Source organism: Pseudochelatococcus contaminans, from assembly GCF_014195635.1.
Taxonomy (GTDB): Bacteria; Pseudomonadota; Alphaproteobacteria; order Rhizobiales; family Beijerinckiaceae; genus Pseudochelatococcus; species Pseudochelatococcus contaminans.
Map to the genome: position 1 here is coordinate 229,849 of NZ_JACICC010000001.1, position 115,343 is coordinate 345,191.

Here is a 115,343-nt window from a genome sequence, read left to right on the forward strand (position 1 = left end):
TAGAGCCGCGACCCGGAGAGGGGTTTGCTGCGGTAGCGGACCTTTGTTGCGGGCGTGGCGGAATTGGTAGACGCGCAGGATTTAGGTTCCTGTGACGCAAGTCGTGGGGGTTCGAGGCCCTCCGCCCGCACCATGAACCGCTGTGCTACCCGGCTCTTCCCGGAATGATCTGAACGCGAAATGGATTGAGAAACTGTACCATGCAGGCGACCGAGACTCTGACAGAGGGTTTGAAACGCGAGTTCAAGGTGGTGGTTCCGGCCGCCGAACTGGAGACGAAGCTGTCGAGTGAGCTCGCGGACCTCAGGGGTCGCGTGCGGATCAACGGCTTCCGTCCGGGCAAGGTTCCGGTCGCGCACCTGCGTCGCCTTTACGGCCAGTCCGTCATGGCGGACGTGGTGCAGAACACCATCAATGAGGCAAACCGCAAGATCGTGGAGGAAAACTCCCTGCGTCTGGCTGGTGAGCCCAAGGTGACCTTGCCGGAAGACAAGGAAGAGATCGACGCCATCGTCGCAGCCAAGCGGGACCTCGCTTTCAGCGTGGCTTTGGAGCTGCTGCCTTCATTCGAGATCAAGCCGCTTGACGGCGTGACGCTGGAGCGCGAAGTCGCTGAAGTGCCCGAGTCCGCCGTGGACGAGGCCATTGAGCGCCTCGCGAAGGAAGCCCGTCCCTTCAATGAGAAGGATGGCGAGGCAGCCGCCGGAGACCGCGTGCAGATCGATTTCGTCGGCAGCATCGATGGTACGCCTTTCGAGGGCGGCTCCAGCCAGGACATCCGGGTCGAGATCGGCTCCGGCAGCTTCATTCCCGGCTTTGAAGAGCAGCTCATCGGCGCGAAGAAGGGTGAGGAACGCACTGTCGTCACCACCTTCCCCGAGGATTATCAGGCAGCCCATCTTGCCGGTAAGGAAGCAAGCTTCGCCGTGACAGTGAAGGGCATCGAAACCCCCGGCGAGGCGACGATCGACGATGATTTCGCCAAGACGGTCGGTTTTGATTCGCTCGATGCGCTCAAGAAAGTGATTCGCGATTCGCTGGAGCGTGATTTCAACGCCCAGAGCCGCCGCAAGGTGAAGAAGCTGCTGCTTGATGCACTTGATGCTCAGTACGACTTCGATTTGCCGCCGAGCCTCGTCGAGCAGGAGTTTGCTGGCGTGTGGCAGCAGGTCATTGCCGATCTGAGGCAGTCCGGCAGCTCCTTCGAGGACGAAGGCACGACGGAAGAGGCTTCGAAGGAAGACTATCGCAAGATCGCCGAGCGGCGCGTGCGTCTTGGCCTTGTGCTGGCGGAAGTTGGCGATCGCGCCGGCGTGACCGTGTCCGAGGACGAGGTCACCCGTGGTGTGGTCGAGCGGGCCCGTCAGTTCCCGGGTCAGGAACAGGCGGTCTGGGAGTTCTACAGCAAGAATCCGCAGGCACTCGCCGAGATTCGCGCGCCGATCTTCGAGGAGAAGGTCGTCGACCATCTGCTCGGTCAGGCAACTGTCAACGACAAGACGGTGACGCGCGAAGAGCTGTTCGCTGATGAGGACGCTGAGGCCGAGGCAGCAGCAGCCGAGACGCCGGCTGAAGAGCCGAAGGCGGCAAAAAGCCGCGCGCGTAAGCCGAAGGCCGCTGCAGCTGACAAGGAAACGGCTGAAAGCGCCGAGGATGCCGGAGCAGCTGAGGCGTGAAAACGCTTCGTCCCGCGGGAAGAGATCTGCTGTCGCCACGCTGGCAGTGCTGGCGACAGTTTTAGATGCTAAGAGAGGCGTGGTTCGCCAGTTTGACGGGCGAATCACGCTTTTTCCGTTTATCGATCGGTGTCCGCGTGTCGGCGCTTTGGGAACGGTCTGTGTTGAGTATATTTCCGGCTTCCGGGCTCTTGAAGATTCTGGACCGCGGTTATAGGTCCGGGACATGTCCGCAAGGCACGATGGCGCCAGCCGGACACGCACTCCAGTCGAGGCTTGATCAGTGATGAGAGATCCTTTCGAGGTATATAGCAGCACGCTGGTGCCGATGGTGGTGGAGCAATCCAACCGCGGCGAGCGCGCTTTCGACATTTTTTCGCGCTTGCTGCGCGAGCGGATCATCTTTCTCACCGGGCCGGTGGAAGATCATTCGGCATCGCTGGTCGTTGCCCAGCTCCTGTTTCTGGAGGCCGAAAACCCGAAGAAGGAAATCAACTTCTACATCAACTCGCCTGGCGGCGTGGTGACTTCGGGCCTTTCGATCTACGACACGATGCAGTTTATCCGCAGCCCGGTGACGACCCTGTGCATCGGCCAGGCAGCGTCGATGGGGTCGCTCTTGCTCGCTGCTGGCGAGGCTGGCCAGCGTTTCGCGCTGCCCAACGCGCGCATCATGGTGCATCAGCCTTCAGGCGGGTTCCAGGGGCAGGCGACGGATATTCTGATTCATGCTCGCGAGATCGAGGCGCTGAAACGGCGTCTTAACGAAATCTACGTCAAGCATACGGGACGCGAGATCGCCGACATCGAAGCGGCGCTGGAGCGTGACAACTTTATGACTGCCGACGCGGCAAGGGAATTTGGTCTTATTGATCAGGTTCTGCACAAGCGTTCGGAGCTTGAGTCCTGATCTTCTATCGCCATAAGCGGGCTGCGAGTTCCCGCCTATGTTAGAAAGAGCAGAAATTTCAAGCGATTGACAAATTGGCTGGCAATGTAGTTACCTGAGCACAAATGACAGCAACTGTCTGGTGCGGTGCATTGCCAGTGAATGGCTATCATGGGGAAAGCCTGTGATGGTTTGGAGGAGATCCGGGAAAAAGGTCAAAATGGCGTGATGATGCCGCTTACTTTTTGCATGTCCCGGTTCTATATGAACAGATGATGACTTTCCGGCCGGCCGTTGCCGCCGGACCAGTACCGAGTGGAGACGGACCATGAGCAAGGCAGGAGGCAGCGACTCGAAGAGCACGCTCTACTGCTCATTTTGCGGCAAGAGCCAGCATGAGGTCCGGAAGCTTATCGCCGGGCCGACGGTGTTCATCTGCGATGAGTGTGTGGAACTGTGCATGGACATTATTCGCGAGGAATCGAAATCCTCGCTGGTAAAGTCGCGCGACGGCGTTCCGACGCCCAAGGAAATCAGCAAGGTGCTCGATGACTATGTCATCGGTCAGGCGCATGCCAAAAAGGTGCTGTCGGTTGCCGTGCACAACCACTACAAGCGCCTCTCGCATGCCACCAAACACAACGATGTCGAGCTGGCGAAGTCGAACATCCTGCTTGTCGGCCCTACGGGTTCGGGCAAGACCCTGCTAGCCCAGACGCTGGCGCGCATCCTCGACGTGCCCTTCACCATGGCCGACGCCACGACACTGACGGAAGCAGGTTACGTTGGTGAGGACGTCGAGAACATCATTCTGAAGTTGTTGCAGGCTTCCGATTACAATGTGGAACGCGCCCAGCGCGGCATCGTGTATATCGACGAGATCGACAAGATCTCGCGCAAGTCCGACAATCCGTCGATCACGCGCGACGTGTCTGGTGAAGGCGTCCAGCAGGCGCTGCTGAAGATCATGGAAGGCACGGTCGCCAGCGTTCCGCCGCAAGGCGGTCGCAAGCATCCGCAGCAGGAGTTCCTGCAGGTGGATACGACCAACATCCTCTTCATCTGCGGCGGTGCGTTCGCGGGGCTTGAGCGTATCATCATGGGCCGGGGCAAGGGCACGTCCATTGGCTTCGGTGCGAAAGTTCAGGCACCGGACGATCGGCGCACAGGTGAGGTGTTCCGTGAAGTCGAGCCTGAGGATCTGCTGAAGTTCGGCCTGATTCCCGAGTTCGTTGGCCGCCTCCCTGTGATCGCGACGCTCGAAGATCTGGACGAAGCCGCTCTCAAACGTATCCTGCAGGAGCCCAAGAACGCGCTGGTGAAACAGTATCAGCGCTTGTTCGACATGGAAGACGTGGAACTCACCTTCCAGGAGGAAGCGGTGTCGCTGATCGCCCGCAAGGCAATCGAGCGCAAGACTGGCGCTCGCGGCCTGCGCTCGATCATGGAGGGCATCCTGCTCGACACGATGTATGATCTGCCAGGACTTGATGGCGTGGAACAGATCGTCGTCGGCCCGGAAGTGGTCGAGGGCAAGGCTCCGCCGCTTTACATTTATACTGATCGCTCTGAAGCCGGAGCTTCAGCGAGCGCGTGATGTGAGCTGCAATTATGACATTGGGGAAAGGCGTCGTCCGAAAGGTTGGCGCCTTTTTTCTTGCGTATTCCGCAAGGTTGGCAGCGAGTTGTGCTTGTGCACACACTTTATTGGCGCAGCGCTTGAAAGCCGATGAACGGGTCGCCAACTTACTCATAACTGCTGTGAACCTGTCACGCTTCGGAAGAGGTGAAGGGTAACAGTGCCCCGGAGGCAGTCGCCCGTGCGATGAGCGCTTCCGGTTATTCATCCGCGGCTTGCCGATATGGGGGACGCGGATGTCAGAGAAAGGATACGGGTTCATGACGACTAATAAGCCCCGTCAGGCGGTGACCGCCGGCACCATTGGAACGTACCCTGTTCTGCCGCTTCGCGACATCGTCGTTTTCCCGCACATGGTCGTGCCGCTTTTTGTTGGCCGGGACAAATCTATTCGCGCATTGGAAGAGGTAGTCAAGAGCGATCGCCACATCCTGCTCGCGACGCAGATCAACGCGTCCGACGACGATCCGGCGACCGATGCGATTTATGAAGTCGGTACGCTTGCCAACGTGCTGCAGTTGCTGAAACTGCCCGACGGAACCGTGAAGGTGCTTGTCGAAGGTGCAACGCGTGCGCGCGTGAAGGGATATTCGCGCAGCGACGACTTCTACGAGGCCGAAGCAGAAGCGCTGCCCGAAACGACCGGCGGCGACGTTGAGGTCGAGGCGCTGGCAAGGTCCGTGGTGGCGGAGTTCGAGAACTACGTCAAACTCAACAAGAAGATCTCGCCTGAGGTGGTGTCGGCGGTGACGCAGATCGAGGAGCCATCCAAGCTCGCCGATACCGTTGCTTCGCACCTGGCCGTCAAGATTGCTGACAAGCAGGCTATTCTTGAAGCGGATTCCATTTCCGAGCGTCTGGAAAAGGCCCTTGGCTTGATGGAGAGCGAGATCTCCGTTTTGCAGGTGGAGAAGCGTATTCGCACGCGCGTCAAGCGCCAGATGGAGAAAACCCAGCGCGAGTACTACCTCAACGAACAGATGAAGGCGATCCAGAAGGAACTGGGCGATGAGGATGGTCGGGACGAACTGACAGAGATCGAAGAGCGCATTGAGAAGACGCGTCTCACCAAGGAGGCACGCGACAAGGCATTGGGCGAGTTGAAGAAGCTGCGCCAGATGTCGCCGATGTCTGCCGAAGCTACGGTGGTGCGCAATTATCTTGACTGGATGCTTGGTATTCCGTGGTCCAAGCGCTCCAAGATCAAGAAGGATCTTGATCTCGCCCAAAAGGTGCTGGACTCCGATCACTTCGGTTTGGACAAGGTCAAGGAGCGTATCCTTGAATACTTGGCTGTTCAGCAGCGTGCCAACAAGTTGACTGGCCCGATCCTGTGCCTTGTCGGCCCTCCGGGCGTCGGCAAGACCTCGCTCGGCAAGTCTCTGGCAAAAGCGACCGGACGCGAGTTCGTACGTCTGTCACTCGGCGGCGTTCGCGATGAAGCGGAGATTCGTGGCCATCGGCGTACGTATATCGGCTCGATGCCCGGCAAGATCATTCAGTCGATGCGTAAGGCGAAAACGTCTAATCCTCTGATATTGCTCGATGAAATCGACAAGATGGGCATGGATTTCAGGGGCGATCCGTCGGCCGCATTGCTTGAGGTGCTGGACCCGGAGCAGAACAGCACGTTTAACGACCATTACCTCGAAGTCGATTATGACCTGTCGAACGTGATGTTCGTGACGACGGCGAATACGCTGAACATTCCGGGGCCGCTGCTTGATCGTATGGAGGTTATCCGCATCGCGGGCTATACCGAGGACGAAAAGCTGGAGATTTCCCGTCAGCATCTCATTCCGGAGGCTACGCGCAAGCATGGCCTCAAGGAGGGGGAGTGGGAGATCGACGACGCGGGCCTCTTGCTGCTGATCCGCCGTTACACCCGGGAAGCCGGTGTCCGTAATCTGGAGCGCGAGATTTCCAACCTGATCCGTAAGGCGGTGAAGGAAATCGTACTCAAGAAGACGGAGGCCGTGCATGTCACGGAAAGCAACCTCTCGGATTATCTGGGTCCGCCGAAGTTCCGCTTCGGGGAGGTGGATTCCGAGGATCAGGTTGGCGCTGTCACGGGCTTGGCCTGGACTGAAGTCGGTGGTGAATTGCTGACGATTGAAGGCATCACCATGCCCGGAAAGGGCAAGATGACCGTCACGGGCAACTTGCGTGACGTGATGAAAGAGTCGATTTCGGCGGCGGCATCCTACGTCCGGTCACGGGCAAGAGATTTCGGTATCGATCCGGCGTTCTTCGATACGCATGACATCCACGTCCACGTGCCGGAGGGGGCGACTCCGAAGGATGGACCGTCTGCCGGTATCGGTATGGCGACGGCCATCGTCTCGACGGTGACAGGAATCGCTGTGCGGCGCGATATTGCGATGACTGGTGAGGTCACGTTGCGCGGACGTGTGTTGCCGATCGGCGGTCTTAAAGAGAAGCTGCTCGCCGCATTGCGTGGCGGGATGAAGAAAGTGCTTATCCCCGAGGAGAATGCCAAGGATCTCGTTGAGATTCCGGAAAGCGTTAAGAACGGGCTTGAAATCGTTCCGGTTTCCAGAATGGATCAGGTTCTTTCCCACGCATTGGTAAGACAGCCGGAGGCGCTGGAGATCACAGACACCGTGACGACGGCGGCATCCGGGGATTCACGATCCTCCGGGGAAGAAGGCGATAGCGTTGTATCCTTTGCGCATTAAGGATAAGGCAAGGGAATAATTGTTGAAAACAGCCCTCCGGAGCATCTCCGGAGGGTTTTTTTGCGAAAAATCCATGGGAAGGCATTGCCTTCGTTGATAATTTGCGGCATAGGGTGACGCTTGCCGCAGCGTGATAAGGCAACTTCACGCCGGTTGAGATTATTTGACCGTAACTCGCGATGACGGGTTCAGGAGGACCAGATGAACAAAGGTGATCTCGTTGCAGCTGTCGCCGACAAGGCGGGCCTGACCAAGGCACAGGCAGGCGATGCGCTGGATGCTGCCCTTGAGGCGATCACGGCGGCGCTCAGCAAGGGCGACGAAGTCAAGCTGATCGGTTTTGGTACCTTCGCAGTTGCCGATCGTCCTGCGGGCACGGCGCGCAACCCCCGGACCGGCGAGACGATCGAGGTTGCCGCATCTCGCACGCCGAAGTTCAAGGCTGGCGCCGGCCTCAAGGATGCCGTCAACGGCAAGTAAGGCGTTGTCCGATTTAGGGCAACACGATTGATTCGTTGGCTGTTTACTTCACAGCGAGCGAAACAGATGTGGTCAAACTGAGTCGGACCCGCTGAGCTGTGAGTAGCTCTACACCCGATCAGCAGAAGATTGTCTGTTTCAGCAATGATGACAAGGTGCAGAGCAATTGCCCTGTATCTTGTCCAGCTGTTTCTTATACTATCTTGAAATGCTTGCTGGGTTGCTTTAAAGTAATCGAATAGGCATGATAGATTGATTTGGTTGTCCGTAAACCTCATGCGTAAGAGTGTGGGACGCGTGATCGGATCAGTTCCGATGGCGAATAATGTTCAGGGCGGTTAGCTCAGTTGGTAGAGCGCCACGTTTACACCGTGGATGTCGGGGGTTCGAGTCCCTCACCGCCCACCATTCCCACTATCCGGCAAGATACGGTAATGTCCGGGGGAGGGGATAGGGAACCCTGGCTTTTTGATCCCATGGTCAGGTCAGGGGATGGACCTTTCGATCAAGGAAGCTGCGGCCAAACGCTTTCATTGCGATAGCCACGGTCATCTGTGTACGTCGCCTGAGACGCTCAGCAGCCACCTGCCTTGCGAATATATCTGCAAGATCTGGACTTTAGAGCCAGGCAGATTCATCCTCAACCCGATACACCAGGTGCGGGGACTAAACATCTGGTATGTGCACCTTCGCTGCTTGCGTGATATGATTTTCACGCTTCGGAATCCGCTCGGTGCACCCGCGAGCCTCCCGCATGACGTGGCAGGGGCGATTCTCCAAATTATTCGTATCTGCCAAAATCGAAATTGGCGCAGGCATTGATATGCTGGAGAGAAATCCAATAATATGGACCCCTCGCCGCATTATACGATCGACATGGATATAGACGCCTGCACAGACCAGCGACGATGCTTTCCAGGGTGGGGGGAGTGATGCGAATCATCACGACTCATTCCTGTCGGGGTGGCACCGGCGTATCGACGATCGTCGCCAACCTTGCTGTGCTTCTGGCGGAGCGCGGCCATCGGGTCGGGGTGATTGATGCTGCGGTGTACTCCCCGGGGCTTCATGTGTTGTTAGGGCTCGATCACACAATCCGCCGCTTTACTTTGAGCGATTATCTTCAGGGGCGCGGCCCGGTGGAGGAAGCGGTTGTCGACGTTACTGACAGCGTGCTTCCGTCGACGCGCACGAATTCCTCCGGCCGGATTTTCTTTGTGCCGGCCAGCATGCGTAATGGGGATATTGCTCACATCCTCAAGCATGGATATTCCGCCGAGTTACTGAACGAGGGTATCCAGAGCCTTGGTCCCCGCTTTGCGCTTGATTTCCTGCTGATTGACACTCAACCGGGAGTCAATGGGCATGCCCTGCTGTCGATCGCGCTCTCCGATGCGCTGCTTCTGGTCCTGCGTCCCGATCATCAGGATTATCAGGGAATGACGGTGACGCTTGATCTCGTTCGCCGTCTGGAGGTTCCCCAGCTGCTGCTGGTTGTCAACAAAGTGCTTGCCGTAATTCATGGCTCTGGCATTGAGGAAGATATTTCCGCCGCCTGCCGCACTCCCGTCGCTGCCGTCCTCCCGCTCGCGGAGGAGCTCATCCGGCTTGGTAGCAAAGGCGTACTTGCGGCGGCCATGCCCACGGCTCCTTTTATCGGGCATCTGAGGCAAGTCGTGGCGCTGCTCGACGAAAGCGGTCGATATTATCGATGATCCGTGAGCCGTTGCTCCGTTCTTTGGAGAACGTCGCGGCGGGCACCGGATGAGAAGGCATCGAGAAAGGCACCCGCATCTGCGGGCCGGAGATTTTCATCGAACGACAACGCCAGATCCACGACCCGGCGGGCACTGGCGCCAAGGCTTGGCAGGGCAGGAGGGACAAGCCGCCTCTCCCGCGCCTCGACAGCAGACATGCGATTGAAGGGGTGGCGTCCGTTCAGCATTAGATGGACGAGACAGCCAAGGGCGTAGATATCATCGCGCAGGGAAGGGCCTCGCCCACAAATACGTTCCGGGCTGGTGAAGGCAGGTGTCAGCACGACTACGACATCGCCCCCGTCTTCGGTCGCGGCTTTCATGGAACCGGGCCGAATTTGAGCGGATCGATTTTCACCAGGCGATTCCTTGTTTGGAGCGAAATTCGATCGATCGAATGGTTCCCTCTGATCGGAAAGCACTTTGGAAGAAATGCCGAAATCGAGGATCTTAAGCCGGCCATTCTCACAGAGGAACAGATTACCCGGCTTCAGATCTGCATGGGCGACGCCGTGGTAATGGGCATAGGCAAGCCCTGCGCAGAGGTCTACCACCGCACGATAGGCACGCTGACTGCCGACGAAATCCGCGTCCCCATGCAGCACCGTTTTCAGGGAACTGCCGCGGAGCCACTCCATCACGATGAATGGATGTGGGCCGTCACGGTCGCAATCGTGGACGGTCACGATATTGGGGTGAGCAAGTTCCTGAGCGCTGCGGGTTTCCGCTCCCAGCGCAGCAAGCGCTTCAGGGCGGTTCGCCAGCGGCCCGTTGAGGAGCTTCAGCGCCACGTATGGTTGGGGGGCGCCGGCTTCCAGACGACGGCGGTCCACGGCCCGATAGACGGTGCCCATGCCTCCGCGTCCAAGCACCGTATCAAGCACGAACCGATCGCGCAGCAGGTGTCCGATGGTTGGCGGTTCCTGAGCATGCATCCGTGCAGGTGCAAGGCTATCGCTCATCCGGGTATCGGTTCTGGCGTGCCGGCGCAGCCGGGCACCGTGGAATGCGGCAAGCGCTGCGTCGAGATCGGCAGCAGGGAAGGGAGGGGCAGCGCCCTCGGCCAGCGCGGTATCGAACAGATCGACGGCCAGCTTGTAGGGGATTCGGTGGCTGTTGACGAGATCCTGCAGGCATTGCGCAAGCATGGTCTGCGTCTCCTCGTCGGAACATGCCTCTCCGAGCTCGGATGCTGCCACATCAAAGGCACGCCGTCCCGAAACGAAGGCAAACAGGATGGCGTTTATTTGCTGGCGAATAGCTCGCTCCCGTTCCCGATGGAACCTTGCACCCGTAAACTCCGCTTGTGATTGCGTCGCCTCGTAATCCCGGCTGGTTTCGGGAGCTGCCGTTACCAGAGAGAGGGCAGCATGCGGTTGGATTTGAATCGCTCCAGAGAGGCGGTCACGTTGATGTCGTCGATTTTCACAGAGATGTGGTTGACGCCATTCGTCTTGACAGGTAGCTGGGCACGCCATTGCGCCGTGTCTATGGACCGGAAGCCTGCTACGATGCCGATGACGGTGACGTCCGGCGGTAGGGACTCCTCATACTTGATCGTGGCACCGGGCTGGATCAGATATTCGCGCTTGCTAACCAGATCGTCACCGAGCGCCTCGGCGTTGCCACCAAAGATTGCACCGAAGTCGTGTTGAAGGAAAGCTGTCGCTGTCTTCAGAGTGAAAATACGCAGCAAGACTGGAGACGACAGACCAGTTGATGACGGGTTGATCGTATCCGTCGCCTGAATGGTTATGGCCGCTGATGTCTTCGGGGTAGACTTCATGGTTCCGCATCCAGCGATCGCCATGAGGCTGCCGAGCACGAACGTCCTCCGGCTCCAGTCGAGCCTCCGGTTTTCCGCGACGCGCCCTTCACATGGCCCAGCTTTTTCTGGCGGTATCATTCCTGTCGTTTGCCGGGGCGAGCCGCAGAGAGATCCTGTTGGAGAGATCCTGTTCATGCAACCATACTCCTGAACAAACGCTTCCCGGCGCTGCTACTCACAATTCCGATGGGCCCGATGGGATTGCCGCTCCGATCACGCCAATCTGGTGGGCAACAAAATCATCTCATCCTGACAAAATGACGACGAATTGAGAGATTTAAATAATTTTCCGCAAGTATCTACATATACACAAGGCGTACATATTCCTAGCGTATAAAGCTATCAAAGCATATTAAAGATTATATGCTTAATATTTTCTTATAATATATAAGATACGTTCGACGTATAAATTATAAATAGATACATAATACATGTTGTATACAAAAATTTCTATTTTAATTTATATTTTTATTTTGTTGCATCTTTCGGTGCTATTCATCAGGGAAGCAAAATGATTGCTGTTGATCTCAAATCGTTGATCCTCCGTCTTGATGACGTTTGCCGTAAGTCGCTGGAAAATGCTTCCGGTTTCGCGCTGATGCGGACCCACTATAATGTCGAGATAGAGCACTGGTTCGCCAAGTTGATCGAAATCGACGACTCCGATGTTGGCCTTATCCTGTCCCACTTTGAGATCGACCATGGGCGGCTTGCTGCCGATTTCGGTCGTGCGCTTGACAAGTTCAAGACCGGCAACGCCCGGGCGCCTGGGTTCGCCCCCGACATGGTGGATCTCGTCAAGCAGGCCTGGCTTTTCGCTTCCGTCGATCTTGGTCTGCGCGCGATCCGCTCCGGGCATCTGTTATGGGCACTGATTGCGGACGAGCAGCAGGGATGGCGTATCGATGACATCTCGACTGAGCTCAAGCGCATCTCGCCTGACATCCTGAAGCGGGAGTTCGTCAAGATCACCGCCACCAGCAGGGAGGCCGGCTCGGGTACGGGGGCCGGCGCTACGCCAAATGTCGACGGGGCTGCCGGTTCCGCAGCCGGCGGCGCCGGTAACGCTGGCGAAGCGTTGCAGCAATACACGCTCGACCTGACCGCAGAGGCGCGGGCCGGGCGTATCGACCCCATCCTTGGCCGCGATGAGGAGATCCGTCAGATCACGGACATCCTGATCCGACGCCGGCAAAATAACCCGATCCTCACCGGCGAGGCGGGCGTTGGCAAGACGGCGGTGGTGGAAGGCTTTGCGCTGCGCATTGCCTCCGGCGACGTGCCCCCGGCGCTGCGCGACGTGGCGTTGCGCTCCCTCGACCTTGGCTTGTTGCAAGCCGGGGCCAGCATGAAGGGCGAGTTCGAAAATCGGCTGCGTGCTGTCATCGATGGTGTCAAGGCGAGTCCGAAGCCGGTGATTCTGTTCATCGACGAGGCCCATACGCTCATCGGCGCCGGTGGTGTCGCGGGCCAGGGCGATGCCGCGAATCTCCTGAAGCCGGCGCTGGCGCGCGGCGAGCTGCGGACCATCGCCGCCACCACATGGGCGGAGTACAAAAAATACTTTGAAAAGGACCCGGCGCTGGTGCGTCGCTTCCAGGTCGTGAAAGTGGAGGAGCCGAGCGAGCCGGTTGCGGTGGCAATGATGCGCGGCCTCGTGGGAACGCTCGAAAAGTTCCACAGCGTGCGCATTCTCGATGAGGCGGTGAACGAGTCTGTGCGGCTGTCCGCGCGTTATATCCCTGCCCGTCAGCTTCCCGACAAGTCGGTATCTCTGCTGGACACAGCCTGCTCCCGCGTTGCTATTAGCCAGGCAACTATTCCGGCTCCTGTCGATGACCGGCGTCGTCGGCTGGAGCTTATTGATACCGAACTCGGCATTCTCAGTCGTGAGACTCTGACTGGCGCCGCACATGGTGCGCGTCAGGACACGTTGACGGAGGAGCGCGCCGCCGTGGCGGCCGAACTGACGGCGCTTGAGGCGCGCTGGCAGGAGGAAAAGGCTTTCGTCGAGCGTCTGGACGCGCTGCGTAAGGAACTGGAAGCGCTTGAACCCGGCGCCGATACAGTGGCGACACTACGTGCCGAGTTCGACGAAGTCACTAACGCCCTCAAGGCTTCACAGGGCGAGCAACCGCTGGTTTTCCCGCTGGTGGACGGGCAGGCGGTGGCCGAGGTGGTGCAGAACTGGACCGGCATTCCCGCCGGCCGAATGCAATCTGACGAAATCCGTTCTGTGCTGGCGTTGCAGTCTGCGATGGAGCACCGGGTGGTGGGCCAGTCCCATGCTATAGCTGCGGTGTCGCAGGCGATCCGTACTTCCCGCGCACGGCTGACCGATCCGCGCAAACCAGTCGGTGTGTTCCTGATGGTTGGCCCATCGGGTGTTGGCAAGACTGAAACGGCGCTCACCCTTGCCGACCTGCTCTTCGGCGGTGAGCAGAATCTCACGACCATCAACATGACGGAGTTCAAGGAAGAGCATAAGGTCAGCTTGCTGATGGGCAGTCCTCCCGGCTATGTCGGCTATGGCGAGGGCGGCGTGCTCACCGAAGCGGTCCGCCGCCGGCCGTATTCGGTAATCCTGCTCGACGAAATGGAAAAAGCCCATCCGGGTATTCAGGATGTGTTCTTCCAGGTGTTCGACAAGGGCCAGATGAAGGATGGCGAAGGGCGCGACATCGATTTCAAGAACACTCTGATCATCATGACGTCGAACGCTGCTTCAGACCTCATTGCCAAGCTTTGCGCCGATCCGGACACCATTCCGGACCCTGCGACGCTGGCGGAGGCGCTGCGTCCTGAGCTGACGAAGTACTTCAAGGACGCCTTCCTCGGCCGTGTGACGCTGGTGCCTTATCTGCCGCTGGCGGATGAGACGATCCGCATGATCGTGGAGTTGCAACTCAACCGCATCCGCAAGCGGGTGTATGAGTCTCACAAGGCGAGCTTCGAGTACGACCCGGCGCTGGTGGAAACGATTGCCAGCCGCTGCACGGAAAGCGCTTCGGGCGCCCGCAACATCGAGAACATCCTCTCGCGCACGCTGTTGCCGGAGATGTCGGCGCGGGTGCTGGAGTCGTTGGCTACCGGCATGCCGGTCACCCGTATCCATGTCGGCCTCACCGAGGGTGGGGACTTCAGCTACGTGGTGGAATGAACCATTGCCGCCTCCGGATCACTGGTCCGGAGGCGGATATAGTTGAAAGTATTTTCCTTTTTATTTCAGTTGGTTATAGAATTTCAAGGTCAACATGACTGTTTGCTGATATTCGTCCGGCCGGTTTCCGTTTGGGGAATGCGCCTGTGGGTCAAGGATGGACGGATCGGGAAAAACTCCGGGGTTTCACCATGCCGCCTGCCGCTCGTATCGGGGACAACGTCTTGCAGACCGCGCCCCATTGTCATGCGCCCATTCACCCGCCCGCGCTGGTGCCGACTCCGATACCGCATCCGGCGATGCCGCTTGCCATCATCAAGGGGTGCCCTACGGTGCTGATCGGCAAGATGCCGGCCGCGCGGATGACGGATACCACCGTTCCCTGCATGCTCGCGGGCTGTGTACCGGCGGGACCGGGGATGATCATGAAGGGTTCCGCCACGGTGCTGATCGGCAAGATGCCGGCGGCGCGCGTGGGCGATACCACGCTCCATGCGAGTTGCGTTGCGCCGATTCCAAGCCCTGCTGGCAACATCATGCCGCCGGGTTGTCCCACCGTGATGATCGGTGGCTGACATGCGAGTGCTGCACTTTGAAACATTGCGACCGATCTGCCCTGCCTGCCGCTTCGCCGGGCGGGAGAGCCCGCTGGCGCTCGCACCCGGCGCGCGGATCGTGGATGGTGACGTGCGCGCCGGGATACTGCGCTGCACCGCCGCCGAATGCGGCCAGGCTTATCCGGTCATCGCTGGAGCGCCGGTGCTGATGCCGGATCTTGCCGGTTGGTTAGCCAGCAACTTGCCGCTGGTGTTGCAGGGCGATCTTGATACGGAGGAACTGGAGAACCTCGTCGGCGCGGCAGTGGGGCCGGATGCGGCTTTCAACGTCATACGACAGCAACAGGCAAGCTACGCATACGATCATTATGGCGATCTGTTCGCGCCGGATGAGGCGGGCAGCATCCGCCGGGGGTTGGCAGTGGCTTCCGCGCGTTTGCCGGCTACGCAAGGGCCTGTGCTGGACATCGGTTGCGCGGCGGGGCGCACCACGCTGGATATGGCGGCCAGTGATGCGTTCCCTGTGCTGGGGATCGACGTCAACTGGCCGCTGTTGAAGATCGGCCGCGGGGTGATCGATGACGGGGTTGTGCTTTTCCCCCACCGGCGGGTGGGCGTGAGGTATGAGCGGCGCAGGGTGGCGGCGGAATTCGCGGGGCGGGAGCGCGCGGATTTCTGGATCGCCGATGCGCTCGCGTTGCCGTTTCCGGCGGGAGTGTTCGGCCGGGTGGTGGCGATGAACGTGCTGGATTGCGTTGCCGATCCTGCCGCACTGATGCGGGAAGTCGAGCGGGCGCTAGGACCAGAGGGGCAGCTTGTGGTGGCGACGCCTTATGACTGGGCGAGCCACGCGACACCGGCGGCGGCGTGGCTCGTGGATGGCGAGGCGGTGGCAGGTGTTGTGGACTTGGCTAACCGGGCAGGTGGTAAGCCGGAGTCGGCGTGGCTGCGGGCCGTTGGCCGGGAAGAGCTGGAATGGGATGTCCGGCTGCATGACCGCGCGACGGTGCGTTACAGAAGTGAGTTGATGCTGTTTTCTCGGCATTGGAATGAGCGGGTGCGCAATGAGAGTAATACTTGAAATTGCAACGGCAATTAAGTACGACGGATTATAATTATTATTAATTTAGGTGTATGTGCATTACTGTAATTACGTTTTATTTGTTTTTGTAAAAAATATATGGGTATTAATTGTCAACGAATTGTCGACCATGATGAATTTGATGTTGCTGCACCCTGAGAGCAAATTTGCAAGACGCATCAAAACAGAAACATACAATCACAGAAATAAAAATACAAAAAAATAGGTTTAAATTTTTTACAAAAAATATATTTTATATAAATTATAACATTAAATATAAAAATTATTTTTACTTTACTTATGAAGTTTATTCAATAAAAACAATAAACTCAAATTAATAGTATTTATACGAAAAATGTATTAAAATTTTGTCGTTTTAATGTAATAAAATGTTGTTATGTATTCATTGCGCTGGTGGCGCATTGTATAATGGAGATTTTAAAATGGCTATTTACGTTGATTATGAAGATATCAAGGGTGAAGTTACTCAGGACGGATTCAAGGATCAGATCGAAGTCCATTCGGTTTCATGGGGCGTTGGGCGCGGCATCAGCATGACCCCGGGCGCCACCGGCAACCGTGAGTCGACCGAGCCATCGGTCAGTGAAATCTCGATCGTGAAGCAGTTCGATGCTGCCTCCACGAAGCTGTTCACGGAAGCCTGCACGGGTTCCAAGGGCAAGACGGTCAAGATCAACCTGGTTTCCACCGGCAATCCCGGCGCGAAATACGTCGTCTATACGCTGACTGACGCGCTGATCTCGTCCTACTCGGTCTCCAGCAGCGGCGACCGCCCGTCTGAGTCGATCTCGATTTCCTTCGTCAAGCTCGAGTTCGAGTTCATCCCGATGGACAAGGAAGGCAAGCCGAAGTCCTCGATCAAGGTCGCCTACGACCTGTCCACGGCGAAGACCAGCTAAGACTGTTCCTCATTCGCCGAAGACGCCGGGCTATACGCAACGCGGCCCCGCGTCTTCGGTGGTTCCACTTTTCGCGGTGGTTCTACTTTTCGTATGTGTCCGGCGTACCGCGGCGCAGGCTCTCCCGCCAGCGGATCTGGGGTGATTGAATGAGCGCTCTCTATTCTCCCGTACAGAAGGGGCGGTTGCTGTCGTTGACAACGCCGCTCGGGAGCGATGTGCTGATTCCGACCGCCATCTCGGGCAGTGAAGCATTGTCGGAGCTCTTCGAGATGAAGATCTCGATGATCTCATCCAACGCGGGCATCACCGCAGACAGTCTGCTCGGCAAGCCGGTGACCCTGAAGATCAGCCGCCCCGATGCCGCCCCGCGTGCATTCAATGGCATCGTCGCGGCCTTTTCGGCTGGCGGGCGAGCCGTCAGCGGGCACAGGCGCTATCAGATCGTGCTGCGGCCCAAGCTATGGCTCCTCACCCTGACCGCCGATTGCCGCGTGTTCCAGAACCAGTCCGTGGTGCAGATCGCCGAGACCCTGCTGTCTGAAGGAACTGTCTCTGATTTCAAGAAAAAGGGGCTTACAGGGACTCATGTCGCGCGGGAATACTGTGTTCAATACAATGAAACCGATTATGATTTCCTGCGGCGAATTCTGGCTGAAGAGGGTATCTACTTCTATTTCCAGCACGGCGACGGCGCGCATACGCTGGTGTTGAGCGACAGCGCCGCCGGCTATGGCGATTGCGGCGAAGATTCGGTGTATTATGCGCCGCCGCTCTCCGGCGAGACGATCTCGATCGAAAGCTGGAATCCGGGATATCGTTTCGTGTCCGGCAAGGCCGCGCTGACGGATTATAACTTCGAACAGCCCGCATCCGATTTGACGTCCAGCACCGGGACAGCGTTGTCCAACGGGGCTTTCAAGACGTGGGAAGTTTTCGATTATCCCGGTGATTATCTCCAAAAGGGCGATGGCGCGGGCGCCTCCCGCCTGCGTATGGAGGCGGTGGAAGCCGGCTATGCCGTCGTGAACGGGGCCGGTGCCTACCGGCTGTTTCAGCCGGGCGGCAAGTTCACCCTCGACAAGCACGAGGTGACGTCGGAGCAGGGCAAGAGCTACGTGCTCGCTTCCGTCAACCATGAGGCAGAGGACAACACCCACCTCGGCAATGCCGCGGGCGAGCCGCGGTACAGCAACAGTTTCACGGCGCTGCCGGCGGAGACGCTGTTCCGCCCGCAGCGCCAGGGCGCCCGCCCGCTAATCCCCGGCCCGCAGACTGCAATCGTCGTCGGTCCCTCCGGCGAGGAGATCTATTGCGACAAGTATGGCCGCATTCGTGTCCAGTTTCGTTGGGACAGGCTTGGCAAGGGTGACGAGAAAAGCTCCTGCTGGGTGAGGGTTTCGCAGATGCTGGCCGGGCCGGGCTGGGGTAGCCAGTTCACGCCTCGGGTCGGCATGGAGGTAATCGTCGTCTTTCTGGAGGGCGATCCGGACCGGCCGCTCGTGATCGGCTGCGCCTACAACGGCACCAACGCGCCGCCCTATTCCCTGCCGGACAACAAGACGCAGAGCGGTTTCAAGACGCGCTCCAGCAAGGAAGGCAGTGCGACCACGTTTAACGAGTTGCGCTTCGAGGATAAGAAGGACAGTGAGCTGTTCTATATTCGCGCACAGAAAGATTATACGCGTGAGGTCGAGAACGATGACACGCTTCAGGTGAAACACGACCAGAAGATCACCATCAAGAACGACCGGATGCTGACTGTCGAGGAAGGCAACGACAGTACGACCATTTCCAAGGGAAATCACGCGCTCACGGTGTCGGAGGGCAACGACAGCGCGGTCGTATCGAAGGGCAATTCGTCGCTGACGGTCTCGCAGGGGAACGCGTCGACTGACGTGAAGAGCGGGAACTATGCGGTGAAGCTCGGCTCCGGCAACGCGACTTTGCAGTGCGATGGCGGCAGCATCACCCTGAAGGCGGCGCAGTCGATCACCCTCAAGGTGGGCAGCAACTCGCTGACCATCAGCCAGACGGGGATCGCCGTGAAAGGCACGCAGATCACCCTCACCGGGGATGCGAAGGTACAGGTCGGCGGCCCGATGGTTAACATCAACGGCGACGGCATGGTGCAGGTCAAGGGCGGGATCGTCACGATCAATTAGCGAGGCTGACCGATGGTTGATGTAGGCTTTTTGCCGAAGTTCCGTTTCTCGCTCGCCGAGCAGCTTTGCACGCTGATCGAGCCCGAAGAGGAAGCGGGCGCGCTGCTTCTGCCGGGCCAGTCGGCTGTGGACTTCGTCAAGGCGTTGGTGGCGGACGGACAGAATATCGACGCCATCCGCTACATCGCGGTGGCTCTGCCGCGTCGCGAGGCGGTGTGGTGGACTTGCGCAACCCGGCGCTGCCTTTTGCCGGAAGATCTGCCGCCGGCAGAAGCCGAGGCGTGGGCGATTGCCGAGACCTGGGTATACGAGCCCACCGAGGCCAACCGCCGTGCTGCCTTCGCCTATGCCGAGGCGCTGAATTTCGGAACCGCGGGCGCCTATGCCGCGCTCGCGGTGTTCTGGTCCGGGGGAAGTCTTGCGCCGCCGGAAACCGGGGAACTCGTCCCGCCGGGAGACCAATTGACGGGCAGTGCCGCCGCCGCATCGGTCATCTACTGCTGCGTGCCGGGAGAGGCCAAAATGATCGGAAAGCGGCACGAAGCCGCCCTCGCAATCGGTATCGACATCGCCAACGGTGGCAATGGTCTGCCCCCAACGTGATGAAAGGCTGAGAGTTCCATGCCACCGCGCCTCAAGCTCACAATCGTTGAACCCTCAGATTTTGAGGGAGAGCGGACGCGAATCGTGGAATCAGGCCCGTTCTGGATCGGCCGCGAAGCCGACAACGACTGGGTGATCGTGGACGACAAGCGCACGATCTCACGCCATCATCTGATGATCGATCTCAAATCCGGCGTTTTCGTGCTCACGGATACGTCGTCGAACGGTGTTTTTCTGAATGATGCAGAACGTCCGGTGGGGCGTGGTCACTCGGCGATCGTGAGCGACGGCGACGTGTTGAACGTGTCCCGTTTCAGCATTGCACTCTCGGTGCTGGAACGCGAGGATTCCGCGCGTGACCCGTTCCGCGCTATGCTGCCGCATGCTGCCGCAGAGGTGAATTCCGGGAACGGTTCCGTTCCGGTTCCAGATGTCGAGGCGGATGCCTGGGGGAAAGTGCCTCGGCCATTGCGGGAGTACGACACCGTTCAGGGGGGCAAGCCGTTGTCCGGGTTTTCGCCGGATGACGGCATGCTGCCCCCGTCGCCGCTTGCCTCCGGCCGCCGCGAGTGGGGGGGCGGACAGGCATCACCCATGCTTCTCTCCGGCATGCCGCTGCCCGGCGGCCTGACCCAGACCTCGGATCAACTCAGGCAAGAGTTGTGGAGCCGTCAGTCCGAATCCGAACACCTGTCGCCTGAAAGGCAGGTGCTCGACTCTGCCTCGCCGACATCGATCTTTATTCCAGAGGACTGGGACGCAGAGGAGATCTCCGGTGCGCCTTTTCCGGTCGAGGAGGAGGCTGCTGCCTCCTTTGCGTTTCCCAATTCGCCGCCTGAGGCTGTCTCTGCTGCGTCGCAGATCCCCGCTGAGTTCGCCAAAGCCCCACTCATCGGGGCTCCGAAAGACCATAAGCCGGCTTTTGAATCCTGTATCCAGATGCTCGTCGCTTTCGAGTGGCTGGAATGGGTGCTGGAGCAGCCTGGAGAAGAGCGCTTCTTTGGCGGCGATCCCAGGGTCGTGGCTGACAGGGTCGCATCGACCGCGCCGGAGGTTCTGTCGGGCCTCGTCGATCAACTTCTGGCACGCGCCAGCGCGGCTATTTCGGCCATCGCCGCCGGCTCTGCCGCTTCTGTCAGCGCGGCGTTGCTGGAGATGAAAGAGGCTCTCGAAGCGTCGTCGGAGGCGATTCCGGTAGAGACTAAATCCGGCATTGAGCCAGATAAGCATGTACTTGCCGCTTTCGCATGGCTGGAATGGTCGCTGACGCGGCCCGGAGACGAGTGCTTCTTCGGCGGTGATCCGAATGCTGTGATGGACAAGATCGCTTCGACGCCTTCGGCAGTTCTGTCGGACGTGACCGACCGTCTGCGGACGCGGGCCCGCGAGACCATTGCAGCTATTGCCAGCGGACAGGTCGCGTCGATCAACGCTGCTGTCGTCCCCCTGCAGGAGGATGAAAAGGCGGCAGGATGAAAGGCAACTCCTGGCGATTTCGCTATCGAACGTTCCAATCGGCTATCCCGCCTGACGGAGACGACAAATTATGAGACATCACGACAAGGTCGTCTGGTCCGAGGGCATGTTCCTGCGGGCCCAGCATTTTCAGCAACAGGATCGCTATTTCGAGCGGCTCTTGCGCCAGCGCGTGGAGGGATTGCGTCCGTTCTCGTGGGGGCTTCGCGAGCTATCGCTCGATGCAGGCTTGCTGGCGCTTGGGAAGGTCGCGGTAGATCGATGCAGCGGTGTATTCGAGGATGGTTCGCCGTTCAATATTCCTGACGATCACGTGGCGCCGACGCCCATCAACCTGCCGGTCGGTACAACCGATACGATCGTCTATCTTTGTGTTCCCGTTCAGCAGCGCGGGGCGCCCGAAGTGCAGGTCGGAGCGTATTTCAAGGGTTCAGCCCGATTCACCGCGGCGGAGTCCGAGGTGGCTGACGCTATCAACGGCGCCAGCGGGCAGGCGCGGATCAGAACGGCTGCTCTCAACCTCTCGCTCCAGCTCCAGAATGAGGACCGCAGCGGATTTCATAGCCTTGGCCTTGCACGGATCGCGGAAGTTGCCGCCGATCGCCGTGTGCGGCTTGATCCCGCCTATATTCCGCCTTTCATGGATACCGCGGCCTCACCCACGCTTTCCGGTTTCCTGACCGAGGTCATGGCGATGCTTCATCACCGGGGCGAGGCGCTGGCGCCGTTGGTCACAGGGACATCCAGCCGTGGTGTGGCGGAAATTGCGGATTTTCTGTTGCTGCAACTCATCAATCGCGCGGAGCCGTTGCTCAAGCATTTCCGCGATCTCTCCGGCGTACACCCGGAGCAGCTTTATGCGCGTTTTGTAGAACTTGCGGGAGAACTTTCCACGTTTACTTCGCCCCGGAAACGGCCGGAAGACTATGCAGTTTACCGTCATGACGATCTGGAGCATGTCTTCGCTACGGTTATGATAGCGCTGCGCCAGTCGTTGAGCGCGGTTGTTGAGCAGGCCGTGGTCAATATTCCTTTACAGGATCGCAAATACGGTATTCGCGCGGGTGTCATACCGGACAAGACCCTGCTGACCAGCGCGACCTTTGTCCTTGTGGTCAGGGCAAGTATGCCCGAAGAGCAAATTCGCCGTGCCTTGCCTGCCTTGATCAAGATTGGCCCTGTCGAGCAGATTCGGGAGCTTGTCAATGTCCAGCTTCCGGGAATCCGCGTCCAGCCGCTTGCCGTAGTGCCGCGGCAGATCCCGTATCAGTCTTCTGCGGTTTATTTCGAACTCGAACCCAATAGTCCGACCTGGAAAAGCATGGCGTCATCCGGCGGCATCGCGGTGCACCTGTCTGGTGAGTTTCCGGATGTATCCATGGAGTTATGGGCAGTAAGAAGAAAGTAAAGTCAGGCATATAATTCAAATATTATTATATCGATATTCTTATTCAAATATTTGAAAGTGCGATTGGAAGGCGGCGTATGGTGGGCGAAATGCAGGCGGACGATGAAGACGTGACGATTAAGGCGTCCACGGCGCTCCTGCGCCAGCAGCGTTCCACACTGCCGGTGCCTGGCGGCAAGTTCGGGAAACCCGCAAGCTCTCACGAGGACGGCGATCCAAAGACCGGGCCGTCAAAGGATACTGCAGACAAAGGTATTGCACCCAAGAACGCCCGTCTTCGCGTGCCGGTCGGCATCACGCCGCCGGCTGGCGGTGCAGGCGGCAAGGGGGACAGCTTTCCCTTCAATGTATCGGCGGCGAATTCCGTCTTTCGCGACTCCGTGAAGGTGGGAGTTGATCATTCTGCGGCGTTCTCTGCGGCTATCGAGATCTTTCGCGGCAATCCTGCCCTGTCTCTGGCCGTGCCGATATTCGAGCGGTTCATGTATGTGCAGACGGGCGGGAGACCAGGCGATGTCAGCGCATTCCACTCGTCGTTGACCAATGCGCTCGTTGATTATGAAAAGCAGGTGTTGACGCACGGCATCCCGCCGCGCCACGCCTCCCTGCTGCTTTATGCCCTGGCGGCGACCATAGATGATGTGATCCTCAACACCAGTTGGGGCAAGGACAGCGCATGGGCCACAAAGAGCCTGATCTCCCTTTTCTTCCGGGAGACGTGGGGCGGTGAGCGGTTTTTCGTTCTGCTTGCCGAAATGATGGGCTCCGGCCCGAAATTCGTGCAGGAAATCGAGGTCTATTATTTCTGCCTCATCTTTGGCTTTGCTGGAAAGTACCGGCTCAATACGCACGACGGGGCAGAGCTGGGCCGCATCCGCGAGGAAATCGGTCAGTTCTTGCGCGACACTCACGGCACGCCCCGGTCCGAGCTGTCGCCGACATGGCGCCCTGTCGCGGTCGAACGGCGCGGGCTGCGGGATTTCCTGCCGTTCTGGTTGGGTTGTATGGGAGTGGTGATCCTGCTCCTGCTTCTGTTCATCATACCGAACATCGTGTTGCAACGGAACACGACGCTCACGGTGCGCGAAGTCGAGAGTCTCGTCTCCAAGGCCGTTCCAATTCGCCCCTCGGCGCCTCCCCCGGTTCAGCCGGCCGCGATCGCTGCTGCCCCTGCTGAACCGCCGCCGCCAGCTGTGGTTCAAAGCCCGTTCGAAGTCGTCTCCGGCATGTTGCAGCCCCAGCAGGCAGCCGGCCTGCTGCGGGTCACGATGATGGATGGCAGGGTCGCCGTCATCACGACACAGGAGTTGTTCGCGTCAGGATCCACAAACCTCAATGATCCTTATCCGCGTGTGATGCAGGCCGTTGCCGCCGCTCTGGACGGCCTTCCCGGGACGGTGACGGTGATCGGCTATACGGACAACGTGGGGGTCCGGCCTTCCGCGCGCTTCCCCAACAACCTGGTGCTTTCCACCTTGCGTGCGCAGGAGGTGGCGCGGGTCATTGCGCAAGGGCTGGGAGACCCCTCACGCGTGTCATACACGGGCAGGGGCGCGGACAATCCGATTGCCCCCAATACCACGCCGGAGGGGCGTCTCGCCAACCGGCGTGTCGAAATATTTTTGACGGCTCAATGAGTTGTTGCAACGGAATCGTGGATCATTCGGGTCATGTTACAGACGATACGAACTAGGCCGTTCTGGCATTGGGTTTTGATGGCCGCCGTCACCATCACGCTGACGCTCGCCACGTGGTTCCTTGCTCCCTTGCTGACGATCGGTGGCCACTCCGTGCTGGCGGACCCGCTGGTGCGCCTGTGCGTCACGCTCATTGTTTTTCTGATCGTCGTCGTCGTCTTGATCCTGTGGTTCCGGCCGGGGGCGGCGCCCAAGAGCGAGGAGACGGCGTCGGAAGCGGAAAACGACGCCAGAGCCCGGATCGAGTCGCTGGATCGCGGGTTGAAGCGTGCCATGGAGATCCTGCGCACCATGGATCGGTCGCGCAGCCGGACCTATCGTTACACCTTGCCGTGGTATCTTGTGGTCGGGCCGGAACGCTCGGGGAAGAGCTCGCTTATCCGCATGTCCGGGTTGCGTTTTCCTTTGGGCGACAAGCGCGGCGGGCAGGTTTCCGCCGGGGTTGGCTATGTGCTCTCCTTTGCCGACAAGGCCGTGATCGTCGACACGCCCGGGCTGGTCGAATCCCATCTTGAGAGACGGGTGTGGCGCAGCTTCCTCGGCCTGATACGCCGTTATCGGCCGCGGCAACCGCTCAATGGCCTCATCCTGACGATCGACGCGCTGGAACTGAGGCGCTCAGCCGAATTCCAGTCGTTGCCAATGCATACCGAACTGCGTCGGTATCTCGTCGATATTCAAAGCCGGCTTCATGTGCGGCTTCCTGTCTACGTCGTCCTCACCAAGGCGGATGAGATACCGGGCTTTCCGGAGTTTTTTGCAAATGCATTGCCTGCCGAGCGCGACGGCGTTTTCGGTGTGACGCTGCCGCTTCTCGATGAAAAAGGGTTGACTGCGGAGGGTGAGGACGCTGCCAAGGTTTTCAGCCGCGAATACGATGCATTTCTACAGTGGCAATTGCCGCGCGTTCTCGATCGCGCCGGCAGTCCTGGCGAGGTATCGCCGCGTTTCAAGAGCTTTATGTTTCTGCCGCATATGGGCGCGCTTAAATCCAGGCTTCAGGAGTTCATCGAAGACGTTTTCCAACCGAATGAATTCGAGCATCCGCTGCTGTTGAGGGGGGTCTACTTCACGAGCGCCGATGGCGGGGTCATTGACGGGGAGGAGGCGGAAGGCGGGATGTCTACGCCGATGGAGCCCAGCGGGAATACCCGCAACCGTGGCATGTTTATCCGCGATATGCTGGAGAAAGTCGTTTTTGCCGAAGCCGGACTTGTAAGCCGCGACAAGCACAGCCGTCGGGCGGAGTGGTGGGCCCGGTGGGGTATTGCCGGCCTCGTCACCGCCGCGGTGGCCGTATTGGTTATCCTGGGAGCGCTGAACATTGTCAGGGTGCACTACATCGTTGACGATGTCCGGCAAGACGCCGCACGGATAAAAGCCGAGTTCGGGGGCGCCATCATTCGTATTTCCGAGCCGGAACAGAGCGACATGGCAGTGGTGCTGCCGGCGTTGCAAGCCCTGGCGGCCCTGCCGACGGGCTGGGATGAGCGAAATAAGCCTGAGCCATTCCAGCTTTTTGGCAGCAAATCGATGTATCATCAGCTTTCGCGCGCCACGCGGGGGGCCTATGCCACGTCGCTGCGGCGCATCTTCCTGCCGATACTCGATGCCGATCTGGAAAAGCAGATTCAGGATAATATGAATGTCCCGCGAGAGCTTTACGGGGCGCTCATGAGCTACCTGATGCTCGGCAATGTCGCGCCCATCGATCGCGACGTGATCGTGGCGCGGATGTCGAACTATTGGCGGAACATGTATCCCGGCCCAATGTACGCGTCACGCCGCGAGGCTCTGGTCCAACAGCTCGATAACCTCATCAATGTCGGTTTTCCGGCTATGGAACTCGATCAGGGATTGGTGAGCCGTGCCCGCGACGTGCTGGAGGCGTTTCCGCCGGCGCAGAGGGGAATGGAACTGTTGCGCGCGCTTCCCGAGATCAGGGATCTGCCCCCCTGGCGACTGACCGATATCGCCGGGCCGCTGGTGCCCCATGCTTTTGTGCGCCGTTCGGGACGGTCATTGTCCGAGGGCATTCCCGGAATGTATCGAGCAGACGCGTTTTCAACCACGGTGTTGCCAGCGATCTCAAAGCTGGCGGATCGGGTGGCGGCCGAGGAGTGGGTCCGTTTTGCCAATCCGGGCGTGGACTGGGAAATGGAAAAGGATGCGGCCGACATGGCGCAGCAAATGATCGCGCTCTATGTCAACGATTACACGACAGCCTGGGAGAACATGCTGAACGACGTGACGATCGCGCCGTTCACGAGCTTCCAGAAGGAGCTGAGCATTCTGCAATCGCTGCTCGGGCCGCCCTCTCCCCTTGCCGCCTATCTCCAGTCGGCGGCCCGGGAGACGGCGGTCTACCCGCCGTCCGCTACCGATGCGCAGGCCGCGCTCGCAGATGCGCACGGGGCGGCAGCAGCTCCCAACCCTGCTCCTCAGCGCGACCCGTCCTTCCCTGGCAACGCGATTACCGATCATTTCGAGCCGCTGCGCCAGCTCGTCAGCGGCAGCCCGAGCGCTCTCGATCAATTGGTGTCGTCGCTTTCGCAATTGCGAGCGCTTATCGGCCCGTTGGCCGCCGTCGGCGACGCAGGTGCCTCCCAGGTCGTAAACGTGACGGGCAATCCGGCCTTTGCTCAGATTCTCAACCAGTTGCAGCTCGAAACGACGGGAGCGCCTCAGGCGTTGGCTGAATCCGTGGCGGATCTGGCGCGGAACACATCGGGCGTGGCGAATGCAGGTGTCAACGTGGACATCAACGCCGCCTGGAAGGCGCAAGTGCTTCCCTTCTGTCAGGCCGCCATCAATGAACGGTATCCGTTCTCGGTATCGAGTAACGAGGTGACAATCGCGGATTTCAGCAAGATGTTCGGGCCGGACGGCCTGATGCAGCAATTCTTCGACAAGCAACTCAAGCCGTTCGTGGATACTGGCAGCAATCCCTGGAAGCTGCACGGCAATTCGGTGGCGCGGCCTGACCTTGCCCGTGGCGCGCTGCTCTATTTCCAGCAGGCTGCCGCGATCCAGAAGGCATTTTTCGGCAGTGGAATGTCGCCGCAGATCGCCTTTACTGTGACTCCGGTTGACCTCGATCCGGGGGCGATGAGTGTTACGCTGACGATTGACGATCAGTCCCTGACCTATCAATACGGCCCGACACAGACCGTCCCCATGCAATGGCCGGGCGCGAAGGGCGGGGTCCGCGTCGCATTCGGCGCCACTCAGCCTGGCAGGCCGTCCTCTGTCAGTATGGATGGGCCGTGGGCGCTGTTCCGCTTTCTTGATAGCCGGACACTGAAGCCGGTCGGGGGATCGCGTTACGAGCTCGGCGTCAATATCGACGCGCGATCTGCCAGTTTCTCGATCGAGGCGGCGAGCGTCTATAACCCTTTCCAGGATAACGTTCTTGCCGGGTTTCGTTGTGCGCCGTTTCTCGTAGGGCAATGAAGAGGCACAATACATTGCAGACAAAAATGTCATATCGACGTCGCATGTGGCGAGCTAGACTGGCTTCATTCATAAACCGGCATGTTCAGATATTATAATGACCTTTGAACCGACATTCGATTTCGAGTTGTTGCTGGAACCGTTTGATGGCGATACGCCGAGCGGGGTTGATCCACGTCTGGATCTTTCGCCAACGTCTCGCTTTCTCCGCATGAAGGACGCTCGCGCCAGCGCGCGCCGGAAGGAGAGGGCAATCGACGTCGATGGTGACGCTCCATCGCCGATGTCCGAATGGCAGGAGGTCGCGCAACTCGGCGTCGAAATCCTGACCGAGGAGGGCAAGGATATAGAGGTCGCTTCCTGGTTGGCGGAGGCGCTGCTGCGCCTCAGCGGATGCGCTGGCCTCTATGTCGGGATCAAGGCATCTCACGGGCTGGTCGAGCGCTTCTGGGACACTCTCTACCCTCTTCCCGACGAGGATGGAAACGAGTCCAGGCTCTCACCGTTCATCGGGCTCAACGGTGCCGAGGGTGAGGGGACGCTCATTCAGCCGTTGCGGAAGATACCGCTGACCGCGAGCGAGCCGCCCTACGGGCTCTGGCAATATCACCAGGCTCAAGAGATCGAGCAGATCAGCGACTCGAAGAAGCGTGACGAGCGCATTGCGGCCGGTGCTTTGTCCCTGGCCACCTTTACGGAGGCGGTCAACGCGACACCCGCGTCCTGGTATGCCGATCTTGTCGCCGGCATTGCGGCGGTGAGGGAGGCGCTCGATGAGCTTTCCGGCGCATTTGCCGGGCAGGTCGGGATCGATGCGCCGCCAGCCGGCAGCATTCGTGCTGTTCTCCAGGCCATTGCTGATGACGTCAACATCTTTGCAGCGGACAAGCTGGCCCATGCCGCGCGTGCCGCCGAGCTTGAGGCGGCACAATCCGAGACAGCGAAGGACGAGGAAAGCGACAGTGAGGACGATGACAGCGGCGAATATGACGAAGAGGCAGGCAATGCATCGACGGGCCGTGCGGTGCCCTCAACGAGGCCGGTCAATCGAGAGGACGGGCTTCGGCAGCTTCTTCAGATTGCCACTTTCTTTCGCGAGACGGAACCTCATTCTCCGATTTCCTACACACTGGAAGAGGTTGTCCGGCGCGGACGAATGTCATTCAATGAGCTTCTTCAGGAGCTCATTATTGATAGTAGTGCCAGGCATTACTTCTTTATCGCATCTGGAATTAGTTCTCCTGAAGTGGAATCAGATTCAGATGAATAGTTTATATAAACAGTAAATCTCAAATAATTCCGTCATAAAATCATCTTATATTTAAGTTATTTTATGATTTGTGTGCAGGCTATTCCTGTGCGGCGCCTGAATTTAGCGCATTAATACAAGTATATTACTTAAGCATGTATTAAAATGGGGGTTTCAGGGTACGATGCTCAGCGTTCATGATAAATTGAACCGTGTTCGCAAGCCGCGCGTTCACATTACTTACGATGTCGAGACGGAGGGCGCCGTTGTCCAGAAGGAACTGCCGTTCGTGGTCGGCGTCCTCGGGGACTTCTCCGGCGATCCGAGCACGCCGCTGGCGGCGCTCAACGATCGCAAGTTCATCCAGATCGACCGCGACAATTTCAATCAGGTATTGGCGCGTCTGACACCTGGTGTGAAGCTGAAGGTCGACAACACGCTTGCCGATGATGGCAGCCAGCTTTCGGTGGAACTGAATTTCAAGTCCATGGAAGATTTCGAGCCGGCGGCGGTTGTCAATCGCGTCGAGCCGCTGCGCAAGCTGCTCGAAGCGCGCAACGAACTGCGTGATCTGCTCTCCAAGGCCGACCGTTCGGAAAATCTCGAGGAACTGCTGGAGCAGATTCTCGCGAACGAGGGACATCTCAAGAGCCTCAGCGATCAGCTCGGCGTTTCTGCTGACGCCAATGACAATGACTCCAAGGAGGGCTGAGGAATGAGTTCCACGGATACACAAAATCAGGGCGCCGCCTCGGAAGTTGCGACCGCTGAGGGCGGAATTTCGTTCCTCGATCAAGCAATCGCCGCCACGCGGCAGACCGATCCTGACCGGACCAGGGAGCTTCTGCGCACGCTGACCCGCGAGGCGCTTTCGGGCACCGTCACGTACTCCAAGAACCTGACACAGACGATCAACTCGGCCATCAAGCGGATCGACGAAAAAATCTCGACCCAGCTCAATGCCGTGCTTCATCACCCCGACTTCCAGAAGCTGGAAGGCTCATGGCGTGGGTTGAACCACCTTGTCATGAACTCCGAAACGGGCACGAGTCTCAAGATCCGCGTCCTCAACTGCACGAAGCGTGAGCTCTACAAGAGCCTCACCAAGTCTGCGGAGTTCGACCAGAGCACGATCTTCAAGAAGATCTACGAGTCGGAATTCGGCAGCCCGGGTGGCGAACCTTACGGTGCGCTCATCGGAGACTATGAATTCTCCAATCATCCGGATGATGTCGAGCTTTTGTCGCTGGCCTCGAACGTTGCGGCGGCAGCATTTGCGCCGTTCATTACTGCGGCAAGTCCGACCCTCTTTGGTTTCGACGATTTCACGGATCTGTCGAAGCCGCGGGATCTGGAGAAGATCTTCGATACCGCTGAATATGCCAAGTGGCGCGGCTTCCGCGAATCTGACGATTCCCGGTTCGTGACGCTGACCATGCCGCGCACCCTTGCGCGGTTGCCTTACGGCGCCGAAACCAAGCCTATCGAAGAGTTCGGCTACGAGGAAGGCAATATCGTGAATGGCGTCGCGCGCGCCATGAAGCATGAAGAATATTGCTGGATGAATTCGTCGTACGTGCTCGGAACCCGCCTGACGGACGCCTTCGCCAAGTATGGCTGGTGCACTGCGATCCGTGGCGCGGAAGGTGGCGGTAAGGTGGAAGGTCTGCCAAGCCACGTCTTTACCTCCGATGACGGCGATGCCGACCAGCAATGTCCGACGGAGATCGGCATCACCGATCGTCGTGAGGCAGAGCTTTCCAAGCTCGGCTTCCTGCCGCTCTGCCACTACAAGGGCACCGACTATGCGGTGTTCTTCGGTTCCCAGACCGCCCAGAAGCCGAAGAAGTACGATCGTCCCGACGCAACCGCCAATGCCGCGATCTCGGCACGGCTGCCGTACATCATGGCGACGTCCCGCTTCGCTCATTATCTGAAGATCATGGGCCGGGACAAGATCGGATCTTTCGTCGAGGCTTCGGCCTGCGAGGACTGGCTCAATCGGTGGATCATCAACTACGTCAATGGCAATCAGGATGCGGGCCAGGATATGAAGGCCAAATATCCGCTGGCCGAGGCGAAGGTCGAGGTGCGTGAGATTCCCGGCAAGCCCGGCTCCTATCACGCTGTGGCGTGGCTCCGTCCCTGGTTGCAGATGGAAGAGCTGACCACCTCGCTGCGTATGGTGGCGCGTATTCCGACTGTCTCGTAACGGATGCGCTCTCGGCATCGGGGGATTGGGAATGTTGCTTGATGCTGACGAGAACGCCAATCCACGAGGTGACGTCAAAGCCGCCGCTTCGCAGGATTATTCCGCTGATGACGACGCAGGGGAGACTATTCCCCTGCGTCGTCAAATCATCGACATGGTGCTTGGCCGTCGTCCTTCCGGACGCCTTGATGCATTTCTGTCGGCTAAAGATCCCGCTAAAGCCTTGGGTATATGGTTCGGCAGGGACATCGCTCACTTGCGGGACGGCGCCGCATTGATGGGGGCAATTGACCGCGACCTGGCGTTTTTCGACGATCTCCTGACGGACCAGCTCAATGCCGTACTGCACCATAAGCGATTTTTGCAGATAGAAGCCTCATGGCGGGGCCTGCAATATCTCTGCAAGAGCGCTTTCACGGCGTCGAAGGTCGTGGTGAAGGTTCTGAATGTCTCCTGGGACGAGATCGCGCGTGATTTCCAGCGGGCGGTCGATTTCGACCAGAGTTTTCTGTTTCGGCGGGTCTATAACGACGAGTTTGGCATGCCGGGCGGCAAGCCCTATGGCGTTCTGCTGTGTGATTTCGAGATTCGTCACCGCTTGTCCGAAGATCATCAGATCGACGATGTCGCCGTCTTGAACGGCCTTGCGAGTGTCGCAGCAGCGGCTTTTGCCCCGGCGGTGTTGTCTGCCTCGCCCGCGCTGATCGGATTGCAGAGCTTTACGGAACTCGATCGGCAGCCGAATCTGCGCGGCCTGTTCCGGGAGCCCGAATATATCCGCTACGAGCGTCTCCGGGCCCTTGATGAGGCCCGTTTCGTGGGGGTGGTGCTTCCGCGTGTCCTGATGCGGGAGCCGCGTGTCGGCGAGACGGTCCCGGGTCTCCCGTTCCGTTATCGGGAAGATGCACGGGGCCTTGCCATGGATGAGCTTTGCTGGGGGAGCGCCGTTTATGCATTCGGCGAGGTGCTCATCCGCGCATTCGACCTTTACGGCTGGTTTGCGGATATCTGCGGGACGCGTCGAGACGCCATTGACTGCGGTCTCGTGACCGGGGTCGCGGCGCCGCCGACCGAAACTGATGCGCCGGGTATAATCAACCGTTTTGGTTGCGAGGTTGCGATTCCGGGCCATATCGAGCAGGATCTTTGGCAGCTTGGCTTGATGAACCTGAACGTGTGCAAAGACACGTCCTATCTGGCCTTCCATTCCGGCTTGTCGATCCAGTCTGTGCGGCAGCAGGGCAGCAACGTTGCCCAGATGAACGCGCGCTTGTCATCCATGCTGCGCTACATCCTTTGTGTTTCGCGTTTTGCGCAGCATGTCAAAGTCCAGGTACGTGACCGGATCGGCAGCTATGTCACGGCTGATGCATGCGAGCGGGATCTTCAGTCATGGATTCTGGGGTACTGCCTTGGAAACGACGATGCTCCTCCGGATATGAAGGCGCGGTTCCCGTTGCGGGAAGCCCGGATCGAAGTGCGGGAGGTTCCCGGTCGACCAGGCTCCTTCGCATGTGTCATGCATTTGAGGCCGCATTTTCACCTTGACCGGGTTTTCACCACTTTCAAGCTCGTTACCGATATTGCATTCGCCAACCCGCGGGTGGCGTAGTTTTACTTATTTTTTCATGGAGACTAAATAGATGACCGCGATTGCTTATGAACTATTCGAGGCCGGCAAGCTGAATGCCGCGATCGAAGCCGCGGGCATCGCGGTCAAAGCCGCGCCGGGCGACATCCAGCCGAGGAGCTTGCTCGCGGAATTTCTCTGCGTTGCCGGCGATTTCGAGCGCGCCGAGCGCCAATTCGAGGCGATCGTTACCCAGGACGCCACGACCGCTGTGCAGGTAACCCGGTTGCGGCAGATCCTGCGCGCCGCCGGCATCCGCCGGCAAGTGTGGGCGGAAGGTCGTGCTCCGGAATTCGTGACGGAGCCGCCTTCCCATGCAACGTTCCGGCTTGAGGCTCTGATGCACCTTCGCGAAGGACGCATCGAGGCTGCCACCGCTGCCGTGGCGCAAGCAGAGGAGCAACGGCCGCCGGTTCGCGGCATTTCCGGCGATGGTGTCTCGTTCGACGACTTCCGTGATCTCGACGATCTTCTGGGAGGCATTTTGGAAGTGTTGACGACCACGGGTAAGTATTTCTGGGTTCCGATCGAGCAGATTGAAGAGGTGGTGTTTTCGCCGCCGAGCCGACCGCTGGACACGGCGTGGCGCACTGTCCAGATTTCGGTCCGTGGCGGCCCCGAAGGTGAGGTCGTGATCCCCGGCATCTATCCCGGAATCGGCGGTGACACCACGGAAGCATTGCAGCTTGGCCGCGAAACCGGCTGGGTGGAGGTTGCGCCCGGATTTGTCCGTGGCCAGGGTCTGCGCAGTTTCCTGCTTGGAGACAACGATGCCTCCATCTTCGATTTGGGTCAGCTCACCTTCACGGCGGCTTCATGACCAGTATCGGCCTTTCCCTGATCGACCGGCTTCTCGATGACGAGGGTAGTCTGGCAGAGCGCGTCCGCAACGGATTGCGGCGCGATCTGGAGGATCTGCTGAACAGCAATCCGCGTGTCGTCAGCTGGTCCCGTGAATTGGCGGAACTCGACAGCTCGCTGCTGAATTTCGGCATTCCCGATCTTGCCACGACCAACCTCGCTACCGAGCATCTTCGCATGGCGGCGGTTGCCGAGATCGGGGAAATCATCAGGGCCTGGGAGCCACGTCTCAAGGATCTGGTGGTTTCCGCGATCCCCAATGCCGATCCGGCCGACAACTCGCTGCGGATGCGGATCGAAGGGCAGGTTATGCTCGACCCACTAAAAGAGCCGATGATTTTCGATACGATCATCGACCCGATCGGCAATGTTATATCCTTGGGTGCGTAGCGGTGACTGACGATCTGCTTCCCTACTACAACCGCGAGCTCGGCTATCTACGCCAGATGGCGGAAGAGTTCGCGGAGGCTCACCCCAAGATCGCCAAACATCTTCGCCTCAGTGGTGATGCGATTGACGATCCCCATATCGCCAGGCTCATCGAGAGCGTCGCATTCCTGAACGCGCGCACCGCCAGCAAGCTTGACGACGAGTTTCCCGAGTTGTCGAGTACGCTGCTCGATGTACTCTATCCGCATTATCTGGCGCCGATACCCTCGATGGCGATTGTCCAGTTCAGGCCAAGCGCCGAGATCACCGGGCCTCAGCTCATCCCGGTCGATACCGAGATCGATTCGGAGGCCGTCGATGGCGAGTCATGCTGCTTCCGGACGCGGTATCCGGTGACGCTGTTGCCGATCACTTTATTCCAGGGCGAACTGACGGGACGTCCCGTCGCTGCCCCGGCGAATTCGAAAGCTGTCGGCGCGATGTCCGCGCTGAAGCTTGCGCTACGCTGTATTCCGGATGGCGTGACCTTTTCTCAGTTGCGGCCGGACACGCTCCGTTTTTTCCTGCGCGGGCAGCCGTCCCAGATGTACCCGTTGCAGCAGCTCATTCTGAACAACACGATATCGGTCGCTCTGGCTGATGGTCCTGACGATCCGGAGCCCGTGATCCTGCCGCCGTCCGCGGTCCGGCCCGTGGGGCTCGATCCGGATGAAGCGCTTTTGCCCTATCCTGATCAGTCCCTGATCGCCTATCGCCTCCTGACGGAATTCTTCGTCTTTCCGGAGAAGTTTCTCTTTATCGATATTGACGTCCGCGAGAAAGTGTCGACGAGCGCGGGGCGCGACCTCTACATCTATCTCTACTTCGACAGCGCCAATGTCACGCTTGAGCGCAGTGTTTCGAAGGATATGTTTGCGCTCGGTTGTACGCCGATCATCAATCTCTTCCGGCAGCGCGCCGAACCTGTTCTGGTGTCGCACAATCGCTTCGAGTACCGCGTGATACCCGATGCCCGGCGGCAACGGGCACTTGAGGTTCACTCGGTTTTATCCGTGACCCAGACGGATGCTTCCGGCGGCCAGCGGCCGATCACGCCGCTGTATGCCCGGCGCTCTGGTGCGGATATCCAGAGCGATGGTTACTGGTCGTCATCGCGGCGGAAGGGGGCCGGCGATGATGGAACAGAGGTTTACCTGTCGTTTACCAATCCCCGCGTCGCCTTTGCCCGCGAGGACTGGGTGGTGTCAGTCGATACCCTGTGTTCCAACCGTGATCTGCCGACGAAGCTGCCCTATGGCGGCGGCCATCCGCTGCTCTCCATCCGTGACGGCACGAACCTTGGCAACATCGTCTGCATTTCCCCGCTGACCCGTCCGCTGCGCCTGAAAAATGCCGACAGTTATCACTGGCGTCTGATTTCGCATCTGACCCTCAATCATCTTTCGCTTCTCGGGGAGCAGGGCCCGGAGACTTTTCGCGAGATCCTGCGTCTTTATGACTTCCATCAATCTCCCGAGACGATCCGCATGATCGAGGGCGTGTCAGCCCTGATCGCCAGACGCGGCGTTGCCCGGGCTCCATCGCAGCCCGGCGAGGTGCCGTGGGGCGATGCCGTCATTCGCGGTGTTGATATCTCGATCGAGCTCGATCCCGCCAATTTCGTGGGGAACGGCATCTTTCTCTTTGCCATGGTCCTGGATCGTTTCTTCGGTCTTTTTGCTTCCATCAACTCCTTCACCCGGCTGACCGCCACAATGAAGGGACAACCAGGAACATTGCGAACATGGCCCGCCCGCGCCGGTCACCGCCAGATACTGTAGTCGAGCGGCTGTTCGCCGAACCGGGCAGTTTCGACTTCGTTCAGGCAATGAGAATTATCGATTCGTGGGAGGCGCCCAATGCGCCGGCCGACACATCAGCGCCGCTGCCGAAAAAGTCAGTGCGGCTTGTGAACGATGCACGGTTGCGCTTTCCGAGTGCTTCCATCGCCCGCGCCCATTGGGGCAAGGCAACAACGTCGCCGCGCCTCACCATCTCATTGCTGGGATTGATCGGACCGCTCGGCACGCTTCCCTTCAGCTACACAGCGCTGGCGGTGCAGGGGCTGGGCCGCGACAACGAAGCGTTGCGCGCGTTTCTTGACATGTTCCAGCATCGTGCGGTGAAGCTATATTATGGCGCTGCAAGCAAATATCGGATCACTATCGCCCAGAATTATCGGCGCCACGGCCATGATGATGCTTTCACAACCGTTTTGCGCAGTCTTGCCGGCCTTGGCCTGCCGTCGTTGCGTGATCGACAGACCGTGCCGGATGATTTCGTTATCCGTAACGCCGGTCTGTTCGGCGGAGGGACGCACTCCATTGCCGGGCTGGAAGCGTTGTTATCGAGCAAACTCGGCCTCGACATCGCTGTACAGCCGTTCGTCGGAAGTTGGTTGCATGTCCCTGAGGTTGAACAGACCCGGCTTCCGACGTCCGGCGCAGACGAAGGTTACCATTGCGCGCTCGGGGTAAGCGCCATGGTGGGTGAGCGCTCCTGGGAGGTCTCCGGCCGATTCCGCATCGCCATTGGCCCCATCGGTCGCAATGATATCGATGATTTGTTGCCGGACGGGGACGGTACGGCAATCATCGTCGATATCGTTCGACTCTATTGCGGTATCGAGTTCGACTACGATATCAATCTGCGCATCAAGGCCGGAGATGTCCCTGCGGCGCGGCTGGCCGCCGGCAGCGACGATTCCGGTGCTGCGCGCCTTGGTCTGACCTCCTGGATTCTGTCTTCTTCGAGTCTTGAGGACCGCAACGATACTGCTTTTGAACCTGATTTGTTCGGTTGACCGCTGCGGCCACGCCAGCATGCGTCTCCTTACCGTCCACGCAGCGAGGGGCGATTTCAGGATTTTCTAAAACCCTAAATCGTCACCACGGCTAGTCTTGACTTCAGAACCCGCTTTCGCGGATCAGGATGCTCGCGATACGCCTCCATAGCTGCTTGGCAGGTGAGGCGGCGACTGCTTCGAGGATGGCCGTTCCGGTCCGGCTGCCGCGCGTGGCCAAAGGCTCGTTTGGTGCCAGCAATATGCGGTAGACCGGCAGTTCCGGTACCAGAGTCTCTTCCCGCCCCGGGATGCCGGTTTCGCGAATGGCAATGGGGCCACCGTTGATGGACGCAAGTTCCGGATCCATCAAGTTACGCGTAGACGTGTCATCGACCGCGATGATCGAGGCGCGAACGCGTGGAGCGGCGATGTCCGCTGGAATGAAAACGGCCTCAGCCTGCGAGCGGATGCGGTCGAAATCTGCTTCATAGACATAAGCTTCGATCGTGGTGGTATCGAGATTCGCGACGGTGGCAACCAACTCGTTGACTTTCAGCCATTCGCCGGTTCCGAGCGGCTCGGTCATTTCAACCACGGTGCCGCTGATCCCGGATCTGACGACAAGGCGTTCATGCTCTGCCTGCGCAGCGCGGAATTCCGCCCGCGCGCGGTCGAGATCGTTGGAGAGACGTTGAGCCTCCGGGCTGGCCTCGCGGTCTCCACTTGCCGCTTTCTGAGATGCTGCCTGCAACTGCGCCGCGAGGCTGTTGACAGCCCGGCTTGATTGGGCAAGCCGATAGTCGATATCCGGAGAGCCAAGTTCCACCAGCGGATCTCCAGCCGCGACTTTATCTCCGACCTTGACCAGAACACGCGTCACGCGGCCAGGCACTTCCGCATATTGACGCACCCGCGACTGCGCTGAAAGCAGGGCCGGGGCATGTACGGATGTTTGCCAGGGTATGAGAAGCGCAATCAGGAACAAGCCGGTCAGCGACAGGGTCAGGATCGTGCGGGCATTCATCTTTTTCCCCCGGTTTCGCTTTATCCACTCGCCGATTTCACGGGTCACCGGCCGCAACACAAACCACCAGATCTCCACGGCAAACAGGAAGATCCCGAGCAGCTTGAAAAACAGGTGGTAGACGACCAGCGCAATGCCGAGAAACAAGACGAAGCGGTAGGCCCAGGTTGCGATGGCATAAGTGATCAACGTCCGCCGCATCTCGGGAGACCAATGCTCCGGCGGAGGTTCGCGCAGATCGAACAGAATTTCACGCAGCTTGTGGCGAGTGAGCGCGAATGCCCGATCTTGCAGGTTCGGTACGTCCAGAAAATCCGAGAACAGATAGTAACCGTCGAAGCGCATGAACGGTGACAGATTGATCAGGAGCGTCAGAACCCAGGTCGTCGTGGCCCAGACAAAAACAATGCTGCGAAGGACGCCATCCGGCAGCAGGCTCCACGCCAGCAGCGCATAAGCGGCAAGGCAGCATTCGGCAGCCATTCCCGCCATTCCGATAGCAAGCCGTTGATGTCGCTTCGGCAGTCGCCACGCGCCGCTGGTGTCGGTGTAAAGCACCGGCAGCATGACGAGAAAGGCTACCCCCATGCTGGGCACGCGGCAGCCAAGCCGCTTGGCGGTCAGTGCATGTCCCAGTTCATGTAGCATCTTGGAGGCCAGCAACGAGGCACCCGCGAGGGCAGCGCCTTCAAAGGAAAAGAACCACGGCATCGTTGCCAGGAATGAATCCCACTGGCGCAAAGTGAGGTAGAGCCCGATAATGCCTGAAGCGACAGTTACATAGAGAAAAGCACGCGTATAAACAAAGGACAACAGCGGCAGCAGCTTGTCGAGGGCTCGATCCGGTTGTACCAGCGGGATGCGAATGAACAGGTAATTATGCAGCAAGCGGGTCAGCAGGCCCTGTCGCCGCGCCGCCCGGCGCGTCAGCATGCGTTTCGTCGTTTCGTGCGTGGGAATACTGACGAGTTCTGCGTTCGAGAGAAACTCCAGCACACGTTTGACATCGTCCGCCGTTGCGGCAAGCGTCGTTTCCGCTTGGATGCGGGCGGCAATATCATCTGGCCGGCGAAGATGCCAGCGTGCTAGAATTTCAAACTCCAGCCAGCCAAGGCGATAGTATCGATGGGCTGCGGGATCGTATAGCGTCCAGCTTGGCGCCCCCCCGCGGAGCCGCGGGCCGGGCTCGATCGTCAGTTCATCCCGCAAAGGAGGCAAGACCGGAGAAGCGGCCGACCCTTGCGGGGCGCGGACAGATGCTGCCGGAGCAGGCCGGCCGCCGGCGGCAGTCACAGGCCCAGCCATTGCCGTGCTGCCGCTACCGGACGGCGGAACAGGAAGTAAACCAGCGGTACCTTGGCGCCGTAGAGTTTGGCTGTTCCCTTGAGACCAATGCGTGGCGGCAACTCTTCTGCGGCGTCCAGAAGCGCCTTGATCCTGTAGCCAAGGATGCCATCCGCGCCTTTTTGCGATTGATACGACACGAATGTCAGCGTGGCGTCGTACGCACGTTCAGGCGCAATATTCAGAAACAGGCGGACTGGTGTGCCGATTTCGAGGTCTATGGCATCAGCAACGGGCAAACGCGCTTCTATCTCGACCTTCGTGGGATCGGCCACCAGCATCACCCGCTCGCCGACGGCGACGGGACGACCGCGCCAATCGTTTGGATCATCGAAAACCGCGAGGCCTTCCCGGGTGGCCCGAATCTCGATGCGGGTCAACTTATCGTTCAGATAATCGACCTCCGCTTGCTGCTGCTCCAGTTTGCCCTGCAAGGTAGGCAGACTGGCGCGAGCAGCCGGGTCCATCACGGCCGCTTGCCGTGCCTGCCGCAGCTCTGTCGTTGCCGCATCAAGCGCGCGGGATGACACTTCGAGCTGGTTACGCAGTAGTCTGGCGTCGAGGGAGAAGAGGAGTTGCCCTTCCGCGACGGTTTCATTGGGGCGAACAAGAACCTGGTCGACAACCCCGTCAAGCGGCGCTCGCACCATGGTCGGCTCAAGTGGAATAATCTCTGCCGGTGCAAGGACTGACTGGCGCACAGGGTAGAACGCACCAGCCACAAGGATCAGTATCAAAAGTGTGATGAGGCCGCGCCGTTTCCACTCATTCCTGCTGTCCGGCTGGCTTTTACTCTTGAGTATCGAATCCCGCTTCCACACCCGCGCCCGCAAAAGAGAAGCGCGCCACGCATGGCCATAGGCATCCGCGACATAGGAAAGAAGGGCGCGATCCGATTCCGAAAGCGGCTCGTCGCGGCCGAGAACCAATGCGCCGGGTCCAAGCGGAATCCATACAAGGTGGGGCGCCATCCACTCATCCCATTCCTCCCCCAGGGGCGTCGGCAGATCGGCGGGAACGAACTGGCGGATGTCGCCGGACCGCGCGGTTTCCGTGCGGCTGAGATGGGCACAAAGCCGTTGCGCCCAGAAGATGTAAGGTGCTTGCTGATCCGGGGTGGTGATACCCGAAGCGGCAATTACCTTGCCTCGTGGCTTCTGCTGCCATAGCAGCGCCTGCCTGTAGGGCAGCAGACCCATGGTTTCGTTGACCATGATGAAGCCAAGCTCTGCAGGGTCGGCGGCGCGAGCGCGCTTCTCGATCTGAACGAGCGCCGCAAGCCGCATCAGCTGTCGGGATTCCACCTGGCTCATTGCGCTGGCTCGGGCTCCGGAACATTGAACCGGGCAAGACCGCTCATCCCAGGGGACAGGGAAGGGAAATCGCCCGTGACCGTTGCAAATACTTTCACTGACTGGCTGACCGGGTCGATATCCGCCGCAAGCCGCGTTACCGAGGCCGGAAAGTCCTGATCAAGCTCGTCGATATGAATGGTAAAATGCCGACCTGTCGTGAGCCATGCGAGCCAGCGCGAGGGAACCAGCATTTCCACTTCCAGCTCCCGGTTGCTGAGAATGGAAATGATTTGTTCGCCCACAGGTACGTACTGGTGGTTCTTGACCTTTAGCCCTGTGACGCTGCCGGAGAAAGGGGCATTGATCGTGCAGCGTGACACGTCGATTGCCGCCAGTTGGCGCTCCGCGCGCGATGCTGCGACATCGATCTCGGCCAGTTCAAGCTCCACTTTGCCGGTCGCACCGCGCTGGTCGAGCAGCCGCAGGGCCTGTGCCTTGCGCTCGTTGCGGCGCGTCTGTGCGTCTGCCTGCGTGAGACGGGCTTCATAACTGGCGCAATCAATCGCCGCCAGTTCCTGCCCTTCGACGAAGCTCTCGCCCTCGCGGACTGGCAGTGACACGATCCGGCCGACGATTTCACTCGACAGTGTGGTCGCGTATCGCGGCGTTACCTGTGCGCGCACTTCCATGGCAGCGATGCTTCTGACGGTTGCGCTTTGCGCTAAAGTTTCGCCAGTTGCAACAATGTTTGCAGCGGCGATTGCCGCTGCAAACAGGCTTTTGAAGATAGCGCTGCGTCTGCGCTCTTTGAACTTACTTTGCATTGGATGCGATTGTTGCCGCCATTGCCGGGATAGGCTGCGCGGGCTGTGCCGGTGCCTGCGGCGCGGGCAGAACCGGGACCGGAATACGGCCCTCACGCCATTGCTGGCGCCGCTGGCGAATGGCCTCCACCAGCTCTGGCAGGGTGGCGGCCTTCACATCCGCCGGCAAGGGATCGATGCCGAGGGTGGCGAAGATATTGCCATCCGCACTTTGCAGATCGGCCTGAGCACGGTTGCTGCGCAGGTCAGCAAGCACGGCGTTGACCTTTTCACGGATCACGTCAAGATCCGATCCCGTCTCGGCTTCCTGCGTGTTTGCCTGCAAGTTGGCGATGTTGCGGTTGATCTGCGCCATCTCGTGCGCCCGCTCATAGGTGTTGCGGGCAATGGCATATTGCCGTGCCGAGATCTGCACCTGGGCGATGACGGCCATGGTCATGGCATGGCGGCGGTAATCGGCGATTTCGAGCTGGACGTCGCCGAGCTTTGCAACACCGGGGATTGAAGCAACGCGCACGACGCTGGCCGCGAGGCGAGCACCCACCTCGCTCCAGTCATTGAAGCGCAGGTAGCTGTTGCTGTCGTAATTGAGCGACGCAAGCAACGTCACGCCGGGAACGAGCCGCAGGATCGCACGGCGTCCCTCGTTGAGCACGACGCGGCCATTGTAGGCTTCCTCACGCAATTCGGGACGGTTGACAAGCGCGATGCGCTCCATGTCGTCGATCGACAGCTTGAGGCGTGGCGTCGCCTGCCGTCCGGTCGGCGGTGCAAGCCTGTAGCTGGTATCCGGCGGCAGGCCCATGAGTTGGGCGAGCTGCGTCTTGGCGACAGCCAGTTGCTCCTCAACAGCCTCAAGCTGCTGGATCATTTCCATCAGGCTGCGTTGATACCGCAGCGCCTCGGCAGGATCCTGCGACCGTTCTGCACCGGCAGCGCGCGACTGTGCCAGGGCACGTCTGGCTTCCTTGATGATAGGCCGGATGCGCGGCATCACCCGCTCGGACGACAGCGCCGTCCAATAAGCCGTCTGGACCTGCTGGAAGATGTTGTTGATGACCCGGCGGCGCTGCTCCTGCGCGATGATGACACGATCGGCCTGTTGCTTGGCTTGCAGATAGCTGACGCCGAAATCGATGATGTTCCATGACAGTGTCAGGTCCGCAAAGGTGCGCTCGCGATCGACGGAAACGTTCTCGAAGTTGGATGGCACCATGTCGCCGGTCAGATAGCTTGCGCTTGAACTGACAAGTTCTTTGTTTCGGCTGACATATCCTGCATTCGCCGTGAGGTTCGGCAGCATGTCGAGCCGCGTCAGGTCAAGCTGGCGATCCTGAAGCAGGGCATTGAACATTTGCAGGCGGTGGTCGAGATTATAGGCCAGCGCGCGCGCCTGTGCCTCTTCGAGGCTGACAGGCCCGGTTGGCTTGGGGCTGTAGGCGCGCAAGGTGGCCCTGTCGGCAGCGGCCCGCGCGAGATTTTCCTCGACTGTGAAGGGTTCGGGCTTCATGGCGCATGCCCCCAGCCCGAGGCAGCCGGCCCCTAAAAATAAAACTGCCAGAATATTCCGCGCGCGCATGACTCTCGCTCGTGTTGTCATTGATAAAATTACTCTGGAAAGGCGGTGATTGATGGTGCTCATGGGACTGGCCGGCCGATGGCCGCCTCTCCCACGGTGCTTGTGGATCTCGCTTCCGATCCCAATGCCTCGAGCAACTGCGCCATTTCGATCGTCCGGCCGCTCGTGCCGGATTGAAGCAGGATATCCGTCAGGGACTGACGGCCGATTCCACGGTCGAGGAAGGCTTCGATCTCCGGCTCCTGCTGTACCCCCGGCTCGGCGGGAGGAGCGGTTTCCGGAGCATCAGGCGAAGGCTCTGGCGTTTCAGGCGAGCTTTCCGGAGGCACAGCTTCCTGCGGCGGCGTTGCTTCGGGTTGCGGCTCCGGCTGCTGCACTTCGGGTTCAAGCTGTCCGGGTGCAGGCTGGTCGTCCGGCTGGGGCTCATCCGGCACGGCCCTCGTGCGGATCGCTTCGAAGCTCTTGTGGTTATCCTGAAGGACGTGGATGGTGACCGTCGAAACAGCCTCGTTGCCTGCCGCATCACGGGCGGCTACACGCACGATGTAAACGCCGGGCTCGACGTCATCGTATGGCAACGCGATCACGGTCTGCGTGTAAGGATCGAACGATATCCACGCCGGCAGCGCCTGATTGCGGCCCAAAGTGGCCTCATAGAACAGGTTGCTGGCAGTCATGTCGCCGCTGTAGCGGAACATCACCTGCTGCATGACGGTCTGGCGGGTGGTGGTATAGCGATGGATTGGCCAGCCTTCGAGGGAAGGGCGCAGGTTTTCGCGCGACCAATCGGTGATTACCGGTAGTGTCCGGGTAACGAGAGGTGTCGCGATCGGATTGTCTTCAGGTTCCACGATGTCTATGGCAGGCGGCAGCTCACCGGGAGTTCCGATGTCCTGATCAGGGATCTCCTCGTCAGGGGGGAGCACCGGCTCAGGATCGCTGCCGTTGATGGTGATCGTGAGAGTTGCGACCGACGTATCTCCATCGGCGTCGGTGATGGTGTAGGTCAACGTTTCGAGCAGCGTCGCTCCGGTTCCGAGCGCGATCACGGCCGGGTTTGCCTTGTCCAGCGTGTAGACATAGCTGCCGTCCGCATTGAGGACGAGAGTGCCGTAAGCCGTGGCGAAGCTCTCGCCCGGATTGCGCGGCAGGGCAGGTGTCGACGGGTCGCCGTCGTGATCGAAACCGATGCCGGTCACCGCGCCGCCCGGCCCGAAGCCATCGGCGCCCGCGACATCATTGGGCGTGACATTGCCGGTGATGGCGTTCGATGCCGCTCCCTTGTCGATTGCAGCGGAATCGTTCTGTGCCAGCGGCCCGTCGTCAACGATCCTGATGGTCAACGTGCCGTCGCTGCTGCCATTGAAGGTGTCTGTAACGGTGAGAGAAATCGGATCGGTCACCTCTCCGCCACCTGCCGGACGGCTGACGCTGCCGTCCAGTTGATAGGTGTAGGTCAGCGTTCCGGATGTCGGCGAACCGGCTGGACCGCCTGTCGGCGTGAAGCCGGTAAGGGTGAGGGTGCCGGACGGCGTGGTGATGACGATCGGTTGAGTGCCGAGCGCTGCCAGCTCCGCGGGCGAAATATCGCGGCCTCCAACGGAAATACCGCTGATTCCGTTCGGCGCGGTAATGTCGATGGTGCCGCCAGTAACATCGGTGCCGGAGGCGGGATCGCTGCCATCCGGCAAACCGCGCTCTTCAACCGTCGCGTGGCCATTGGCATCCGGCCCGTTGACGTCCGCCGGCGTGATGCCGGGCAGCCCGTCAGCCTTGCCGCCGATGGTAATCGTCAGCGTGGCCAGATCGAAATCGCCGTCACTGTCCGTCAGTCGGTAGGTGAAGACATCGTCGATGGTTGTCCCGGTCTGAAGCGCCGCGACAGTCGGGTTGGTGTTGTCGAGCGTATAGCTGTAGCTGCCATCGGCATAAAGAGTGAGCGTGCCGTATTCGCCAGTTACCACAGCCTTGTTTGTCGGCGTGACATCGGTTGGAGCGGTCAGGTCGGGACTGCCAGACGCATCACCCTTGGTGACACCCGTTACCGACGCGCCATCCGCACCTGGCAAGTCCTGTCCGGGGCCGCTCGTCACGACATTGCCAGTCACGGTGTCGGATGCCGCGCCGCGCGTTATGGCATTGCTGTCATCCACGGCCACCGGCACATCGTCAATGATCTGGATGACGAGCGTGCCGCTGCTCGTGCCGCCGCCACGATCCGTGACCGACAGGTCTATGTTGTCGAGGCTGCTGACGGCATTCGGCTGGTCGACGGCATCCTTCAGAACGTAGGTGTAGGTTACGGTGCCGGATACAGGCGCGGCGTCGGGGCCGTCCGTGGGCGTAAATCCGGTAAGCGTCAACGTGCCTTCGCCGGTATCGATAGCGACGTTGTTCGCGGCAAGGTCATGCAACTGCGGCAGGCTGACATCGACATTGCCGATGCGGATTTTGTCCAACCCATCGGGAGCGTTGACCGTAATCGTGCCGGTTGTGCTTTCATCGCCCGTGCCCGGAACCCCGTCAGTCAGTCCGCGCTCGTAAACGGTGGCGTGACCGTTTGCACCCGGCCCGTTGACATCCGCCGGCGTGATGGCAGGCGTGCCATCGGTCCTGCCGTCAATGGCGATGGTCAGGGTGGCGGTGTTGCTCTGCAACGCACCGTCGGAGATGACATACGAGAAGATGTCGGACAGGGTGTCGCCGGTCTTGAGGCCATTGACCGCGGGGTCATCGTTGTTCAGCGTGTAGACATAGCTGCCGTCCGCGTTGATGGTCAGCTTGCCGTATTGTCCGACAAGCTCTACCGGCGCGGTGTTGTCAACCGCCTGCGTGCCGCCTGAGATACTGGTGATGCTGACGAGGCGCAGTTCACTGGCGGGCGTGTCGGGATCGCTGTCTACCTTGCCGTCAGGGCCTGCATCGAGGATGACATTGCCGGTCGCGGTGGATATGGATCCAGATGTAACGACACTCTCCACAACCCGGTTCGTGTTGTTATGCGCTACAGGCGGATCGTTCTCCGCCGCGATACGAATAATGCCGGTCAGTTCATTAGAGCGCAGTGAACCTCCGGCGCCAGCCGTGTCGCCCTGCGGATCGGTGTTGACACCATCGTAGATGACGATGGTGTAGGGGCGGGTTGTCTTGTTGCCGAAGTCGGTCGGATTGTCACTGGTATTGCGGAAGACGATCCCATCGAGAATGGACTGCACTTCGGCATAGGTCGTGTCCGCGTCCAGCGAGATAACGAGCGTCCAACCGGCTGCGTCGATGACAGTGTTGACCTGAACGCCTGCCGGCTGGATGGTGGTCGTCAGCAAATCGCCGGGAGCGTAATTCCCCAGTGTCACCTCGATCCGGCCTGCACCGAAAGTCCCGGCGTCGAGACCTGGCGTGGTCGCCGTGTCGATGTCCCGCAGCACTGAGCCGGTCACGAGGTTTACAGTGGTTGTTCCCGTGTTGACTCCGTCGCGTTCGGTTACGTTGACGGTTGCGCCGTCGAGCGTTGTACCTGATAGCACGGGCGCGTCGTTGACCGGCGAAACCGAGGTGGTCAGGGTTTTTGTGACGGACCAGTGGCTGGTGCTGCCGGCGACATCGCTGACATCACCTGTGATGTCAGCCCCGACCTGAATGGCCGCGACAGGCGTATCCGTTGCACGGACTGTCAGACCACCCGGCGTGCCGTTGTAGTCAGGCGCGGGCAGAAAACGGATGAGAGTATCTGGCGGCAGAAGCAGTGTAGAGGCATCGGAGAGCGATGTTGAAACATCGACCCAGCCGGAGCCGGCATGATACTGCCAGACACCCTGTGCCGGATCCGCCGCATTGCCGACGATGGCAATGCCTCCCAGCGGCGTGCTGGCATTGCCGCCGCCTGCGATAGCGCTCTGGTTGTCGGCACCATCGCCGAACGAGTCGCCGAACAACTGGCTGACTGTCCGGCCCGCCGGGTTCGTGCTGTCCTCGACTATCTGTGGCAAGGTTGCATTGCTGATCGTCGGCCGGTCGTTGACGTTCGCGACAGTTACACCGAGCGTCACGGTGCCGGTGCTGTAGTGTGTCGTGCCGCCGTTGTTCCCGCTGGAAACATCCACCTGATTGCCGCTGGCCGGCAATGCCGGGCCGGTGGGATTATCGTCGTAGGCGTTGTCTTCCGCGAGGCGGACCGTGAGCTTGGCAGGCGCGCCGTGGAAATCGGCCGCCGGCACGAAGCGGATGAGAGCATCGCTGGCGAGATAAAGGCCGGTGGCGTCGTTACGCGCGCCAATCTCCGTCCAGCTGGCGCCGTTATCGGTTGAATATTGCCAAACGCCTTGATCAGGGTTCGTTGCAAGTCCGTTCACGACCACGCCGGCAAAGTTGTCGGAGTCGGAACCGCTGGCAATCGTGTCGATGCTGTCGGTGAAGTAGGGGCGGAACAGGTCTTCCACCGTCTTGCCTGCCGGGTTGACGGTGTCCTCGTTGATCGTGCCGAGTGAGGTCTCCGTGCTGCCGCCCACCTGCTGCACGACCGGCGCATCGTTGACCGCCCCGATGGTGACAGTGAAGCTGCGCGTGGTGACGAGATCGGGGTCCGTGCCGTTCTTGTAGTCGAAGTCACCCGGATTGCTGGACGTGTCGTCCGTGTCGCCGACGAGACTGCCGGGCCGGCTGCCATGGTTGCCGTTATCGTCAACGGTGATGGTGACTCCGAAGCTGCCGTTCCAGTCCGTCGCGAGGCCATCCGTGACAGGCAGATTAACCGTGAGGTTGTTGACCCAGTTGCTGATCTGCGTCTGCGTACCCCTGAACTTGGCTGTGGTGTTGCCATCCGAGAGCGCCCCCCCGCCATTCAGTGCGGCGAAGGTGAAGCCAGGATCAAGCTTGACGGTGACGTCGAAAGGTGAGCCTACGGCATCCGGGTCGGCGATGACGATACCGTTCAGCCTGTAGGTTGCACTACCTTCGTTCTGCCGCTGGCTTGGCACTTCAATCGTCGCCGGATCGTTTACCGATGTCGGGAAAATGGTGCGGTGCGCGGCATGCACGTTGGTCAGGAGGTTGAGACTTCCGAGCTGTCCCGTCGAATGAACATAGGGGTCGAACACGGTGATCGGCACTGCTTGCGTACCGCCGCCGGTTTTGTTGTTCTCGCCGCCATTGGCCGCGGTTCCCGTCAGGGCGCCGGTATTGATGTCACGCATCCGGTCGTCAGCAATAACCTGTACCTGTAACGGTGCATCGTTATTGCTCAGCGGCCCGGAGAAATTGACGGTCAGGCCGGCAAGATACGTGTTGATGTCTGTGAGCGAGCCCCGGAGAACCAGCACTGAACCTGTGCCGTCATAAGTGCCGTCCACGACGAGGCCGGCAGGCGCTGTCGTCGACTTGATGGTGATGAAATCTTCCGTTCCGTTCGCGTAATCGTTTGCCGCCAGCGGCACACCGTTCGTATTGGTGACGCGGACGGTGACTTGCAGGAAATCTGCCTCGCCGGCAGCAATGCCTCCGGCATCGCCGTTGATATCGACATCGCCAACCGAGAAACCGGGAACGGCAATTTCGCCCGTCGCGACAATTGTCCCGCTGCCGCTGACCGAGACAGTCGGGGGGTCGTTGACGGGAAGAATGGTCAGTGCGATGTCCACGGGTGCCGGGTTCTGGGCGCCGCCTGAGCCGATCTGCGAACCTGTGTCGCTGAACGAGACAGTGAGCGTGACGTCGCCGTCCGCCGCGCCGTTCAGGTCGTGATTGACGTTGGACGCACTCTGATAGGTCAGCGAGCTGTTGAGGAAAGCTTCGATGGTGGATGCCGTGCCGGTAACAGTCAGCGTCCCGGTGCCGCGTCCGCCGACCGAAGCAATACCCGCCGGCAACGTGCTGCCGACATTGAGCGTCCCGCTTGGCACGGACAGCGTCACGGTGACGGGCGTGCCGAACGCATCCGACTCTGCATCCGTGATGTCGAAAACGATCTGACCGCCGATGTTGGTGACCTGATCCTCGTAGAGGTCGAGGTTGTTCTTGGTGACGGTCAGCGTCGCAGGATCGTTGTCGGTCGAGGCGTAAATCGTGACCGCAGAAGCGGCGACGTTGCCGGCCAACGTGTCGGGAATGGTCCTGGCGCTATAGTAATCAAGCTCCGTCGCTGGCACTGGCGTTGCCGGAGTGAGCAGCGGCTTCGGCTGGTTCTGTGTGCCGCCGTTGGCCCCGCCTTGCAGCGTGCCATTTGCTTCGCGCAGGCGGTCGTCGGCGACGACCTGCACCTGATAGACCTCATCGCGATCACCCGCGAAGCCGACGGTGAGGCCGGCAAGGGCACCGTTGATCTGCGCCCGCGTTCCCTGCAGCACGAGATAGTCGCCCGCACCGGCCTTGCCATCGACCACCACGACGCCGCTGGCGGCGTAACCGATGGTGGCGCCGGCGTAATCAGTGGCGGAGAACGGGTTGCCGTTCTTGTCCAGCAAGCGAACAACGACCTGCAGGAAGTCCTGCTCGCCGGAAACCACCTGCGTCAGATCCGGGTCTGTGACGCTGAATCCCGGCAGCGCGGTCGGGGTATCGGCAACAGGCACAGGCCCCGTCGGGGCGTTCACGCGCGGCGGGTCGTTCGCCGGCTGGACGTAGATCCAGAACTCATTGCCGGTCTGCTCAGCCGCGCCATCCGACAACGTGAACACGAACTTGTCGTCCGGTGCGTTCGGATAGGCGCTGTTGGCGGATTCGTCGCCGTTATGCAGGTAATAGATGCGGCCGGCGTCGACATCGGCCTGCGTGAAGGATGAGCCCACCGCGATCGTGGTGAAGCGCACACCGTCCGTCGAGTAGGCGATGCGGCCGTGCGCCGGTGCGGCGGTGATGCGATATTGCACCTGCTCGGCGGTGCTGTCGGGATCGACCGCATGCAGCATCGCAGCCGTGATCTGCGAGAAGGCGCCCTCATAGGGCAGCAGCAGCGGATTGTTGGCAGCAGGGCCGGTCACCGCGTCAGGCGCGGTCTCACCGGCGGGCAGAACCGGGTCTGCCGCTGTCGGCAGGTTGGCGATCTGCGGCGGGTCGTTCTTCGGAATGGTCACGAAGGATACGGTTGCGATATCGGACGTCGCGCCCCAGCGATCCGTTGCCCTGACCTTGATTGAATCCGTCGTGCCTTCGCCGCCGTCGTGGACATAACGCAGGCGCGTCGTTGCGGAATCGCCGGTGATCCAGTTCGCCTGAAGCACGGTGGAGAGTGTAACGCTCTGCCAGTTGCCGCTGTCGTCCCTGAATTCCAAATGGCCGTGCGTCGGCAGTTCCGAGAGCTGGAAGGTCAGGAGGTCGCCATTGTTGTAGGCGAAGTTGTCGCCGCCGCCTTGCAGCGTCTCACTGTCTTCGAGGTAAGCCTCGCTGGTGGCGTCATCCGCGTCGTTGATGCGCAGGTGCGCCGTGGTGAGGGCCAGCGAAGACCCTTCTGCGATGACATTGGTGGATGAACCCGTTGCGACCGGGGCATCGTTAACCGGTGTGACATAGAAGGTGAAGCCGGTATTCCACTCGTCTGGCGTCAGGCCACCGGCGCCGTCATCGACGAGAATACCCGCCGAGGCACGCAGATTGACGCGCGACTCGAAGTCTTCGCCGCCGTTATGGACGTAACGCACCCGGCCCTTGTTCAGATCGGCCTGCGTGAACGTGTCATAGACATCGAGCGCGACCCAGCCGCCGCCATCGACCTGCTTCTGCAGGCTACCGTTCCAACCGCCGAAATCACCACCCTCGAAGCCGCGGATCGTATAGACCACCTGCTCCGGGGTGACGCCATCCGCCGTGTACGACAGGCCGGGATTCGTGCCCGATCCGTCGCCGAGGGTAACAGTGCCGCCTTCCTGAAGATGGCCGCGCGTGACATCGCCCGGCTTCTGACCGGCATAGTTCGACGAAATGGTGCTGATCGCGCGCGTAGGATCGTCGATGCCGCCACCCACGCCGGTACCCGTGGGCGTTTCCTGCAGGTTGATGGTGAACGTGAAGTCGCGCAGCTTGTCAGTCGGCAGCGGCCCGTTATAAATGCCGCCCGGGCGTTCGAACTGGTTGCCGCTGGCATCCCAGTGCGGCGAAACCGCGTTGTCCAGCACCTGAAAGGTGAACGCGTCGGTATCGCCAGCCTTCGCGCCTGCAAGCTGATAATAGGAAACGCGCCCGGCTTTCACATCCGCCAGGGTGAAGGTGCCACCGGCAGGGATGAACGTCTTTGTGCCGCCGTTGTCGAGGACAAGACGCCCTTGGTCGAGTTGCGACTGCTCGGTAACCAGAAATGTGATGTTCGCATCGGCGGAGTCCACATCCGTTGCGTTGAGCATGGCTGCCGTCAGCGGCACGATGAAGCTGTTATCGACCGTGGCGGTGCGTGTGCTGGTTTCGACCCAGACGGGTTCGTCGTTCACTGCACGGATGTTGAGGCTGATCGTGCCGGCAGCCGTGGCAGGCACCCCGGTACCACCGCCGGCGTCGATCACTTCAACGCCGAAACTGTCAGCCGGCGGGCGACGTGTGGCCGGATCGTCCACACCATTGTTGGCATAAGTCAGGCCGCCCCGGTCGCTGTAGGCGAACGTGAAACCTCTATTGATGTCGTCCTGGGTGATGGCATGATTGTCGAGCATCTGATCGACGCCATCAATCGTGGCGGTGCCGCTGAAGTACAGTGTTCCGTGCCCGGCAAGCGATGTCAGACGCACGGACAAGGCGTCTGCGGTATCCTGCGGATCGCCGCCGCCGCTCGCCGTGATGAATTGCCCCACGACGGATTGCGGCACACCGTTGACGGTGGCGTTGGCTGGCTGACCTTCGTAAATGGCCCCGCTTCCGCCAATCGACGGCGCCTGATTCACCGGGGTGATGGTAATGGCGACGGTGGCCGTGTCGGACAGATCGATCGGGGTTGCGCCGTCATTGACCAGCACGGAGAAGCTGTCGGCGGTGTTTTGCAGGCTCCCCTTGGCGGTGTGAATGTATTTCAGCTTGCCGTCGACCACGTCTTTCTGCGTGAAGACGGAGCCGCTGCCGATACGCGTGCCGCCCAGCGTCAGATAACCGTGGGCAGGCTCGGCGTCGAGGCGATAGACGATCTGGGCGTTATGCTGGCTGCCTTTCAGGACTTCCGGATCGATGGCATTGAGCGCGTCCGGTGTCACGACCGTGCCAATCGACCCTTCCACAACAGTCAGCGCGCCGTCGTTGACGGCCACGGGATCGTTGGAGGGCGTCACCTCGACATTGATGGCGCGGCTGCTTGACGGATTGGCTTCGTCACTCAGATTGGTGACCGTGAGCGTCAACGTCGTGGCTGCGGATGTCGCGCCGAGTTCCGTATCGGCGGCGGCAAAGACGAGCTGGTCAAGCCAGCCGTTGACCTGATCAAGCGTGCCGGTGAAGGTGAAGCCGCCGTTTACGGCAGTTCCCTGACCACCGGCATCGGTGAGCGCACCCACATCCGTATCGGCCACGATGGCGCTGACGGTGAACTGGTCGCCAGCCTTCGCGCTGGTCAACTGCCAGTCGGCGAGAGACACCCTGTCGGCGCCGGCCGTGTTGAGAGCGCTGGGCTCCGCCACGCGCAGCGTGCCTTCAGGCCCGGTGATCGTCGGCGTGTCGAGGGCATGACCCCATGCGGCAAGGGCCGCAGCTTCGAACGGCAGGGCGGTTTCGATGGTGCCGGTCCGGGCCTCCAGATCCCAGTCGCCACCCAGGAGCTGTGCGCCCGTGGTGTCGGTGGAGGCCGCGACATCAGCTCCCGTCAGCGTGGCGAGGCTGTTGATCAGCGCTTGCCCGGAGGCATTGCCGGCCACGTCACATCCCCAGATCAGGATGTCGGCATCGCTGGTGAGGGCCGTGGCCCACCGGGCGATCTCGGCTCCCCTGTCCGCCAGCGTTGCGGCATTGACGGTCGTGCCGCCGACGCCGAACGCGCCATTCTCGCCATGGCTGATGAACTGGATGGAGGACAGGCTGCCCTCATATCCCGCCAACGCCGCGTTGACCTGCGAGATACCGTCCCGCGCCGGATCGAGGATGACGACCTCGACCCCGGAGCGCGCCTGCAACGCGTCGATGTCCGGCACCCGCGCATCGACGAAGACGATATCGGCAACGGGCGTGTCGTTGGAGGACTGCGCCTGGATAAGCTGCGCTTCGGCCTTGCTGCCGAACGGCCCGACATCGGCGGGTGTGTCCGCGACGCCGGCGTCGGCTGCAGTTGCGTCACCTGCGGTATCAGCAGCGCCAGTATTCTGTTGGCGGGAAGAAGCATCCGCATCCGCGGCGACGGTTGCGCCTGTGGCCACGCCGGCAGCGTCAAACATGAAACGCGGCTCAAGCGCAAGAGCAAGACCCGGGGTAAGAACAGTGCCTGAAGTGCATGCCAGGGCAGGGGAACGAGCAGGGATCGGGCGCGCGACGACGACCGGCCCCTGAACAAGGCTCGGAACCTGAATGCAGGAAGCTTCTGCGTTTTTCAGGTTCGATGCAGATGCATTGCCATCACCAGCCCGCCGCTTCCGGGCTGCAATTCCACCAAAACCGTTCTCGCGTTTCATGGGTCCTCCAGCGTCTGGCGACCGTTCGCCAGGGGGAAACAGCCGTTTTTTCTGCGGCAAGTATTTAAAAGACTGCATGCCGCCGATTAGTCGGCTCTCATAAATAAAGAATAGCTTCCTACTTATAGTATAACCTTTTGTCAACAAAGTATTTTATATAAACATAAGGCAAATATTAAAACTAGAAATAGTTTTTAATACAAATATATTGTAATTTTTAAAAATAAATATAAATTTGATCTTGTTTTCTGACTTTTATATTAAATATTGATCTTGCGATCATCGAGTATTCATTTTGTCATAAATTTGACGCAGGCGGCGCGATGCACATGTGATTAATGACGTTGAACTTGCTGCGCCAATGCGCTTGACGGGATGATCGGTGCCGGATGCGCCCGGTGTATCGCAGGCTGTCCAGTGCCGTCGCGCGCCGCATGATCATGAGAATACATAATCAATATCAGTGTGTTGGTGAGCCGGCCTTGCATAAATCCGGGCCGTGCTTTATGCCTCGATCCAGAGCGTCATGCGTTTGGCTTGCTGGGCCGTATTGAACGCAGGATGCCGTGGAATTTTGACTCTGGATATCCGGCGTCCGGCGACCATTCGAGGTTTAGTCCCCATGCAATCCTTTTCGTCCGCCGGTGTGCGCATCAACTATGTCGATCTGCCGCCGCTGGAAGAAACGCCGGCAGCCGGGCGGCCTGTACTGCTCATTCACGGCTTTGCTTCCACGCATGTCGTGAACTGGGTCAATACATCGTGGACGACCACTCTCGGCCGTGCAGGCTACCGGGTGATAGCGCTCGACAATCGCGGCCATGGCGAAAGCGAGAAGCTGTACGATCCCGAGGCTTACACAACCCGTGAAATGGCGGAAGACGCGCGCCGGCTGCTCGATCATCTCGATCTGCCGCAGGCGGCGGTGATGGGCTATTCGATGGGTGCGCGCAATACAGCGGAACTCGTTTTCCGCCATCCGGAGCGGGTTGCGGCGGCTGTGATTTCCGGGCTTGGCATTCACCTTGTTCGTGGTGTCGGCCTGCCGCCGCGCATCGCCGAGGCGTTGGAGGCTCCTTCTGTCGATACGCTGACCGACCCGACCGAGCGCATGTTCCGCGCCTTTGCGGAACAGAATCGCAGCGACTTGCAGGCGCTGGCGGCCTGTATTCGCGGATCGCGCAATTCCCTTCTGGTCGAGGAGATCGAGAAAACCACCCTGCCTGTGCTGGTCGCCGTTGGCTCGCGCGATCCCATAGCCGGGTCTGGTGAGGAACTGGCGGCGCTGTTCCCCAACGGGCGCTTCCTCGATATTCCCGGTCGCGATCACAACCTGGCTGTGGGTGACCGCGTGCACAAGCAAGGTGTTCTGGCGTTTCTGGATGATGTCTACGTGAACGGCTGAAAGCGCGCTCGCGCCTTGCGGGGATTCTTGCCGGAATTTATGTCCAGATTATGCGCAGCCTGTCTGATACCCGGATTGTCTCATACCGATGAACCATATTCTGCCACTCGTCTTGCCGGTTTTTGGGCTCATCGGGCTGGGCTGGGTGGTCGCGCGGTTGGGTATACTCTCTGAAAGCACGTCGATTGGCGTGTCCGATTTCGTGGCGACCCTTGCCATTCCCGCACTCATCTTCCGCATGCTGTCCCAGGGGGATACCCCGGCGACGATTCCCTGGGCCTATTGGTCAGCCTATTTTCTGGGGGTTGCCGCGGTCTGGGCGCTGGCGATGATCATGGCGCGGCGGGTGTTCAATGCAAACACGTCCGAAGCGGTGATCTACGGCTTCTCCGCCGGGCAGTCGAACACGGTGATGCTGGGTATTCCGCTCATCATGATGGTGTTCGGGGAGCCGGGCGCGTTGCCGATGTTCCTGCTCATCGCCGTCCATCTGCCGATCATCATGCTGGCGGCGGCGGTGCTGTTGTCACGCGCCGGGCCGGACGGTGGCGGCAGACGTTTGATGGTGACGCTGCGCGCGCTGGCGACAAATCCGATCATTCTGGCCATTGTTCTGGGTGCCATTGTCCGCGTGACGCATCTGCCGCTGCCGGGCCTCGCGACGGCGGTTATCGACCAGCTCGCAACGGCAGCCGCTCCGGTGACGCTGGTGGCGCTGGGCATGGCGTTGGCGCGTTATGGCCTGCGCGGAAACCTTGGCCCCACGGCAGCCGTCACCGTGCTCAAGATGATCGTGCATCCGCTCATCGTGTGGTTTCTGGCTTTTCACGTTTTCGACATGTCGCCGACATTCGCTGCGGTTGCCGTCACTTTCGCGGCGCTGCCCAGTGGCATCAATGGTTATCTCGTCGCCGTGCGCTACAGGTCCGGTGAGGCGCTGGCGTCGAATGCGATTTCCATGACGACACTGGCATCTGTGGTCAGTATGACGTTCTGGCTGTGGTTCATCGGCGCCGGGGCATCCTGACGACAGTCCGGCAAGTCGAACGCTCGGCAAGTCGAACGCCCGGCAAGTCGAACGCCCGGCAAGTCGAACGCGGTATCAGCGGATCGATGTGAAGACGCGATCCCACCGCACCGCCGAAGGCCACTGCCACAGCTTCCATGCGGGCGTGTTCTCATCCAGCGAGAAGAATATGGTATCGGCGCGGCCGATGAAGTTTTCCAGCGGTACGTAGCCAAGTGAGGCGAGGTCGCGCGAGTCCACCGAATTGTCGCGGTTGTCGCCCATCATGAAATAGTGTCCTTCCGGCACCTTGTAGAGGAAGGTGTTGGCCCAGTAGCTGCCCGCGCCTTCGCGCTCCATGATGACATAGCTGACACCGCCGGGCAGAGTTTCGCGATAGAGCGGTGCGTCGATGGGTTTGCCCCACTGGTCGGCATCCGGGAAGGTGCCGACGCGTTCGCGTTTCACCCGCTCGCCGTTGATGACGAGAACATTGTCGACCATCTGGACCGTATCGCCCGGCAGGCCGATCACGCGTTTCACATAATCGGAGCCATCGCCGGTGGGCGAGGCGAACACGGCGACATCGCCGCGTTTTGGCTCCGCGCCCCAGATGCGGCCGTTGAAGGGAATGATTTGCCAGGGCAGCGAATAACGCGAATAACCATATGAGAATTTCGACACGAACAGATAATCGCCAACCAGCAGCGTCGGAATCATTGACCCCGACGGGATCATGAACGGCTGAAACAGCAATACCCGAATAACGAAGGCCACCAGCAGCGCCTGCAGCACGACTTTGATGACATCGCCGATGCCGCTGCCGCGCGTTGTCGGCGTGGCCTGGTCATGGCCGGGCTTTGGCGTGGGCAGTTTATTGTCGGGAGGGTTTTTGTTTTCGGGAAGATTCATGCGCGATGTCCGTGCGGTATCCACTTGCCTGATGGCGCTTTATGTCAGCATTTGCTCGATCGGCTCAAGCGTATTCATTGTGATCGGCGAAGGGAACGGGACTGTTCGCAGAGCGCTTCCGATCGTTATTCAACGCTCTGAAGACCACGATACCACGCCCACGATCCTTTACCGGATCGTTTCACGTGATAAAGCGCGACATCGGCGCTTTTCATCAGGGTGTGAAGGTCGCCGCCATCCTGTGGATAGAGACTGACACCGATGCTGAGACCAACGGTTGCGAGGTTATCCTCAAGCTGTAGCGGCTTTGCTATGGAGCCGATAATACGTTCGCAGATCTCTCCCGCCTGTCCCGGCTGATCGAGATTCAGCAGCAAAATCGCAAACTCGTCGCCTCCGAGCCGGCAGACGATGTCACCGGCGCGCACGCTTTGCTGCAACCGCCGGGCCACTGCAATCAGCGCCTTATCTCCCACATCATGACCGAACTGGTCATTGATCTTTTTGAAGCCATCGATGTCCGCGATCAAAATAGCTGCAGCGGCATGAGATGTACTTTGATGCGATGCATCCACTGCGGCCACGAAATGCCGCCATGCATCCTGAAGCATGCGGCGGTTAGGCAGGCCGGTCAGAGGATCTTCCAAGGCAACCCGGCGCAGTGCTTCTTCGGCGATCTTTCGGCTGGAAATATCCTCGAACGTGGCGATGGCCATCCCGATGTCACGCAGCACGATACCCTGACGCTGAATGGTCAACACTCGCCCGTCCGCGCATTTGATGCTCACCTGCAAAGGTTCTATTTCACCGATGCCAGTGGAATTTCCCGAATGCCATAGTTCATTCCAGCAAAGACGCGCCCTCTGACGATCGTCTTCATAGAGATAGGCACCGTCTATCCATGCATCGACCGTGCTGAAATCCGTATCGCTGTAGCCGAATATGGTCCGGAATGCCCGGTTGACGAACCGGATTTCCCTGCCGGGCAGGGACGCCAACGATACCGGGATGGGAAGGGCATCGAGAATAATATGGAGATCGCGATATGAGAACGCCGTATTATTGGCTGCGCGTTCAAGCAGTTCTCTCATTGTGTGTGCCAGCTCTCGAATTTCATGAAGCAAATCTAAGCGCGGAATAAATCTTTTTGTACTGAAATAAAGGCTTGCAGTATAGTTAAATTTAAACTGGACAATTGCGAAATATACCAAGCAATTATGTATTTTCCGTTATCGCAAAGGGCGTAAATTTATCAATAGGTTGCCGCAGGTCAGCTACCGGAACGAAATGGCGGGGATCTCTCAGCCATTCCGCTCCGTTGATGCATGTGTGTGGAGCCATTCTGTGAGGCGAGGGGCGCTCAAGGCGGGGGAAATGAAATAACCCTGTAATACCGGGCACCCCAAAGCTTCCAGAAGAGTGCGTTGGGGCAATGTTTCAACCCCTTCGGCGACAACCGTCAAATCAAGGCTGCGGCCAAGTCCGATCACGGCTTCCACGAGCAGGCGATGGCGCTTCGCTTCCTGAAACCTGTTGATGAACGAACGGTCGATTTTGATCTCCGTGACCGGCAACGTGATGAGACGCGACAGGCTTGAGAAACCAGTGCCGAAGTCGTCGACGGATAATCCGACGCCAAGAGCACGGATATTGTTGACGGTGGCCAGCATGTCTGTCGTCAGGGCCATTGCGGCGCTTTCAGTGATCTCAATCGTCAGATCGCGGCCTTCAAGCGTATATTCATTGAAGAGTTGAGCAATGAAATCCGGCAAATCGTTTTCGAGAAAGTTCAGCGGCGACAGGTTGACGGCGACAGTTGGAATTGGTCGTGCTTCGGAGCGCCATATCGCCAGTTGCCTGCATGCCTCTCGCAATGCCCAGCGGCCGATGGGCGCGATCAATCCTCGATCCTCCGCCAGCTCGATGAAGCGGCTGGGCGGAATATCGCCGTGGCGGGGGTCGCGCCAGCGTGACAGCGCCTCGACACCGTAAATTTCGCCGCCTGTTCTGACCTGGGGTTGATAGTGCAGGCTCAGGCGGCCTTGTTCAATCGCGCGCACCAGCAGCGTGCTCAGCAGCAGTCGCTCCTGCACGATCTGGTTCATTTCCGGGTTGAAGAACTGGAACGTGCCGCTGCCGATCGTCTTGGCATGGCGCATGGCGTTGGCGGCAGCTCCGAGGAGGGTGCTGCGATCTCTGCCATTAGCCGGGTATATACTGATGCCTGTCGTGGCCGAGACACTCAGCAGATGCTCCGCGACTTCGATTTTGCGACTGAAAAGCTTGCGCAGATTTTCCGCCCTGCGCGCGGCGGCGCGTACGTCGCAGATGGGGGCGACGATGATGAACTCTGACCCGTCTCCCCGGCTAAGGAACTCACCCGGAAGAAGTTGCTGCTGCAGGCGCGTGGCAATTTCAACCAGAATCCTGTCACCAAAAGCATGGCCAAGAGCATCGTTGAACTCGGAGAAGCGATCGATATCGATGCAGAAAAAAGCTGCGGGTTTCGCGGGGTTGCCGGCGAGGAAATCATCGACATAATTATGCAGGGAGTTGCGGTTCGGCAAGCCGGTCAGCGCATCGAAATGCATCAGTCGCGTTGCCTGTATCCGGCTTTCCTCTCGTTCTATAGCCAGCGAGCAAAGCTTCACGCAAGTATCGATGACGCGCAGATGGAGTGGCGAGGGTTTGGCCGGTTTTTTGGAATAGAAGGCGAAGGTGCCGCCGACCCGGCCATCCCGCAACCAGATAGGAAACGACCAGCAAGCCCGTAAACCATGCGGCAACGCCAGATGGGCGATGGATGCCCAGATGGGGTCCGTCGCGATATCCTCGGAAATGATGGGCTCTCCGCGTGCCACCGCGGTTCCGCAGCTTCCCAGACCGTTGGCTGCCTGCACGCCGTCTATTGCGGCATTGTAAGGCGCGGGCAGCATCGATACGGCCCATGGCCGCAGCAGATTGTCGGCATCCACACGCAGAATGGAGGGAACGATATCCGGGGCAATCTCCCTGACGCTCCGGCACATATAGTTTCCAAGCTCGTGGTAGGAGAGGTTGCTGACAAGCGCGTGCAGGGTGTTGCGCTCCAGATCCCGGATGAGCCAGTCTTCGGTAATGTCGATCATGATATCGACGGAATAACCCGCGAGGGGGGACTGCTCGGGCTCGATAATCGGCATGCTGTCGATCCGCATCCACATATCATCGCCGTTTTGCCGGCGAACGAGCGTTTCGGATTTGACCTGGCGCTTGCCCCACTCTTTCTGCTGATATGCTTCCATTTCCTTGCAGTTCATAGCCTGGCTTATCAGGAAGCTTGCGGGACTGCGGCCAATCACCTCTTCGGGCTGGTATCCGAGAACCGTGGTGAATGCCTCATTGACGTGAATAATATGCCGGGCCGCATCAAGGGTCACGATAGGCGTATGCGTTTGTGCAAGCGCCAGTAACAAGACCTGATGGTGCTCATCCAGCATCATGGGCGTTTCTGTCATTCGCCCATACTCCGTTGGCGACAACGATAGACATGATTCAGAGCGCCACACAGCCACATATTATCGACCGTCTGGTGCTCCAGTTATTTATTTCACGGCGAATTGCGCTTAATTCACCAGATCCACTTGAGCGCGATTTGCGCTGTAGAGTGGGCAGTTGCACTCCGTTGTCCCGAAACTCGTCATCTATACCATTATACATGTCCATAACATACACCCGTTGCACGAATGCTGGCAACAGCACCACAGAGCGAGGAATGAAGACGGGCACTGGAGTTTCCCGCCTCGATCGTCCGCGACGGAGCGGTAAGCGCCGGCGTGTGTTAAATTTGCAACTGGCGCTGCAATATGTGTCAAGCTTAATTGGGCGAACATTCCATGAAAGGCCGACTATATTCTTTCTTGCTTGTGAGATGGATCGTATCCCATTGTTATGAAAAGGAAAAACGGTGCTTCTGCCAGTGACCTTTGGTCATATGTAATCAATTATTGCTGCGGACAATAAGTTGATGGAATATAAAAATAATCTTATGAGTATTTGTATTTAAAATTTGTATTTATATTGATATTTTTTATATAAAAATATATAAAACTAATAATATCAGAAATATTTCTTATTTAAAAATATAATTTTGGATTGTATTTAATATGATTTATAAGTCAATTTATAGATGTATATAATCTGCGTTGATTTTTATTTTTATGGCTCAGTATTTTTCGGCTTGCTTTAAATTATTTTTTCCGGGGGGCAGAATGTCCGTTGCTTTCTCCACGAACAAACGAAGTGTTGCCAAGGGTTTTCTGGCAGGTATCAGTACGTTGTCTCTCGCAATCGGCATGGCTCATATCGCCGCGCCGGCGGGCGCGCAGACGAGTTCGTCGACTGATGAGACTTACACCAGTCTGAAGACTTCTCTAGGCTACGACGGGCAGGCTGCTGCTAACCTCCTGCTCGACAACAATCATTACAGCAATCTCGATGTCGTCAACGATCGTGGCATTGTCATGTGGTCGTTTGGCGGGCGGGGCGTTACTACTTCCGATAGTAATGGCACCTATGCCGGCTCTGGCGGCACGGTCACTCTGACCCAATATGGCAATTTGTCAGGTCATCGTGCGGCCAACGCTGCCTACGCCGAGCTGACGATAAAAACCGATAATGGTAACCTCAGCCAATCGCTCGGCCAGGGCGGGTGGACTGATGAAGGGGATTACCGTTTAAGGTTCGAGAGTGTGCGGAATGCCAATACCATTCCGCTCATCTTTCTCTATTCTCAGGGCGGACAAGGCGGGGAGGCCTATGGCGCGGACAAAGGTCGCGGAAAAGGCGGTCACGGAAACGATGTAACCTTCGATCTGCATTCTGCGGTTACGACAACGGGTGACAGATATCCGGGCGTATGGATTTCAAGTTCGGGGGGTAATACCGGCTGGGGCGTTTCAAGCCAGGCTCTTGTCAATGACTTCATCAAGGATCCCCCGAACGGTGGTGATGTATCGGCCACTGTGTCTGCTGGTGCGTTGATCAGCACGAACGGCACCAATTCTCCCGGGCTGATTGCGGACAGTGTTGGCGCCACTGGCGGCGGCATCAAGCAGGGTGTTACCAACTCTTGGTACCAAGTCCCGAACCATGGCGGAAGCGGGGGACGTAGTAAAGGCGTAGCTGTCAGCAACGCGGGTACGATCAAAACAAGCGGCAGCGAGTCTCCGGCCATCATCGCGCAGAGTATTGGTGGAACTGGCACGCAACAGCAGAATAACCTTATAGCCGCCGCCGGCGGCAACGGCGGCCTCGGTATGCCGGTGGCCGTTGACAACTTCGGTATGATCGACACCTCCGGACTGAACAGCTTTGGCATCGCCGCCTATTCCATAGGCGGGTTAGGCGGGTCAGGCGCCAGCGGTTTGGGCAAAGGCGCCGATGCTGGCAGTAACGGCAGTGCCGGCACGGTGGCCGTCACAAACAAGGCTGGCGGCTCGATCGTAACGCGGGGCGAAGGGGCCTTCGCCATTCTGGCGCAATCCTTCGGCGGTGGTCTCAATGCAGGCTATTATAACCCCTTTGCCGATCAAACCAGCGGACATGGCGGCAATGGCACGCATGCCGGCGGCTCGGGGTCGCATGGTGGGGCAGCCGGTTCAGTGACGGTGACGAACGCCGGCAGCATCGAAACGCAGGGCAGTGATGCTGCGGCCGTTCTTGCCCAAAGCCTTGGCGGTATGGGCGGCCAGGGCGGTAACGCGACCTCGGAAGGCCTGTTTGTCGCGGTTGCTCTCGGCGGGGATGGTGGTCCGGGGGGAGCTGCCAGCTCGGTTAACGTCAGCAATACCGCCGGGCAAATCGTTACTCACGGCGATTCGGCCGCGGCTGTGTTCGCCCAGTCGATCGGCGGCGGCGGCGGTGCGGGCGGTGTCGCCAAGGCCCACAGCGTCGGCATCGTCACATCGATTTCCGTCGCAATCGGCGGCGCGGGCGGTTCAGGCAGTACGGGCGGCACAGTCGATATCACTAACAATGCCATGATTTCGACGTCCGGCGAGAATTCCTCCGGCATCTACGCCCAGTCGATCGGCGGCGGCGGCGGTCATGCTGGTTCCGCTTCTGCGGCATCCGCTGCTTTCGGCGCTGGAGATTTTCCGTCCGTTGACGTTTCCGTTGGCATCGGCGGCTCAGGGGGCTCCGGAGCCACTGGCGGCGATGTCAACATCACGAACACCGGCAGCATCAGGACGCTTGGCACCAGCTCTCACGGCATAAGCGGCCAAAGCATCGGTGGCGGCGGCGGCGATGGCGGCGGTGCAACCAGCTTTGTCTTTTCGGCTTCCCAATACGCTTTCGGCATACCGGTGGCGGTCGGCGCATCTGGCGGCCAGGCAGGCCATGCATCGAAGGTTTCCATTACGAATTCCCGCGGTACGATCACGACCTCCGGTAACGGTGCTTACGGCATCTATGGTCAGTCCGTTGGCGGCGGCGGCGGTAGCGGCGGTAGTTCGACGGCGCTCGCCGACATCTATAAGATCGAAGGTATTGGCGCTGCGATCAATGTATCCATCGGCGGTAAAGGCGGCGGCGGCGGCAATGGCTCGACCGTCACGGTGCAAAATGACACAGGGGGAACCATTACGACCGTGGGTGTATTTGCCCACGGCATTTTTGTGCAGTCTGTCGGCGGCGGCGGCGGTAACGGCGGCAGCGCCGACTCCTCGGCCGGAACCGGCATCATTTTCGGTGACACGATCAGCAAGTGGCTGTCGGAATCGAAGATTGGCGAAATACCGGCAATCCAGGTTACGCTGGGCGGCTCCGGCGGCAGTGGCGGTCACGGCGGTGAGGTGACTGTGACCAATACCGGTTTGCACTCGACGATCCGCACACAGGGCTCCAACTCTCATGGCATTTTTGCGCAGTCGATCGGCGGCGGCGGCGGTAACAGCGGCAACTATGCCAATGCCGCTGAAGGCAGGCTGACCTTCACGGTCGGCGTCGGCGCTACAGGCGGCAGCGGCGGCACGGGCGGTCTTGTCAAGGTCACCAACGAGACCGGCGCCGTCATTGCCACCGAGCAAGATGGTTCTCATGGCATTTTCGCGCAGTCGATCGGCGGTGGCGGCGGTAACGGCGGCAGCCTGACAGCCGAAAAAGAGATGTTCCCCGATATTGGTGGTAAATTCATCGCAAAGGTCAAGCAAATCATCGGCTATGACTACGTGATGCAGTGGGCGGTTAAGCATGGCTATAAGGATGACTACGATATCATCAAAGGTCTGGTCGATGTTGTTCAAAGCACGGGTGTTGCTGACAACTTCGAGAAAGAGTTCAAGGAAAAGCTTCTTAGCGGCCTCAAGGGCTCTGAACTGACGAAAGATTACGAGAAGAGCAAAGACAAGGCCATCAAGGATGGCGATATCGATGCCGAGGGCAAGAAAAAGGAACCTGAAGCCAAATACCCCAGCCTGTCGCTGACAGTTGGAGTGGGCGGTCAAGGCGGCGTTGCCGGTTCAAGTGATGGTGTAACCGTCACCAATGATGGAACGATCTCCACCGCGGGCAACGCGTCCTACGGCGTTTTCGCGCAGTCGATCGGCGGCGGCGGCGGGGTCGGCGGGCTGGGCGGTTCGTTGAACGGGAATGGCAACCAGGTCAACCTCAATCTCGGCGTCGGCGGAAAGGGCGGCCACGGCAGCATTGGCGGGGCTGTTGATATTACGAATAGCGGCACTGTCACGACCCTGCGCGATGCTTCCTACGGCATATTCGGCCAATCGATTGGCGGCGGCGGCGGCGTCGGGGGTGGATCAAGCAGTTCTACATCCAAGAAAATCACCGCCAACCTCAATATCGGCGGCAACGGTGGCTCCGGCAACAATGGCGGCACTGTCACGATCACCAACTCCGGCTCTGTTCAGACCTCCGGTATCGAGTCGCATGCGCTTGTCGCGCAGTCGATCGGCGGCGGCGGCGGCGCTGCCGTCCTGAATCTGGGTGACGACTCGGATGCCACAGAAAGCGAGGTGGAGAAGATCAAGGAGCGGCTGGAGGTCACGGACAAGATCGCCACGATCCTTGGCGCCGCCGGCACGAAGCTGCTGAAAGCGGAGAGTGCTGAAGAGCATATCAAGGAGTTGAAGAAAAAGGCGCTCGAAGAGGCCCACGTGACGTTGGATATCGGCGGAACAGGCGGTGCAGGCGGCAACGGCGACAGTGCTACCGTCAACCATTCTGGCGGCAGCATTACGACGAGTGGTGAAGCCGCCTTTGGCATCATGGCGCAGTCGATTGGCGGCGGCGGCGGTCTTTCCAGCACCACCGGCAAAGCGAGCATCATAAAAGATCACACCTTCACAATTGGCGGCAAAGGTGGCAGCAGCGGCAATGGCGGCGAGGTGATCCTCAATCTCGCAAAGCAGTCCAACGCCTATATCACGACCAGCGGCGACGGCGCGCATGCTGTCCTTGCGCAATCGATCGGCGGCGGCGGCGGTTATCTGGGACGCGTGGATAAGTCGCATGATTTCGTGAGCAGCGAGCATGCGTCGGGTAATGGCGGGCATGTCAGCATCCAGATGGGAAATGCCAACAACTACGCTTACATCAACACCACGGGCAAAGGCGCGCATGGTATCTTCGCGCAGTCGATTGGCGGCGGCGGCGGCACCTGGACGAACGTGGACGATTATTACACGCTTCAGCCGGGCCGAAGCGGTGTTTTGGCCCGCCCCAATGCCAGCGGCAATGGTGGGAACATCGACATCAACTATAACGGTTCCATCCATGCCACCGGTCATTATGCTTATGCAATTCTGGCCCAGAGCGGCAAACAGACGGACTACGGTACGATCGATCCCAACTCAACTGGCGGTCGCATCCATATCACACTGGATGGCGGTAACTTCGTCGGTGGTTGGGGGGATCCAGGGCGAGATCTGACCTCTGCAATCCGCATTGACGGTGGCGGGAAGGGATCTGACGACAACAACATGAATATCATCACCATCGGTGCAGGGGCTAATGTTTCAGCAGCCTCGGGTGTTGCGATCCTCGCCTACGCAGGCGGCAGTGAGTTTGTCAAACTGTATGGCAAGCTGTCCGGCGATGTCATTCTGACGGATAACCCCACCTCTACCACGGAAGTCAATTACTTTCATGTGGAAAGTAATGGCAATCAGTCCGGTTATTACACTTCCCGGGCCGGCACTGGTACAGTTAGCGTCGGTAATGGCGCGTTCATAATTTTTGGGGGCACACTTGATGTCGGTGGCATCAATAATATTTCCACTCTAAACGTCGGCAGTATGGATGTACGGAGCGGGACGCTACTTGTTGACGTCAATGCCACAACAGCCGGGGTGATCAGCCATGATGCTATTAACGTAGGCGGCCAGTTGTATCTGCAGCTTAATGGCCCCTCGAGTAATCCCTACGTGTTAAAGACACAGATCGTTCCGAATGTGATGACTGGTCTGCTGAAAAGAGATTATTGGATCTTCAGCAAGCCCGTTGACGGACGGATGTACGTTGATGTTGCCGCCAACCCCGGCAGCCCGATTACGTGGACGTCAACCTACAGCGGGCAATCCATCACACCGAAAGCCGATTTCGTGGGCAGCGCGACCAGTCAAGGCATCCCGCTCACCACAGCCCAGAGAACGATGCTGACGAATTTGCAGACGGTGTGGGATGATCCGAAGCAAACCTCGCTTGCCAACCTCTTCGGTATCGCAGCCCGCGAAATTCACTCCACTGCCCAGTACGCGGAAGCCATCAACCGCCTCGATCCGTCGCAATATTCCTCGACCGCCGCGGCGGAAACGAACGGTGCGAAGGTTTCGCTGAAAACACCTCTGAGCTGCCCCGTCTTCATCGACGCCGGCGTGACCCTTGGCGAAACCCAGTGCGTCTGGGGCCGTATCTCCGGCGCCTTCGCCAAGAACAAGTCCAGCCATGGCTACAAGCAGGATGAGTTCAGCTATCGCGTCGGTGCACAGTGGGAAATCGCCCCGGACTGGTTCCTCGGCGTGTCGGGCTCGTATTTCTCCAGCGAACTCGACAGCCACAGCGGCCACCTGACCAGCAGGGGCAAGGGCGGTAATGTCGCGGCGGCGTTGAAGCGCCAGATGGGTCCGTGGCTGTTCGCGGTTTCCGGGCACTTCGGCTACGGCTCCTACGACACCAGCCATAACATCAAGGTTGGTAACCAGAACTGGTTCAGCGAAGGCAACAGCGATGTCTGGACCGGCGCTCTGGGGTTCCGGGCATCGTATGAACTGGCGCTTGGGAACTTCTACATCCGCCCGGCTGTCGATCTGGATGTCGTGCATACCTACGTGCCAAGCTTCGTGAGCCAGGGCAACTTCCCGTATGCTTATCACTTCGGCGCGATGAAGGAATGGACCCTCTCGGCCAGCCCGTTCGTTGAGGTTGGCACGCGCATCGACATCAGCGAAAAGACGTGGCTGCGCCCCTTCGCCTCGATCGGTGGAACCTTCCTGCACGATGGCGATCTGGATAGAAAGGTCAGCTTTGGCCACGAGGCTCCCCGCTTCACCGCGACGCACGCGATGGACCAGCATTATCTCGATCTTGGAGCAGGCTTGCAGTTGTTCAGCAACGATCAACTTGAGTTGCGTGCCGAATACAAGGCGAAGATCGGTGAGAACTATACGCGGCATGAAGCGTCCGGCCGCATGTCCATCAAATTCTGACAAAAAAGTCCCCGACGCATCGCGCCGGGGACTTTTCAATCGGGGTAACTGTCTTTTGTATCAGTTGCCGATGCCGAGCGATTTCAGTTTGCGATGCAGCGCAGAGCGCTCCATGCCGATGAACTCCGCTGTGCGCGATACGTTACCTGAAAAACGGTTAATCTGAGCGATAAGATACTCGCGCTCGAAAATCTCACGCGCGTCCCGCAATGTCAGGCTCATCAGCTTTTCGCCACCGGCGCCGGTTGGTGTGGTTGGTACCAATGTGCCGATTTCCGCCGGCAGCATCTGAGTCGAGATGACCATCTCGGGATCGCCGCCCGACAGGATCATCAGGCGCTCGACATTGTTGCGCAACTGCCGGACGTTGCCAGGCCAGTCATGGGATTGCAAAACCGCCAGCGCGTCTTCCGCGATCACACGACGGGGCAGGCCGGTGGACTGCGATATCTGGTCCATGAAGAAGTTGATCAACTCCGGCACGTCTTCGCGATGCTCTGCCAGTGAAGGGACGCGGATCGGCATCACGCTGAGGCGGTGGTAGAGGTCTTCACGGAAACGTTCGTGCGCAATTTCATGCGCGAGATCACGTCCGGTGGAAGCGATGATGCGCACATCGACATGGACGCGCGTCGAACCGCCGAGCCGCTGGAAATTCTGGTCCACAAGCACGCGTAAGATGCGGCTCTGCGTCTCGCGCGGCATGTCGGCGACTTCATCGATGTAAAGCGTGCCGCCGTGTGCCTCTTCCAGCGCGCCGATGCGCCGGGGGTTGCCATCCGAAGCCTCGATGCCGAAAAGCTCCTGCTCCATGGTTTCGGGCGTGATATTCGCGGCATTGATAATCACGAACGGTGCGGAGGCGCGGTTGGATGTATTGTGGATGGTGCGGGCGACAAGCTCTTTGCCCGATCCCGGGGCGCCCGTGATCAACACGCGCGCGTTGGTGGGCGCGACGCGTTCCACCACCTGCCGCAACTGGTTCATCGCTGCCGAGTGGCCGACGATGCGGTTCGCCTGCACAGAATGGGCACGCAGATCCTTTACTTCGCGGCGCAGGCGCGAAGCTTCCAGCGCTCGCTCTGCCACCAACACCAGACGGTCAGCCTTGAACGGCTTCTCGATGAAGTCGTAGGCCCCTCGCCGGATCGCGGACACGGCAGTTTCGATATTGCCATGGCCAGATATCATCACCACCGGCAGCTCGGGATTGTTCTCCTTGATGATGTCGAGAACCTGCAAGCCGTCGAGGCGGCTGCCTTGCAGCCAGATGTCCAGAAAGACCAGGTGCGGCCGCCGCGCCTCGATCGCCGCCAGGGCATCGTCGGAACTGCCTGCCGATCTCGTGCGGTGGCCCTCGTCTTCCAGGATGCCGGCGACAAGATCCCGGATGTCGGTTTCGTCATCGACAATAAGGATGTCGGCACTCATGCGCTTGCTCCCGGTTGGCTGTTGTCCGTTCCCGCTGCAGGGGCATTGTCAGGGGATGGTGTGGAAATATTTTTCGCCGGCTTTGTATCGCTGGCGCTAACCGGCAGCCAGAGCACGACACGTCCGCCCCGGCCGGCGGAGTTATCGAGCAACTGAATGCCGCCGCCATGATCTTCGAGAATCTTGCCCACGATGGCAAGGCCCAGACCTGTGCCGCCTTCACGCGTGGTCATGTAAGGCTCCAGCAGCCGCTGGCGGTTCTCACGCGGGAAGCCCTTGCCATTGTCCGTCACCTCGATAACGACATTGCCAGCTTCCTCGCGCACCTCGACGTGAATGACACCGGGGCCGCGCTCCTCCTCGGGAACGGCTTTCACCGCCTCCGTGGCGTTCTTCACGATATTGGTAAGCGCTTGCGACAGCAGGCGGCGGTCGAAATAGGCGATAACGCCATGGTCCGGCAGTGACTCGGTGAATTGCAGATCTGGTGAGCCGACACGCATCAGGAACAGTACCTGTCGTACCGTTTCGACGATATCATCATCGGCCTGTGCGGGTTTCGGCATTCGGGCGAAGGAGGAGAACTCGTCCACCATGCGCTTGATGTCGTCAACCTGCCGGACGATAGTCTCGACGCATTGATCGAAAATCTGTTTGTCTTCGACGATGACCTTGCCGTATTTGCGCCGGATGCGCTCGGCGGACAACTGGATCGGCGTGAGCGGATTCTTGATTTCATGGGCGATGCGGCGGGCTACATCTGCCCAGGCAGCCGTGCGCTGGGCTGCCACGAGCCCGGTAATGTCATCGAGCGTGATGACGAAGCCGTGGTGTTCACGCTCATCGCGCTCGCTGGTGACGCGCACGTTCAGCATGCGGTCCCGGCCGCCGCGCGACAGCGATACCTGCCCCTGCGCCCTGCCGTGGAGTGGTTCGCCCGTTGCTGTCCGCCGGTCGCTGGTCAGCGCCTCGTTGGCGGTGGCGTCATCCATGAGCCCGGCAATTTCCGGGATCGCCTCGGCCACACGACGCCCCGTCAGATCGGTCGCCGCCGTGCCCAGCAGGGCTTCGCCGGAGCGGTTGACGATGGTGATAACCCCTTCACCGTCCGCGCCGATGACGCCGGCGGAGACGCCGGCCAGCACCGCCTCGGTGAAGCGGCGGCGTTCGTCGATGACTTCGTTGGCCTCCAGAAGGCCATCGTGCTGGCGTCGCAGTTCGGAGGTCATCTTGTTGAAGGAAGTGCTGAGATGCCCGAGGTCGCCCTCTTTCCGCAACACCGGCACGCGCACGTAGAAGTTGCCGCTCGCTACCTGATCCGAGGCGTGGATCAGGCGGCGGATCGGCGCGACCAGCCGGTTGGCGAGGCTGAGGCCGAACCAGACGGCGGACAGAAGCACGATCAGCGCCACAAGCGCGAACATCGACGCGAAGGCAATCTGGATGCCGACCTTCTTTTCTTCCAGCGCCTGATAATACGCGACGCCGACTTCCGCGGCGGCAGGGAATTCCACGGCGCGCGGATCGACCGGGCGCATGACATAAAGAATGGTGTCGTCTTCCCATTCCAGCTTCAGCACGGAGCGGAACAGGTTTCCCTCCTGCGGAATGATGCAGACGGGATCGCGAGCGGTCGCCGCCGCAAGATCGCGTGCATTGGGCATCGGCACCTGCGTATCGCCCTCGGGCACGACGCGATCCACGACGGTACCGTCCGGCTTCAGCAACATCGCCACCGGGAAGCCGAGGAATATGGCGCGGGAGCGGAAGAACTCCTGAAACAGCTTCTTGTCTGCCTGGTAAAGCACCAGCGCGCGGTTGAGATCGGCTGCCATCAGATCTGTTTCGCGCGCCAGATTACGGCACTGACTGTCGCGATAGGCGTCGGCGATCTCGGATGTGTTGGCGATCAGCGCCTTCAGCGAGTTGGTGAACCACGGGTCAAGCCCGCGTTCCAGTGTGATCGAGGCGACGAGGGCCACAAGGATGGCCGGAAACGCCGCGACGAGGCTGAACAGCGACACGATGCGCACGTGAATGCCGGCGGCTGCGGCGCCAGCGCGGCGCGCCCGAAGGATGGCCCATGCCTCCCAGAGCACAATGCCGATCAGCACCACCACGAGGATACCGTTGCCGATCAAGGCCCAGACAACCACCGCATGGGTCGGCAGGATGGGCGTCAGACCCGTGAGAACGAGGAAGGTCACCAGCGCGGACATCAGCGACAGCACGACCGCGAAGGTGCCGGCGATGCCTGACACCCGCGATCCGCGCTTTGGCTGTTTGTCTGCGATATATGTCAAAGGCGGCACCGTTCCCGCGTTATCGAAATGGCTGATGGTGCGCAGCGTGGCGGTTCCGGCACAGGGAGACCACGTTGCGGGCGATTCGCCAGCTGATGCATCTGGACAACAGTGTTGTATGGATACGACAACCCCGGCAACAAGTCAGCAGTTTTATGCCTGCATCTCCGTTCGCGTTGTCGCGTGTCCCCGACTTATCCGCAATTTTCCAAAAATTGTATAAGTCATCGCGTGTTACCTGTGTCGCGCGGCGGATCGACGCGTAGCACGCGAAACCGCGTGTCGGCGCCGAGGCAGTCCGGCATTTGCGCGACACGCTTCAGCCGCTCGTGGGCGATGGCGAAAATTGTCGGGTAGCCTGCGTCCCACGCTGCGGAGGTGCGCCATCCGTCCTTGCCGCGCGGCTGGCGGGTAGGCTCCGCGGACTGCACCAGAATGAAGCGCCGCCGAATGCCGCGCCGCGCGTCAGCCCGCCACAATCCATGCGCCGTGGAACCGGAGCCGGCGAAGAAATCCATCACGACATCGCCATCGCCCGTCACCATGTCCGCGAGATAGGCGATCAAGCCTGAAGGCTTGGGGTAGGGCATGATGTCCGCGCCGAAAATCCGGCGCAACTCCGAGGTGCCGTCCTCGTTGGTAGGAATGCCGTTGATGCGCCATGATAGCAGGTTCGCGGTTTTTTTGCGCGCTGCGGAATACGTCACAAGATTGGGCCGGAACGGCACCTTGCGGATGGTGATGCCGGCCCCGTCGCGCACCAGTTTGTCCAGCGTTTCCTGGGCATAGCGCCATTCGCCTTCCAGCCGGAAGGCATCGCGATTGACGCCATCGGCAACCGTGACCGCATCCAGCAAGCGCGTGTGGATGTTGCCGGCGGACATGTCCTGCGGCTCAATCAGCCGATCGCCAAAGCCGAATGTTACGGCTCCCGCCGGGAAGGTCAGCACACGCACGCCGTTGCCAGCGTTGTTGAAGGGATATTTCTTGCCCTGAGTGACGCTGCCGGCGGTGAATGGCGGGGCCTTGGCCCTGTTGCGCGCGAAGCAGACGATGAACTCGGTGATTCGCCCCATCTGCCCGTCGAGGAATGAGGGCTTTCGCTTGCGCTCCCATATCAGATGCCCGCAGAAATTATCGTTGCCGAAAATTTCCCGGCCAAGCTGGGTCAGTGCATCCAGTTCCTCGTCGCCGATGCTGATGAGGATCACACCATCCTCACGCAACATCTCGCGCGCCAGCAAAAGGCGCGGAGCCATCATCGACAGCCACGCCGCGTGCGCCGCCACCCATTCGCCGTCGTTCTTCTGTGAGGAGCGGAAATTATCCTTATAGAGCAGGGGGCTGCCGGTGTTGTAGGGCGGGTCGATGTAAATGAGCTTTACCCGTCCGCGCCACTCTGGCAGGAGAAGCTTCAGGGCGCCGAGGTTATCGCCCTCGATCAACAAATTGTCGGCGAAGCACCCTTCCGGAGCCTCAACTTGCCGAAGCGCGGCGTCGACCGGCGTGGCGGCTTCTCGCCATGCCGCGTCTTTTCCGGGCCACACCAGCCCATAGCCAGAGGGCGGCGTCGGCGCAAAAATATCCGGCGCACTTGCAATATTGGATGCGCTTGCCGATGTCGCGGTTCTGGGCGGATGGCGCATCACGAAGCGCTCTTCAATTCCGTGCGTTACCGCAACCTGCACGCGCGCCTATGGATCGGCTCGAACACGCGCGGCTCGGCAGCAAGGCGATGGTTACAAGAAAACAGCCCCCGGAGTGATCCGGGGGCTGTAAATGCCGAAGGCCGTAGCCTCAAAGACGTGACGCCCCGCATGTCGCGAGACGCACGGCATCAACCCTGACGCGCCTTGTAACGCTTCTGGGTCTTGTTGATGATGTAAACGCGGCCCTTGCGACGCACGAGCTGGTTGTCGCGATGACGGGCGCGGAGCGATTTCAGCGAGTTGCGAATTTTCATCGAACCGTTCTCCGTCCGGCGCAGCCCGAGGCCTGCCGGTAAAAATAGAACCGGTCGCCACAGGAATATGTAGCGACCAGAAAACCTAATAGATTTCAGATGGGGATACCTAGCGCTTCTGCCCCTCCGCGTCAATACCGACTTATCGTTCGCCAGCGATATTTGTCTCGCCGCTTCACACCAGCCCGATGGCTTTCAGGGTGTTGTAGGCGCTGATGATTTCCTGCAACCGTTCCTCGAACGAGCGATCGCCGCCGTTGGCGTCAGGATGGAAGCGTTTCACCAGAAGCTTGTAACGCGCCTTGATGGTGAGGGCATCCACCCCGGCATCGAGGCCGAGTTGATCCAGCGCGCGAATCGCCGTGCTCGACAGGCGCGGGCGGGCATCGTCGTCGTTCATGGTGCGCGATTGCCGGGTGCGGGAGGTGAACAGCCCGAACGAATCGTCGATCTCATAGGCTTCCCCGCCGGGCATGCCCTCGCGCCGTGCGCGCATCGCCTCGCGCGTGGTGGGATTGTTGACGCCCATCGACCACGTTGGCCGATGGCCCGTTGTCGCATCTTTTTGATAGGCGGCGACGTCGTTATCGCTCATCCCGTTGAAATAATTATATGATTGGTTATAGGCGCGCACGTGCTCCAGACAGAAATTCCAGTACTGTCCTTCCTGTCCGCGGCCTTTTGGCGCGCGAAAACGGCCCGGTTCGGCGCATCCTGGATGCTCGCACGTCGTTGCGGACGGGGAACTGGCTTCCTCGGCGCGTTTGGGGCGGGTGCGGATTCGGTCGAAAAGGCGTGAGTTGATATTCATGAGCGTGCGTTGATTGGACCGTATTCATATGAGCGTGGATTTATGCGATCTGGCTCCCGGTTGGACAAGACCCGTTGAAACACGACAATGTCTAATCCCGGGCTAACGGCCGGCATTGCGAGCCTGGCAGAGGATACCCGGAATCGCAGAAAACGACAGGGGTGACAAATATGACGCAATCCGACAACTCTCCTACAGTTCCTGTAAACGCACCGCAAACCGGCGACAGAAAAACCCGTATCGCACGGATTCTTGAACAGGATCTCCAACCCGAAATACTGCGGATCGAAGACGAATCGCACCGTCACGCCGGTCATGGCGGCTGGCGAGAGGGCGGCGAAACCCACTATGACATCGTCGTGGTTGCATCGGCATTCACCGGCAAGAGCCGTATCGACCGCCAGCGCCATATCAATGCGCTGCTCGCCGAAGAGTTCAACACCGGTCTGCATGCGTTGGCGTTGACCACTCTGACGCCTGCGGAAGCTGCCGAGCGTGGCATCGCCTGAAGTGTAATGCGGCAGGCGGTCGCGGATTATTATTGCGGATTGTCATGCCCGCGCCGCAATATCCTGAGATTGCCTGATCGAGACAGGATTGCCCGGCCGAAACCGTTTTTTGGCCAAATTGGTTTTTGGCCAAATTGGTTTTGGAATGACGCCGGAACAGGTTTATGGTGTCGCCCATCAAGTCACGCCACATTTAAGTCATGCATGGGTTCAATCGGACCTCAGCCGGATCGGAAGACGAAAGTGACACGCGGAATGTTCAGGACTCTGCGCAGGGCAGCGTTTGTCGCGGCGTTGCCGCTCGTATCGCTTGCCGCGCCGGCAGAAGCGCGGCCCGCCCTGCTCATCGATGCCTCAAACGGCAGGGTTCTGTTCGAAGAAGATGCGTCCACACCGTGGTATCCGGCCTCCGTTACCAAGCTGCTGACCACATATGTAGTGCTGAATGAGATTCGCGCCGGACGGTTGTCGCTCGACACGCCGCTGAAGGTGTCGGCCAATGCGGCGAAGACGCCGCCTTCCAAAATGGGCTTCAAACCCGGTACCGTGGTAACCGTGGATAATGCTCTCAAGATGATGCTGGTGCGCTCGGCCAACGATATCGCCGTGGTGCTGGCCGAGGGCGTGGGGGGAAGCGTGGAAGGCTTCGCCGCAGCCATGAACGCCAACGCCCGCCAGCTCGGTATGCACGACAGCAACTTCGTCAATCCGCATGGCTTGATGGACCCGCGCCAACGCACGACCGCGCGCGATATGGCCGTTCTCGCCCGCGCGCTTCTGAATGATTTTCCGCAGTTCCAGTCTTATTTCGGCATCGGCGGCGTGCAGCTTGGCAAAAAGGTGCACCGCAACACCAATGGCCTGATCGGCCGTTACCCCGGGGCCGAGGGGATGAAGACCGGCTTTATCTGCGCCTCCGGCTTCAATGTCGTCGCCACGGCGCGGGACGGCAACCGCCGGCTGATCGCAGTTTTGCTCGGTGAGCCAACTGCCACCCGGCGCACCATCCGCGCGGCGGAATTGTTCGATTATGGTTTCTCGGGCCGTGTCACGGCCTCGCGGCGTATCGAGGATATTCCGACCGGCAGTGCCGCCGTGCCGCCCAATATGCGCGAAGCGATCTGCGGTGCGAATCGCACCATTCTGGCCGACGACGACAACATCCCCTCTGCCTCCGGCGATGGTTCGGCTGTGCATGCGTTCTTCACCGGCGGCACAGTGCGACGTCGCCTGACAGTGGTGGAGGGCGAAAAGCCCGGCACGTTGATTCGCCGCGCGGATATCCCGCCGATTCCGGTATTCATCGGGTCAGGTGGCGGTGCGGTGCAGCAGGCCGTGGCCGCGCCGGCAAATCCGGCTCCGGCTCCGGCACCTGCGCCGGTTGTGAGAGCGGTTGCAAAGCCCCAGCCTGTGGCAAAACCTCGTCCTGCGGTTCCCGAGACGGCGCAAGCCTTCACCGCGCCTGTCGCTCCGGCGCCAGTGCTGGAAGGCAGCGCCCCGCTGGTGCTGCAAGACGTGCTCGGGCTACCTCCGGCAGCGGCACGATAAAACGGCGACCGCTTGCAGCGGTCGCTTCATCGGCTGGCGGTTCCCCCATTCCTGACAGGGCATTCACATTCAATGACTGTTTCCGCATCGCCCGCCCGTCCCGTGCCGCTGGCCGTCATCACGGGGTTTCTCGGCGCGGGCAAGACGACGCTGCTCAACCGCCTTCTGCAAGATCCCGCGCTGGACGGCACGGTCGTGATCATGAACGAATTTGGCGAGATCGGGCTTGATCACCTGCTGGTGGAGAGCGTCGACGAGGGCATGCTGTTGCTGTCGTCCGGGTGCTTGTGCTGTTCGATTCGCGGTGATCTCATCGCCACCCTCGAAGACCTGCTGCAAAAGCGTGACGCGGGTGAGCTGTCGTTCCGCCGCGTCGTGATCGAAACCACCGGCCTCGCGGACCCCGCGCCCATTCTGCACACGCTGATCCACCATCCCTTCCTTGGGCAGCGCTTTGCGCTTTCCGGCGTGATCACGCTGGTCGATGCGGTCAACGGCGCGCAGACGCTGGACGCTCATCCCGAGGCGATCAAGCAGATTGCGGTTGCCGACCGGCTGGTGCTGACCAAGGTCGATCTGCTCGGCGATGCATCCGCGGAGCAGGCGCTACGCGCCCGGCTGCGCCGGCTCAACCCTGCCGCACCCATTCTCGACGCTGCGGCAGGGGAGGCGACGGCATCGCGCCTGCTGGACGCCGGTCTTTATGATGTCGACGGCAAGATCGCTGACGTGCGCGAGTGGCTTGCCGCCGAGGCTTTTGATTATCCGCATGGCGAGGGCGCGCACGATCGCCGCCATCACCACCACGGTCATCATGAGCATGGCCACCACCATCATGACGTTAACCGCCATGATGCACGCATTCGGGCGTTCTGCCTCTCGACGCCGTCGGCGATCGGGCGCGGGCGTTTTGATTCGTTTCTGGATCTGCTGCGCTCGGCGCACGGGCCGAATCTTCTGCGTGTCAAAGGCATCGTGCGGATAGCTGACGATCCCGGCAGACCCGTTATCGTGCACGGTGTGCAGCATCTGTTTCACACGCCGATAACCCTGCCGCAATGGCCGGATGCAGATCACTCCACACGGCTGGTCTTCATTTTGCGCGATCTCGACGAATCGTTCGTGCGCCGTTTGTGGAACGCCTTCACCGGCGAGCCTGCCATCGATGCGCCCGATGCCGCCGCCCTGACCGATAATCCGCTATCGCTGAGGCGATAAGGCGTTTTCCGGTGGGCCCGTAATATAAGTCTGCCGGTAACTTCGGTGTTTAGATGCAGGGTGTCATCTAGCCGCGCGCTGCTGCGCGTCTGGCGGCCAATGCGATGCTCCATAAAGTTTTCTGCGCCAGTTCTGGGGCCAGCGCGGCATTGCGGCGTGTGTTGCCGGTGGCCGTTCCCACCTCCCGCACGACGCGCGTGAGATCCGTGCCGGTCCAGAGCCTCAGGTGGCGCTCCACGGCAGCCTTGCGCTTGAAATGCAGACTGCGCATGCCCTCCACCGCCGACGCCGGCGAGCCGCCATTCGCCTCGATGCCATTGCGGGCCCGCGCCAGCATCAGGCCGTGGCGCAGCACGAATCCCAGCAGCACACCGGCATCAAACCCTTCGTGCATCAGGCGGGTGAAGGCGATATCGAGGGCAGGCAGATCTCCCCCATAAGCCGCGTCCACGGCCGCATCGACGGCCAGCGCCGAAACGTCGCCCACCACCGCATGCACGTCCGCCAGCGATATTTCCTTGCTGCCGCGCGCGTAGAGCATCAGTTTTTCAACTTCGGACCGGCTGGCAGCCCTGTCTCCGCCGAGCAGCGAGATGAGAACAGCGCGTGCGTCGCGTTCGATTGCCAGGTTGTGCTCGCGCAACATGCTGTCAACGAGACCGCCGATTTCGCGGGCGCCATCGGTATAGCAGGGAATGGCAAGCGCCACGGGCGAACGCTCACACAGCGTCCGCAACGGGGATGAGCGTTGCAGATCCCCGGCCTCCACAACCACGATGGCGTCTTGCGGCGGAGTGGCGAGAAGCGGCGTCAACGCCGAGGCCAGATTGCGCCCGGTCGCACTGACGCGGATAGCCCGCCGCCCACCGAAAAGGCCGATGGTGTTCGCTTCATCCAGCAGGCGCAAAGGATCGGAAGCGACATCGTCACCTTCGATCCTCACCATCTGGAAGGGGTCTGCCGGATCTTCAACCGCGCCATTTGCCAGCCGTTTGGCGCGCTCGGCAACGAGACCCGCGTCCGGCCCGTAGACCAGAAACACGACGGCTTTCGGGTCCGGGTTTGAAAGAACGCGTTCGGCATCGGCAGCCTTCACGGCAACCATGGCCGATCAGCGCCCCGCCCGGATTTTCTGCCCGGCGAACTGGGCCGCGATTCGCGTCTTGATCTGTTCGGCCAGCGCCGTCGCAACCCGGATCTGGGCGTCACGAGCCGCGCGCAACGCGGCGAATCGCTGGGGCGTGCGATCATAAGCGGACGATGCCAGCGCCTGTCCGGAATAGACCGGCTCACCGCCCTCCACAGGCACGAGGCGGAAGTCGGCCTGCCCCTTGAGAAGAGCCGCCTCTGCGTTACCCGTCGACGTGTTGACGATGGTCGAGGTGATGCTTTCCCGCACCGACGTTTCCAGCCGATAGCGTTTCGGAGTTTCACCCGGCGCGCCGCCCGACAGGCGATACGTCAGCTCCGACTGCGTGTAATAGGCCAGCCGGGGGTTGTCGTGATTGCCGGGATTGATGGTCGCGACCTCGATGGACGCGAGCTGGTCCTGTACGCTGGTGCCGTCCGGCGACACGGCGTACATGGGCCGGAAGCAGCCGCCAAGGGCGGCAGCCGCGATGACGACGGCCGCAACGCGCGGCAGCAGGCGGATGGTGTCAGACCACGACATTGACGATCCTCTGCGGGACGATGATGATCTTGCGCACGGGCCGTCCTTCCGCCGCACGCTGCACGGCGTCAAGCGCCAGAACGGCCGCCTCGATGCTGGCCTGATCGGCATCGCGCGCGATTTCAAGGTCGGCGCGCTTCTTGCCGTTAACCTGCACGGGCAGAGATATCACATCTTCTACCGTCAGCGCACGATCCGCAACCGGCCATGGCGCTTCAGCGACAAAACCTTCATTGCCGAGCAGCGCCCAGCATTCCTCGGAGAGATGCGGCGTCATCGGCGCAGCGATCTGGGTCAGGAAAGTCGCCGCTTCCCGCGCCGCTGCAACCAGTGCAGCGCTTGCGCCGTTCTTGCGCGCGGGCACCAGCGCATCCTGCAAGGCATTGGCGAGTTCGTAGATCTGGGCCACGGCGCGGTTGAAACGCAGCCGCTCGATGTCCTCGTCCACGGCAATGACCGCGCGGTGCGCTGCCTTGCGCAGCTTGAGCGCCGCCGCCTCATCGTCCACACCATCGGTGGCGGAAAGGTGCGCGGCCTCCTGCACCAGCCGCCACAGCCGCTGGATGAAACGGTGCGCGCCCTGCACGCCTTCCTCGGACCAGATGAAATCGCGTTCCGGCGGCGAATCGGACAGCATGAACCACCGCGCCGTATCGGCCCCGAAGGTGCCGATGATCTCGTCTGGATCGATGACGTTCTTCTTCGATTTCGACATCTTTTCGATGGAGCCGATTTCGATCGGCTCGCCGGTTTCGATATGGAATGCGCGCCGCGCATCGCTATCACCGGCCTCGAAGCGCACATGCGCCGGCTCCACCCATGTCCGGTTAGCGTCACGGTAGGTTTCGTGCACGACCATGCCCTGGGTGAACAGGCCGGCAAACGGCTCCTTGACCGACAGGTGACCCGTTACCGCCATGGCCCGGCTGAAGAAGCGCGAATAGAGCAGGTGCAGAATCGCATGCTCGATGCCGCCGATATACTGATCCACCGGCAGCCAGTGATTGGCCACGGCGGGATCGGTTGGCGCCGATTCGTTATGCGGGTCCGTAAAGCGGGCGAAGTACCAGGACGAATCGACGAACGTGTCCATGGTGTCCGTCTCGCGCCGGGCCGCGCCGCCGCATTGCGGGCAGGGCACCTGCTTCCACGCGTTGTGGCGGTCGAGCGGATTGCCCGGCTGGTCGAAGCTCACGTCGTCGGGCAGCCTCACCGGCAGATCCTGCTCCGGAACCGGCACCGGGCCGCAACTGTCGCAGTGGATGATCGGAATCGGGCAGCCCCAGTAGCGCTGGCGCGAGATACCCCAGTCACGCAGGCGGAAATTCACCTTGCGCACGGCAACGGGCGCGCCGCCGCGGACTTCTTTCTCAAGCCGCGAAGCCACCTCTTCCTTCGCCTGCGCAATGGTCAACCCGTCGAGGAAGCGGGAATTGATCAACACGCCGTCATCGGTAAACGCGGTATCGGTGACGACGAAGCTCGCCGGGTCAACATCCGGCGGGCACACGACAGGAGTGTTGCCAAGCCCGTACGCATTCGAAAAATCGAGATCGCGCTGGTCGTGCGCCGGGCAGCCGAACACCGCGCCGGTGCCGTAGTCCATGAGCACGAAATTGGCCACGTAAACCGGCAGCTTCCATTCGGGATCGAACGGATGCTGAACCGTGAGGCCGGTGTCGAAGCCCTTCTTCTCGGCCTTTTCCAGCGCCTCGGCAGCCGTGCCCACCTGATGGCATTCCTCAATGAAGCCGGTGAGGGCCGCATTGTCTGCCGCCAATGCCTTGGCCAGCGGATGATCCGCCGAAATGGCTAGGAAACGCGCGCCGAACAGCGTATCGGGACGGGTGGTGTAGACTTCGATTTCCGAAAAATCCGCAGGCGCGCCTGCGGGGTCGAGCGCGAATCGCAAGGCAAGACCTTCCGAGCGGCCAATCCAGTTGCGCTGCATGAGGCGCACTTTTTCGGGCCAGCGGTCGAGGGTGTCGAGCGCGTCGTCGAGATCCTGCGCGAAGTCCGTGATCTTGAGGAACCACTGCGTCAGCTCGCGCTGCTCGACGAGCGCGCCGGAGCGCCAGCCGCGCCCGTCAATCACCTGCTCGTTCGCCAGCACCGTGTGGTCGACCGGATCCCAGTTGACCTTCGCCGTCTTGCGGTCCACGAGCCCATTCTTCAGGAAATCGATGAACAGCTTCTGCTGATGCTTGTAATATGTGGGGTCGCAGGTCGCGAACTCGCGGCTCCAGTCCAGCGACAGCCCCATGGATTTCAGCTGCTTGCGCATCGAAGCGATGTTCGCATAGGTCCACTGCGCCGGGTGGACCTTGTGCTCCATTGCGGCATTTTCAGCCGGCATGCCGAACGCGTCCCAACCCATGGGGTGCAGCACGTTGAAACCCTTGGCGCGCTTGTAGCGGGCCACCACGTCGCCCATCGCATAGTTGCGAACATGGCCCATGTGAATGCGTCCCGAAGGGTAGGGAAACATCTCAAGCACATAATAGGGCGGGCGGCTGTCGTCGTTGCGGGTGTGGAAAATTTCCTTCTCTTCCCACGCCGCGCGCCAGCGGGGTTCCACGTCCTTGGGGTTATAGCGTTCCGTGTTCGTTGCGTCCGCACTCATGGTCTGGCTATCTTGGTCCAACTGTCCTGGTCTGGCGATACTGGCCTTGCTATCCGCAATCCGTTGCCGCACATCGTAGAGGCCTGTGGTCTGCACAACAATGCAATCCCGCGCGAGGATATTTCCCCGCAGCGAGAGTGCAGTGCAAGTTGCGCAGGACTAGGGCACGAATGGGCGATGCCGTCAACGTGCTCTCCGCATTCCACGGCGCCTGAAAGGATTTGCCCGGTGAATGACGGGGGAATGATGCAAACAGGACACCGATATGCAGGACACCGATATGACCGACAGCCCTGATGACCAGCATGGCGGTGACGCCTCCGGGTCCGCAGCCCGCGAAGATCAGGTGTCTGCGGCTGCTCGTCTTGCCGCAGTGCGCGCCGCGATTACCCGCTCGGCTGTGGAGGAAGGGCGCGATCCGGCGGAGGTGACGCTGGTCGCGGTGTCGAAAACGTTCGATGCGGAAGCGATTCGGCCTTTGCTCGATGCCGGTCAGCGTGTGTTCGGCGAGAATCGCGTGCAGGAAGCAAAAGAAAAATGGCCCGCGCTTCGGCAGGACTACCCAGATGTGCGATTGCATCTCATCGGGCCGTTGCAGACAAACAAAGTGCGCGAGGCCGTCGCGCTGTTCAACGCCATCCATTCGCTCGACCGCGCATCGCTGGCGCGGGAGTTGGCAAAGGAACGCGCGCGCCGGGGCGGCGATCCGCTTCCCGAACTCTTCATCCAGATCAACACCGGCGAGGAGACGCAGAAGGCAGGCGTCGTTCCTCAGTCGGCTGATTCGTTCATCCGAGAATGCCGCGAGGAGCATGGTCTGGAGATTGCGGGGCTGATGTGCATTCCCCCCGTGGACGAACCGCCGTCGCCGCATTTCGCATTGTTGGCGGAAATCGCAAAGCGGAATGGAATCAAACAGTTGTCCATGGGAATGAGCGGCGACTTCGAGCAGGCCGTCATGCTGGGCGCGACGTATGTCCGCGTGGGATCAGCCCTGTTCGGCTCGCGCGCATACGCTGTCTGATCCTGAAACTTGCGTTCGCGAAGTCTGTGTGCACAGCGTGACATGCGTGCAACGAAGTGGCCAGATTGTGACAAGCCGGGTTGCGCGGTGTTCTAGGCTATGTTAGGGCACGCCAATAACACGGGAAGGCAGATCGCGTTCCCGTTCTCACCTTAGAGTTTGCAGGCGAGTGGATGGGTGCGACGGCCCTTGGGGCTGCATGCGCATATCCTTTCGATCAACCCGGAGAGAGGCCCGTGTCAAAAGGCGGATCGATCGTTTCCGGCGTCGCGGGACGCTATGCTACCGCGCTGTTCGAGCTGACGGCTGAAGAAAAGAACATTGATGCTGTCACCGCTGATCTCGATCGGTTCGACGCCCTCATCGTGGAAAGCGATGATCTGGCGCGGCTCGTACGGGTTCCGGTGTTCACGGCCGAGCAGCAGCTCGCCGCCATCAGCGCGGTTCTGGACAAGGCCGGTATCGGCGGAACAGCAGGCAACTTCATCCGGTTGGTCGCGTCCAACCACCGTCTTTTCCTTGTTCGCGAGATCATCAAGGCATACAAGGCCCTCGTGGCCGAAAGCCGTGGGATCGTGCGCGCCGAGGTGACGTTGGCTGAAGAGCCGTCGCCGAAAGCACTGGAAGAGATTAAAACATCCCTTCAGGGCGCGGCGAAAGGCGGCGAGGTCATTCTCGACGTCAAGGTGAATCCCGCCATTCTGGGCGGCATCATTGTCAAGCTCGGCAGTCGCCTCGTCGACGCGAGCCTGCGTTATAAACTGAATTCTATCCGTCTCGCGTTGAAAGAGGTCGGCTGATGAGCATACGTGCGGCGGAAATTTCCGCAATTCTCAAGGAGCAGATCAAGAATTTCGGCGAGGAAGCCGAAGTTACTGAGGTCGGCCAGGTTCTCTCGGTGGGTGATGGTATCGCCCGCGTCTACGGTCTGGACAATGTCCAGGCGGGTGAGACGGTGTTGTTCGAGTCCGGCGTGCGTGGCATGGCCCTCAACCTCGAAGCCGACAACGTCGGCGTCGTGGTTTTCGGCAGCGACCGTGAAATCACGGAAGGCCAGACCGTCAAGCGCACCGGTACGATCGTGGACGTTCCCGTCGGTCGTGGCCTGCTCGGCCGCGTGGTCGACGCCCTCGGCAACCCGATCGACGGCAAAGGCCCGATTGAGTACACCGAGCGCCGCCAGGTCGACGTGAAGGCTCCCGGCATCATTCCGCGCAAGTCGGTGCATGAGCCGATGGCGACGGGCATCAAGGCCATCGACGCCCTGATCCCGATTGGCCGTGGCCAGCGTGAGCTGATCATCGGTGACCGCCAGACCGGCAAGACCGCGATCGCGCTCGATACGATCCTCAACCAGAAGTCGATCAATCAGGGCGACGACGAGAAAGCGAAGCTTTACTGCGTCTACGTCGCCGTGGGTCAGAAGCGTTCGACGGTTGCCCAGTTCGTGAAGGTTCTCGAAGAGCAAGGCGCTCTGGAGTACTCGATCATCGTGGCCGCAACGGCCTCCGACGCGGCTCCGCTTCAGTATCTGGCTCCGTTCTCCGGCACCGCCATCGGCGAGTACTTCCGCGACAACGGAACGCACGCAGTGATCGTGTTCGACGATCTCTCCAAGCAGGCTGTGGCTTACCGCCAGATGTCGCTGCTGCTGCGTCGTCCGCCCGGCCGCGAAGCTTATCCGGGTGACGTGTTCTATCTGCACTCCCGTCTGCTGGAGCGCGCTGCGAAGCTCAACGAGGAATACGGCCTCGGTTCGCTGACCGCTCTTCCCGTTGTCGAGACGCAGGCCAACGACGTGTCGGCTTACATCCCGACCAACGTGATCTCGATCACCGATGGGCAGATCTTCCTTGAGACGGATCTGTTCTATCAGGGCATCCGCCCGGCGGTGAACGTCGGTCTGTCGGTTTCGCGCGTCGGCTCTGCCGCACAGACGAAGGCGATGAAGAAGGTTGCTGGCAAGATCAAGGGTGAGCTTGCCCAGTATCGTGAGATGGCTGCCTTCGCGCAGTTCGGTTCGGATCTCGATGCCGCAACCCAGCGTCTGCTCAACCGCGGCGCGCGCCTGACCGAGCTGCTGAAGCAGCCTCAGTTCTCGCCGCTGAAGAACGAAGAGCAGGTCGTCGTGATTTACGCCGGCGTGAATGGTTACCTCGACGTCATTCCGGTTTCGAAGGTTCGCGCGTTCGAAGAAGGCCTGCTGGCCTCGGTGCGGTCCAAGCATGCTGATATCCTTGAGGATATTCGCGTGACGAAAGACCTCACGAATGACACGGCGGCCAAGCTGAAAGCGGCTGTCGAAGAGTTCGTGCGCACGTTCAACTGATCGGTACGGGATCCGGGTCGTGGCTGAAGGCTGCGACCCGCGAGGGAGATAGGCGTCAACATGCCGAGCTTGAAGGATCTGCGTAACCGCATCGCCTCTGTGAAGGCGACGCAGAAGATCACCAAGGCCATGCAGATGGTGGCTGCGGCGAAGCTTCGCCGTGCCCAGCTTGCAGCCGAGGCGGCGCGTCCCTTTGCCGAGCGGATTGATCGCGTGCTTGCCAATCTGGCAGCAGGGATCGGACCGGGCGACGGTGCGCCTCCGCTGATCGCAGGAACGGGCAAGGACGACGTTCATCTTCTGATCGTCGCCACTGCCGAGCGCGGCTTGTGCGGCGGCTTCAACTCCTCGATTGCCCGTCTGGCTCGTGACCATGTTCAGTCGCTGCTGGGGCAGGGCAAGCAGGTCAAGATCATCACGGTCGGCAAGAAGGGCGCGGATATTCTCCGCCGCCAGTTTGAGGACTACATTATCGAGTCCATCGAGTTGCGCGACGTTAAGACGTTGACGTTCGACGTGGCTGATCGCCTCGGCAAGAAGCTTATCGAGGCCTATGAAGCCGGCGAATTCGATGTCGCGACGCTGTTCTACTCGCAGTTCCGCTCTGTGATTTCTCAGGTTCCTACGGCGCAGCGGATTATTCCCGCGCAATTGCCCGAACGTGTGAACGACGGTGGGCTGGAAGCCGTTTACGAATACGAGCCGAACGAAGAAGAAATTCTCGAATCCCTGTTGCCGCGCAACGTGTCGGTGCAGGTTTTCCGCGCTTTGCTGGAAAATGCAGCGTCCGAACAGGGCGCACGTATGTCCGCAATGGATAACGCAACGCGTAATGCCGGTGAAATGATTAAGAAGCAGACGCTGATCTATAACAGGTCGCGTCAGGCGATCATCACCAAGGAACTGATCGAGATTATTTCCGGTGCAGAGGCGATCTAGCATCGGTAACCGGATCGACGCCGCGGCGTCGCCGTGAAATAAATCTGGAGCGTTGCCCGAAGCGGCAGGCGCCCGCGTGTTGGAAGTATAAGAGGCCCGGACGGGCTCGGACGGAGCTGCACCATGGTTAATGATTCCCCGGCTAAAAATACCGGCCGCATCACGCAGGTGATCGGCGCTGTTGTCGACGTGCAGTTCGAAGGCCAACTGCCCGAGATTCTGAACGCGCTGGAAACCACCAACCGTGGCCACCGGCTTGTGCTTGAAGTGGCGCAGCAGCTTGGCGAGAACATCGTCCGCACCATCTCCATGGACACGACCGAAGGTCTCGTTCGCGGTCAGGAAGTGAGAGATACGGGCGCGCCGATCACGGTGCCGGTTGGCAAGACCACCCTGGGCCGCATCCTGAACGTCATCGGCGAGCCGGTTGATGAAGCCGGCCCGGTCGAAGCTGAAGCTTTCCGCGCCATTCACCAGCCTGCTCCGAGCTATGCAGAACAGTCCACGGAAGCGCAGATCCTCGTGACGGGCATCAAGGTCGTCGACCTGCTCGCTCCGTATTCGCGCGGTGGTAAGGTCGGTCTGTTCGGCGGTGCCGGCGTCGGCAAGACGGTTCTGATCCAGGAACTGATCAACAACATCGCCAAGGCGCACGGCGGTTACTCCGTCTTCGCCGGCGTGGGTGAGCGTACGCGTGAAGGTAACGATCTCTACTACGAGATGATCGACTCCAAGGTGAACGTCGACCCGAAGGAAAACAACGGATCGACCGCCGGCTCCAAGTGCACGCTGGTCTACGGCCAGATGAACGAGCCTCCGGGCGCCCGTGCGCGCGTCGCATTGACCGGTCTGACGATGGCCGAGTACTTCCGCGACCAGGGTCAGGACGTGCTGTTCTTCGTCGATAACATCTTCCGCTTCACGCAGGCTGGTTCGGAAGTGTCGGCTCTTCTCGGTCGTATTCCGTCGGCTGTGGGTTATCAGCCCACGCTGGCGACTGACATGGGTGCTCTTCAGGAGCGCATCACCACCACCACCAAGGGTTCGATCACTTCGGTCCAGGCTATCTACGTGCCTGCCGACGATCTGACCGACCCGGCTCCGGCAACCTCGTTCGCCCATCTTGATGCGACGACGGTGTTGTCGCGTACGATTGCCGAAAAGGGCATCTACCCGGCTGTTGACCCGCTCGACTCCACGTCGCGCATTCTGTCGCCGCTGGTTGTTGGCGAAGAGCACTACAATGTAGCGCGCTCTGTGCAGCAGGTGTTGCAGCGTTATAAGGCCCTTCAGGACATTATTGCCATCCTCGGCATCGATGAGCTGTCGGAAGAAGACAAGCTCACCGTGGCGCGCGCCCGCAAGATCGAGCGCTTCCTGTCGCAGCCCTTCCACGTCGCAGAAGTGTTCACCGGCTCGCCCGGCGTGCTCGTCAGCCTGGAAGACACGATCAAGGGCTTCAAGGGCCTTGTCGAAGGCAAGTACGACCATCTGCCGGAATCGGCTTTCTACATGGTCGGCACTATCGAGCAGGCTATCGAGAAAGCACAGAAGCTTTCGACCGAAGCTGCGTGATAGAGACGGTATGATATCGTTGTGATAAAGCGGGGCGCATTGGTGCCCCGTATTGGAGAGACTTCGGGAGTACCGTCATGACTACCTTTCATGTCGAGCTGGTCTCGCCTGAAAAATTGCTGTTCGCTGGTCAGGCCGAAAGCGCCACGGTGCCTTCCGTCAACGGTGAAATGACTATTCTGGTTGGGCATTCCCCATTGATGGCCGTGCTGAAACCGGGTGTCGTGACGATCCGTGAGACCCAGCAGGGTGCGGGTGCCCAGCGTCTTTTCGTTCGCGGTGGTTTCGCCGATGTAAACCCCGCCGGGCTGACCATTCTGGCCGAGTATGCAATCCCCGTTGAGGAGATTGATGTCGTGCTGGTCGACTCGCAGATTCGCGATGCGGAAGAAGATTTCCGCGATGCGAAGACTTTCGATGAGAAGCAGAAGGTATCCGACAAGCTCGTGCATCTGCGCGATTTGCGCGCTGCTGTACGGCGCTGACACCGCCTAGCCCGGAACGATTTTAAAGGCGGCGTCAGCCGCCTTTTTTATTGAGACCGTTGTCTTGCCATTTGGGGGAGTTGGGTCATGTCAGATGAAATCGAGATTGTTCATGGCGCTGATCCGTTGACACCTCTCGAGCATCGCCGTTCGACAACGCCTTTACTGCTTGGCGGTCCCGGCCCCGATGACGCGACATTACGTCGTCTTCTGACGATTGCATTGCGGGTGCCGGACCATGGGAAGCTTGAACCATGGCGTTTGATCGTGCTTCGTGGAGATGCCAGACACGAGGTTGCACGCCGGCTAACGGACGTCTACACGCGCGAACATCCTGACGATGATGCCGAGCAGCGCGAGAGGCAAATCGCCAAAACCGTTGATATGCTGACGGCCGCACCTGTGGTTGTTGTTGTGGTCAGTCGTGTCGATCCCCTTGCTCGTAAACCTGAATGGGAGCAGGTTCTGTCCGCTGGCGCCGTATGCATGAACTTGCTGACAGCCCTGACCCTTGCCGGCTTTGATGGTGTCTGGCTGACGGGCTGGTCGAGCTACAGCGAAGGCGGCAGGCAAGCTCTCGGTCTTGAAAGCGGCGAAAAAGTAGCCGGCATCATTCCGATTGGCACGGCGAGCGAGCAACAGAAAGATCGTCCGCGCCCTGATTTCGACCGGAAGGTTTCCTTCTGGCAAGCGACGGCTCCATAACCTTCAACTGGCGTGGGCCTATCCGATTGCGCTTGCCCAACCGGGGTTCTCATGGTTGAAGACGCGCCAAATCATTGGTGCTGAGTGATTCCGTTGGATCATTCAGCGCGCCATCTCGCCACGTCCTTTCGCATGTATTTTTGCAGGAGCCCTGAATGACCGTCTTGCCGCCCCCTCTTGACCGCAAACTCATTGCGCGTCAGGCCGCCCGGATGCTGCTTGAAATCAAGGCGGTGCATTTCAATGCCGAAACGCCTTATATCTTCACGTCCGGCTGGGCGAGCCCGGTCTACATTGACTGCCGCAAGATCATTTCCTTCCCGAGGCTACGCTCGTCGCTGATCGATTTCGCCGCGTCCACCATCGTAAGAGAAATCGGCTACGAATCGATCGACGTCGTTGCGGGGGGGGAGACGGCAGGCATTCCGTTTGCCGCGTGGATTGCGGATCGTTTCGAGTTGCCGATGCAGTATATCCGCAAGAAGCCGAAGGGTTTCGGTCGCAATGCCCAGATCGAGGGCGAGGTGCATGTTGGTGCGCGCACGCTGCTGGTCGAGGATCTGGCGACGGATGGCCGCAGCAAGGTCAACTTCGCGGAAGCCCTTCGCACCGCAGGCGCGCAGGTCGATCATTGCTTCGTGCTGTTCTTCTATGACATTTTCCCGCATAGCCGTGAGGTTATGGAAAAGCTCAACGTCAATCTTCACTATCTCACCACATGGTGGGATGTGCTGGAAGCTGCCAAGGAGAGCGGCCACTTTGATCCCGGCGTGCTGAGCGAGGTCGAGGGCTTCCTGAACCGGCCTGCCGAGTGGTCGGCAGCGCATGGCGGGATTTCGTCGTTGGGGAACTGAGTTTCAGGGGCGGGCACGTGGATGAGCGGCGTCATACGCCGCCATCAACCGGCTCGCGTCGACTTTGGTGTAACCCTGCGTCGTTGATAGTGATGCGTGGCCGAGCAGCTCCTGAATGGCGCGCAGATCCCCGCCGCGCGATAGCAGATGCGTCGCGAAAGAATGCCGCAGGGCATGGGGGGTCGCGCTTGATGGCAGTCCCAGCGCCCCTCGAAGCGATTGCATCGCGAGTTGAACGACACGGGCTGACAGTGGCCCGCCTTTTTGGCCACGGAACATCGGTTCATCAGGGGCGAGCGTGAAAGGACAGAGCGCGAGATACTCGGTAATCGCCGCGCTCACTTCTGCAAGCACTGGCACGGAGCGCATCTTATTGCCCTTGCCGATGACGGTCACGCTGTCCGTGCCTTCGATAGGGGCATCCTGCCGCGTAATGGCCAAGGCTTCGCTGATTCGCAGGCCGCAACCGTAAAGCAGTGCAAATACAGCGGCATCGCGCGCCAGAACCCACTGCGGCCGGTCTTCGCTAGCTCGCAGATCCGCGTCGGTCACGGCGCGTGCGGCAGGCGCACTCATCGGCTTGGGCAGCGTTCTGTTCACCCGGGGGCCGCGAACGGCAGTAAAGGCGGCTGCTTCGCCGCGCTCGGTGCGCTCAAGATATTTGGCGAAGGAGCGCAACCCAGCCAGCTGCCGCATCAGGCTCCGGCTGCCTACATCAGCCTGCCGGCGTTCTGCAAGAAAGGCGCGTAGGTCAGCCGGTTTCAGGTTTTCAAGGCTGGCGAGGGACGGGCTCTCATTTTTTTGCCGGCCAAGAAAGCTCAGGAACTGGCGCACGTCGCGCTCGTAGGCGATGACGGTTTTCGGCGATAGCCGCCGTCCTGAGGCCAGATGCGCCAGCCATTCGGCGAAGGCCTCGCGTAGATCGGCATGCATGGGCGCCCCTTCCGAGCAAACCTGTCGCTGGTTGGATACAGGGTCATTCGGCGAATCTGACATTGAAGCGCGCTCCGATCGAAACCCCGATATGCGGGGCCGTCGCTGTTCATGGAGCTAACATAGGCGGCGCCAGCTAACGGGGGGTAAATCCATGGTGCGGCGGGCTTTGCCCGAACCCGCAAATGGCGTATGTCCACCTGCATGAACCTGTTCGCGGACATACCATCACCCGACGACGACGCGCCCGCGCTCGTCGCAGAGGTGCTTTTGCCTGTTGCGCTGGATAAGGCCTATTCTTATCTGGTGCCCGCTGGCATGGCGCTGGGCGAGGGGGATGTCGTCCTCGTGCCGCTGGCAAAACGCCAGACAGCGGGCGTGGTGTGGGCGCTGCGCGGTGTGGATGGCGCGGGCAGCAATCTGCGATCTGTGATCGGGCGCATCGATGTGCCGCCGTTTGGCAAGAGCCTGCGCGATTTTCTGGATTGGATCGCCTGGTACACCCTCGCGCCGCGCGGGTTGGCGATGAAACTGGCTTTGCGCGTGCCCGAAGGTGCCGGTCCCGATGAAAGCCGTATGCTGGAGCCGCCGCGCATCGGCGTGCGTATCGCCGGTGAGGCGCCCCGGCGCATGACACCTGCGCGGGGGCGGGTGCTGGCAGCTCTGGCTGACGGGCATATGCTGTTGAAGCGCGATCTGGCGCATGAGGCGGGTGTGTCGGCAAGTGTCGTCGATGGCCTGCTGGATGAAGGGACGTTGGAGGCCGTAGCGCTGCCGCCGATGCCGGTGGTGCTGCCGCCCGATCCCGATTTCTCCCGCGCCGGCCTGTCGGAGGCCCAGCATGAGGCGGCGGCAGCACTGGCGGCGCAGGTGCGTGACGCGCGCTTCTCGGTGACGCTGGTTGAGGGGGTCACGGGCTCCGGCAAAACCGAGGTTTATTTCGAAGCCGTGGCCGAGGCCCTGCGTGCCGGTAAGCAAGCGCTGATCCTGATGCCTGAAATCGCCCTCACGTCGCAGTTTCTGGCGCGTTTCGAAGCGCGCTTTGGTGCGAGGCCTGCGGAATGGCACTCGGGTATCACCGGGCGCAAGCGCGCGCGGATACATGCAGGAACCGCCGATGGCAGCGTGCGCGTGGTGGCGGGCGCGCGTTCTGCGCTGTTCATGCCATTCCGCGATCTGGCGCTTATCGTCGTGGATGAGGAGCACGAAACCGCCTACAAGCAGGATGATGGCGTCACTTATCATGCGCGTGACATGGCGGTTGTCCGTGGCCGTTTTGATGATGCAGCCGTCGTGCTGGCGTCCGCGACGCCATCCATCGAGAGCAAGGTCAATGCGATCAAGGGGCGCTATCGCCATCTTGTTTTGCCGGAGCGTTTTGGCGGCAGGCAATTGCCGTCCATCAAAGCGATCGATCTGCGTCGTCATCCGGCGGAGCGGGGGCGGTGGATCTCGCCGCCTCTGGTAGCGGCTGTGAACGATACGATGGCTGCGGGCGAGCAGGCGCTGCTGTTTCTCAACCGGCGTGGCTATGCGCCCCTGACATTGTGCCGCCACTGCGGACATCGTTTCCAGTGCCCGAATTGTTCGGCATGGCTGGTCGATCATCGCTTCCGGCGGGCGCTGGTGTGCCATCATTGCGGCCACGTCGAGCGCCGCCCGGATATTTGCCCGTCGTGCCATGCCACGGATACGCTCGCGGCTTGCGGGCCGGGCGTGGAGAGGTTGGCCGAGGAGGTGGCGGAGGTATTCCCGGACAAGCGCGCTATCGTGCTATCCAGCGATTTTCCCGGCGGCGCGGAACGCATCCGGGCGGAGTTGCAGTCGATTGCCGATGGGGAGGTCGACATCGTCATCGGCACGCAGCTCGTGGCCAAGGGGCATAACTTTCCCGGCCTGACACTGGTTGGCGTCGTGGATGCCGATATCGGTCTTTCCAATGGCGATCCGCGTGCGGCAGAGCGCACATTCCAGCTTATGCAGCAGGTCACGGGCCGGGCGGGGCGGGGTGAGAAGCCGGGCCGCGCGTTGATCCAGACGATGCAGCCGGATCATCCGGTGTTGCGCGCCATCGTCTCTGGAGATGCACAACGGTTTTATGCGGAGGAGATCGCCATGCGCGAAGAGGCTGGTCTGCCGCCCTTTGGCAAGCTGGCGGCGCTCATCGTCTCAAGCCCCGACCGGGCCGAGGCGGAAAACCATGCGCGAGCATTGGCGCGGGTGGCGCAGGCGCCGTCGAACGTCGCCGTTCTGGGGCCGGCGGAAGCACCGTTGGCGCTGGTTCGGGGCCGCTATCGCTTCCGCTTGCTGGTGCGGGCCGAGCGCGGCGTCGATATGCAGGGCTATCTCCGCGACTGGCTGTCGCGTGCGCCAAAGCATCCGGCCAAGGTGCGCGTGGCGGTGGATGTCGATCCGCAAAGCTTTATGTAGCGGGTGTTTGTTATATCTTCCTGCCCCATGCGAGCGCCTCGCGAACGTGGGTGCGGACCTGCTCTTCGGCCAGCCGTGACACCGCCTTGCGGTCTGTCGTCGCATCGAAGGGGATAGGGTCGCCCCACGTGATCTGCACGTCGATGCCGCCGCCGGAGAGCACGCCTTTCAGGTGCGGTGCAAGCTCCATGTCGCCGTGCCAGGCGATGTCCGGAATGTCGCCGCGCATAACCGGCAGGCCATCGCGGCGGACATAGGTGATGGCGAGCGGCTGCAGCACGACGTCCGAAGGCGATTCGGATGTCAGCGCCTCGCGCGCCGCGCCGACCAGTGCTGAACGAAACGGCAGGACGCGGGTGCCGTCGCCGGTGGTGCCTTCCGCAAACAACACGATGGCGTCGCCCGCTTGCAGGCGCTCCGCCACCGCGCCATTGGTGCGCGCCGTGTCGGTGCGCCGGGTTCGGTCGATGAACACCGTGCGCTGCAACCGCGCCAGCAGACTCACCACGGGCCATGTGCCGACTTCCGCCTTGGCGATGAATGAGAGAGGCATCAGCGCCGATAACACGCAGATATCCAGCCACGAGACGTGATTCGACAGGATCAGCGCCGCCTTGCCGCGTGGCGGTGCGCCATGAACGATGCGGCGAATGCCGAGCACCGAACAGACGATGCGGTGGTAAAGCATGGGCACGATGCGCCGGCCCGGCGCATTCAGCCGCAGCAGGAGCCATTGCAGCGGAATGCCCACGGCTGTCACGGGCACCAGCACCGCTATTTTGGCGTAGAAACCGAACTTGCTCATGGGGCGCCGCTGTTCCGGAGTTCCTGACGATTGAATGAAGCCGCTTCCGGCCTTCAGCGCGGTTGCCGCATGGGAGTGACGGTCATTTCGACTTGTCGTCGAGTGGCAGCGCGTAGAGTTCAAGCCGGTGATGCACCAGCCGATAACCCAGCTTGCGGGCAATTTCCGCCTGCAGGGCCTCGATCTCGTCGGACTGGAATTCGATCACCGCCCCGGTGCTCATGTCGATGAGATGGTCGTGATGTTCCTTCGGCGCGCTCTCATACCGGGCGCGGCCGTCACCGAACTGGTGGCGCTCCAGTATGCCTTGATCTTCAAACAGCTTGACCGTGCGATAGACTGTGGACAGCGAGATGTTGGCGTCGATGAGCATGGCGCGCCGGTGCAACTCCACCACATCCGGGTGGTCCTGCGCCTCGGAGATGACGCGGGCGATGATGCGGCGCTGTCCCGTCATGCGCATGCCGCGCGCGTTGCACAGACGCTCGATGGGGTTCTTCCCGGCGGCTTTGCCGCGCGTCGGGATCGCGTTGCCATCCGCCGGGGGCGAAACCGTCTCTTCCGCGCGCGCTCCAGCCTCTGCCGGGGCCTGTTTGCTCTTGGCGATCATCGCACTTCTTGGCTCGGTGGGTGATGGATATGCATGCGATGATTCTACAGGAAACCGCCCCTCAGTCCAAGGTTGCGTCAGTCCAGCGTCGCGCGCATGGTGATTGCGGTGGCAACCGTGCCGTCCGGCTTGGTGTAATAGCCGGGGCGGCGGCCGATTTCCGCAAAACCTGCCCGGCTATAGAGCGCCAATGCCGATTCGTTGCCCTCGTCGACCTCCAGAAACACCACGCGCGCGCCGGCGCGTGACAGGTTCTCCAGATGGGTGGAGAGAAGCGCCCGGCCAGCGCCCTGGCCCCGCGTCGCCGGCTCCACCGCAAGCGTAAGAATCTCGGCCTCGCCCGCGACAAGACGCGACAGCGCAAAGCCGGCCAGCTTCTTATCGCCGCCGATGAAGATGCCATCCGTATGAGAGGTTTCCGTTGCAATCATGCGCTCAAGTTCGAGCGTTCCCCATCGCCGCGCGAAGCTGGCGCTGTGGATGGCGGAAGCTGCCGCCGCATGGTCCCCGTCGAGAGGGGCAACGTGAAAGCCGGGCCGGCGGGAGGTGAACAGATCTCGAAATATCATGGCGTCGATACCGGAAAGAGCGTTGTCACGGAGGCAGGGGCGGAAAGTCACTGGCGCGGCAAATGCGCCTTGTCTTGCGGCTTGGCATCTGCGCCGCGCAGATAAAGGGGTTTGGGCAGGTCAATCAGCGGATCCGCCGCGACGCCCAGACGCGCAATCCAGCGAATATCCGGCGCGGGTGATGCATCCGCCACGTGGAGATCAAGGCCGATGGCACGCACTTCATCGGCCATCAATGGCGCCGCCGGTCCGGTCAGGGTCACCGCGCCGGTGCCCAGTTGCCGTGCCGCATCGCGGATCAACATGTGCTGCGCAGGGATGATGAGCCGGCCACCTGTTGCGATTGCCTTGAAATACACGGCTCCATGCCGCGCATCGATGGCCGCGGCCAGCACCGGCCGCCGGGGATCCGTGGTCACCACCAGCGGCGCCAGAAGCGCGGCGAGTGTCGTGACGCCAACAACCGGCGCGCCGACCGCAAGCCCGATGCCTCGCGCGGCGGAGATACCGACCCGCAATCCGGTAAAGCTGCCGGGGCCAACCGTGACGGCGATACGGTCGAGTGCCTTGAAACCTTCCTTGACGGAGCCTGCGGCGGATTGTGCGACGACCCGTTCAATCAGCGGCAGCAGCGCTTCCGCATGCCCGCGTTCGATCAGCAGGTTTTCACGCGCTACGACGCCGCTGTCGAGGAGATCGGATTCAGGCTGGTCGGCCTGCATCTGCGTATCCAGCACACAAGCGGCACAGGCGCCAAGCGCCGTATCAATGGCCAGTATGCGCAAACCCGTCTCCCGAACACCCTTGAATCATACGTCTTTAATAGCCGGCGGCCACTTCCTGTATGGTACGAAGCCGCGCCCGTGTCACCTTGTAAAGTATCGGGCCGAAAGACGGATAGGCTTTATTCAATGAAATCGGGGAGTCAACATGCGGGGATGCGGCGATCCCCGTAGCTTTGTGCGCGCAGCCGAATGGCTGCCGCCCGGCAGTTTTCATGCAATTGACCGGGCGGCGTATCCAGATTCAGACGATGCTGGCATATTCCTCGAAGGCGAGGCGGGGCAGGCGCTCGAACACGCTCTCCGGATCGCCGTAGCCGACGTTGACAATGAAGTTGGTCTTCACCTTGCCGCCGGGGAAGAAAGCCGCATCGACGCCATCCTTGTCGAAGCCGGACATGGGGCCGGTGTCGAGGCCAAGCGCGCGCGCCGCGAGAATGAAGTAAGCGCCCTGCAGCGAGGAGTTGCGGAACGCGGTTTCCTCGATGGCCGCGGCATTGCCTGCGAACCACGATTTTGCGTCGGCATGCGGGAACAGCCGGGGCAGATGCTCGGGGAAATCGGTGTCATAGCCGATGATGACCGTCGCGGGCGCGGAGAGCGACTTGGCCCGGTTGCCCTCGCTCAGCAAGGGCGCAAGCTTGGCCTTGGCCTCCTGCGAGCGCACGAACACATAACGCGCGGGCAGGGCGTTGACGGCGGTGGGGCCGAGCTTCGCCAGTTCCGCGACCTGACGCAGCAGATCGTCGGATACAGGAATATCCTTCCAGCCGTTATAGGTGCGGGCGGTGCGAAAAAGCTGGTCGAGCGCTGCGGCGTCGAGCGGGCGGTGGGATGCCTTGTCGGTCATGATGATCTCCGTCGATCAGAGTGAAAGATGATCGACACAGATCATATTGTGCAGAGCAGCAAGAAACCAGAGAGCCGGCGCTGGATTGTGCGGCAAGTCACAGAGAGAGCGGCAGTATTCAAGCAAAGCCGAATTGCCACTCTATCCATTTGTTTATTCAGCAGATTTACCCGCAAAGCGAACGCACTTTTCGGGCTGATGCTTTAGCCATGCAAGCTGACGTTGCGTTTTTGCAAGCCAGCCAATGCCGGAATGGAGCATGCCCATCCCGGCATGATCGTTAAACTGCCTGCACTTCCTCGATTTCCGGCAGGAAGTGGCGCAGCAGGTTCTCGATGCCGTGGCGTAATGTGGCTGTAGACGATGGGCAGCCGGAGCAAGCCCCCTTCATGGCGAGGTAGACGATACCGTCGCGATAGCCGCGAAACGTGATGTCGCCGCCATCGCCGGCCACAGCCGGGCGCACGCGCGTTTCCAGCAATTCCTTGATGGTCTCAACGGTTTCGAGGTCGGCATCCTCGAAAAACTCCTCGTCGTCATCATAGGAAGAAGGGCCATGGCCTTCCGCGATGAGTGGCGCGCCAGAGAGGAAATGCTCCATGATGGCGCCGAGAATCGCCGGTTTCAGATGCGGCCACTCACCGCTTGCCTTGGTGACAGCGACGAAATCAGAGCCGAAGAAGACGTTGGACACGCCATCGATATCGAACAGGCTGGCAGCCAGCGGCGAATGGGTTGCCTCGCTTGCCGAGCGAATCTCGACCGGCGCGTCGGGTGACACATCGCGGCCAGGCAGAAACTTGAGCGTCGCCGGGTTCGGCGTCGTTTCCGTTTGAATGAACATAATTTTCTCCTCACCATGCCGGTTCAAGAGCGGCGGTGAACGATGCCATCGGCGGCAGGTTAAAGGGGTGTTGCCGATGGATATATTCCAATGTGGCGCTTTTCGCCGATCTGTTCAATGGGGTGAGCGCATCAACCCCGATCGCGCACGAAGCCGAGAATGTCCTTCACGGCATTGAAGGTTTCATCCGCGATCACGCGGACGCGGCGGCTGCCATCGTTCAGCACGCTGTCGATATAGGCCGGGTCGGCGACAAGACGCTGCATTTCGGCACCGATTGGCCCCAGCTTTTCCACGGCGATATCGACCAGCGCGCCCTTGAAGGTGGAAAACTGACCGCCGGCAAACTCCCGCAGAACATCCTCACGCGTGCGGCCGGCCAGCGTGGCGAAAATGCCGACGAGGTTCTCGGCTTCCGGCCTGCCTGCCAGTTCCTCCACCGTTTCGGGCAGCGGTTCTGGGTCGGTCTTGGCCTTGCGGATTTTCTGGGCAATGGTGTCGGCATCGTCAGTGAGGTTGATGCGCGAGTAATCCGAGGGGTCGGACTTCGACATCTTCTTCGTGCCGTCGCGCAGGCTCATGACGCGTGTGGAAACACCCTGAATCAACGGCTCTGGCAGTGGGAAGAACGTTTCGCCAAATCCGTTGCGGGCAATTGACTCGGCAAAATCGTTGTTGAATTTCTGCGCAATGTCGCGCGTCAACTCCACGTGCTGCTTCTGATCCTCGCCGACAGGCACTGCATGCGCCCGATACAGCAGGATGTCGGCGGCCATGAGCGACGGATAGGCATAGAGGCCAAGCGACACGTTCTCACGATCCTTGCCGGCCTTTTCCTTGAACTGCGTCATGCGGTTCATCCAGCCGATCCGCGCCACGCAATTGAACACCCACGCCAGTTCGGCATGGCCCGCAACCTGGCTCTGGTTGAAGATGATGTGCTTCACCGGATCGACGCCACAAGCGATGAAGGCGGCCGTGACCTCACGAATCTGACGCGTCAGAGCTTGCGGCTCCTGCGGCACGGTGATGGCGTGCAGGTCCACGACGCAATAAATGCAGTCGTAAGTGTTCTGAAAAGCGACGAAGCGGGAGATGGCGCCCAGATAGTTGCCCAGATGCAGGTTGCCGGTGGGCTGCACGCCGGAAAACACACGTTGCTTCAGAACTGGCTCTTGCAAGACGGACATGGCAGTGCCCCATCCCTTTCTTTTGATATCGTCATCTGTTTGGCGGGTTATCGCAGGCGGCGGCGATTGCGCAAGGAAAATCGGCAACCGACGTAGTGTCACTTCCCGGCGTCACTTATCGGAGTCACTCAATCTCGCGCGGCCTATGGGCAAAGCGTCCAGCACCCCGGAGAGGCGCAAGGCGAGCAGATAAACCAGCATGCCGCCGCCGCATAGCGCTGCGAGTATGCCGCCGCGCACCGCCAGCGGCCACTCAGCACCCAGCCATGGCGCGGCAACGCCGTCTAGCGCCGCCACAATAAGCCCCATCACGGCGGCGGCAAGTCCCAGACGCGCCAGGCGGGAGGCCGACGCAGCGTTCCACACTATTTCCGCGCGGGCGAAAATCACCAGCACCAGCATTTGCGTCCACAGCCCGAGACTCGCGGCGAGGCCGACCGCGCTAAATGAGGCGGACGTTGCCGGGGCCCAAAAACGCCATCCCGCTGCGTCAGTCATCAGGCGGGGCAGGGCGTGTCCGCACGCCAGCGTCACCAGCATTCCGGCCAGCCCCGCCACCAGCGGCGGCCACACGGTTCGCCGGGCAAAAAATGGTTGGATCAGGATTTTGCTCGCGCACGCCGCCGGCAACCCCGTCGCCAATGCCACCAGCAGTAAGGCAGTTTCGCGGCTGTCGGCAGGGCCGAAAGCGCCGCGCTCGAACAACACCGTGACAATGCTGGGGCCGAGGGCGATCAGTCCGGCAGTGGCCGGCAGCGCCAGCGCCAGCGCCCCGGTCAGATAACGTGTCAGCGCCGGCGCCAACGCCGATGCACCGTCGCGCTGGCTATCCACAAATTCCGGCAGCAGCACCACCCCCGCCGCGACCCCGATGAAAGACAGCGGAAGCTGGAACACCCTATCCGCGTAATAGAGCCACGACACCGCCGAAGGCTGATCCGAAGCCAGCGCCATGGTGGCCAGCAAAATGATCTGCGTCATGCCGCTGGCAAGCAAAGCGGGAACGGCGAACCTCGCCAGCCGGCGTGAGTCGGCGTCGAAACGTGGCATCTGCAGGTGAGGGCGGTGCGGCATGCGGGCCGCCGCCCATCCGACGATCACGAGGTGAAGCAAACCTGAAAAACTGATGGCCAGCGCAAGCCAGATGCCCGTCGCCGGATCGTCCTCGGCTCGCCCATGCAGCAACAGCAGGGCAACGATCAGCACACCATTGACCAACGCGGGCGCGACCGCCGCCGCAACGAACCGGCGTTCGGCGTTCAGCAACGCCGCCAACAGCGAGGCCAGTCCCGTCAATGCAACGAACGGCAACGTCAGGCGGGTGTAGTCAATTGCCAGCGCCAGTTTACCTGGATCGTCCCTGAAGCCGGCAGCTACAAAAAGCACCAGTGCCCCGGCTGCGATTTCCGCCAGCCCGGCAATCGCCGTCAAACATAAAGCTGCATTTACGATGGTGCGTCCGGCGAACTCGCGCGCCGCTTCCGTACCTTTGCGGGCAGCAACATCGCCGTAGACGGGCACGAAACCGGCGTTCAACCCGCCTTCTCCAAGCACGCGGCGGATGACGTTCGGAATTCTGAAAGCCACCAGAAAGGCGTCGGCAACCGTACCCGCGCCCAACACGCCGGCGATCAGGATATCACGCGCAAACCCCAACAAACGCGACGCTACGGACGCCGCGCCAACGATGGCTCCCGCACGTGCGACAGACTGGAAACGGGACATGCGCGGCGCTCAGGCGGTTGGCATCGCGGGGATGAGGCCGCAAAATCGGATCACGCGGCCAACGGCCAGCTGCCCTCGCCAATAACAAGCGGCTCGGTCGTCGCAGCCAGCCCTTGCCGGATGGTGATGACGGAGTTATCCGGCACCTGGGTCCATGCATCGCGGAGGTTGTCGAGAGGCTCCGAGGCGATAATGGTCGCGCCGGGGCGCTCACGCAGATAGAGGCGCGGCGTCAGGCCATCACAGGACGCACGAAACGCCCATATCGTCTGGCCATCGGAGAGGATGGCGGCAAAACGCAGCGCCTCCGGAATTTGCGCCTTGACCATGTATTCCTTGGTTTGCGCCAGCACCGTCCCAACGGCGGCCATCGGGGTTTCGCCCTCTTCCATGCGGGCCAGAATAAGCAGGAACAGCAGTTCGGAATCGGTTGTGCCTGCGCGCTGGTCGAACAGCTCGTCCGGCAGCAGCGCCTCAAGCTTGCGCCTGACACGATGGTACGAGCCAATCTGCCCGTTATGCATAAAGGCATAACGGCCGCAGGAAAATGGATGGCAATTTGCGCGTGTCGTTGCCGTCTGGGTCGCCGCGCGCACATGGGCGAGGAACAACGGCGAGCGCACTTGCGCGCACAAAGACTTCAGATTCTCGTCCGACCACGCGGGACGCAAATCGCGGAAGAGGCCCGGCTCCTCACGATCCCCATACCATGCCAGCCCGAAGCCATCGCCATTCGTCGCCGTCTTGCCTTCGCAAGCGTGCAAGGATTGGCGCACGAGAGAGTTCTTCGGTGCGCAAACAAGGGTATCCATAAAGGTCGGATCGCCAGAGTAGGCAAGAAGTCGGCACATGATTTCCATATCATGAAAGCTAAAAAGCATTTACGCAAGTGAAATTATATAAATCCATCCTGAGAAATGGAAATGGCGGAAGTGAGGCCGCTCGCATGCGTGGGTCGTATGGCTTCCATCATATAGAATCATTGGCCTCCTGTCACAGCATACCCGCGGATATGAAAAAAGCGCCGGTCCCGGATGGGACCGACGCTTGATCGGCATGGCCCGTGACGAATCACGGGCCATATAAGCGGGGATCAGAAGTCGCCGCCGAAGCCGCCAGGGCCGCCAGCCGGCAGAGCAGGCTTTTCGCGCGGCAGTTCAGCAACAAGCGCCTCGGTCGTGACGATCAGGCCAGCGACGGAAGCTGCGTCCTGAAGCGCCGTACGGACGACCTTCGCAGGATCGACGATACCGGCTTCGAGCAGGTCCACGTACTCTTCCGACTGGGCGTTGAAGCCGAACGTCTGCGAGGAGTTGTCGAGGATCTTGCCGACGACGACCGCGCCTTCGACACCAGCATTGGTGGCGATCTGACGGATCGGAGCCTCAAGCGCCTTCAGAACGATCTCGATACCGGCTTTGATGTCCGAGTTCTCGGTTGCGATCTGCTCAACAGCAGCCTTGGCGCGCAGCAGGGCAACGCCACCACCGGGAACGATGCCTTCTTCAATCGCGGCGCGGGTTGCGTTCAGCGCGTCATCAACGCGATCCTTGCGCTCCTTCACCTCGACCTCGGAACCACCGCCGACGCGGATAACCGCGACGCCGCCTGCGAGCTTCGCAAGACGCTCCTGCAGCTTCTCACGGTCGTAGTCCGAGGTGGTCTCCTCGATCTGCGCCTTGAGCTGAGCAACGCGGGCGTCGATGTCTTCCTTCGCGCCGGCGCCGTCGATGATCGTCGTGGCTTCCTTCTCGATGCGCACGCGCTTGGCACGGCCGAGCTGAGCCAGCGTGACGTTCTCGAGCTTGATGCCGAGGTCTTCGGAGATCGTCTGACCGCCGGTGACGATAGCGATGTCCTCAAGGATGGCCTTGCGGCGATCGCCGAAGCCCGGAGCCTTGACGGCAGCAACCTTCAGGCCACCACGCAGCTTGTTGACGACGAGCGTAGCCAGAGCCTCGCCCTCGACGTCCTCGGCGATGATCAGCAGCGGCTTGCCAGTTTGCACGATCGCCTCAAGCACGGGAAGCAGCGGCTGCAGCGAGGACAGCTTCTTCTCATGGATGAGAATGAAGGGGTCTTCGAAGTCGACGATCAGCTTCTCGGGGTTGGTGATGAAGTACGGCGACAGGTAGCCGCGGTCGAACTGCAAACCTTCGACGACGTCAAGCTCGGTCTCGAAGCTCTTGGCTTCCTCAACCGTGATGACGCCTTCGTTGCCGACGCGCTCAACGGCTTCAGCGATCAGCTTGCCGATCTCGGCTTCGCTGTTGGCCGAAATCGTGCCGACCTGCGCAACTTCCTGCGAGTTGGCGAGCTTCTTGGCGCGGCCCTTGATGTCCTTCACAGCGGTCTCGACGGCGAGGTCGATGCCGCGCTTCAGGTCCTGCGGGTTGAGGCCGGCGGCCACAGCCTTGGAGCCTTCACGCACGATAGCCTGGGCGAGAACGGTCGCGGTCGTCGTGCCGTCGCCAGCAAGATCGTTGGTCTTGGAAGCGACTTCACGCACGAGCTGCGCGCCGAGGTTCTCGAACTTGTCTTCCAGTTCGATTTCCTTGGCGACAGTCACGCCGTCCTTGGTGATGCGGGGAGCGCCGAACGACTTCTCGATGACGACGTTGCGGCCCTTCGGGCCGAGCGTCACCTTGACAGCGTTGGCTAGGGTGTCGACGCCGCGGAGCAGACGCTCGCGTGCATCGGTGGAGAATTTTACGTCCTTGGGAGCCATGGTCCTGATCTCCTGATAACTGATCTGATGAAGAAAAGCGGTTTCAGGCCGCTCAGCCGATGATGCCGAGAATGTCGGCTTCCTTCAGGATGAGAAGGTCTTCACCGTCGATCTTTACTTCGGTGCCGGACCACTTGCCGAACAGCACGCGATCGCCTTCCTTGACGTCGAGCGCGATGCGCTGGCCGCTCTCGTCACGGGTGCCGAGGCCAACCGCCACGACGATGGCTTCCTGCGGCTTTTCCTTGGCGGTATCGGGGATGATGATGCCACCCTTGGTCTTTTCTTCGCTGTCTGCGCGACGGACGACCACACGGTCATGCAACGGACGGAATGTCATTGATCCGCTTCCTTTTTAAGCTGCGCCCAAGACATGATAATGAGCGCGATTGGTGGATGTTGCAGCCCTGTTAGCACTCGACCGATGAGAGTGCTAACGGATGAGTTGAAGGTAGTTCCGCCCCCTCCGCCTGTCAAGGGAATCAGGTTGCAGTTTTTTGCACAAGCGAGAGGGTTTTTGCAGTTGCGCGGGAGCGCAGGCCAACTGCTGCGAAGTGCGACCGCAGCGGGATGCGTTCAAGTCGATCCATCGCGTTGAACGCAAGTTGCGATATAACTAACAGAGAGGCTGGAGCGCCTGCTCTGCTTCCGTATAGAACACGCGCTTCAGCCGCGAGTGCCTGGGCTCAGAGTGCCCGGTCGCCGCGCAATGTGCCGGCCGGGCCTTGCAGCACGAGCTGCCCTTTGACGAGATCCCACTTCTGACTCATGCGCAGGGCAAGCAGGAAGGCGCGCTCTGCGGCGTCGACGGCGGATCCGCAACTGCGCTTCGTGACCGCAAAGGGACTGACGGCAAATCCCTGATTCCGCAGCGGATAGGCGGTGGCCGAGAACGTGTTGCAGCCGCCGAATCCACGCAGCCTGAACTGGGTGTCGATTGTGAAATACGGCCGGTTCTGACCGGGTGGGTATGGCTTGCCGTTGAGGTCGATCGCGGACCACGGAACGCCGACGGGAAACTGCTTTTCCTGCTGTTGCGGAATGGCCTGCCGGGCTCGCGGCTCGTTGCCACGCAGCATGCCCGGATCGGCGGCCTGCGCGTGGGCAGCGGCGGGGGCGAGGAACGCCATGCCGGCAGTCACGAGCATTGCGGCCAGGCGGACCTTGGACGAGGCAGACATGATTGGGGCAAGGTTCATCGATATAGGGACCCGGTAGAGTGACGGTAAAACCGTCATGACAGGAACGAGACGCTGCAAACCATATCCGCGCAGCGCCGATGAGGCAATCGTCAAGTCGCGGACAGGTTGGGCCTGCCCGCATTCTTCATCAGCCGACGGGGCTGGCGCCGATGCGTGCGAGCAGATTCTCGATCAGCGGATTGGTGCGCCGCAGCACCCAATCCACCGAGCGCACCGTGACGGGATCGGCGCCCGCTTGCGCGAGCTGGTCCGCCAGCGCGAAAACGTGCCGCACCGGGCAGTGAAGCACGACCTTGCCATGCGCATCGGGCAGGCCGAAAGGCAGGCTTGCGCCAAAACGTCCGGTGATATCGTCCGGCAGGCTCGCGCCCTGTGGCAGAACAGCCGTCAGCTCGCGGATGGTGCGCGCTTCCTCTTCCGCCGCGATGCGTGTCAGAATTGTGCGTGCCGCGCGCCGCGCTGCGCCGGACCATGCCGCTGAAACAGAAGCCACGAGATTGGCCTGGGATCGCAGGATCACGCCGTCATCAATGATCTTCAGCGCATTGGCTGCCAGCGTTGCGCCTGTCGTCGTGATATCCACGATAATTTCAGCGGTGCCAGCAGCCGGGGCTCCTTCGGTCGCCCCTAAACTTTCCACGATGCGATAGTCGCTGACCCCGTGCTCCGCGAAAAAGCGCCGCGTGAGGTTGACGTATTTTGTCGCCACGCGCAGACGGCGCGCATGGGTCTGACGAATATCCGCCGCGACGTCATCGAGGTCCGCCATGTTGCGCACGTCGATCCATGCCTGCGGCGCGGCAACCACCACATCTGCAAAGCCGAAACCAAGCGGCGCAACGAACTCGACCACCGCGTCGGCATCGGCAAGCTGTTCGCGCAGCAGATCCTCCCCGGTGATGCCGAAATGGGCCGCGCCCGTTGCAAGCTGGCCAACGATGTCCGAGGCGGACAGGAACGCCACCTCGACATCCGGAAGCCCCTTGACGGCGCCGCGATAATCACGCGCGCCGCCGGGGCGCACCAGTTCCAGCCCGGCGCGGGCGAAAAAGGCGAAGGCGTTTTCCTGCAGCCGCCCTTTTGAGGGCACCGCGATGATCAGGGGCGCGCTCATCACTGGGCTCCCGTTGCGTTATCGGCGTCGAGCCGGTCGATCCAGATGGCAAAGCCAACCGCGGGCACCGGCTCTGGCGCGCCGAGGTGCGTCAGCAGGCTGTCATAGCGGCCGCCGCCGAGAATCGGCCGTGTATCCGGTTGGCGGCTATCATGCATCTCGACGATAAAGCCCGTGTAGTAATCCAGATTGCGCGCGAAGCCAGCCGAAAAGCTGACGGCTGCGACATCCAGCCCGCGCGCGGCGAGGAAGCCGGTGCGCGCCTCGAACGATTCGAGCGCCTTATCCAAGTCGATCTGCGCGTCACGCGCCAGATGGCGGATTTCCGTCGCCGCCGTGTCTGGATCGGCTTCGATGGCAAGATAGCGCGCCAGTGTCTCGCGCTGCCTGTCGCTGAGCTTGCTGCCGTTGCGATGGGCCGCGCGGGCAAGGAAGCGCTCCGCGATCTCACCGGCAGAGCGTCCGCCGACAGTGGAAATGCCGGCAATCGAGAGCACATCCTCAACGAAAGCGCGCGCAGCTGTGGGATCCTGCCCCTCGATGGCGGCGAGCAGCCCGGCATGGTCGGAGGGAGCACTACCGTTCTTGGCCACGCGTTCACCGTTGGCGGCGTCGAAAGGCTGTCCTTCAGCCACGGCGCGCAACACCCGCCGGCGCTGGGGGGCTGATACATCCAGCGCATCGAGCACCGCGCACAGCAGCCCCACATCGCCGAGGCGCACGAAGGGGTTGGCAACGCCAAGGCCCGTCAGCGCCTCGAAACCAAGCGCCACGACCTCAGCATCCGCAGCCTCGCGGTCGGCGCGGCCGAACGATTCGATGCCCGCCTGCGGAAACTCTCCCGCCCGCCCGGCGCGCTGGCGGAACACCGGCCCAAGATAGCTGAGGGAAGCGGCGGCTTCCGGTCCGCGCGACGCCAGATAATCGCGGCTGACGGGGATGGTGTAGTCCGGACGCAGGCACAATTCGTTGCCATCCGAATCCTGCGTCAGAAACATATGACGGCGGATATCCTCGCCGGACAGGTCGAGAAACGCATCCACCGGCTGCAGCACTGACGGCTCGATGCGGCGATAGCCTTCGCGCGAGAAAAGCGACAGCAGCGCACCGGCGCGGTCGGTGGCCTTTCTGGATGCGTGTGTCATGTCGCCCCTCCGACGATCAATCATGCGACGATCAACCATGCGGCGGTCACCCGCCCTGATTGTCCAGCACGCCGCGCACGGCGTCAACGAGTTCCGATTCCTTGACGGAAAACTGCGCCAGACGCTGCGCCTTGTAGGCGGCGTTGTCGAGATCCTGTCCCGACTGCGCGGCCTGCTGGCTGCCGGCGACGAGATCCTTGATCTGCACAATGCCTTCCGCCCGCTCATTCGAGCCCTGGATGACGACCGCCGGGCTCTGGCGACGGTCGGCGTATTTCATCTGCGCCTTGAGGCCGGAGGCGCCAAGATAGAGTTCGGCCCGGATGCCGGCTTGCCGCAGCGTCGTGACGAGGCCCTGATAATGGGCGATCTGGTCACGATCGAGCACCAGCACCACTACCGGCCCGATGGGGGCTGCGCCCTGCACAATAGGACTGCCGACGATCTTGAGCGCGGCCAACAGCCGCGACACGCCGATGGAAAAGCCTGTGGCCGGCACCGGCTCGCCGCGAAAACGCGCCACCAGCCCGTCATAACGCCCGCCGCCCGCGACGGAGCCGAACCGCACCGGCTGGCCATCGTCACCCGCGACGATGAACGTCAGTTCGGCCTCATACACGGGGCCGGTATAGTATTCGAGGCCGCGCACCACAGCCGGATCGATGGTGACGCGGCCGTCATCGTAACCCGCCGCCGTCACCAGCGTCGCGATCTCGCGCAATTCCGAGACACCTTCGAGGCCGCGCGCCGAGCCTTCCACAACCTGTTCCAGATTGGCAAGGGTCTCGTCCGCAGTTGCGCCACGCGCGGCGGTAAAAGCCAGTACGCGGGCAATCTGCCCGGCGTCCAATCCCGCGCCCTTGGTGTAATCGCCGCTTTCATCCTTGCGGCCTTCGCCAAGCAGCAGGGTAACGCCTTCCGGCCCAAGGCGATCGAGCTTGTCGATAGCGCGCAGCACCGTCAGGCGTTTGCCGGTGTGGATATCATCGGCGAGGCCGATGGCTTCCAGCACGCCGTCCAGCACCTTGCGGTTGTTGATCTTCACCGCATAATCGCCGCGCGCGATGCCCACGCGCTCCAGCGTGTCGGCCGCCATCATGCAAATTTCCGCATCCGCTGAAACCGAAGCTGCTCCCACGGTGTCGGCATCGAACTGCATGAACTGGCGGAAGCGCCCCGGCCCGGGCTTTTCGTTGCGGAAAACCCAGCCCGCGCGATAGCTGCGGTAGGGCTTGGGCAGCGTGTCATAATTTTCCGCCACGTGGCGGGCGAGGGGGGCGGTCAGGTCATAGCGCAGCGACAGCCACTGCTCATCGTCATCCTGGAACGAGAACACACCCTCGTTGGGCCGATCCTGATCCGGCAGGAACTTGCCGAGCGCGTCGGTGTACTCCACGAAGGGCGTTTCGACCGCATCGAAACCATAAAGCTCATAAGTTTCGCGGATATGGGCCAGCATGCGCTCGGTGGCGGCGATATCCGCCGGTCCACGGTCGGCAAAGCCGCGTGGCTGGCGGGCGAGGAGCTTTTGCGGTTTCTGGTTCTCTGGCCCGGACATGGCTGGAAGATAGTTCCGTATATGTATGACAACAAACCAAGGACGATCGCGGCCGGGAGCATGAGCCCAAATTCCATATGCTGCCGCAACTTGCGTTCAACTTGACGGATCGGCACGAATGCAGACTGCTCTAGCGCAGCCTGCGCCTCATGTCACGCGCCCAATCGCCCGCCAGCCGATATCGGAGCGGGAAAAACCTTCCGGCCAATCGATGCGGCCCACGGCCTCGTAGGCGCGGGCGCGGGCTTCCTCGATGGTCGGCGCGAGGGCGGTGACGTTAAGGACGCGCCCGCCGTTGGCGACGATCTCGCCATCCCGCTCTCTGGTGCCGGCGTGGAAAACGGTGACGCCCTCGACTTCGCCCGCCGCATCGATGTTGCGAATGACAGTGCCCTTTTTCACCTCACCGGGGTAACCGTCCGCGGCCAGCACGACGGAGAGCGCGGCGTCATCGCGCCATTTGGGCTGTACGTCCTTCAGCCGTCCCTCGACGCTGGCGAGCATCAGGTCTACGATGTCGCTGTCGAGGCGGGGCAGCAGCACCTGGCATTCGGGGTCGCCGAAGCGGGCATTGTATTCGATCAGTTTCGGGCCGTCCTTGCCGATCATCAACCCGGCATAGAGCACGCCGACATAGGGTGTGCCGCGCGCCTTGAGGCCCGCCACGGTCGGGTTGACGATCTCGTCCATGACGCGGGCGGCGATTGCCGGCGTGACGACCGGCGCGGGGGAATAGGCGCCCATGCCGCCTGTGTTGGGGCCTTTGTCGCCATCGAACACGCGCTTATGATCCTGCGCCGAGGCAAGGGCGACGGCGGTTTCGCCATCGCTGAGCGCGAAGAAGCTGGCCTCCTCGCCGTCGAGAAAATCCTCAATGACCACGGCGGCGCCAGCCGCGCCGAACTGGCCGGAGAATACCAGCCGCACGGCGTCTTCCGCCTGTTCCGTGGTTTCGGCCACCACGACGCCTTTGCCGGCGGCAAGGCCGTCCGCCTTCACCACGATGGGTGCGCCGCGCTCACGCACATAGGCAAGGGCTGGTTCCGCCGCGGTGAAGCGGGCATAGGCGGCTGTGGGAATGCTGAATTCGTCGCACAGGGCCTTGGTGAAACTCTTGGAGCCTTCAAGCTGCGCCGGTGCTTTGCGCGGGCCGAAAGCCGGAATGCCGGCCTGCGCCAGATCGTCGACGATGCCCGCAACCAGCGGGGCTTCCGGGCCCACGACAACGAGACCGATGGCGTGCAGGCGGCAAAAGGCGATGACGGCCGCATGGTCGGTGACATCGAGGACGACGTTCTCCCCCGCCTGTGCCGTGCCAGGGTTACCGGGGGCGATGAACAGCTTGTCCGCACGCGGACTCTTGGCAATGGCCCAGGCCAGCGCATGCTCGCGCCCGCCCGACCCCAGCAGCAGAATGTTCATCGCGGTCTCCCTCAATCGAAGCGTGCGCCGGGAGCAACTTGCATTCAAGTTGCGGTAGAATAAAGAATCTGCGGCGCTTATTCTGATTCCGTCAGAATCATCCGGCGCTCTAGCACGATGCGCCCCGCGATTCCATACTGCGATTTCCGGCCCGCTATATCCCGGCCGCTTCTGTGGGCGATCCACTGTGACGGGTGACGAGGCCGTCAGCTTCCCTTAAAGTGGCGGGCATGAGTCGCAAGTCCGTTCCCGCATCGCCCGATACTGAAGCCTCCGCCAGCAATGCGCCGGAGTGGAGCGTCACGTCACTGTCCGGCGCGTTGAAGCGCACGCTGGAGGATTCCTTCGGCCATGTGCGCCTGCGCGGCGAAATTACCGGCTATCGCGGGCCGCATTCCTCGGGCCATGCCTATTTCGGCCTCAAGGATGAAGGCGCGCGCATCGATGCCGTGATCTGGAAAGGCGTGTTCCAGAAGCTGCGTATTCGCCCGGAAGAGGGCATGGAGGTGATCGCCGTTGGCCGCATCACCACCTTCCCTGCTTCATCGCGCTATCAGATCATCGTCGAGAGCATCGAGCCTGCCGGTGTCGGTGCGCTCATGGCCATTCTGGAGGAGCGGCGCAGAAAACTCACCGCCGAAGGGCTATTCGACGACGCACGCAAGCGCCCGCTGCCTTTTCTGCCGGATGTCGTCGGCGTGGTCACGTCGCCCACCGGCGCGGTGATCCGCGACATCCTGCACCGGCTGGCGGAGCGGTTTCCCCGCCGTGTGCTGGTGTGGCCGGTGCGTGTGCAGGGCGAAACAAGCGCGGCGGAAGTGGCCGCCGCCATTCGCGGCTTCAATGCATTGCCTGTGGATGGCCCTGTGCCCCGTCCCGATGTGCTGATCGTGGCGCGCGGTGGTGGCTCGCTGGAAGATCTCTGGTCCTTCAATGAGGAAGTCGTCGTTCGGGCTGCGGCGGAAAGCACGATTCCGCTGATTGCGGCCATCGGCCATGAAACCGACTGGACGCTGATCGACCTTGCCGCCGACCTTCGCGCCCCCACGCCGACGGGCGCGGCGGAAAAGGCTGTGCCGGTGCGGCGCGACCTGCTGGCGACGCTCGCGGATTTATCTCGCCGCCATCACGGCGCCATGTCGCGCCTGCACGACAGGCGCACGAGCGACCTGCGGGCGTTGGCGCGCGCTCTGCCATCGGGCGAGAACCTGCTGGCGACATCGCGCCAGCGGCTCGATCTTGCGGGCGGTCGTCTTCAGCATGCGCTGGGGCTTGGCGTGCGCCGCCATGGAACGCGGCTGGCGGTGGCAGGGCAAAAGCTTGCCCGCCTGTCGCCACTGGTGCTGCTGGAACGGGCGCGGGCGCGCTGGAGCACGGCGGCGCGTGGGCTCGGGACGGGCTTTTCATATGCGCTGGAGCGCCGCGCCGCGTTGCTGGAGCGCTCAGCCTCTCGCCTGTCGTTGCAGCCGGTGAGACTGCGGATCGACGATCGACGCCAGCGGTTGGCAACTGCGGGGATACGCCTTGCCAATGCCTATGACGCGCGATTGTCCACGCAACGCGTGCGTGTGGACAGCCTGTGGAAGCTTGTGGGGAGCCTCAGCCATAAGGGTGTTCTGGCACGCGGCTATGCATTGGTGCTGGATGACGCCGGCCAGCCGGTGCGGGCGCGCGCAGGTGTGACGCCGGGAATGCCGCTCGATGTGGTCTTCACGGATGGCGCTGTCCGCGTGATCGCGGCGGGCGACGTGGACGATGCGCCTGCCGTGCGGCGCACCGCGCGCCGGCGCAAAACAGCCTCGCCCGAGGAAGCGGCCCAACCGACGCTTTTCGGTGGCCCGGACCCCGATTCTGAATGACGCCGGAACATGATCATGCGGTGCGACGGTTGACGCCGCGTGCCGGTATCGCTCTATAATAACCGGCAGATGTGATGACCCAGTAAATATGCCAATTCGGGCGCGACAGGAAACAAACCAATCATGAATCGCCAGGACTTCAAATTTTCCGGGGCGGGAGAAGCGCAGCTACAATATCTCGATGGCGACTACCGTGTCGTCCGTTCAGGCACATTCGTTCGCTGCGCCGTCACCGGCCGCCCGATCCCGCTGGACGAACTGCGCTACTGGAACGTCGATCTTCAGGAGGCCTATATCTCCCCGGAGGCCGTGCGCGAGCGTCTTATCAAGCTTGGGCAAATCAAGCCGGCGCAGTGATCCCCACTGATGCAACCGGCATCGGCTAAGTTTGATGCCTTGCTGGGTGAGCAAAACATTTCGGCCATCCTCAACCCCGAGGTTTTGTCGGGGGAGCTTAGCTGACGTATGAGGCAAGATAGGCGCGCAGCCCGTCTTCGTCATCAAAGGCCAGTGACACCGGCACAACCGCCACGGAGGCGCGTAGCGCCGGGGCAGCGGTGAGGGTGGAAAGGCGCACGGCGTCCTTTTCCGTCGTCACCGGCAGCAGACCCTTGAGTTCGGCCTCATGCTCGATGGCCGCTATCTGGCCGGGCGTGAATGGCATGTGGTCTCCAAAGGCTTTGGTGGCCACCACCTCGGCGCCGATATCCGTCAGCATATCGAAGAATTTCTGCGGCCGTCCTATCCCTGCGAAGGCGAACACGCGCTCGCCGCGCACGAGGCGCGCGGCATCCGCATCCGGCTCCAGCCGTGCCGTGAATACGGTTTTGCCCACAGCGCGGCCTGCCTTGACCACGGCGTCGCCGCATGCGCCTTCGCCGATGACGATCAGCGCATCCACATACGGCAACTGCCGCGCGAGCGGCGCTCTAAGCGGCCCGGCAGGCAGGCACAAACCGTTTCCGATGCCGGTCTCGCCATCGACCACAGCGAAGGTCAGCGCTTTTTTCAATGCCGGATTTTGCAGGCCATCGTCCATGATGAAGACATCGGCGGGGACGCCCGCATCCAGCAGCGCCTGCGCACCTGCGCGGCGGTCGCGTGCTACGGCTACCGGCGCGTGGCGGGCCAGCAGAAGCGCTTCGTCACCGATATCGACGTGCGTGAGGGTGATCTCAGCCTCTTCGCTTTCACCGACCAGCACCGGCCCGCGCAGTCGGCCGCCATAGCCGCGCGTGAGAAAAGCGGGCGCGACGCCCATATCCTGCAAGCGCTCGGCGATGGCGATGGCTGTCGGCGTCTTGCCTGCTCCGCCAGCGGTGAAGTTGCCGACGCAGATCACCGGCCGGCCCGGGGGCTGCCCCGGCCGCCGCATACGATGGGCCGTGATCGAGCCATAAAGCAGCCCGAACGGCTTCAGGAGCCGTGCAATGAAGAGAGGCGGATCTGGCCACCAGAATGCAGGAGCACGCACGGCAACATCCTCAGGGATATAAAAATTCGGGACAGGACACCATCACCGGCAAGACGTGTATCGGCTATCCGAAGACCGGCAGCATTGAAATTCAGTATTCCCCCTCCCGGTTCCCGTCAGATCTTTCACGTTCCGATATTGGAGACCGGAAAATCGATAATCTGGCAATGAAGCGAGCTGGACGTAAAATGCCTTAACCACCGCTCAGGTGCATATGCATGACGTATGGTGTGATCGCCTGCATCGTGCGGTCCACCGCGCCGCCCAACGAAACCGTGGTCTGCGCCGCCGCGCGCGCCATCGCCCTGGCGTGGGCGGGCTCTTCGAACAGTGCATGGACCGCCCCCGCCAGCGTGCGCGAATCGCTCACCGGGCATGCACCGGAAATGCCGTCGCCGTTGGGGGTGTCGAGCGCCTGATAAACGTTAGTGAAATTATGCACATGCGGGCCGTGGATAATGGTCGCACCGAGCTTTGCCGGCTCGATGGGGTTCTGTCCGCCGCGTGGCACCAGCGATCCGCCGATAAAGGCCAGAGGTGCGAGCCGGTAGAACAGTCCAAGTTCGCCGATCGTATCGCCGATGTGAACATCGTCGCCGCGCGAGGGCAAATCGCCGAGCGAGCGCAGGCTGGAGGCCAGCCCGGCCGCGCTGGCGATACCCGCGATCTCCGGCCCGCGTTCCGGGTGGCGCGGAACGATGATCGTCAGCAGGCCGGGATGCTCGCGCATCAGCATGCGGTGTGCGCGCAACACGAGGTCTTCCTCACCCGAATGTGTGCTCGCGGCCAGCCAGACCGGCCGCTCCCCGATCATCGCGGAAAGGGTGGCGACGGTTGCCGGGTTGGCCGGTGGGGCAGGGGCATCATACTTGATGTTGCCCGCCACGACCACGCGTGGAGCGCCAAGCCGCTCCAGCCGTTCGCCATCGGCTTCCGACTGGGCAAGGCAGAGGTCAAACAGCCGCAGCACACCGCTTGCCGTCTTGGGAACCCGCTGCCAACGCCTGAAGGATCGCTCAGACATCCGGGCGTTCAACAGCAGCGCCGGTATTTCCCGCCGCCGGATCTCGGCCAGAGCATTGGGCCATATTTCCGATTCGGCGATGAGCACGAGGTCGGGCTGCCAATGGTCGAGAAACCGGCGCATGAAGCGCATCACATCCAGCGGAACGAACTGGTGCAGTGCGCGCGTTGGCAACCGCTCGGCCAGCATCCGTGCGGACGTCACCGTGCCGGATGTGACGAGAACCGTGAAGCCCTGCCGTGTCAACCGCTCGACGATGGGCAGCAGGGAGATTGTTTCTCCCACGCTTGCTCCATGCATCCACGCCAGCCGCCCCGGCGGGCGCTCGCGCCCTGGATAACCGCGCCGTTCGCCACCGCGCGTCCTGTCCTCCTTGCCCTTGCGCATCCGCCATGCCAGCAGGCCGCCGATAAAGGGCGTAAGCGCGCTCGTACCGAGGCGATAGACGGTCAGAGGCCAGGGAAGGGAATGGTTCATGATGGGCAGGCTGCTTCGCTGAAAGGAGTGACCCTGAAAAACATGATCAACTGCCTCACGTCTCTGGCGGGGAGGGTACTTGGGTCGGCGGTTTGGCCGAACGCGACTTGGCCGAACGTGACTTGGCCGAACGTGACTTGGCCGAACGCGACGCGCTCCCTCCGGGATCGACCGCACCCACCAAGGAATACGCCCGCTCATGCACGGCGTCCAGAGCCTGCCCCGTGCTGATGCGCACAGCTTCGAGCGTGTCGTCGTCTGCGTCGGCGGGCACGAAAAGCGGCTCCCCGACCACCATCGCGATTCGCCCGAAAGGCAGGCCGATGGAGGCGTTGTCCCAGCTTTTGAAGTCGATTCGCCGGCTGGATACCACGGCCACCGGCACGATGGGCCTGCCGGAAAGCCGGGCAAGCAAAACGATGCCCTGGCCGCATTGGCGCGACACCTTGGGCACGTCCGCCGTCAGCACGACGAGTTCACCGTCCGCCAGCGCCCGCAGAAGACCACGCAGCGCTGCTACGCCACCCTTCTCGTGCATGCGCGCCCGCGCCCGTGCGCCCGAACCGCGAATCGGCCGGATGCCAAGGCGTTGCAGCGCCAGCGCATTGAACTCGCCGTCACCGCTGCGCGACACAAGCGCTGCCGCAGGGTCTTGCGGTCGCCGCGCGAACGGCACCATGAAATGCTGACCATGCCACATGGCCACGATGACGGGCATCACCTGCCCGGCCTTCTCGTAAAGATCGGCTGGCTCCGTCACCACTACGCTGGTGGCGCGCACGAGGCGCAAATATCCCGCCAGCAACGCACCGAGCGTTGCCTGCACAGGGCGCGAGCGTGTGATCCGTTTCAGAAGGGCCATGATGGCAGCGGGACCGGAATGATCGTCAGGCCGTTGCGTCCGGATCAAGCAGCCGGTGAAGATGCACGACGAAATAGCGGACATGGGCATTGTCGACGCTCGACTGCGCCTTGGCCTTCCAGGCCGCGTGCGCGGAAGCGTAATTCGGGAAAATGCCCACGATGTCGAGCTTGCTGAGATCACGGAACTCGGAACCGTCGATGTCGGTGAGTTCGCCGCCGAAGACAAGATGCAGAAGCTGTTTGGAGGATTCCGGCATTTGTGTCACTCCGTCGTTTGCGGGACGAGGGTTGCGAAGGGGCGATAACCCGGCAACCGGCCAGTTTCCGGAGAGTTTTCCAAAAACGGGTGCCGGGCATCATGCCGGATGCTGATGTATTGCATCAATTCCACGCTAAAGGGAACAGGATTACACGCCAACGGCAATGCTATGCGCGCAA

80 protein-coding genes and 2 tRNA genes are annotated in these 115,343 nt (G+C 60.8%); 43 read left to right on the forward strand and 39 right to left on the reverse strand.

Features of this window, described 5'->3' with window-relative positions:
* The first annotated feature begins 48 nt into the window (after positions 1 to 48).
* The 8 genes from FHS81_RS01015 to FHS81_RS01050 all read left to right on the forward strand — a co-directional run bounded on the left by FHS81_RS01015 (position 49) and on the right by FHS81_RS01050 (position 9,098).
* Positions 49 to 133 (forward strand) — tRNA-Leu (locus FHS81_RS01015).
* Positions 134 to 200: 67 nt separating this feature from the next.
* Positions 201 to 1,676, forward strand: coding sequence for a trigger factor (tig, locus tag FHS81_RS01020; RefSeq protein ID WP_183750179.1), 1,476 nt, complete (start codon positions 201 to 203; stop codon positions 1,674 to 1,676).
* Positions 1,677 to 1,962: 286 nt separating this feature from the next.
* Positions 1,963 to 2,586, forward strand: coding sequence for an ATP-dependent Clp protease proteolytic subunit (locus FHS81_RS01025; protein ID WP_183750180.1), 624 nt, complete (start codon positions 1,963 to 1,965; stop codon positions 2,584 to 2,586).
* A gap of 307 nt (positions 2,587 to 2,893) precedes the next feature.
* A complete protein-coding gene (clpX, locus tag FHS81_RS01030) occupies positions 2,894 to 4,162 on the forward strand; it encodes an ATP-dependent Clp protease ATP-binding subunit ClpX (protein ID WP_183750181.1) in 1,269 nt (422 codons plus the stop codon).
* Between the two features lie 302 nt (positions 4,163 to 4,464).
* Positions 4,465 to 6,903, forward strand: coding sequence for an endopeptidase La (gene lon / locus FHS81_RS01035; RefSeq protein WP_183750182.1), 2,439 nt, complete (start codon positions 4,465 to 4,467; stop codon positions 6,901 to 6,903).
* A 201-nt stretch (positions 6,904 to 7,104) separates the two neighbouring features.
* Complete coding sequence (locus FHS81_RS01040) at positions 7,105 to 7,383, forward strand: HU family DNA-binding protein (protein ID WP_183750183.1); 279 nt, start codon at positions 7,105 to 7,107, stop codon at positions 7,381 to 7,383.
* A 332-nt stretch (positions 7,384 to 7,715) separates the two neighbouring features.
* Positions 7,716 to 7,791 (forward strand) — tRNA-Val (locus tag FHS81_RS01045).
* 524 nt (positions 7,792 to 8,315) lie between these two features.
* Positions 8,316 to 9,098 carry a MinD/ParA family ATP-binding protein gene (locus FHS81_RS01050; RefSeq protein ID WP_183750184.1) on the forward strand — a complete coding sequence of 261 codons (783 nt, stop codon included), beginning with the start codon at positions 8,316 to 8,318 and terminating at the stop codon, positions 9,096 to 9,098.
* Here the strand turns inward: FHS81_RS01050 and FHS81_RS01055 are convergent.
* Both FHS81_RS01055 and tssJ read right to left on the reverse strand, forming a co-directional pair.
* Entirely contained in the window at positions 9,089 to 10,288 is a 1,200-nt protein-coding gene (locus FHS81_RS01055; protein WP_183750185.1) for a serine/threonine-protein kinase, read from the reverse strand. The two genes, FHS81_RS01050 and FHS81_RS01055, sit on opposite strands and share 10 nt — an antisense overlap.
* Positions 10,289 to 10,491: 203 nt before the next feature.
* Entirely contained in the window at positions 10,492 to 10,965 is a 474-nt protein-coding gene (gene tssJ, locus FHS81_RS01060) for a type VI secretion system lipoprotein TssJ (protein WP_183750186.1), read from the reverse strand.
* Positions 10,966 to 11,479: 514 nt separating this feature from the next.
* Here tssJ and tssH point away from each other — a divergent pair.
* The 18 genes from tssH (at position 11,480) to tssG (ending at position 36,672) form a co-directional block, all read left to right on the forward strand.
* A complete protein-coding gene (gene tssH, locus FHS81_RS01065; protein WP_183750187.1) occupies positions 11,480 to 14,128 on the forward strand; it encodes a type VI secretion system ATPase TssH in 2,649 nt (882 codons plus the stop codon).
* A gap of 191 nt (positions 14,129 to 14,319) precedes the next feature.
* Positions 14,320 to 14,703 (forward strand): PAAR domain-containing protein, encoded by a 384-nt coding sequence (locus FHS81_RS01070; RefSeq protein ID WP_183750188.1) that lies wholly within the window; start codon positions 14,320 to 14,322, stop codon positions 14,701 to 14,703.
* A 1-nt stretch (position 14,704) separates the two neighbouring features.
* Positions 14,705 to 15,766, forward strand: a complete 1,062-nt coding sequence (locus tag FHS81_RS01075; protein ID WP_183750189.1) for a methyltransferase domain-containing protein — start codon at positions 14,705 to 14,707, stop codon at positions 15,764 to 15,766.
* A gap of 443 nt (positions 15,767 to 16,209) precedes the next feature.
* A complete protein-coding gene (locus FHS81_RS01080) occupies positions 16,210 to 16,686 on the forward strand; it encodes an Hcp family type VI secretion system effector (RefSeq protein WP_183750190.1) in 477 nt (158 codons plus the stop codon).
* Between the two features lie 149 nt (positions 16,687 to 16,835).
* A complete protein-coding gene (locus tag FHS81_RS01085) occupies positions 16,836 to 18,851 on the forward strand; it encodes a type VI secretion system Vgr family protein (protein WP_183750191.1) in 2,016 nt (671 codons plus the stop codon).
* A 12-nt stretch (positions 18,852 to 18,863) separates the two neighbouring features.
* The gene (locus FHS81_RS01090; RefSeq protein ID WP_183750192.1) at positions 18,864 to 19,454 is read left to right on the forward strand and encodes a DUF6931 family protein; all 591 of its coding nucleotides are present in this window, start codon (positions 18,864 to 18,866) and stop codon (positions 19,452 to 19,454) included.
* Between the two features lie 18 nt (positions 19,455 to 19,472).
* A complete protein-coding gene (locus FHS81_RS01095) occupies positions 19,473 to 20,930 on the forward strand; it encodes an FHA domain-containing protein (RefSeq protein ID WP_183750193.1) in 1,458 nt (485 codons plus the stop codon).
* Positions 20,931 to 21,000: 70 nt separating this feature from the next.
* On the forward strand, positions 21,001 to 22,338 hold the full coding sequence (gene tssK / locus FHS81_RS01100; RefSeq protein ID WP_183750194.1) for a type VI secretion system baseplate subunit TssK: 1,338 nt from the start codon (positions 21,001 to 21,003) through the stop codon (positions 22,336 to 22,338).
* 77 nt (positions 22,339 to 22,415) lie between these two features.
* Positions 22,416 to 23,975, forward strand: coding sequence for a type IVB secretion system protein IcmH/DotU (gene icmH / locus FHS81_RS01105; protein WP_183750195.1), 1,560 nt, complete (start codon positions 22,416 to 22,418; stop codon positions 23,973 to 23,975).
* Positions 23,976 to 24,053: 78 nt separating this feature from the next.
* The gene (gene tssM / locus FHS81_RS01110; protein WP_183750196.1) at positions 24,054 to 27,488 is read left to right on the forward strand and encodes a type VI secretion system membrane subunit TssM; all 3,435 of its coding nucleotides are present in this window, start codon (positions 24,054 to 24,056) and stop codon (positions 27,486 to 27,488) included.
* A 97-nt stretch (positions 27,489 to 27,585) separates the two neighbouring features.
* Entirely contained in the window at positions 27,586 to 28,758 is a 1,173-nt protein-coding gene (tssA, locus tag FHS81_RS01115; protein ID WP_183750197.1) for a type VI secretion system protein TssA, read from the forward strand.
* Positions 28,759 to 28,921: 163 nt separating this feature from the next.
* Complete coding sequence (tssB, locus tag FHS81_RS01120; protein WP_183750198.1) at positions 28,922 to 29,449, forward strand: type VI secretion system contractile sheath small subunit; 528 nt, start codon at positions 28,922 to 28,924, stop codon at positions 29,447 to 29,449.
* A gap of 3 nt (positions 29,450 to 29,452) precedes the next feature.
* Entirely contained in the window at positions 29,453 to 30,949 is a 1,497-nt protein-coding gene (gene tssC, locus FHS81_RS01125; protein ID WP_183750199.1) for a type VI secretion system contractile sheath large subunit, read from the forward strand.
* A 31-nt stretch (positions 30,950 to 30,980) separates the two neighbouring features.
* Positions 30,981 to 32,561, forward strand: coding sequence for a type VI secretion system contractile sheath large subunit (gene tssC / locus FHS81_RS01130; RefSeq protein WP_183750200.1), 1,581 nt, complete (start codon positions 30,981 to 30,983; stop codon positions 32,559 to 32,561).
* Positions 32,562 to 32,592: 31 nt separating this feature from the next.
* Positions 32,593 to 33,399, forward strand: coding sequence for a type VI secretion system accessory protein TagJ (locus tag FHS81_RS01135; protein ID WP_183750201.1), 807 nt, complete (start codon positions 32,593 to 32,595; stop codon positions 33,397 to 33,399).
* A complete protein-coding gene (gene tssE / locus FHS81_RS01140) occupies positions 33,396 to 33,830 on the forward strand; it encodes a type VI secretion system baseplate subunit TssE (protein WP_183750202.1) in 435 nt (144 codons plus the stop codon). Before FHS81_RS01135 ends, tssE begins: the two co-directional genes overlap by 4 nt.
* Positions 33,831 to 33,832: 2 nt before the next feature.
* Positions 33,833 to 35,650: a type VI secretion system baseplate subunit TssF gene (gene tssF, locus FHS81_RS01145; RefSeq protein ID WP_183750203.1), complete on the forward strand. Its 1,818-nt coding sequence runs from the start codon at positions 33,833 to 33,835 to the stop codon at positions 35,648 to 35,650.
* A complete protein-coding gene (gene tssG, locus FHS81_RS01150; protein WP_183750204.1) occupies positions 35,614 to 36,672 on the forward strand; it encodes a type VI secretion system baseplate subunit TssG in 1,059 nt (352 codons plus the stop codon). The genes tssF and tssG overlap by 37 nt, the downstream gene beginning before the upstream one ends.
* Positions 36,673 to 36,775: 103 nt before the next feature.
* Here tssG and FHS81_RS01155 read toward each other — a convergent pair whose 3' ends face one another.
* The 5 genes from FHS81_RS01155 to FHS81_RS01175 form a co-directional block, all read right to left on the reverse strand.
* Entirely contained in the window at positions 36,776 to 38,983 is a 2,208-nt protein-coding gene (locus FHS81_RS01155; RefSeq protein ID WP_183750205.1) for a site-2 protease family protein, read from the reverse strand.
* Positions 38,968 to 40,335, reverse strand: coding sequence for an efflux RND transporter periplasmic adaptor subunit (locus tag FHS81_RS01160; RefSeq protein WP_183750206.1), 1,368 nt, complete (start codon positions 40,333 to 40,335; stop codon positions 38,968 to 38,970). Before FHS81_RS01160 ends, FHS81_RS01155 begins: the two co-directional genes overlap by 16 nt.
* Positions 40,332 to 41,006: an efflux RND transporter periplasmic adaptor subunit gene (locus FHS81_RS01165; protein ID WP_183750207.1), complete on the reverse strand. Its 675-nt coding sequence runs from the start codon at positions 41,004 to 41,006 to the stop codon at positions 40,332 to 40,334. Before FHS81_RS01165 ends, FHS81_RS01160 begins: the two co-directional genes overlap by 4 nt.
* A gap of 124 nt (positions 41,007 to 41,130) precedes the next feature.
* Positions 41,131 to 42,651: a TolC family protein gene (locus FHS81_RS01170; RefSeq protein WP_183750208.1), complete on the reverse strand. Its 1,521-nt coding sequence runs from the start codon at positions 42,649 to 42,651 to the stop codon at positions 41,131 to 41,133.
* A 128-nt stretch (positions 42,652 to 42,779) separates the two neighbouring features.
* Complete coding sequence (locus FHS81_RS01175; RefSeq protein WP_183750209.1) at positions 42,780 to 53,282, reverse strand: cadherin-like domain-containing protein; 10,503 nt, start codon at positions 53,280 to 53,282, stop codon at positions 42,780 to 42,782.
* Positions 53,283 to 53,904: 622 nt separating this feature from the next.
* Between FHS81_RS01175 and FHS81_RS01180 the strand changes: the two genes are divergently transcribed.
* Positions 53,905 to 54,687 carry an alpha/beta fold hydrolase gene (locus tag FHS81_RS01180; RefSeq protein ID WP_183750210.1) on the forward strand — a complete coding sequence of 261 codons (783 nt, stop codon included), beginning with the start codon at positions 53,905 to 53,907 and terminating at the stop codon, positions 54,685 to 54,687.
* 88 nt (positions 54,688 to 54,775) lie between these two features.
* Positions 54,776 to 55,714, forward strand: coding sequence for an AEC family transporter (locus FHS81_RS01185; RefSeq protein ID WP_183750211.1), 939 nt, complete (start codon positions 54,776 to 54,778; stop codon positions 55,712 to 55,714).
* 75 nt (positions 55,715 to 55,789) lie between these two features.
* On the opposite strand, the gene lepB is transcribed toward FHS81_RS01185, so the two are convergent.
* The 3 genes from lepB to FHS81_RS01200 form a co-directional block, all read right to left on the reverse strand.
* Positions 55,790 to 56,605, reverse strand: a complete 816-nt coding sequence (gene lepB / locus FHS81_RS01190; protein WP_183750212.1) for a signal peptidase I — start codon at positions 56,603 to 56,605, stop codon at positions 55,790 to 55,792.
* Between the two features lie 125 nt (positions 56,606 to 56,730).
* On the reverse strand, positions 56,731 to 57,816 hold the full coding sequence (locus FHS81_RS01195; protein ID WP_246374354.1) for a sensor domain-containing diguanylate cyclase: 1,086 nt from the start codon (positions 57,814 to 57,816) through the stop codon (positions 56,731 to 56,733).
* A 90-nt stretch (positions 57,817 to 57,906) separates the two neighbouring features.
* Complete coding sequence (locus FHS81_RS01200) at positions 57,907 to 60,102, reverse strand: EAL domain-containing protein (protein WP_183750213.1); 2,196 nt, start codon at positions 60,100 to 60,102, stop codon at positions 57,907 to 57,909.
* Between the two features lie 753 nt (positions 60,103 to 60,855).
* On the opposite strand from FHS81_RS01200, the gene FHS81_RS01205 reads away from it, so the two are divergent.
* Entirely contained in the window at positions 60,856 to 67,311 is a 6,456-nt protein-coding gene (locus tag FHS81_RS01205) for an autotransporter outer membrane beta-barrel domain-containing protein (protein WP_183750214.1), read from the forward strand.
* A gap of 60 nt (positions 67,312 to 67,371) precedes the next feature.
* Here FHS81_RS01205 and ntrX read toward each other — a convergent pair whose 3' ends face one another.
* The 5 genes from ntrX to FHS81_RS01230 form a co-directional block, all read right to left on the reverse strand.
* The gene (ntrX, locus tag FHS81_RS01210; RefSeq protein WP_183750215.1) at positions 67,372 to 68,742 is read right to left on the reverse strand and encodes a nitrogen assimilation response regulator NtrX; all 1,371 of its coding nucleotides are present in this window, start codon (positions 68,740 to 68,742) and stop codon (positions 67,372 to 67,374) included.
* Positions 68,739 to 71,003 (reverse strand): sensor histidine kinase NtrY-like, encoded by a 2,265-nt coding sequence (locus tag FHS81_RS01215; RefSeq protein WP_343052391.1) that lies wholly within the window; start codon positions 71,001 to 71,003, stop codon positions 68,739 to 68,741. The genes ntrX and FHS81_RS01215 overlap by 4 nt, the downstream gene beginning before the upstream one ends.
* A 266-nt stretch (positions 71,004 to 71,269) precedes the next feature.
* Positions 71,270 to 72,691: a site-specific DNA-methyltransferase gene (locus FHS81_RS01220; protein WP_246374620.1), complete on the reverse strand. Its 1,422-nt coding sequence runs from the start codon at positions 72,689 to 72,691 to the stop codon at positions 71,270 to 71,272.
* A gap of 191 nt (positions 72,692 to 72,882) precedes the next feature.
* Complete coding sequence (gene ykgO / locus FHS81_RS01225; protein WP_183750217.1) at positions 72,883 to 73,008, reverse strand: type B 50S ribosomal protein L36; 126 nt, start codon at positions 73,006 to 73,008, stop codon at positions 72,883 to 72,885.
* A gap of 175 nt (positions 73,009 to 73,183) precedes the next feature.
* Positions 73,184 to 73,603: a J domain-containing protein gene (locus FHS81_RS01230; protein WP_343052392.1), complete on the reverse strand. Its 420-nt coding sequence runs from the start codon at positions 73,601 to 73,603 to the stop codon at positions 73,184 to 73,186.
* Between the two features lie 386 nt (positions 73,604 to 73,989).
* On the opposite strand from FHS81_RS01230, the gene FHS81_RS01235 reads away from it, so the two are divergent.
* From FHS81_RS01235 to FHS81_RS01245, 3 genes are all read left to right on the forward strand, one after another.
* Positions 73,990 to 74,328 carry a BolA family protein gene (locus tag FHS81_RS01235; RefSeq protein ID WP_183750219.1) on the forward strand — a complete coding sequence of 113 codons (339 nt, stop codon included), beginning with the start codon at positions 73,990 to 73,992 and terminating at the stop codon, positions 74,326 to 74,328.
* A 255-nt stretch (positions 74,329 to 74,583) separates the two neighbouring features.
* On the forward strand, positions 74,584 to 75,876 hold the full coding sequence (locus FHS81_RS01240) for a D-alanyl-D-alanine carboxypeptidase family protein (RefSeq protein ID WP_183750220.1): 1,293 nt from the start codon (positions 74,584 to 74,586) through the stop codon (positions 75,874 to 75,876).
* Between the two features lie 72 nt (positions 75,877 to 75,948).
* The gene (locus tag FHS81_RS01245; RefSeq protein ID WP_183750221.1) at positions 75,949 to 77,094 is read left to right on the forward strand and encodes a CobW family GTP-binding protein; all 1,146 of its coding nucleotides are present in this window, start codon (positions 75,949 to 75,951) and stop codon (positions 77,092 to 77,094) included.
* Positions 77,095 to 77,161: 67 nt separating this feature from the next.
* Here FHS81_RS01245 and holA read toward each other — a convergent pair whose 3' ends face one another.
* From holA to leuS, 3 genes are read right to left on the reverse strand one after another with little or no spacing between them, the layout of a single operon-like run.
* Positions 77,162 to 78,199, reverse strand: a complete 1,038-nt coding sequence (holA, locus tag FHS81_RS01250; RefSeq protein WP_183750222.1) for a DNA polymerase III subunit delta — start codon at positions 78,197 to 78,199, stop codon at positions 77,162 to 77,164.
* 6 nt (positions 78,200 to 78,205) lie between these two features.
* Positions 78,206 to 78,766 carry an LPS assembly lipoprotein LptE gene (locus FHS81_RS01255; protein WP_183750223.1) on the reverse strand — a complete coding sequence of 187 codons (561 nt, stop codon included), beginning with the start codon at positions 78,764 to 78,766 and terminating at the stop codon, positions 78,206 to 78,208.
* Positions 78,753 to 81,389, reverse strand: a complete 2,637-nt coding sequence (gene leuS, locus FHS81_RS01260) for a leucine--tRNA ligase (protein WP_183750224.1) — start codon at positions 81,387 to 81,389, stop codon at positions 78,753 to 78,755. The genes FHS81_RS01255 and leuS overlap by 14 nt, the downstream gene beginning before the upstream one ends.
* A 346-nt stretch (positions 81,390 to 81,735) precedes the next feature.
* Between leuS and FHS81_RS01265 the strand changes: the two genes are divergently transcribed.
* The 8 genes from FHS81_RS01265 to FHS81_RS01300 all read left to right on the forward strand — a co-directional run bounded on the left by FHS81_RS01265 (position 81,736) and on the right by FHS81_RS01300 (position 89,300).
* A complete protein-coding gene (locus tag FHS81_RS01265; protein WP_343052405.1) occupies positions 81,736 to 82,413 on the forward strand; it encodes a YggS family pyridoxal phosphate-dependent enzyme in 678 nt (225 codons plus the stop codon).
* 236 nt (positions 82,414 to 82,649) lie between these two features.
* Complete coding sequence (locus tag FHS81_RS01270; RefSeq protein ID WP_343052393.1) at positions 82,650 to 83,213, forward strand: F0F1 ATP synthase subunit delta; 564 nt, start codon at positions 82,650 to 82,652, stop codon at positions 83,211 to 83,213.
* The gene (atpA, locus tag FHS81_RS01275) at positions 83,213 to 84,742 is read left to right on the forward strand and encodes a F0F1 ATP synthase subunit alpha (RefSeq protein ID WP_183750226.1); all 1,530 of its coding nucleotides are present in this window, start codon (positions 83,213 to 83,215) and stop codon (positions 84,740 to 84,742) included. The genes FHS81_RS01270 and atpA overlap by 1 nt, the downstream gene beginning before the upstream one ends.
* Positions 84,743 to 84,802: 60 nt before the next feature.
* The gene (locus FHS81_RS01280; protein ID WP_183750227.1) at positions 84,803 to 85,681 is read left to right on the forward strand and encodes a F0F1 ATP synthase subunit gamma; all 879 of its coding nucleotides are present in this window, start codon (positions 84,803 to 84,805) and stop codon (positions 85,679 to 85,681) included.
* A gap of 123 nt (positions 85,682 to 85,804) precedes the next feature.
* Entirely contained in the window at positions 85,805 to 87,256 is a 1,452-nt protein-coding gene (atpD, locus tag FHS81_RS01285) for a F0F1 ATP synthase subunit beta (protein ID WP_183750228.1), read from the forward strand.
* Positions 87,257 to 87,333: 77 nt separating this feature from the next.
* The gene (locus tag FHS81_RS01290) at positions 87,334 to 87,741 is read left to right on the forward strand and encodes a F0F1 ATP synthase subunit epsilon (protein ID WP_183750229.1); all 408 of its coding nucleotides are present in this window, start codon (positions 87,334 to 87,336) and stop codon (positions 87,739 to 87,741) included.
* Between the two features lie 87 nt (positions 87,742 to 87,828).
* The gene (locus FHS81_RS01295) at positions 87,829 to 88,446 is read left to right on the forward strand and encodes a nitroreductase family protein (RefSeq protein ID WP_183750230.1); all 618 of its coding nucleotides are present in this window, start codon (positions 87,829 to 87,831) and stop codon (positions 88,444 to 88,446) included.
* A gap of 155 nt (positions 88,447 to 88,601) precedes the next feature.
* Positions 88,602 to 89,300: an orotate phosphoribosyltransferase gene (locus FHS81_RS01300; protein WP_183750231.1), complete on the forward strand. Its 699-nt coding sequence runs from the start codon at positions 88,602 to 88,604 to the stop codon at positions 89,298 to 89,300.
* A gap of 3 nt (positions 89,301 to 89,303) precedes the next feature.
* Here the strand turns inward: FHS81_RS01300 and FHS81_RS01305 are convergent, their stop codons facing one another.
* Positions 89,304 to 90,233, reverse strand: coding sequence for a tyrosine recombinase XerC (locus tag FHS81_RS01305; RefSeq protein WP_183750232.1), 930 nt, complete (start codon positions 90,231 to 90,233; stop codon positions 89,304 to 89,306).
* Positions 90,234 to 90,437: 204 nt separating this feature from the next.
* On the opposite strand from FHS81_RS01305, the gene FHS81_RS01310 reads away from it, so the two are divergent.
* A complete protein-coding gene (locus tag FHS81_RS01310; protein WP_183750731.1) occupies positions 90,438 to 92,663 on the forward strand; it encodes a primosomal protein N' in 2,226 nt (741 codons plus the stop codon).
* Positions 92,664 to 92,673: 10 nt separating this feature from the next.
* On the opposite strand, the gene olsA is transcribed toward FHS81_RS01310, so the two are convergent.
* From olsA to purD, 16 genes are all read right to left on the reverse strand, one after another.
* A complete protein-coding gene (gene olsA / locus FHS81_RS01315; protein ID WP_183750233.1) occupies positions 92,674 to 93,468 on the reverse strand; it encodes a lyso-ornithine lipid O-acyltransferase in 795 nt (264 codons plus the stop codon).
* A gap of 82 nt (positions 93,469 to 93,550) precedes the next feature.
* A complete protein-coding gene (locus FHS81_RS01320; protein ID WP_183750732.1) occupies positions 93,551 to 93,931 on the reverse strand; it encodes a Fur family transcriptional regulator in 381 nt (126 codons plus the stop codon).
* A gap of 224 nt (positions 93,932 to 94,155) precedes the next feature.
* Positions 94,156 to 94,647: a GNAT family N-acetyltransferase gene (locus tag FHS81_RS01325; RefSeq protein WP_183750234.1), complete on the reverse strand. Its 492-nt coding sequence runs from the start codon at positions 94,645 to 94,647 to the stop codon at positions 94,156 to 94,158.
* A gap of 47 nt (positions 94,648 to 94,694) precedes the next feature.
* A complete protein-coding gene (gene tsaB, locus FHS81_RS01330) occupies positions 94,695 to 95,432 on the reverse strand; it encodes a tRNA (adenosine(37)-N6)-threonylcarbamoyltransferase complex dimerization subunit type 1 TsaB (protein ID WP_183750235.1) in 738 nt (245 codons plus the stop codon).
* A 241-nt stretch (positions 95,433 to 95,673) separates the two neighbouring features.
* A complete protein-coding gene (locus tag FHS81_RS01335; protein ID WP_183750236.1) occupies positions 95,674 to 96,279 on the reverse strand; it encodes a malonic semialdehyde reductase in 606 nt (201 codons plus the stop codon).
* 280 nt (positions 96,280 to 96,559) lie between these two features.
* A complete protein-coding gene (locus tag FHS81_RS01340) occupies positions 96,560 to 97,123 on the reverse strand; it encodes a NifU family protein (protein ID WP_183750237.1) in 564 nt (187 codons plus the stop codon).
* A gap of 131 nt (positions 97,124 to 97,254) precedes the next feature.
* Entirely contained in the window at positions 97,255 to 98,313 is a 1,059-nt protein-coding gene (gene trpS, locus FHS81_RS01345; protein ID WP_183750238.1) for a tryptophan--tRNA ligase, read from the reverse strand.
* A gap of 111 nt (positions 98,314 to 98,424) precedes the next feature.
* Positions 98,425 to 100,038, reverse strand: a complete 1,614-nt coding sequence (gene murJ / locus FHS81_RS01350; protein ID WP_183750239.1) for a murein biosynthesis integral membrane protein MurJ — start codon at positions 100,036 to 100,038, stop codon at positions 98,425 to 98,427.
* 50 nt (positions 100,039 to 100,088) lie between these two features.
* The gene (locus tag FHS81_RS01355; protein WP_183750240.1) at positions 100,089 to 100,889 is read right to left on the reverse strand and encodes a class II glutamine amidotransferase; all 801 of its coding nucleotides are present in this window, start codon (positions 100,887 to 100,889) and stop codon (positions 100,089 to 100,091) included.
* Positions 100,890 to 101,131: 242 nt separating this feature from the next.
* A complete protein-coding gene (groL, locus tag FHS81_RS01360) occupies positions 101,132 to 102,766 on the reverse strand; it encodes a chaperonin GroEL (protein WP_183750241.1) in 1,635 nt (544 codons plus the stop codon).
* A gap of 52 nt (positions 102,767 to 102,818) precedes the next feature.
* Positions 102,819 to 103,106 carry a co-chaperone GroES gene (groES, locus tag FHS81_RS01365; protein WP_183750242.1) on the reverse strand — a complete coding sequence of 96 codons (288 nt, stop codon included), beginning with the start codon at positions 103,104 to 103,106 and terminating at the stop codon, positions 102,819 to 102,821.
* A 346-nt stretch (positions 103,107 to 103,452) separates the two neighbouring features.
* The gene (locus FHS81_RS01370; protein WP_246374367.1) at positions 103,453 to 103,947 is read right to left on the reverse strand and encodes an META domain-containing protein; all 495 of its coding nucleotides are present in this window, start codon (positions 103,945 to 103,947) and stop codon (positions 103,453 to 103,455) included.
* A gap of 148 nt (positions 103,948 to 104,095) precedes the next feature.
* Positions 104,096 to 105,085: an ATP phosphoribosyltransferase gene (gene hisG / locus FHS81_RS01375; protein ID WP_183750243.1), complete on the reverse strand. Its 990-nt coding sequence runs from the start codon at positions 105,083 to 105,085 to the stop codon at positions 104,096 to 104,098.
* Entirely contained in the window at positions 105,082 to 106,227 is a 1,146-nt protein-coding gene (locus FHS81_RS01380) for an ATP phosphoribosyltransferase regulatory subunit (protein WP_183750244.1), read from the reverse strand. The genes hisG and FHS81_RS01380 overlap by 4 nt, the downstream gene beginning before the upstream one ends.
* Before the next feature lie 46 nt (positions 106,228 to 106,273).
* Positions 106,274 to 107,785 carry a histidine--tRNA ligase gene (gene hisS / locus FHS81_RS01385; protein WP_183750245.1) on the reverse strand — a complete coding sequence of 504 codons (1,512 nt, stop codon included), beginning with the start codon at positions 107,783 to 107,785 and terminating at the stop codon, positions 106,274 to 106,276.
* 147 nt (positions 107,786 to 107,932) lie between these two features.
* Positions 107,933 to 109,207: a phosphoribosylamine--glycine ligase gene (gene purD / locus FHS81_RS01390; protein ID WP_183750246.1), complete on the reverse strand. Its 1,275-nt coding sequence runs from the start codon at positions 109,205 to 109,207 to the stop codon at positions 107,933 to 107,935.
* A gap of 230 nt (positions 109,208 to 109,437) precedes the next feature.
* Here purD and xseA point away from each other — a divergent pair, with 230 nt between their 5' ends.
* Both xseA and FHS81_RS01400 read left to right on the forward strand, forming a co-directional pair.
* A complete protein-coding gene (gene xseA / locus FHS81_RS01395; RefSeq protein WP_183750247.1) occupies positions 109,438 to 111,066 on the forward strand; it encodes an exodeoxyribonuclease VII large subunit in 1,629 nt (542 codons plus the stop codon).
* Positions 111,067 to 111,189: 123 nt separating this feature from the next.
* Positions 111,190 to 111,423, forward strand: coding sequence for a DUF2093 domain-containing protein (locus FHS81_RS01400; RefSeq protein WP_210281490.1), 234 nt, complete (start codon positions 111,190 to 111,192; stop codon positions 111,421 to 111,423).
* Between the two features lie 97 nt (positions 111,424 to 111,520).
* On the opposite strand, the gene lpxK is transcribed toward FHS81_RS01400, so the two are convergent.
* The 4 genes from lpxK to FHS81_RS01420 all read right to left on the reverse strand — a co-directional run bounded on the left by lpxK (position 111,521) and on the right by FHS81_RS01420 (position 115,162).
* Positions 111,521 to 112,540 (reverse strand): tetraacyldisaccharide 4'-kinase, encoded by a 1,020-nt coding sequence (gene lpxK / locus FHS81_RS01405; RefSeq protein WP_183750248.1) that lies wholly within the window; start codon positions 112,538 to 112,540, stop codon positions 111,521 to 111,523.
* Between the two features lie 193 nt (positions 112,541 to 112,733).
* A complete protein-coding gene (locus FHS81_RS01410) occupies positions 112,734 to 114,041 on the reverse strand; it encodes a 3-deoxy-D-manno-octulosonic acid transferase (RefSeq protein WP_183750249.1) in 1,308 nt (435 codons plus the stop codon).
* Positions 114,042 to 114,096: 55 nt separating this feature from the next.
* Complete coding sequence (locus FHS81_RS01415; protein WP_183750250.1) at positions 114,097 to 114,903, reverse strand: lysophospholipid acyltransferase family protein; 807 nt, start codon at positions 114,901 to 114,903, stop codon at positions 114,097 to 114,099.
* Between the two features lie 25 nt (positions 114,904 to 114,928).
* Positions 114,929 to 115,162, reverse strand: a complete 234-nt coding sequence (locus FHS81_RS01420; RefSeq protein WP_183750251.1) for a DUF4170 domain-containing protein — start codon at positions 115,160 to 115,162, stop codon at positions 114,929 to 114,931.
* Positions 115,163 to 115,343 lie beyond the last annotated feature (181 nt).

What these genes read in the sequence shown, in the direction of transcription:
- FHS81_RS01400 (WP_210281490.1), top strand. Translation starts at nt 111,190, where the DNA reads ATGAATCGCCAGGACTTCAAATTTTCCGGGGCGGGAGAAGCGCAGCTA.
- FHS81_RS01310 (WP_183750731.1), top strand. Translation starts at nt 90,438, where the DNA reads ATGAACCTGTTCGCGGACATACCATCACCCGACGACGACGCGCCCGCG.
- ykgO (WP_183750217.1), bottom strand. Translation starts at nt 73,008, where the DNA reads ATGAAAATTCGCAACTCGCTGAAATCGCTCCGCGCCCGTCATCGCGAC.
- trpS (WP_183750238.1), bottom strand. Translation starts at nt 98,313, where the DNA reads ATGTCCGTCTTGCAAGAGCCAGTTCTGAAGCAACGTGTGTTTTCCGGC.
- FHS81_RS01240 (WP_183750220.1), top strand. Translation starts at nt 74,584, where the DNA reads ATGTTCAGGACTCTGCGCAGGGCAGCGTTTGTCGCGGCGTTGCCGCTC.
- FHS81_RS01300 (WP_183750231.1), top strand. Translation starts at nt 88,602, where the DNA reads ATGACCGTCTTGCCGCCCCCTCTTGACCGCAAACTCATTGCGCGTCAG.
- FHS81_RS01165 (WP_183750207.1), bottom strand. Translation starts at nt 41,006, where the DNA reads ATGGAAGTGCGCGCACAGGTAACGCCGCGATACGCGACCACACTGTCG.
- FHS81_RS01055 (WP_183750185.1), bottom strand. Translation starts at nt 10,288, where the DNA reads ATGCTTGCGCAATGCCTGCAGGATCTCGTCAACAGCCACCGAATCCCC.
- FHS81_RS01205 (WP_183750214.1), top strand. Translation starts at nt 60,856, where the DNA reads ATGTCCGTTGCTTTCTCCACGAACAAACGAAGTGTTGCCAAGGGTTTT.
- olsA (WP_183750233.1), bottom strand. Translation starts at nt 93,468, where the DNA reads ATGAGCAAGTTCGGTTTCTACGCCAAAATAGCGGTGCTGGTGCCCGTG.
- atpD (WP_183750228.1), top strand. Translation starts at nt 85,805, where the DNA reads ATGGTTAATGATTCCCCGGCTAAAAATACCGGCCGCATCACGCAGGTG.
- FHS81_RS01305 (WP_183750232.1), bottom strand. Translation starts at nt 90,233, where the DNA reads ATGCATGCCGATCTACGCGAGGCCTTCGCCGAATGGCTGGCGCATCTG.
- lon (WP_183750182.1), top strand. Translation starts at nt 4,465, where the DNA reads ATGACGACTAATAAGCCCCGTCAGGCGGTGACCGCCGGCACCATTGGA.
- tssH (WP_183750187.1), top strand. Translation starts at nt 11,480, where the DNA reads ATGATTGCTGTTGATCTCAAATCGTTGATCCTCCGTCTTGATGACGTT.
- FHS81_RS01180 (WP_183750210.1), top strand. Translation starts at nt 53,905, where the DNA reads ATGCAATCCTTTTCGTCCGCCGGTGTGCGCATCAACTATGTCGATCTG.
- leuS (WP_183750224.1), bottom strand. Translation starts at nt 81,389, where the DNA reads ATGAGTGCGGACGCAACGAACACGGAACGCTATAACCCCAAGGACGTG.
- FHS81_RS01230 (WP_343052392.1), bottom strand. Translation starts at nt 73,603, where the DNA reads ATGAGCGATAACGACGTCGCCGCCTATCAAAAAGATGCGACAACGGGC.
- icmH (WP_183750195.1), top strand. Translation starts at nt 22,416, where the DNA reads ATGGTGGGCGAAATGCAGGCGGACGATGAAGACGTGACGATTAAGGCG.
- FHS81_RS01090 (WP_183750192.1), top strand. Translation starts at nt 18,864, where the DNA reads ATGGTTGATGTAGGCTTTTTGCCGAAGTTCCGTTTCTCGCTCGCCGAG.
- ntrX (WP_183750215.1), bottom strand. Translation starts at nt 68,742, where the DNA reads ATGAGTGCCGACATCCTTATTGTCGATGACGAAACCGACATCCGGGAT.
- FHS81_RS01295 (WP_183750230.1), top strand. Translation starts at nt 87,829, where the DNA reads ATGTCAGATGAAATCGAGATTGTTCATGGCGCTGATCCGTTGACACCT.
- FHS81_RS01170 (WP_183750208.1), bottom strand. Translation starts at nt 42,651, where the DNA reads ATGAAGCCCGAACCCTTCACAGTCGAGGAAAATCTCGCGCGGGCCGCT.
- FHS81_RS01025 (WP_183750180.1), top strand. Translation starts at nt 1,963, where the DNA reads ATGAGAGATCCTTTCGAGGTATATAGCAGCACGCTGGTGCCGATGGTG.
- FHS81_RS01200 (WP_183750213.1), bottom strand. Translation starts at nt 60,102, where the DNA reads ATGACAGAAACGCCCATGATGCTGGATGAGCACCATCAGGTCTTGTTA.
- FHS81_RS01220 (WP_246374620.1), bottom strand. Translation starts at nt 72,691, where the DNA reads ATGCGCCATCCGCCCAGAACCGCGACATCGGCAAGCGCATCCAATATT.
- FHS81_RS01040 (WP_183750183.1), top strand. Translation starts at nt 7,105, where the DNA reads ATGAACAAAGGTGATCTCGTTGCAGCTGTCGCCGACAAGGCGGGCCTG.
- FHS81_RS01415 (WP_183750250.1), bottom strand. Translation starts at nt 114,903, where the DNA reads ATGGCCCTTCTGAAACGGATCACACGCTCGCGCCCTGTGCAGGCAACG.
- FHS81_RS01135 (WP_183750201.1), top strand. Translation starts at nt 32,593, where the DNA reads ATGACCGCGATTGCTTATGAACTATTCGAGGCCGGCAAGCTGAATGCC.
- FHS81_RS01380 (WP_183750244.1), bottom strand. Translation starts at nt 106,227, where the DNA reads ATGACACACGCATCCAGAAAGGCCACCGACCGCGCCGGTGCGCTGCTG.
- FHS81_RS01175 (WP_183750209.1), bottom strand. Translation starts at nt 53,282, where the DNA reads ATGAAACGCGAGAACGGTTTTGGTGGAATTGCAGCCCGGAAGCGGCGG.
- FHS81_RS01155 (WP_183750205.1), bottom strand. Translation starts at nt 38,983, where the DNA reads ATGGCTGGGCCTGTGACTGCCGCCGGCGGCCGGCCTGCTCCGGCAGCA.
- FHS81_RS01420 (WP_183750251.1), bottom strand. Translation starts at nt 115,162, where the DNA reads ATGCCGGAATCCTCCAAACAGCTTCTGCATCTTGTCTTCGGCGGCGAA.
- FHS81_RS01325 (WP_183750234.1), bottom strand. Translation starts at nt 94,647, where the DNA reads ATGATATTTCGAGATCTGTTCACCTCCCGCCGGCCCGGCTTTCACGTT.
- FHS81_RS01235 (WP_183750219.1), top strand. Translation starts at nt 73,990, where the DNA reads ATGACGCAATCCGACAACTCTCCTACAGTTCCTGTAAACGCACCGCAA.
- tssB (WP_183750198.1), top strand. Translation starts at nt 28,922, where the DNA reads ATGCTCAGCGTTCATGATAAATTGAACCGTGTTCGCAAGCCGCGCGTT.
- FHS81_RS01410 (WP_183750249.1), bottom strand. Translation starts at nt 114,041, where the DNA reads ATGAACCATTCCCTTCCCTGGCCTCTGACCGTCTATCGCCTCGGTACG.
- purD (WP_183750246.1), bottom strand. Translation starts at nt 109,207, where the DNA reads ATGAACATTCTGCTGCTGGGGTCGGGCGGGCGCGAGCATGCGCTGGCC.
- tssG (WP_183750204.1), top strand. Translation starts at nt 35,614, where the DNA reads ATGGCCCGCCCGCGCCGGTCACCGCCAGATACTGTAGTCGAGCGGCTG.
- tssC (WP_183750200.1), top strand. Translation starts at nt 30,981, where the DNA reads ATGTTGCTTGATGCTGACGAGAACGCCAATCCACGAGGTGACGTCAAA.
- FHS81_RS01255 (WP_183750223.1), bottom strand. Translation starts at nt 78,766, where the DNA reads ATGTCGTGGTCTGACACCATCCGCCTGCTGCCGCGCGTTGCGGCCGTC.
- FHS81_RS01290 (WP_183750229.1), top strand. Translation starts at nt 87,334, where the DNA reads ATGACTACCTTTCATGTCGAGCTGGTCTCGCCTGAAAAATTGCTGTTC.
- FHS81_RS01370 (WP_246374367.1), bottom strand. Translation starts at nt 103,947, where the DNA reads ATGTCTGCCTCGTCCAAGGTCCGCCTGGCCGCAATGCTCGTGACTGCC.
- tssA (WP_183750197.1), top strand. Translation starts at nt 27,586, where the DNA reads ATGACCTTTGAACCGACATTCGATTTCGAGTTGTTGCTGGAACCGTTT.
- tssM (WP_183750196.1), top strand. Translation starts at nt 24,054, where the DNA reads ATGGCCGCCGTCACCATCACGCTGACGCTCGCCACGTGGTTCCTTGCT.
- hisS (WP_183750245.1), bottom strand. Translation starts at nt 107,785, where the DNA reads ATGTCCGGGCCAGAGAACCAGAAACCGCAAAAGCTCCTCGCCCGCCAG.
- holA (WP_183750222.1), bottom strand. Translation starts at nt 78,199, where the DNA reads ATGGTTGCCGTGAAGGCTGCCGATGCCGAACGCGTTCTTTCAAACCCG.
- FHS81_RS01160 (WP_183750206.1), bottom strand. Translation starts at nt 40,335, where the DNA reads ATGAGCCAGGTGGAATCCCGACAGCTGATGCGGCTTGCGGCGCTCGTT.
- lepB (WP_183750212.1), bottom strand. Translation starts at nt 56,605, where the DNA reads ATGAATCTTCCCGAAAACAAAAACCCTCCCGACAATAAACTGCCCACG.
- tig (WP_183750179.1), top strand. Translation starts at nt 201, where the DNA reads ATGCAGGCGACCGAGACTCTGACAGAGGGTTTGAAACGCGAGTTCAAG.
- FHS81_RS01245 (WP_183750221.1), top strand. Translation starts at nt 75,949, where the DNA reads ATGACTGTTTCCGCATCGCCCGCCCGTCCCGTGCCGCTGGCCGTCATC.
- FHS81_RS01340 (WP_183750237.1), bottom strand. Translation starts at nt 97,123, where the DNA reads ATGTTCATTCAAACGGAAACGACGCCGAACCCGGCGACGCTCAAGTTT.
- FHS81_RS01050 (WP_183750184.1), top strand. Translation starts at nt 8,316, where the DNA reads ATGCGAATCATCACGACTCATTCCTGTCGGGGTGGCACCGGCGTATCG.
- FHS81_RS01080 (WP_183750190.1), top strand. Translation starts at nt 16,210, where the DNA reads ATGGCTATTTACGTTGATTATGAAGATATCAAGGGTGAAGTTACTCAG.
- clpX (WP_183750181.1), top strand. Translation starts at nt 2,894, where the DNA reads ATGAGCAAGGCAGGAGGCAGCGACTCGAAGAGCACGCTCTACTGCTCA.
- FHS81_RS01335 (WP_183750236.1), bottom strand. Translation starts at nt 96,279, where the DNA reads ATGACCGACAAGGCATCCCACCGCCCGCTCGACGCCGCAGCGCTCGAC.
- FHS81_RS01355 (WP_183750240.1), bottom strand. Translation starts at nt 100,889, where the DNA reads ATGTGCCGACTTCTTGCCTACTCTGGCGATCCGACCTTTATGGATACC.
- FHS81_RS01280 (WP_183750227.1), top strand. Translation starts at nt 84,803, where the DNA reads ATGCCGAGCTTGAAGGATCTGCGTAACCGCATCGCCTCTGTGAAGGCG.
- FHS81_RS01320 (WP_183750732.1), bottom strand. Translation starts at nt 93,931, where the DNA reads ATGCGCATGACGGGACAGCGCCGCATCATCGCCCGCGTCATCTCCGAG.
- groES (WP_183750242.1), bottom strand. Translation starts at nt 103,106, where the DNA reads ATGACATTCCGTCCGTTGCATGACCGTGTGGTCGTCCGTCGCGCAGAC.
- groL (WP_183750241.1), bottom strand. Translation starts at nt 102,766, where the DNA reads ATGGCTCCCAAGGACGTAAAATTCTCCACCGATGCACGCGAGCGTCTG.
- xseA (WP_183750247.1), top strand. Translation starts at nt 109,438, where the DNA reads ATGAGTCGCAAGTCCGTTCCCGCATCGCCCGATACTGAAGCCTCCGCC.
- FHS81_RS01095 (WP_183750193.1), top strand. Translation starts at nt 19,473, where the DNA reads ATGCCACCGCGCCTCAAGCTCACAATCGTTGAACCCTCAGATTTTGAG.
- tssC (WP_183750199.1), top strand. Translation starts at nt 29,453, where the DNA reads ATGAGTTCCACGGATACACAAAATCAGGGCGCCGCCTCGGAAGTTGCG.
- FHS81_RS01070 (WP_183750188.1), top strand. Translation starts at nt 14,320, where the DNA reads ATGCCGCCTGCCGCTCGTATCGGGGACAACGTCTTGCAGACCGCGCCC.
- FHS81_RS01185 (WP_183750211.1), top strand. Translation starts at nt 54,776, where the DNA reads ATGAACCATATTCTGCCACTCGTCTTGCCGGTTTTTGGGCTCATCGGG.
- FHS81_RS01075 (WP_183750189.1), top strand. Translation starts at nt 14,705, where the DNA reads ATGCGAGTGCTGCACTTTGAAACATTGCGACCGATCTGCCCTGCCTGC.
- tssK (WP_183750194.1), top strand. Translation starts at nt 21,001, where the DNA reads ATGAGACATCACGACAAGGTCGTCTGGTCCGAGGGCATGTTCCTGCGG.
- tssE (WP_183750202.1), top strand. Translation starts at nt 33,396, where the DNA reads ATGACCAGTATCGGCCTTTCCCTGATCGACCGGCTTCTCGATGACGAG.
- FHS81_RS01085 (WP_183750191.1), top strand. Translation starts at nt 16,836, where the DNA reads ATGAGCGCTCTCTATTCTCCCGTACAGAAGGGGCGGTTGCTGTCGTTG.
- murJ (WP_183750239.1), bottom strand. Translation starts at nt 100,038, where the DNA reads ATGTCCCGTTTCCAGTCTGTCGCACGTGCGGGAGCCATCGTTGGCGCG.
- atpA (WP_183750226.1), top strand. Translation starts at nt 83,213, where the DNA reads ATGAGCATACGTGCGGCGGAAATTTCCGCAATTCTCAAGGAGCAGATC.